Annotated in this window: 126 protein-coding genes and 1 tRNA gene (1 of these 127 only partly in view); 39 read left to right on the forward strand and 88 right to left on the reverse strand. The window is 42.5% G+C overall.

From position 1 onward, the window contains the following. Nucleotides 1-47, forward strand: the 3' portion of a protein-coding gene (locus J2128_RS05130; protein WP_209690019.1) for a transcription initiation factor IIB. It extends 964 nt beyond the left edge of the window; only the last 47 of its 1,011 coding nucleotides appear in the window; its start codon lies off the left edge, out of view; the stop codon is at nt 45-47. A 73-nt stretch (nt 48-120) separates the two neighbouring features. Then, nucleotides 121-192: transfer RNA gene (locus J2128_RS05135), tRNA-Ala, on the forward strand. Between the two features lie 70 nt (nt 193-262). Here J2128_RS05135 and J2128_RS05140 read toward each other — a convergent pair. Then, nucleotides 263-3,139, reverse strand: coding sequence for a tubulin/FtsZ family protein (locus tag J2128_RS05140; RefSeq protein WP_209690020.1), 2,877 nt, complete (start codon nt 3,137-3,139; stop codon nt 263-265). A gap of 428 nt (nt 3,140-3,567) precedes the next feature. On the opposite strand from J2128_RS05140, the gene J2128_RS05145 reads away from it, so the two are divergent. Genes J2128_RS05145 through J2128_RS05175 form a run of 7 tightly spaced genes read left to right on the forward strand, consistent with a single transcriptional unit; the run spans nt 3,568 to nt 11,232 of the window. Then, nucleotides 3,568-4,176, forward strand: coding sequence for an acyltransferase (locus J2128_RS05145; protein WP_245323332.1), 609 nt, complete (start codon nt 3,568-3,570; stop codon nt 4,174-4,176). Beyond that, entirely contained in the window at nt 4,173-5,255 is a 1,083-nt protein-coding gene (locus J2128_RS05150) for a DegT/DnrJ/EryC1/StrS aminotransferase family protein (RefSeq protein WP_209690021.1), read from the forward strand. The genes J2128_RS05145 and J2128_RS05150 overlap by 4 nt, the downstream gene beginning before the upstream one ends. A 1-nt stretch (nt 5,256) precedes the next feature. Beyond that, nucleotides 5,257-6,180, forward strand: a complete 924-nt coding sequence (locus J2128_RS05155; RefSeq protein ID WP_209690022.1) for a Gfo/Idh/MocA family protein — start codon at nt 5,257-5,259, stop codon at nt 6,178-6,180. Continuing rightward, entirely contained in the window at nt 6,159-7,646 is a 1,488-nt protein-coding gene (locus tag J2128_RS05160; protein ID WP_209690023.1) for a nucleotide sugar dehydrogenase, read from the forward strand. The genes J2128_RS05155 and J2128_RS05160 overlap by 22 nt, the downstream gene beginning before the upstream one ends. Then, nucleotides 7,643-8,728, forward strand: coding sequence for a non-hydrolyzing UDP-N-acetylglucosamine 2-epimerase (gene wecB, locus J2128_RS05165; RefSeq protein WP_209690215.1), 1,086 nt, complete (start codon nt 7,643-7,645; stop codon nt 8,726-8,728). Before J2128_RS05160 ends, wecB begins: the two co-directional genes overlap by 4 nt. A 28-nt stretch (nt 8,729-8,756) precedes the next feature. Beyond that, nucleotides 8,757-9,929, forward strand: a complete 1,173-nt coding sequence (locus J2128_RS05170) for a polysaccharide pyruvyl transferase family protein (protein ID WP_209690024.1) — start codon at nt 8,757-8,759, stop codon at nt 9,927-9,929. A gap of 10 nt (nt 9,930-9,939) precedes the next feature. After that, nucleotides 9,940-11,232, forward strand: a complete 1,293-nt coding sequence (locus J2128_RS05175; RefSeq protein ID WP_209690025.1) for a Coenzyme F420 hydrogenase/dehydrogenase, beta subunit C-terminal domain — start codon at nt 9,940-9,942, stop codon at nt 11,230-11,232. 23 nt (nt 11,233-11,255) lie between these two features. On the opposite strand, the gene J2128_RS05180 is transcribed toward J2128_RS05175, so the two are convergent. The 19 genes from J2128_RS05180 to J2128_RS05270 form a co-directional block, all read right to left on the reverse strand. Beyond that, nucleotides 11,256-12,716: an oligosaccharide flippase family protein gene (locus J2128_RS05180; protein WP_209690216.1), complete on the reverse strand. Its 1,461-nt coding sequence runs from the start codon at nt 12,714-12,716 to the stop codon at nt 11,256-11,258. A 110-nt stretch (nt 12,717-12,826) separates the two neighbouring features. Continuing rightward, on the reverse strand, nt 12,827-14,038 hold the full coding sequence (locus tag J2128_RS05185; protein ID WP_209690026.1) for a glycosyltransferase family 4 protein: 1,212 nt from the start codon (nt 14,036-14,038) through the stop codon (nt 12,827-12,829). A 786-nt stretch (nt 14,039-14,824) separates the two neighbouring features. Continuing rightward, on the reverse strand, nt 14,825-16,243 hold the full coding sequence (locus tag J2128_RS05190; RefSeq protein ID WP_209690027.1) for a glycosyltransferase: 1,419 nt from the start codon (nt 16,241-16,243) through the stop codon (nt 14,825-14,827). After that, complete coding sequence (locus J2128_RS05195; RefSeq protein ID WP_209690028.1) at nt 16,243-18,009, reverse strand: hypothetical protein; 1,767 nt, start codon at nt 18,007-18,009, stop codon at nt 16,243-16,245. Before J2128_RS05195 ends, J2128_RS05190 begins: the two co-directional genes overlap by 1 nt. A 146-nt stretch (nt 18,010-18,155) precedes the next feature. Then, entirely contained in the window at nt 18,156-19,322 is a 1,167-nt protein-coding gene (locus J2128_RS05200) for a glycosyltransferase family 4 protein (protein ID WP_209690029.1), read from the reverse strand. 133 nt (nt 19,323-19,455) lie between these two features. Next, nucleotides 19,456-20,067: a PHP domain-containing protein gene (locus tag J2128_RS05205; protein ID WP_209690030.1), complete on the reverse strand. Its 612-nt coding sequence runs from the start codon at nt 20,065-20,067 to the stop codon at nt 19,456-19,458. Further along, entirely contained in the window at nt 20,064-21,119 is a 1,056-nt protein-coding gene (locus J2128_RS05210; RefSeq protein WP_209690031.1) for an ATP-grasp domain-containing protein, read from the reverse strand. The genes J2128_RS05205 and J2128_RS05210 overlap by 4 nt, the downstream gene beginning before the upstream one ends. Beyond that, nucleotides 21,107-21,736: a PIG-L deacetylase family protein gene (locus J2128_RS05215; RefSeq protein ID WP_209690032.1), complete on the reverse strand. Its 630-nt coding sequence runs from the start codon at nt 21,734-21,736 to the stop codon at nt 21,107-21,109. The genes J2128_RS05210 and J2128_RS05215 overlap by 13 nt, the downstream gene beginning before the upstream one ends. After that, on the reverse strand, nt 21,733-22,818 hold the full coding sequence (locus J2128_RS05220; RefSeq protein WP_209690033.1) for a DUF354 domain-containing protein: 1,086 nt from the start codon (nt 22,816-22,818) through the stop codon (nt 21,733-21,735). The genes J2128_RS05215 and J2128_RS05220 overlap by 4 nt, the downstream gene beginning before the upstream one ends. Continuing rightward, nucleotides 22,815-23,615 (reverse strand): AglZ/HisF2 family acetamidino modification protein, encoded by an 801-nt coding sequence (locus J2128_RS05225; RefSeq protein ID WP_209690034.1) that lies wholly within the window; start codon nt 23,613-23,615, stop codon nt 22,815-22,817. Before J2128_RS05225 ends, J2128_RS05220 begins: the two co-directional genes overlap by 4 nt. A 4-nt stretch (nt 23,616-23,619) precedes the next feature. Then, entirely contained in the window at nt 23,620-24,237 is a 618-nt protein-coding gene (hisH, locus tag J2128_RS05230; RefSeq protein WP_209690035.1) for an imidazole glycerol phosphate synthase subunit HisH, read from the reverse strand. 18 nt (nt 24,238-24,255) lie between these two features. Continuing rightward, the gene (locus J2128_RS05235; protein WP_281069281.1) at nt 24,256-25,401 is read right to left on the reverse strand and encodes an N-acetyl sugar amidotransferase; all 1,146 of its coding nucleotides are present in this window, start codon (nt 25,399-25,401) and stop codon (nt 24,256-24,258) included. 28 nt (nt 25,402-25,429) lie between these two features. Further along, nucleotides 25,430-26,635: an ATP-grasp domain-containing protein gene (locus J2128_RS05240; RefSeq protein WP_209690037.1), complete on the reverse strand. Its 1,206-nt coding sequence runs from the start codon at nt 26,633-26,635 to the stop codon at nt 25,430-25,432. Next, nucleotides 26,635-27,267 (reverse strand): PHP domain-containing protein, encoded by a 633-nt coding sequence (locus tag J2128_RS05245; protein WP_209690038.1) that lies wholly within the window; start codon nt 27,265-27,267, stop codon nt 26,635-26,637. The genes J2128_RS05240 and J2128_RS05245 overlap by 1 nt, the downstream gene beginning before the upstream one ends. Continuing rightward, on the reverse strand, nt 27,264-28,202 hold the full coding sequence (locus J2128_RS05250) for a polysaccharide deacetylase family protein (protein ID WP_209690039.1): 939 nt from the start codon (nt 28,200-28,202) through the stop codon (nt 27,264-27,266). Before J2128_RS05250 ends, J2128_RS05245 begins: the two co-directional genes overlap by 4 nt. Further along, nucleotides 28,189-29,163: a glycosyltransferase family 2 protein gene (locus J2128_RS05255; RefSeq protein ID WP_245323334.1), complete on the reverse strand. Its 975-nt coding sequence runs from the start codon at nt 29,161-29,163 to the stop codon at nt 28,189-28,191. The genes J2128_RS05250 and J2128_RS05255 overlap by 14 nt, the downstream gene beginning before the upstream one ends. A gap of 575 nt (nt 29,164-29,738) precedes the next feature. Further along, the gene (locus tag J2128_RS05260; protein WP_209690040.1) at nt 29,739-30,662 is read right to left on the reverse strand and encodes an SDR family oxidoreductase; all 924 of its coding nucleotides are present in this window, start codon (nt 30,660-30,662) and stop codon (nt 29,739-29,741) included. A gap of 82 nt (nt 30,663-30,744) precedes the next feature. Then, a complete protein-coding gene (locus tag J2128_RS05265) occupies nt 30,745-31,230 on the reverse strand; it encodes a metal-dependent hydrolase (RefSeq protein WP_209690041.1) in 486 nt (161 codons plus the stop codon). A gap of 3 nt (nt 31,231-31,233) precedes the next feature. Continuing rightward, nucleotides 31,234-31,752: a hypothetical protein gene (locus J2128_RS05270; protein ID WP_209690042.1), complete on the reverse strand. Its 519-nt coding sequence runs from the start codon at nt 31,750-31,752 to the stop codon at nt 31,234-31,236. A gap of 142 nt (nt 31,753-31,894) precedes the next feature. On the opposite strand from J2128_RS05270, the gene J2128_RS05275 reads away from it, so the two are divergent. The 7 genes from J2128_RS05275 to J2128_RS05305 are packed head-to-tail and all read left to right on the forward strand — an operon-like array spanning nt 31,895 to nt 37,893. After that, nucleotides 31,895-32,161: a hypothetical protein gene (locus J2128_RS05275; protein WP_209690043.1), complete on the forward strand. Its 267-nt coding sequence runs from the start codon at nt 31,895-31,897 to the stop codon at nt 32,159-32,161. Beyond that, nucleotides 32,158-33,429, forward strand: coding sequence for a hypothetical protein (locus J2128_RS05280; RefSeq protein ID WP_209690044.1), 1,272 nt, complete (start codon nt 32,158-32,160; stop codon nt 33,427-33,429). The genes J2128_RS05275 and J2128_RS05280 overlap by 4 nt, the downstream gene beginning before the upstream one ends. Beyond that, complete coding sequence (locus tag J2128_RS05285; protein ID WP_209690045.1) at nt 33,426-34,295, forward strand: DUF4350 domain-containing protein; 870 nt, start codon at nt 33,426-33,428, stop codon at nt 34,293-34,295. Before J2128_RS05280 ends, J2128_RS05285 begins: the two co-directional genes overlap by 4 nt. Continuing rightward, nucleotides 34,285-35,259: a MoxR family ATPase gene (locus tag J2128_RS05290; protein WP_209690046.1), complete on the forward strand. Its 975-nt coding sequence runs from the start codon at nt 34,285-34,287 to the stop codon at nt 35,257-35,259. The genes J2128_RS05285 and J2128_RS05290 overlap by 11 nt, the downstream gene beginning before the upstream one ends. A gap of 5 nt (nt 35,260-35,264) precedes the next feature. Continuing rightward, nucleotides 35,265-36,524: a DUF58 domain-containing protein gene (locus tag J2128_RS05295; RefSeq protein WP_209690047.1), complete on the forward strand. Its 1,260-nt coding sequence runs from the start codon at nt 35,265-35,267 to the stop codon at nt 36,522-36,524. Further along, nucleotides 36,521-36,967, forward strand: a complete 447-nt coding sequence (locus J2128_RS05300; RefSeq protein WP_209690048.1) for a hypothetical protein — start codon at nt 36,521-36,523, stop codon at nt 36,965-36,967. Before J2128_RS05295 ends, J2128_RS05300 begins: the two co-directional genes overlap by 4 nt. Next, nucleotides 36,967-37,893, forward strand: a complete 927-nt coding sequence (locus tag J2128_RS05305; protein ID WP_209690049.1) for a hypothetical protein — start codon at nt 36,967-36,969, stop codon at nt 37,891-37,893. The genes J2128_RS05300 and J2128_RS05305 overlap by 1 nt, the downstream gene beginning before the upstream one ends. On the opposite strand, the gene J2128_RS05310 is transcribed toward J2128_RS05305, so the two are convergent. Next, nucleotides 37,835-38,821: a DUF1616 domain-containing protein gene (locus J2128_RS05310; protein WP_209690050.1), complete on the reverse strand. Its 987-nt coding sequence runs from the start codon at nt 38,819-38,821 to the stop codon at nt 37,835-37,837. The two genes, J2128_RS05305 and J2128_RS05310, sit on opposite strands and share 59 nt — an antisense overlap. A 19-nt stretch (nt 38,822-38,840) precedes the next feature. Continuing rightward, entirely contained in the window at nt 38,841-40,028 is a 1,188-nt protein-coding gene (locus tag J2128_RS05315) for a hypothetical protein (protein ID WP_209690051.1), read from the reverse strand. Between the two features lie 169 nt (nt 40,029-40,197). Between J2128_RS05315 and J2128_RS05320 the strand changes: the two genes are divergently transcribed. Both J2128_RS05320 and J2128_RS05325 read left to right on the forward strand, forming a co-directional pair. After that, on the forward strand, nt 40,198-41,817 hold the full coding sequence (locus J2128_RS05320; protein ID WP_209690052.1) for a hypothetical protein: 1,620 nt from the start codon (nt 40,198-40,200) through the stop codon (nt 41,815-41,817). Between the two features lie 357 nt (nt 41,818-42,174). Beyond that, the gene (locus J2128_RS05325; protein ID WP_245323338.1) at nt 42,175-43,932 is read left to right on the forward strand and encodes a type II/IV secretion system ATPase subunit; all 1,758 of its coding nucleotides are present in this window, start codon (nt 42,175-42,177) and stop codon (nt 43,930-43,932) included. Nucleotides 43,933-44,015: 83 nt separating this feature from the next. Here J2128_RS05325 and J2128_RS05330 read toward each other — a convergent pair whose 3' ends face one another. The 7 genes from J2128_RS05330 to J2128_RS05360 all read right to left on the reverse strand — a co-directional run bounded on the left by J2128_RS05330 (nt 44,016) and on the right by J2128_RS05360 (nt 49,205). After that, nucleotides 44,016-44,564, reverse strand: coding sequence for a hypothetical protein (locus J2128_RS05330; RefSeq protein ID WP_209690053.1), 549 nt, complete (start codon nt 44,562-44,564; stop codon nt 44,016-44,018). Between the two features lie 479 nt (nt 44,565-45,043). Then, nucleotides 45,044-45,769, reverse strand: coding sequence for a type IV pilin (locus tag J2128_RS05335; RefSeq protein WP_209690054.1), 726 nt, complete (start codon nt 45,767-45,769; stop codon nt 45,044-45,046). Continuing rightward, nucleotides 45,763-46,464 carry a type IV pilin gene (locus J2128_RS05340; protein WP_209690055.1) on the reverse strand — a complete coding sequence of 234 codons (702 nt, stop codon included), beginning with the start codon at nt 46,462-46,464 and terminating at the stop codon, nt 45,763-45,765. The genes J2128_RS05335 and J2128_RS05340 overlap by 7 nt, the downstream gene beginning before the upstream one ends. A 14-nt stretch (nt 46,465-46,478) precedes the next feature. Beyond that, nucleotides 46,479-47,138 (reverse strand): type IV pilin N-terminal domain-containing protein, encoded by a 660-nt coding sequence (locus J2128_RS05345; protein ID WP_209690056.1) that lies wholly within the window; start codon nt 47,136-47,138, stop codon nt 46,479-46,481. Beyond that, the gene (locus tag J2128_RS05350; RefSeq protein ID WP_209690057.1) at nt 47,135-47,806 is read right to left on the reverse strand and encodes a type IV pilin N-terminal domain-containing protein; all 672 of its coding nucleotides are present in this window, start codon (nt 47,804-47,806) and stop codon (nt 47,135-47,137) included. The genes J2128_RS05345 and J2128_RS05350 overlap by 4 nt, the downstream gene beginning before the upstream one ends. Then, nucleotides 47,803-48,546: a type IV pilin N-terminal domain-containing protein gene (locus J2128_RS05355; RefSeq protein WP_209690058.1), complete on the reverse strand. Its 744-nt coding sequence runs from the start codon at nt 48,544-48,546 to the stop codon at nt 47,803-47,805. The genes J2128_RS05350 and J2128_RS05355 overlap by 4 nt, the downstream gene beginning before the upstream one ends. Beyond that, nucleotides 48,540-49,205, reverse strand: a complete 666-nt coding sequence (locus J2128_RS05360; RefSeq protein ID WP_209690059.1) for a type IV pilin N-terminal domain-containing protein — start codon at nt 49,203-49,205, stop codon at nt 48,540-48,542. The genes J2128_RS05355 and J2128_RS05360 overlap by 7 nt, the downstream gene beginning before the upstream one ends. A gap of 411 nt (nt 49,206-49,616) precedes the next feature. Between J2128_RS05360 and J2128_RS05365 the strand changes: the two genes are divergently transcribed. The 7 genes from J2128_RS05365 to J2128_RS05395 all read left to right on the forward strand — a co-directional run bounded on the left by J2128_RS05365 (nt 49,617) and on the right by J2128_RS05395 (nt 57,690). Continuing rightward, nucleotides 49,617-52,118, forward strand: coding sequence for a hypothetical protein (locus J2128_RS05365; RefSeq protein WP_209690060.1), 2,502 nt, complete (start codon nt 49,617-49,619; stop codon nt 52,116-52,118). 3 nt (nt 52,119-52,121) lie between these two features. After that, the gene (locus tag J2128_RS05370; RefSeq protein WP_209690061.1) at nt 52,122-53,540 is read left to right on the forward strand and encodes a hypothetical protein; all 1,419 of its coding nucleotides are present in this window, start codon (nt 52,122-52,124) and stop codon (nt 53,538-53,540) included. A gap of 79 nt (nt 53,541-53,619) precedes the next feature. Continuing rightward, on the forward strand, nt 53,620-55,425 hold the full coding sequence (locus J2128_RS05375) for a type II secretion system F family protein (RefSeq protein WP_209690062.1): 1,806 nt from the start codon (nt 53,620-53,622) through the stop codon (nt 55,423-55,425). 9 nt (nt 55,426-55,434) lie between these two features. Continuing rightward, entirely contained in the window at nt 55,435-55,935 is a 501-nt protein-coding gene (locus J2128_RS05380; protein WP_209690063.1) for a type IV pilin, read from the forward strand. After that, entirely contained in the window at nt 55,932-56,735 is an 804-nt protein-coding gene (locus tag J2128_RS05385; protein ID WP_209690064.1) for a hypothetical protein, read from the forward strand. The genes J2128_RS05380 and J2128_RS05385 overlap by 4 nt, the downstream gene beginning before the upstream one ends. Further along, nucleotides 56,732-57,214, forward strand: a complete 483-nt coding sequence (locus tag J2128_RS05390) for a type IV pilin N-terminal domain-containing protein (RefSeq protein WP_209690065.1) — start codon at nt 56,732-56,734, stop codon at nt 57,212-57,214. Before J2128_RS05385 ends, J2128_RS05390 begins: the two co-directional genes overlap by 4 nt. After that, entirely contained in the window at nt 57,211-57,690 is a 480-nt protein-coding gene (locus J2128_RS05395) for a type IV pilin (protein ID WP_209690066.1), read from the forward strand. The genes J2128_RS05390 and J2128_RS05395 overlap by 4 nt, the downstream gene beginning before the upstream one ends. Nucleotides 57,691-57,769: 79 nt before the next feature. On the opposite strand, the gene cmk is transcribed toward J2128_RS05395, so the two are convergent. The 29 genes from cmk to J2128_RS05540 all read right to left on the reverse strand — a co-directional run bounded on the left by cmk (nt 57,770) and on the right by J2128_RS05540 (nt 73,477). Then, nucleotides 57,770-58,297, reverse strand: coding sequence for a (d)CMP kinase (gene cmk, locus J2128_RS05400; RefSeq protein ID WP_209690067.1), 528 nt, complete (start codon nt 58,295-58,297; stop codon nt 57,770-57,772). A gap of 2 nt (nt 58,298-58,299) precedes the next feature. Further along, nucleotides 58,300-58,917 (reverse strand): DUF106 domain-containing protein, encoded by a 618-nt coding sequence (locus tag J2128_RS05405; protein ID WP_209690068.1) that lies wholly within the window; start codon nt 58,915-58,917, stop codon nt 58,300-58,302. Between the two features lie 10 nt (nt 58,918-58,927). Further along, nucleotides 58,928-59,503: an adenylate kinase gene (locus J2128_RS05410; RefSeq protein WP_209690069.1), complete on the reverse strand. Its 576-nt coding sequence runs from the start codon at nt 59,501-59,503 to the stop codon at nt 58,928-58,930. Nucleotides 59,504-59,510: 7 nt separating this feature from the next. After that, the gene (secY, locus tag J2128_RS05415) at nt 59,511-60,944 is read right to left on the reverse strand and encodes a preprotein translocase subunit SecY (RefSeq protein ID WP_209690070.1); all 1,434 of its coding nucleotides are present in this window, start codon (nt 60,942-60,944) and stop codon (nt 59,511-59,513) included. A gap of 22 nt (nt 60,945-60,966) precedes the next feature. Then, on the reverse strand, nt 60,967-61,392 hold the full coding sequence (locus J2128_RS05420) for an uL15m family ribosomal protein (RefSeq protein ID WP_209690071.1): 426 nt from the start codon (nt 61,390-61,392) through the stop codon (nt 60,967-60,969). 7 nt (nt 61,393-61,399) lie between these two features. Further along, on the reverse strand, nt 61,400-61,861 hold the full coding sequence (locus J2128_RS05425) for a 50S ribosomal protein L30 (protein WP_209690072.1): 462 nt from the start codon (nt 61,859-61,861) through the stop codon (nt 61,400-61,402). Then, on the reverse strand, nt 61,861-62,478 hold the full coding sequence (locus J2128_RS05430; RefSeq protein ID WP_209690073.1) for a 30S ribosomal protein S5: 618 nt from the start codon (nt 62,476-62,478) through the stop codon (nt 61,861-61,863). The genes J2128_RS05425 and J2128_RS05430 overlap by 1 nt, the downstream gene beginning before the upstream one ends. Beyond that, nucleotides 62,478-63,005, reverse strand: a complete 528-nt coding sequence (locus J2128_RS05435) for a 50S ribosomal protein L18 (protein ID WP_209690074.1) — start codon at nt 63,003-63,005, stop codon at nt 62,478-62,480. The genes J2128_RS05430 and J2128_RS05435 overlap by 1 nt, the downstream gene beginning before the upstream one ends. Beyond that, complete coding sequence (locus J2128_RS05440) at nt 63,005-63,457, reverse strand: 50S ribosomal protein L19e (RefSeq protein ID WP_209690075.1); 453 nt, start codon at nt 63,455-63,457, stop codon at nt 63,005-63,007. Before J2128_RS05440 ends, J2128_RS05435 begins: the two co-directional genes overlap by 1 nt. Next, the gene (locus J2128_RS05445; protein ID WP_209690076.1) at nt 63,450-63,893 is read right to left on the reverse strand and encodes a 50S ribosomal protein L32e; all 444 of its coding nucleotides are present in this window, start codon (nt 63,891-63,893) and stop codon (nt 63,450-63,452) included. Before J2128_RS05445 ends, J2128_RS05440 begins: the two co-directional genes overlap by 8 nt. Nucleotides 63,894-63,898: 5 nt before the next feature. Beyond that, nucleotides 63,899-64,423: a 50S ribosomal protein L6 gene (rpl6p, locus tag J2128_RS05450; RefSeq protein ID WP_209690077.1), complete on the reverse strand. Its 525-nt coding sequence runs from the start codon at nt 64,421-64,423 to the stop codon at nt 63,899-63,901. Between the two features lie 15 nt (nt 64,424-64,438). Further along, nucleotides 64,439-64,831 (reverse strand): 30S ribosomal protein S8, encoded by a 393-nt coding sequence (locus J2128_RS05455; protein WP_209690078.1) that lies wholly within the window; start codon nt 64,829-64,831, stop codon nt 64,439-64,441. Between the two features lie 17 nt (nt 64,832-64,848). Then, complete coding sequence (locus J2128_RS05460) at nt 64,849-65,025, reverse strand: 30S ribosomal protein S14 (protein WP_209690079.1); 177 nt, start codon at nt 65,023-65,025, stop codon at nt 64,849-64,851. Nucleotide 65,026: 1 nt separating this feature from the next. Further along, entirely contained in the window at nt 65,027-65,524 is a 498-nt protein-coding gene (locus J2128_RS05465; RefSeq protein WP_209690080.1) for a 50S ribosomal protein L5, read from the reverse strand. A gap of 5 nt (nt 65,525-65,529) precedes the next feature. Further along, complete coding sequence (locus tag J2128_RS05470; RefSeq protein ID WP_209690081.1) at nt 65,530-66,258, reverse strand: 30S ribosomal protein S4e; 729 nt, start codon at nt 66,256-66,258, stop codon at nt 65,530-65,532. Further along, entirely contained in the window at nt 66,258-66,623 is a 366-nt protein-coding gene (gene rplX, locus J2128_RS05475; RefSeq protein ID WP_209690082.1) for a 50S ribosomal protein L24, read from the reverse strand. Before rplX ends, J2128_RS05470 begins: the two co-directional genes overlap by 1 nt. A gap of 12 nt (nt 66,624-66,635) precedes the next feature. Then, nucleotides 66,636-67,034, reverse strand: coding sequence for a 50S ribosomal protein L14 (locus tag J2128_RS05480; RefSeq protein ID WP_209690083.1), 399 nt, complete (start codon nt 67,032-67,034; stop codon nt 66,636-66,638). Then, on the reverse strand, nt 67,031-67,357 hold the full coding sequence (locus J2128_RS05485; protein ID WP_209690084.1) for a 30S ribosomal protein S17: 327 nt from the start codon (nt 67,355-67,357) through the stop codon (nt 67,031-67,033). Before J2128_RS05485 ends, J2128_RS05480 begins: the two co-directional genes overlap by 4 nt. A 2-nt stretch (nt 67,358-67,359) precedes the next feature. Beyond that, nucleotides 67,360-67,641, reverse strand: coding sequence for a ribonuclease P protein component 1 (gene rnp1, locus J2128_RS05490; protein WP_209690085.1), 282 nt, complete (start codon nt 67,639-67,641; stop codon nt 67,360-67,362). After that, a complete protein-coding gene (gene rpmC / locus J2128_RS05495) occupies nt 67,638-67,844 on the reverse strand; it encodes a 50S ribosomal protein L29 (RefSeq protein ID WP_209690086.1) in 207 nt (68 codons plus the stop codon). The genes rnp1 and rpmC overlap by 4 nt, the downstream gene beginning before the upstream one ends. Nucleotide 67,845: 1 nt before the next feature. After that, nucleotides 67,846-68,577 carry a 30S ribosomal protein S3 gene (locus J2128_RS05500; protein WP_209690087.1) on the reverse strand — a complete coding sequence of 244 codons (732 nt, stop codon included), beginning with the start codon at nt 68,575-68,577 and terminating at the stop codon, nt 67,846-67,848. Then, nucleotides 68,578-69,039: a 50S ribosomal protein L22 gene (locus J2128_RS05505; RefSeq protein WP_209690088.1), complete on the reverse strand. Its 462-nt coding sequence runs from the start codon at nt 69,037-69,039 to the stop codon at nt 68,578-68,580. It abuts the gene before it with no gap. 5 nt (nt 69,040-69,044) lie between these two features. Continuing rightward, nucleotides 69,045-69,458: a 30S ribosomal protein S19 gene (locus J2128_RS05510; RefSeq protein WP_209690089.1), complete on the reverse strand. Its 414-nt coding sequence runs from the start codon at nt 69,456-69,458 to the stop codon at nt 69,045-69,047. A 16-nt stretch (nt 69,459-69,474) separates the two neighbouring features. Then, nucleotides 69,475-70,188 carry a 50S ribosomal protein L2 gene (locus J2128_RS05515; RefSeq protein ID WP_209690090.1) on the reverse strand — a complete coding sequence of 238 codons (714 nt, stop codon included), beginning with the start codon at nt 70,186-70,188 and terminating at the stop codon, nt 69,475-69,477. 10 nt (nt 70,189-70,198) lie between these two features. After that, on the reverse strand, nt 70,199-70,447 hold the full coding sequence (locus J2128_RS05520; protein ID WP_209690091.1) for a 50S ribosomal protein L23: 249 nt from the start codon (nt 70,445-70,447) through the stop codon (nt 70,199-70,201). Further along, nucleotides 70,444-71,193: a 50S ribosomal protein L4 gene (gene rpl4p, locus J2128_RS05525; RefSeq protein WP_209690092.1), complete on the reverse strand. Its 750-nt coding sequence runs from the start codon at nt 71,191-71,193 to the stop codon at nt 70,444-70,446. Before rpl4p ends, J2128_RS05520 begins: the two co-directional genes overlap by 4 nt. 8 nt (nt 71,194-71,201) lie before the next feature. Next, nucleotides 71,202-72,215 (reverse strand): 50S ribosomal protein L3, encoded by a 1,014-nt coding sequence (locus tag J2128_RS05530; protein WP_209690093.1) that lies wholly within the window; start codon nt 72,213-72,215, stop codon nt 71,202-71,204. Between the two features lie 291 nt (nt 72,216-72,506). Continuing rightward, complete coding sequence (locus J2128_RS05535; RefSeq protein ID WP_209690094.1) at nt 72,507-72,710, reverse strand: hypothetical protein; 204 nt, start codon at nt 72,708-72,710, stop codon at nt 72,507-72,509. 362 nt (nt 72,711-73,072) lie between these two features. Continuing rightward, nucleotides 73,073-73,477, reverse strand: a complete 405-nt coding sequence (locus tag J2128_RS05540) for a Tfx family DNA-binding protein (RefSeq protein WP_209690095.1) — start codon at nt 73,475-73,477, stop codon at nt 73,073-73,075. Between the two features lie 141 nt (nt 73,478-73,618). On the opposite strand from J2128_RS05540, the gene J2128_RS05545 reads away from it, so the two are divergent. After that, a complete protein-coding gene (locus J2128_RS05545) occupies nt 73,619-74,461 on the forward strand; it encodes a F420-dependent methylenetetrahydromethanopterin dehydrogenase (RefSeq protein ID WP_209690096.1) in 843 nt (280 codons plus the stop codon). A 110-nt stretch (nt 74,462-74,571) separates the two neighbouring features. Here the strand turns inward: J2128_RS05545 and J2128_RS05550 are convergent, their stop codons facing one another. From J2128_RS05550 to J2128_RS05560, 3 genes are all read right to left on the reverse strand, one after another. Next, nucleotides 74,572-76,014: an MFS transporter gene (locus J2128_RS05550; RefSeq protein ID WP_209690097.1), complete on the reverse strand. Its 1,443-nt coding sequence runs from the start codon at nt 76,012-76,014 to the stop codon at nt 74,572-74,574. Then, nucleotides 76,011-76,949, reverse strand: coding sequence for a galactose-1-phosphate uridylyltransferase (locus tag J2128_RS05555; RefSeq protein WP_209690098.1), 939 nt, complete (start codon nt 76,947-76,949; stop codon nt 76,011-76,013). The genes J2128_RS05550 and J2128_RS05555 overlap by 4 nt, the downstream gene beginning before the upstream one ends. Nucleotides 76,950-77,157: 208 nt before the next feature. After that, a complete protein-coding gene (locus J2128_RS05560) occupies nt 77,158-78,159 on the reverse strand; it encodes a 5,10-methylenetetrahydromethanopterin reductase (RefSeq protein ID WP_209690099.1) in 1,002 nt (333 codons plus the stop codon). 383 nt (nt 78,160-78,542) lie between these two features. Between J2128_RS05560 and J2128_RS05565 the strand changes: the two genes are divergently transcribed. From J2128_RS05565 to J2128_RS05575, 3 genes are all read left to right on the forward strand, one after another. Continuing rightward, the gene (locus J2128_RS05565; protein WP_209690100.1) at nt 78,543-79,694 is read left to right on the forward strand and encodes an adenosylcobinamide amidohydrolase; all 1,152 of its coding nucleotides are present in this window, start codon (nt 78,543-78,545) and stop codon (nt 79,692-79,694) included. Then, on the forward strand, nt 79,694-80,683 hold the full coding sequence (locus tag J2128_RS05570; protein ID WP_209690101.1) for a hypothetical protein: 990 nt from the start codon (nt 79,694-79,696) through the stop codon (nt 80,681-80,683). The genes J2128_RS05565 and J2128_RS05570 overlap by 1 nt, the downstream gene beginning before the upstream one ends. A gap of 320 nt (nt 80,684-81,003) precedes the next feature. Then, a complete protein-coding gene (locus tag J2128_RS05575; protein WP_209690218.1) occupies nt 81,004-81,852 on the forward strand; it encodes a sirohydrochlorin cobaltochelatase in 849 nt (282 codons plus the stop codon). A gap of 209 nt (nt 81,853-82,061) precedes the next feature. Here J2128_RS05575 and J2128_RS05580 read toward each other — a convergent pair whose 3' ends face one another. Together J2128_RS05580 and J2128_RS05585 are read right to left on the reverse strand one after the other, a co-directional pair. Then, the gene (locus J2128_RS05580; RefSeq protein ID WP_209690102.1) at nt 82,062-82,694 is read right to left on the reverse strand and encodes a type IV pilin N-terminal domain-containing protein; all 633 of its coding nucleotides are present in this window, start codon (nt 82,692-82,694) and stop codon (nt 82,062-82,064) included. After that, nucleotides 82,691-83,320 carry a type IV pilin N-terminal domain-containing protein gene (locus J2128_RS05585; RefSeq protein WP_245323340.1) on the reverse strand — a complete coding sequence of 210 codons (630 nt, stop codon included), beginning with the start codon at nt 83,318-83,320 and terminating at the stop codon, nt 82,691-82,693. The genes J2128_RS05580 and J2128_RS05585 overlap by 4 nt, the downstream gene beginning before the upstream one ends. Nucleotides 83,321-83,640: 320 nt before the next feature. On the opposite strand from J2128_RS05585, the gene J2128_RS05590 reads away from it, so the two are divergent. Genes J2128_RS05590 through J2128_RS05605 form a run of 4 tightly spaced genes read left to right on the forward strand, consistent with a single transcriptional unit; the run spans nt 83,641 to nt 87,365 of the window. Further along, nucleotides 83,641-84,576, forward strand: coding sequence for an ABC transporter substrate-binding protein (locus tag J2128_RS05590; RefSeq protein WP_209690103.1), 936 nt, complete (start codon nt 83,641-83,643; stop codon nt 84,574-84,576). After that, nucleotides 84,552-85,574 carry an iron ABC transporter permease gene (locus J2128_RS05595; protein ID WP_245323341.1) on the forward strand — a complete coding sequence of 341 codons (1,023 nt, stop codon included), beginning with the start codon at nt 84,552-84,554 and terminating at the stop codon, nt 85,572-85,574. Before J2128_RS05590 ends, J2128_RS05595 begins: the two co-directional genes overlap by 25 nt. Beyond that, nucleotides 85,574-86,809 (forward strand): ABC transporter ATP-binding protein, encoded by a 1,236-nt coding sequence (locus J2128_RS05600; protein WP_209690104.1) that lies wholly within the window; start codon nt 85,574-85,576, stop codon nt 86,807-86,809. The genes J2128_RS05595 and J2128_RS05600 overlap by 1 nt, the downstream gene beginning before the upstream one ends. Then, nucleotides 86,778-87,365 carry a cob(I)yrinic acid a,c-diamide adenosyltransferase gene (locus J2128_RS05605; protein ID WP_209690105.1) on the forward strand — a complete coding sequence of 196 codons (588 nt, stop codon included), beginning with the start codon at nt 86,778-86,780 and terminating at the stop codon, nt 87,363-87,365. The genes J2128_RS05600 and J2128_RS05605 overlap by 32 nt, the downstream gene beginning before the upstream one ends. A 124-nt stretch (nt 87,366-87,489) precedes the next feature. Here the strand turns inward: J2128_RS05605 and J2128_RS05610 are convergent, their stop codons facing one another. The 10 genes from J2128_RS05610 to J2128_RS05655 all read right to left on the reverse strand — a co-directional run bounded on the left by J2128_RS05610 (nt 87,490) and on the right by J2128_RS05655 (nt 97,286). Further along, entirely contained in the window at nt 87,490-88,287 is a 798-nt protein-coding gene (locus J2128_RS05610) for an energy-coupling factor transporter transmembrane protein EcfT (protein WP_209690106.1), read from the reverse strand. Nucleotides 88,288-88,289: 2 nt separating this feature from the next. Further along, complete coding sequence (locus J2128_RS12865) at nt 88,290-90,374, reverse strand: tryptophan transporter (RefSeq protein WP_209690107.1); 2,085 nt, start codon at nt 90,372-90,374, stop codon at nt 88,290-88,292. Between the two features lie 94 nt (nt 90,375-90,468). After that, nucleotides 90,469-91,005: a hypothetical protein gene (locus J2128_RS05620; RefSeq protein WP_209690108.1), complete on the reverse strand. Its 537-nt coding sequence runs from the start codon at nt 91,003-91,005 to the stop codon at nt 90,469-90,471. 279 nt (nt 91,006-91,284) lie between these two features. Continuing rightward, a complete protein-coding gene (locus J2128_RS05625) occupies nt 91,285-91,737 on the reverse strand; it encodes a universal stress protein (protein ID WP_209690109.1) in 453 nt (150 codons plus the stop codon). 25 nt (nt 91,738-91,762) lie between these two features. Further along, on the reverse strand, nt 91,763-93,091 hold the full coding sequence (locus J2128_RS05630) for an SLC13 family permease (protein WP_209690110.1): 1,329 nt from the start codon (nt 93,089-93,091) through the stop codon (nt 91,763-91,765). A gap of 18 nt (nt 93,092-93,109) precedes the next feature. Next, nucleotides 93,110-93,649: a hypothetical protein gene (locus tag J2128_RS05635; RefSeq protein ID WP_209690111.1), complete on the reverse strand. Its 540-nt coding sequence runs from the start codon at nt 93,647-93,649 to the stop codon at nt 93,110-93,112. A 186-nt stretch (nt 93,650-93,835) separates the two neighbouring features. After that, nucleotides 93,836-94,444 (reverse strand): hypothetical protein, encoded by a 609-nt coding sequence (locus tag J2128_RS05640; RefSeq protein ID WP_209690112.1) that lies wholly within the window; start codon nt 94,442-94,444, stop codon nt 93,836-93,838. Further along, complete coding sequence (locus J2128_RS05645) at nt 94,434-95,228, reverse strand: hypothetical protein (RefSeq protein WP_209690113.1); 795 nt, start codon at nt 95,226-95,228, stop codon at nt 94,434-94,436. Before J2128_RS05645 ends, J2128_RS05640 begins: the two co-directional genes overlap by 11 nt. A gap of 136 nt (nt 95,229-95,364) precedes the next feature. Then, nucleotides 95,365-96,636 carry a hypothetical protein gene (locus J2128_RS05650; protein WP_209690114.1) on the reverse strand — a complete coding sequence of 424 codons (1,272 nt, stop codon included), beginning with the start codon at nt 96,634-96,636 and terminating at the stop codon, nt 95,365-95,367. Between the two features lie 107 nt (nt 96,637-96,743). Then, complete coding sequence (locus J2128_RS05655) at nt 96,744-97,286, reverse strand: archaemetzincin family Zn-dependent metalloprotease (protein ID WP_209690115.1); 543 nt, start codon at nt 97,284-97,286, stop codon at nt 96,744-96,746. An 18-nt stretch (nt 97,287-97,304) separates the two neighbouring features. On the opposite strand from J2128_RS05655, the gene J2128_RS05660 reads away from it, so the two are divergent. Next, complete coding sequence (locus tag J2128_RS05660) at nt 97,305-97,709, forward strand: UPF0146 family protein (protein WP_209690116.1); 405 nt, start codon at nt 97,305-97,307, stop codon at nt 97,707-97,709. A 152-nt stretch (nt 97,710-97,861) separates the two neighbouring features. On the opposite strand, the gene J2128_RS05665 is transcribed toward J2128_RS05660, so the two are convergent. Continuing rightward, nucleotides 97,862-99,280 (reverse strand): replication factor C large subunit, encoded by a 1,419-nt coding sequence (locus J2128_RS05665; RefSeq protein WP_209690117.1) that lies wholly within the window; start codon nt 99,278-99,280, stop codon nt 97,862-97,864. A 268-nt stretch (nt 99,281-99,548) separates the two neighbouring features. Between J2128_RS05665 and J2128_RS05670 the strand changes: the two genes are divergently transcribed. The 3 genes from J2128_RS05670 (at nt 99,549) to J2128_RS05680 (ending at nt 101,699) form a co-directional block, all read left to right on the forward strand. After that, nucleotides 99,549-100,538: a methanogenesis marker 2 protein gene (locus J2128_RS05670; protein ID WP_209690118.1), complete on the forward strand. Its 990-nt coding sequence runs from the start codon at nt 99,549-99,551 to the stop codon at nt 100,536-100,538. Between the two features lie 18 nt (nt 100,539-100,556). Then, complete coding sequence (gene mtxX / locus J2128_RS05675; protein ID WP_209690119.1) at nt 100,557-101,300, forward strand: methanogenesis marker protein Mmp4/MtxX; 744 nt, start codon at nt 100,557-100,559, stop codon at nt 101,298-101,300. A gap of 192 nt (nt 101,301-101,492) precedes the next feature. After that, nucleotides 101,493-101,699: a histone family protein gene (locus J2128_RS05680; RefSeq protein ID WP_209690120.1), complete on the forward strand. Its 207-nt coding sequence runs from the start codon at nt 101,493-101,495 to the stop codon at nt 101,697-101,699. Nucleotides 101,700-101,884: 185 nt separating this feature from the next. Here J2128_RS05680 and hisB read toward each other — a convergent pair whose 3' ends face one another. The 13 genes from hisB to J2128_RS05745 form a co-directional block, all read right to left on the reverse strand. Next, nucleotides 101,885-102,457 (reverse strand): imidazoleglycerol-phosphate dehydratase HisB, encoded by a 573-nt coding sequence (gene hisB, locus J2128_RS05685; RefSeq protein ID WP_209690121.1) that lies wholly within the window; start codon nt 102,455-102,457, stop codon nt 101,885-101,887. Further along, nucleotides 102,454-103,164 carry a 1-(5-phosphoribosyl)-5-[(5-phosphoribosylamino)methylideneamino]imidazole-4-carboxamide isomerase gene (gene hisA, locus J2128_RS05690; protein WP_209690122.1) on the reverse strand — a complete coding sequence of 237 codons (711 nt, stop codon included), beginning with the start codon at nt 103,162-103,164 and terminating at the stop codon, nt 102,454-102,456. Before hisA ends, hisB begins: the two co-directional genes overlap by 4 nt. Nucleotides 103,165-103,169: 5 nt before the next feature. Continuing rightward, nucleotides 103,170-104,054 carry an ATP phosphoribosyltransferase gene (hisG, locus tag J2128_RS05695; RefSeq protein ID WP_209690123.1) on the reverse strand — a complete coding sequence of 295 codons (885 nt, stop codon included), beginning with the start codon at nt 104,052-104,054 and terminating at the stop codon, nt 103,170-103,172. Nucleotides 104,055-104,077: 23 nt separating this feature from the next. Next, the gene (locus J2128_RS05700) at nt 104,078-105,286 is read right to left on the reverse strand and encodes a methionine adenosyltransferase (protein ID WP_209690124.1); all 1,209 of its coding nucleotides are present in this window, start codon (nt 105,284-105,286) and stop codon (nt 104,078-104,080) included. Between the two features lie 253 nt (nt 105,287-105,539). Beyond that, the gene (locus J2128_RS05705) at nt 105,540-106,322 is read right to left on the reverse strand and encodes a diadenylate cyclase (RefSeq protein WP_209690125.1); all 783 of its coding nucleotides are present in this window, start codon (nt 106,320-106,322) and stop codon (nt 105,540-105,542) included. A gap of 49 nt (nt 106,323-106,371) precedes the next feature. Further along, a complete protein-coding gene (sucD, locus tag J2128_RS05710; protein ID WP_209690126.1) occupies nt 106,372-107,238 on the reverse strand; it encodes a succinate--CoA ligase subunit alpha in 867 nt (288 codons plus the stop codon). Continuing rightward, complete coding sequence (locus J2128_RS05715) at nt 107,235-108,323, reverse strand: succinate--CoA ligase subunit beta (protein WP_209690127.1); 1,089 nt, start codon at nt 108,321-108,323, stop codon at nt 107,235-107,237. Before J2128_RS05715 ends, sucD begins: the two co-directional genes overlap by 4 nt. A 15-nt stretch (nt 108,324-108,338) precedes the next feature. Continuing rightward, nucleotides 108,339-108,863 carry a 2-oxoacid:acceptor oxidoreductase family protein gene (locus tag J2128_RS05720; RefSeq protein WP_209690128.1) on the reverse strand — a complete coding sequence of 175 codons (525 nt, stop codon included), beginning with the start codon at nt 108,861-108,863 and terminating at the stop codon, nt 108,339-108,341. After that, complete coding sequence (locus tag J2128_RS05725) at nt 108,860-109,618, reverse strand: thiamine pyrophosphate-dependent enzyme (RefSeq protein ID WP_209690221.1); 759 nt, start codon at nt 109,616-109,618, stop codon at nt 108,860-108,862. The genes J2128_RS05720 and J2128_RS05725 overlap by 4 nt, the downstream gene beginning before the upstream one ends. A 35-nt stretch (nt 109,619-109,653) precedes the next feature. Continuing rightward, nucleotides 109,654-110,754, reverse strand: coding sequence for a 2-oxoacid:acceptor oxidoreductase subunit alpha (locus J2128_RS05730; RefSeq protein WP_209690129.1), 1,101 nt, complete (start codon nt 110,752-110,754; stop codon nt 109,654-109,656). Further along, entirely contained in the window at nt 110,751-111,023 is a 273-nt protein-coding gene (locus J2128_RS05735; RefSeq protein WP_209690130.1) for a ferredoxin family protein, read from the reverse strand. The genes J2128_RS05730 and J2128_RS05735 overlap by 4 nt, the downstream gene beginning before the upstream one ends. Before the next feature lie 165 nt (nt 111,024-111,188). Further along, entirely contained in the window at nt 111,189-111,731 is a 543-nt protein-coding gene (locus tag J2128_RS05740) for a FumA C-terminus/TtdB family hydratase beta subunit (RefSeq protein ID WP_209690131.1), read from the reverse strand. Next, nucleotides 111,728-112,555 (reverse strand): fumarate hydratase, encoded by an 828-nt coding sequence (locus J2128_RS05745; RefSeq protein ID WP_209690132.1) that lies wholly within the window; start codon nt 112,553-112,555, stop codon nt 111,728-111,730. Before J2128_RS05745 ends, J2128_RS05740 begins: the two co-directional genes overlap by 4 nt. Nucleotides 112,556-112,740: 185 nt before the next feature. Between J2128_RS05745 and J2128_RS05750 the strand changes: the two genes are divergently transcribed. Both J2128_RS05750 and J2128_RS05755 read left to right on the forward strand, forming a co-directional pair. Further along, nucleotides 112,741-113,538: an FHA domain-containing protein gene (locus J2128_RS05750; protein WP_209690133.1), complete on the forward strand. Its 798-nt coding sequence runs from the start codon at nt 112,741-112,743 to the stop codon at nt 113,536-113,538. 17 nt (nt 113,539-113,555) lie between these two features. Then, entirely contained in the window at nt 113,556-114,713 is a 1,158-nt protein-coding gene (locus J2128_RS05755; protein ID WP_209690134.1) for a serine/threonine-protein kinase, read from the forward strand. Nucleotides 114,714-114,796: 83 nt separating this feature from the next. Here J2128_RS05755 and J2128_RS05760 read toward each other — a convergent pair whose 3' ends face one another. Next, on the reverse strand, nt 114,797-115,057 hold the full coding sequence (locus J2128_RS05760) for a hypothetical protein (protein WP_209690135.1): 261 nt from the start codon (nt 115,055-115,057) through the stop codon (nt 114,797-114,799). Between the last annotated feature and the right edge of the window lie 286 nt (nt 115,058-115,343).

The following is a 115,343-nucleotide window of genomic DNA, read 5'->3' on the forward strand; positions in this document are numbered from 1 at the left end:
GGTACAAAGAGCTTGCAGAAAAGCTTGACATTGAAATTATCCTTTAAATTTCAGGCCCAGGATCAAGATCAAAATAAAACATTTTTTAACAACCTTCACTGAATATTAGAGGAGAGTTTCGGGCCTGTAGATCAGGGGTAGATCGCTACGTTCGCAACGTAGAGGCCGCGGGTTCGAATCCCGCCAGGTCCATGGGAAAAAAAATTTTTACTATTGTATCATTAAAAATTAAAAAATAGTTTCCAGGATTTAAACTGACAGTTTACATAAAATAAAGGTCGTCATCCCTGCCGGACTTAATGCCGCCCTTTTTAATATCCTTTTTTCCATCATCAAAGCTGCTATCCTTTTTTGCCCCGGGAGGGGCAGGATTTTTACCTACCTTTATTTTTTTGTCCAGCGCTTCCTTCGGTTTTACAGGATTGGAACTCACTTTAAGTTTACCGGACAGCGCCTCATTTGGCCTTGCTGAAGAGCCAACCTTTACTCCGCCTGACAAAAGCTCCTTTGGCTTTACTCCATGACCTCCGGCATTGACTTTTCCGGACATAAATTCCTTCGGCTTTATTCCAGAACTTGTCTTTATTCCCCCTGATAACAACTCGACAGGCTTTTTCGACTGGTTTTTAACCGACAGCCTGCCTCCTTCCATATTGTCTTTGGGTTTGATATTCGGATGAAGAGAGAGCTTTCCGCCTGAAAGACTTTTCTCTTTCGCACGTATATTAGGCCTTATGGATAGGCCCGAACCTCCAAACGCATTGTCATTTGGCTTTTTTACCGAACCTGCAGAGAGTTTTCCCCCTGTAAAGGCATTATCGTTCGGCCGGATGAAAGACCCTCCCGACAGTTTTTTACCGGAGAAAACATCGTCATTGCAGTGCTTGAACGAACCGCCGATGCTTATCCTTTCACCAACTCTTGCAACGTCACTTCTCTCCCGGGGTATCCCCGGCCCCTTTATCTCCTGGGCACCGAATATAGTATCTTTAGGGGCATGACCTCCGCCTACAGACGTCATTCTGGTCATATCAAGTTCACTCCTCCGGGAGCGTCCAGGAAGATTGATACCGTTGTTGTCCTTTTTCTTCTCTTTTTTGCCTGCAATTAAAATTTTGTCGTCATGGACCTGCGGTTTCTTGTTCAAAGATTCATTTTCAGTCTTTGATTCGTTATACTCATCGATTTCGTCCTTTTTCACAAATTCAGAGGAGGTAAGAGGTATGTTTTCCTGGTTTTCGTCATCATCATCGGAAAGATAATCAAATGCTGCTTCCGAAAAACGGGCGCTTTTTGCATGACCTGAATTCCCAACATCTTCCGGTTCGCCGAAACCGCTGTTGTCCTCATCTGAAAGGTATTCAAACGCAGCCTCCGAAAAATGGGCGCTTTTTGCAGACCCGTAATTTTCAGATTCTTTTGCACCGTCAAAACCGCGGCTGTCGTCGTCATCCAGAAGCTCTATGAAGGATGTTGAAGAATCCTTCTCCTCTGTCCCGAAACTGTTGTTGTCCTCAAAAGAACCGCCACCGTTTTCCAGGAAGTCGTCTATTTCCAGTTTTTCTGCGTGATTTTCGTAACTGTTCTGTTCAAAACGGTAATTTTCGGGATTTTTATTATTGTTATACAGGGGGTATTCATTCTGCCGCCTGTCAGTATAATAGTCATTTCCATCAATTACAGGTGGGAGATTTGAATTTTTGGGCTGGCTTGGCGGGACCGAGGAACAGCCCCCTATTAATTCCCATGCCTCGTCCTCAACGGCTTTTTCATCATAACTCTCACTGTTCTGGTAAGGCACGGGGTTTTCATATTCACCGCCGGGATAATTTCCATATTGCGGTGAAGTCTGTTCATAATACCCCGCCTGATAACCGGCCACGTTTTCTGAAGCGTTTGTACCGGGAGTTTTTTCGACAGGAGCCTTCCCGGAGAGAAGAAGCATCTCCTCTTCTTCAAGAACTTTTGAATATTCTTCCGCCTTTTCGTGTTCTTCCTTTTCCAAAAGATATTCCTCTCTTAATTTTTTTATCTCCTCAAGACGCGGGATGTTGTGAATACCTGAAAGCATGATGATTATCCCGACGTAACGGGTATTCCTGACAGGATAATCCCCGGAACGCATTTCAAGACCGGCTATGCTTGAGTCTATCCACTTTCGGACTGTCTGAAATCCCTTCATTGACAGCTCTTTTGAGGGCCCCGCAATAAGGACAAGCGCCTTGTCAGCACTTGTAAGATCACACGGAATCGATATGTCCTCGTAAACGGCCTGTTTTGCAAGCCCGACGATACGTGTTGCACGTTTGTGAGACCCTTCGCTGAAATGAGTCTCAGGCCGCCACCTGTCAAACACTTCAAGCCAGTTCGCAGGCAGGTCTTCGATTGCATATCCTATTGCAGTCATCCCATTTCCCTTGAGGGTGTTCAGGATTTCCCCAGCATCAAGGACTATCTCGGCTGATTCCAGACCGGCTTCGTTGAACTCCCCGGCCCTTAAGAGAAGACCGACCTGGCGGGATATCCTTTCGTTGAGCATATAATATATGTCACGCGGGTTGTCAGGGAATGACTTTCCATATGGAGAAGGCTTTACGACAGGCTTTCCGTGTTCGTCCAGGGTCGTTTCAAACGAGGCTTTAATTTTACGGTACCAGGTCTCGTTGTCAAAAAGAATTACGGCATCGGTACTTTCTTTGATGATATCAAGGTCGTCTGCGGCTTTTTTTGCAACAGCCCTTCCCTCGCGGAGATACGGAAGTGTGCAGACCGCAAAGACAGGCTCGAAAAAGGACTTTTTTACCTCTTCTGTAAGTTCAGGGATGACGTCCCCAAGGCTTCCCCCAAGGCCAACAAAAATAATTATGGCATCGATGTCGATGTTGTCCATCTTTTTGACCCTGGACATGACCTCCTTAACATCGACGGTCGACTTCACATCAAAATTGACGTCAGGGTCGAGAGCCGGGAAAAATATCTTTGCATCGTCAGGCAGGTTTTTTAGCTGTGACAAAAAGTTTCCGTCCATATCGATTACGACGGAAGAAAGACAGCTTACGCTGCTGCGCCTGTCCTGATAGTACAGCTGATCCACTATCCGCGAACCTGCCCCGCCCAGACCTATAGCAAGTATCCTCATTGCTTTAAACCGCTGATTCCATACCGGAAAATCTTTTTTGGTCTTTATTTTGAAAGCATTTGTTTCTGATCTGAAAACTGTTCGGGATTATACTGTTTAAGTACAAATCCCGCAATTTTCATATACTTTCCGGTTATTAAAGCCGGAAAAGATCCTGCATTGCAGACTTGCAGGTATTGCCAGGCCAACCCTGATTATTCTTATATATTAATTTGTCTCTTAAGGCTAATAATTGTCGTTGTCGGGACAGGTTAAGACAGGCCTAAGTTACACATGCCGGTACAAGTATTTGAAACCACATTTTCTGTAATACAAACAAATAGGATTTTATGATATGCAAACACACATCCATATGCGCAATGCAAAAGTATTGCGTTTTAAGCTAATCATTAGATTTGAATTAGTTTCATTATTGGGGGGGGCTTTATTTGGCAGAATTACTACAGGTGCCATACAAATATGGACTGAATACTGTCGGAGAAGGAGGACGGATTTTCAATGATGTCGTCCTCGGATTTCCGTCACGTGAACAAATAGGCAAAAACGATTTTACAGGCGTTAACATCGGAAAAAACTGTGTATTAAGGCCTGGAACAGTTATATACAGCGATGTTAAAATAGGAGACAATTTTTCGTCGGGCCATCACGTAATGATCCGTGAAAAAACATTTATAGGTGACAACGTATCGGTTGGAAGCAACTGCATCATTGAGGGAAACTGTACCTTCGGAAACAATGTCTCTCTTCAAAGTCTCGTATACATCCCTACGAACGTCTTAATTGAAGATAACGTCTTTATAGGCCCTAATACGGTACTGACAAACGACCCTTATCCGCCGCACGGCGGAATAAAAGGCCCGGTAATAAAAAAAGGTGCATCCATAGGTGCAAACGCAACTATTCTTCCCGGAATTACTATAGGTGAGGGATCACTTGTAGGCGCTGCTGCGGTCGTAACAAAGGATGTTCCAGCAGGAACTCTTGCAGTAGGAAATCCTGCGAGAATAAAAGAATTACCAAAGGGTGCCGGAAAATGATAGAGATAGCACACCCTGCAATCGGAAACGAGGAGATTGCTGCGGTAACAGACGTTTTAAAGTCAGGAATGCTCGCCCGGGGGAGTGTCACTGAAGAATTTGAAAGGAATTTCGCAGATTATTGTGGTGTTTCCCATGCCATAGGAGTGAATTCCGGAACGGCAGCACTTCATATGGGCCTTCTGTCACTTGGAATAGGACACGGCGATGAGGTGATCGTTCCGTCATTTACATTCATCGCAACCGCAACGTCCGTGAGTATGTGCGGGGCAAAACCCGTCATCGCAGATGTAAAAAACGACACTTATACTATAAACCCTGATGAGGTTTCCGAAAATATTACAGACAAAACAAAGGCCGTGATAGGAGTCCACCTTTTCGGACAGCCTTTCGACATAGATGCTTTAGAAGAAATCTGCGATGACAAAAAAATTTTTCTTGTCGAAGACGCAGCACAGTCGCACGGTGCCGTCTACAAAAGCAAAAAAGTAGGCGGATTCGGAAAAATCGGGTGTTTCTCGTTTTACCCGACAAAAAACATGACCACAATCGAAGGCGGCATGATAACAACCGATGACAAAGAGCTTGATTCAAAAATAAGACGCATTATAAATCACGGCCAGAGCGCCAAATACCTTCACACCGAGCTTGGATATAATACGCGGATGTCCAACGTTTCGGCTGCAATAGGAAATGTCCAGCTTTCAAAACTTGACAGAATGAACAAAATAAGAGCAGAAAATGCAGAAAGGCTGTGCAATAAAATAACCGCCAAAGGCATAATAAAGCCGTTTTGCAATAAAGGCTCAAAACATGTCTGGCACCAGTATGTAATGGAGATTACAAAAAATTTTTCCATGGAACGCGATGAATTCAGTGGCTACCTGAAGGACAACGGTATAGGGACAGCTGTGCATTACCCGATACCTGTCCATATGCAGCCTCTCTACAAAAACCCCGGGTATAAGTGCCCGGTATCGGAGAGGCTTGCATCAGAAGTCCTGAGCCTTCCCGTCCACCCCGGTGTTTCAGCGGGAGACTGCGACTACATTGCAGAAGTCATAAACCGGGTGAAATAAAATGGACGTGGGGGTCATAGGAACAGGTGTCATGGGCAAAAACCATGCAAGAGTATATTCCGAGTTAAAGGGTATCGGTTCAGTTAAAATATTTGATATCAATGAAAAAGCAGCATCAGAGACCGCAGATAACATTGGCGGGGAATGCATGGCCTCAATGGACAATCTTTTAAAGTCTGTAGACTGCATCAGCATGTGTGTCCCTACACAATACCATTTCAAAACCGCAAAGGAGGTTCTTGATTCAGGCGTAAGCATTCTTATTGAAAAGCCGATATGCCTCACTTCAGAAGAGGGCGGAAAACTCCTGAACTGCATACCTGAAGGTGTTACTGTCGGAGTCGGGCATATAGAACGTTTCAACCCTATTATAAAAGAGATCGAAAGAATTGTCTCAAATCCTATATATATAGAAATTCAGAGGCACAACCCTGCATCTGCAAGGGTTACAGGAAGTTCGGTTTTAGAGGATCTTATGATCCACGATATTGACCTGATAGAGAATGTATTCACGAACAAACAATGCAGAATTGTTGGTTCATCTGGCAATTTCGACGTTTTTTCAGCACTTTTTGAATCAAACGGGACTACATTATCTTTGTCTGCAAGCAGAAAGTCCTCCAAAAAAATACGTTCAATCTACGTTGAAGAGGAGGAATTTACAGTTGAAGGCGATTTCATGTCAAGAGACGTATACATTCACAGAAAACCTGAAAATTACAGTATTGAAAACGACCGCTATGTACAGGAAAACATTGTCGAGAAAGTAATGGTGAACAAGCTCGAACCTCTGAAGGTTGAACTGTCAGCATTCACCGAATGTGTAAAGAAGGGTAAAGACTTCCCGGTGACGCCGGAACAGGCAATATATAATCTGGAAATATGTGAAGAGCTGAAAAAAAGATGCAAACTACAGGCAGCATAAACGATATGGTACAAAACAATGGTCCAATCAGAACCGTAGGCGTTATAGGGATGGGCTATGTCGGGGTACCGTCCGCGGTATTATTTGCAGACTCTCTACAGTTCGAAAAGGTTTACGGCTTTCAGAGAAACTCCGAATCGTCAGGTTATAAAATCAAAATGCTGAACTCGGGTGTCTGCCCTCTTAAAGGCGAGGAGCCGGGCCTTGAGAATTTGCTGAAAAAAGTTGTTGCCGAAAAAAAGTTTGAGTGTACGCCTGATTTTTCAAAGATCTCGGAGTGCGATGCGGTTACGCTTGCAATCCAGACGCCTTTCAAAAACAGCAGGGACTTGGTTCCTGATTTTACTCCTTTGACCGAGGGCCTGAAAAACACAGGAAAATATCTTAAACCTGAAATGCTCGTTGTTTTGGAATCCACAATAACCCCGGGGACAACAGAAGGCATGGCAAAAGAAATTCTTGAAGAAGAGTCAGGTCTTACTGCGGGAGAGGACTTCTTTCTGGCGCATGCTCCTGAAAGAGTGATGGTTGGAAGGCTTGTCAAAAACATAAGAGAGCACGACAGAGTTATCGGAGGAATTAAAAGCTTTTACAGGGATAATTCCGGGAAAAAGGTAATTCTCGACGGAATAAATTCTCCAAGTACAAAACGTGCAATGGAGCTTTACGGTCCTGTCCTTACAAAGGGAAAAATAATTCCCATGAGTGCTACCGCAGCGGAAGTCACAAAAACCACCGAAAACACGTTCAGGGACCTGCAGATTGCCGCAGCAAACCAGCTCTCCCTGTATTGCGAGGCAATGGGAATAAACTTTTATGACGTCAAAAAAGGCGTTGATTCACTGAAAGGCGAAGGAATTACAAGAGCCATGCTTTGGCCCGGTGCCGGAGTGGGGGGGCACTGTTTAACGAAAGACACATATCACCTAGAGCGGGGCGTTAAAATGCTCGGCTCTGATTATCTTGACTTTCCGGATGGGCATGAGTCCCTCTACGTTTTGTCACGGGAAATAAACGACTTCATGCCGAAACATATGCTGCACCTGACTAAGTCGGCACTAAAACAGGCAGGAAAAAGTCTGAAAGGCTCAAGGATTGCCCTTCTCGGCTGGGCGTTTCTTGCCAACTCTGACGATGCAAGAAACACTCCTTCCGGGCTGTTCTACGAAGATGCCATTGCAGCAGGGGCTGAGGTTAGAGTTCACGACCCGTGGATCGACCCGAAGAACACACCGCAAATTCCCCACGGTCTTGACAAAGACCTTTCAAAGGCTCTTAAAGGAGCAGACGCGGTCGTTGTCTTCACCGGGCACAAAGATTACTGCGAACTCATACCTTCCGGGGTTAAAAAAATCTGCGGGTCTCAACACCCGGCAATAATCGACGGACGAAACGTCCTCTTACCACAACAATGGATTAAAGAAGGTTTCATTTACAAAGGCATCGGCAGGGGGGATATATTATAAAAATCGTATCCGTTGTAGGTGCACGTCCGCAGTTTATCAAGTGCGCACCGGTTTCAAAGGAGCTTAGAAAAGAGCATAAGGAGATACTTGTCCATACAGGCCAGCACTATGACGCCAATATGTCCGATGTTTTTTTTAAGCAGTTAAATATCCCGAAACCGGACTACAACCTGGGAATCGGTTCAGGAAGCCATGGTGTACAGACCGGGAAGATGCTTGCCGGTATCGAGGAGGTGCTGATGAAAGAAGAGCCGGATATTGTCATGGTATATGGCGATACCAATTCGACGCTTGCAGGAGCTCTTGCGGCATCGAAGCTCAACATCCCTGTTGCACATGTTGAAGCAGGTCTCAGGAGCTATGACAGGACAATGCCTGAAGAGATTAACAGGGTAATGACTGATCACATATCCTCACTTTTATTCTGCCCGACGAAGACGGCAGTTGAAAATCTTGAAAAAGAAGGTATTACAAAAGGTGTCTGTCTCACGGGAGATGTTATGGTGGACGCACTGCAGCATAACCTGAAAATTGCAGAAAAAGAATCAACAATTCTTAAAGACCTAAAACTGGAAGGAAAAGAGTATTTTGTTGCAACCGTCCACAGGCAGTCAAACACGGATTCAAGAGAAAATCTTACAACAATATTCAATGCTTTCTGTGAGATTACACAAATCACATCTTCACCTTTAATCTTCCCTGTACACCCGAGAACTTTAAAATACCTGAAAAAATTCGGATTATCTGAAACAATCCCGGAAGGCCTTATATTAACAGACCCTCTGCCTTACCCTGATATGCTCATGCTGATGTCAAAGGCAAAAAAAATTCTGACGGATTCCGGAGGAATACAAAAGGAGGCATACATACTCGGTGTTCCGTGCGTTACGTTAAGGGAGAATACGGAATGGGTTGAAACTATTAACAATGGGATGAACGTTCTAACAGGTTCAAACAAAAACAAGATAATCTCTGCGTTGAAAAGGAACAGAGTAGAAATTTCCTTAAAAGATAGTATATTTAAAAAAGGAAATGCATCGTTGCTAATTGCTTCAAAAATCAGATCTAAGGAATCAATATAGGGATATTAAAAAAATAGAGGAAAGACAAATGATAAAAATTTTAGCGACAGGTGTTAAAATTGAAGATAATTTTGGTAGTCCATGCATACTCCATGGTCTTCAGGAAATCTTAAATGAGCTATATGGAAATCAGTATGAATTAGTGTATTATCAGACAACTCCATTTAATGAAATTTCATCATGCGATTTTAATTTTAAAGTAAAATATATACCATTTTCAGGAAAAGAGATTACTCTTAGTTTTTTCACAAGTAAAGATCTAAGGGTGTTAATCCATGAGATAAAGTCATCAGATATAGTTGTTGATTTACTTGGAATTTGCTTTTCTGATAATTTCGACCGAAAGCGGTATAGCTACTTTAAAATGCTAATTCAGGTTATTTATTTGTATAGATTCATAGTTCTTGCAAAATTATGTGGAAAAAAAACAGTGAAAAACACCTGCAGCTTTGGTCCGATGAAGTGTAAGATAAATCAGAAATCTGCGGCATTTGCTTGTAAACATTTGTTTAACGTGGTATCTGCACGAGAAATTAAAAGCCGCGAAGCTCTTGTAAATGACGCAAAAGTTGGCAAAAAGATTTTTTTATCTCCTGATATCGCAAATGTCATGAATTATTCGAGAGATAACCTGAATAAGAATCTGGTCGGGGTCTCTACAAGTCACCAGATTATCAGACAATGGGACGGTCCGGAAAATTACGTTGATTGCATAACTAATCTATGCAGACACATCTCAAAGAAATATAATATATCAATTATCTTAATCCCAAACGAAGTCCAAAAGATGACTGATTTTAATGATATTAGTGTTTCTTTAGAAATAAAAGATAAACTAGAAATTGAAGGCATCAATGTTGAAATCACCGATTCCGCACACATATCTAGTAATGCATTAAAAAATATTATTGCTTCATGCGAAGTGATTATCGCAAGCAGATACCATTCTTGTGTTGCTGCTTTGTCCTCTGGAACTCCGACACTTGTTATTGGGTGGCATTACAAGTATGAGGAACTCCTTCACTGGTATGGTCAGGATGAATGGGGAATTCCTACTTCTGAATGTAGTTCAGATAAATTGATCTCAACATTTGATTCTTTTTGGGAGAACAGATTTGAATCTAAAAAAGTAATTGCCGAGAAATTACCAGAAGTTAGAAGAGCTGTTCTAGAAACCGGAAAAATTTTGTTTTCAAAATAAGGATGCACTTATGCAAAAAAATAATATTTCTACGATTACACGAAATGCACTTTGTACTGCCTGTGGTGCCTGTGCCGGGATTTGTCCATCAGATGCAATAAAAATGATCACAAACACTGCGGGGTATCTCGTTGCAAGTGTCAACGGTGACTTATGTAATAATTGCGGTAAATGTTTGGAGATATGTCCGAGTAATCCTGAAAATCTGCCCTCAATAGAGACAGGTGATCCTTTTCATGGAGTATGCATTGCAGGATATGTTGGTTATGCAAGGGATAACACACTCAGACAAATTTCACAAAGTGGCGGAATTGTAACCGCTCTTCTATGCTATCTTCTGGATCAAAATAAGATCGACGGTGCAATTGTTAACAATTTTAGTCAAGAGGAAAGAAGACCACAGGCAGTTTTTGTGTCAACAAAGCCTGAATTAATTGAGGCATGCGGCTCGTACTATGCCCAATCGTCTGTTGTTAAAACAATCCTGGAAAATTCCGATAAAAGATTAGCAGCTGTTGTTTTGGGATGCCAAGCTGAAAGTCTTAAATTGATCCGTGAAAAATATCCCAAAATTAATTTGCCAAAACTTACGATTGGTCTGATTTGTGCAGGACAATACAGCAGGAAGATGATTGATGATTTAATTGAAAAAAGCAGTTGTAATCATGAAAGAATATTAAAATTCAGGTTTCGGGACAAAGCTGTTGGATGGCCCGGGGACGTTCATATCGTATCTTCTGAAAAAGATTGTTGGATTTCAAAGCAAAATAGACTCAGACTAAAACCTGTTTATGAACTTCACCGTTGCATAGCATGTTATGACCAGATGAACATATTCTGCGATATTGTTTGTGGAGACCCGTGGGGCATTTCCAATAAGCAACAGCCTGAAGGACATACTGTTGTTATCGCACGAACCGAAGCCGGAAAGAAATTATTAGAGAATGCGATAAGAGATGGGGCAATAGTACTCGAAGAACTATCTACGAAGGATATTTTCACAGGACAGACTGTTGATGGAAGACATAAGACGAAGTTCTATACCTCACGCGATATTTTTCAAGAAAATAACTGGTTATTTCCATTTCCTAAGGACTGGTTTGATAATATTACATATACTCCGGCGAATAGGAGAACTCACCATGAGCTAGATAAAAGATTGGAATATAGTCGTGATTTGTATCTTACTAGAGATCGAGAGGATTATTTCAGAAAAACTAATTTGAAAAAAAAGCAATTAATGGGTAATTTAATTAAGAATCTATTTAACCGGGTTCTATATTATACCAAAACTAAAAAGTAAATGTTTCATTTATCATCCTAAGATTATCTTTTTCCTATATATTCACCTATCAGAGGCTGGGTTTTAAAAATATAACACATATAAATAAAGAATATCACTACTGCTATAACGCAGATGCCAAGCGTTGTAATAGGCAAATAGGATAAAAATAATATTAATAATGCAAGACATATCGCGATGATAACAGGAATTTGTACCTGTCTTCGAATCTCTTTTATTGATGCTTTTGCCCATACAATTACACAAATATACCCAATACCAAAATACACAATAGCACCCGTCAACATAAAAAGAAACAAAGCAATATAAACACTTCCACAGATTCCTCCAATAAACAGTGAAGCAAATCGCGTGATCACTAAGATTATATTATAGATTAAATTAATTTCTTGTTTTTCAACAACTATCGAAATAGTAGTTAAGGGACTTACTACAAACCACACCATTGCCCACAATCCCAGAATTTGAACATAAACACCTGCTTCAACCCACTGAGGGCCAAAAATAAGTCCAAAAATATCCCCTCCAAGGAGAGATAACAGAGTAAATGGCATTACGGTTAATATAATTAGCACGGAAGTTGTATCTCTTGCTAATTCCGATAATGTATTATTATGCCTTCCACTAGACGCACGTTGTAAGAATACCTGCGATATAGAACTGCCAATTAAACTCATTGGCATTTGGATTACAGTCATTCCTAGTGCATAAAGACCAGTGACTGTTGAAGAAAAAAACGCTGTAAACATGAATATAGGTATTTGCCATGAGATTGAATTTAGAAATGCTCCCCATATATTAAAGATAGGAAATTTTTTATATCTTTTAAGCTGACGAAAAATACAACTTATTGATACACTCGACCTTAAAAGAGAAAAATCACATCTAATCGCCTGTATTAATAAAATTAACGTTCCTAATCCATTACCTATAATCTGTGAAGCAATGAGTGATCCTGGATTTATAAATCCTAAAGTACCCAGACCAACCTTCATCCCTGATCCAGATACAGATTGTAATGCCTGCGTGGATGCCTGAGTACCAAACCTTATGCGTCTGGTATTCCAATATCGAAGAGCCAAGTAAAGTCCATTGATAAAAACAGCTAATGGTATAAGGAAAAAGTAATCCATGACACCACTGTTACCAAGAAGTCCTGCAATCCAATCTCCAAAGAAAAAGAAAAAAGGAATACATGCGAGACTTATAAAAATAAGAATAAGGCAACAGGCCATAAACACAGCCCCTGCGTCTCTGTCATCTTCCGGCAGAACTATAGCAAGTTCATATCGAAAACATGAAATAACAGTTATTATACTTACAATAGAGAAAAATACAGATGAAATCCCATATATTTCAGGGATAAAAATACGAGTGATTATGGGGGTTAAACAGATCGCAACAACTTGGGCAACAATTGTACCACTAACAAGTTTAAATACATCTTTACCAAAAGATTTTTTTGAGATTGCGTCTATTGCCAGCTATTTCCCCCCACATTATTTATATTAGATTATAAATATTATAATATATCCAATTGCTGCATGAGTTTGAGATATCTTTTCCAACACTGAACAGTAGATTTTTATCATATCTAATTTCTTCCACTTTCATTAAGCTCTGTCATTAACAGTTTGTATACTTCTAACTCCTGCTTTATTCGTAAATCCCAGGATCTTTCCGACAGAATGGTATTTCTTGCATTTTTCCCGAGCGTTTCTTTCAACTCCGGGTTTTCATAAAGCATATATAATTTATCAGCAAATTCTGATGTATCACCCGGTTTTACAAGTAAACCACTGGAACCATCTTCAATTAAACGATCAAGTCTGCCGCTATTAAATGCTACAACCGCCGCCCCGGATGACATAGCCTCCTGAATCGAACGATTCATATTACTATAAACGCTTGTCCCTACAACTGCATCTGCAATCGAAAGGTAATCCTTAATTTCATCAGGTTTTAATTTTCCTGCAAATTTGACAGATTCCATAATTGAATTATTTTTTACCAGATCCATCAAAGATTCTTTGAGTTTCCCATCACCAGCAAAGATAAGATATGCTCTCCTTTCATCAATAGCTTTAATTTCTAAAAATTTTACAAATGCCTCTATCGCCAGATCAGGTCGTTTAACAGTGATCAGCGAAGATGTCGAAAGAATCAAAAAATCCGAAGCTCTAAACCCAAGTCTTTCTCTAACCATGTTAAATTGAGAATTAATGCTATAATATTCTGTGTCTATACCATGGTAGACAATAGAAACACGATCACCCCACAATTTCAAAAATTTTTGAGGGGCAGGGGAACCGTCATCTAATATTAAAGCATGGTCCGGTTTAAATAATACTGCCAGTGTTGATTCAAACAGTCCTGATATAGGTGAATATGCTTCTGAACTGCCATGAAGCATCCCTACAACCGGAATATTCAATATTCTTCCAATAATACTCCCAAAAGCTACAGGACAAATTCCATGAGCATGAATAATATCCGGTCGCTCCATTTTCTCTAATGTCCTGTATACATTTATCATAAACAATAGATTATTAAGGGGGGTTACAGGAATACCAAATCGTTTTTTTATATCCGGTGACTTTATCCGTATAACGGGGACAGGGCATTCTCTATCAAATTCCTTATCAATATCATCAATATCCGATGTAATAATTATTTGATCTTTAAGATATGGATTGATTTTTTCAGACAACTCCTTCACGTGGTTGCTGCATCCTCCTCCAAAATAGTAAAAGTACCTCACAATTCTAATAACAGATAATCCAGAATTTTTATATGATAAAACCATTATTAAATGCCCCCCGATATTAGTTGTTGAAGAAATTGTTATAGTTCATAACCAATTTCAGATACTGATATTTTCAGCTCAATTCATTGCGAATTACATCAAAAATGCTGATGCGTCCTATTTTAATATCTACAAGTAGATGTGTTAATTCACATATCATTTTAACTTTTCTATGAGTTTTGAGTTTCCTAACAATCATTGGAACTCTCCCCACAGTATTCTGACGTTTTTTAGGCAGTTATCCACATGTCTTTTTAATAAACAATTGAAACACTTTGAGACTCCTTTCATTACTCTTTTCCGTCATTCATGATGAAAAAAAATAATTCTTGAGCATCAATTTATTTCTTCAAAGTATTCAATGAAATTATCCAGAATGTTGTTTAATAGTAACCAATAAGAGTTAGATAAGAACCATGAAGTACTGATTATTTCTTTTGAGTATCTTAAGGCCATTAATAAATCAACAGTAAACAAGTTTTGTTTACTTCCTAAGCTATCATTCTTTCCTATAAATATAGAATATAATGTATAATCTCTTTACAAAAGACAATATTTAATTGGGTGTACCTTTCTGCGGTTATCCTCTGTATAGCACTGGAAATTAATGATACAATAAAATTTATTCAGATAGCACTCCTAAAATAAGATTCATTGATGATTTGCCAAACAACCATATAAATATTCCATGAGAAGATATATTTCTTATAACGCACCCCAAAATAATGAAAAATCACTGAAAAACAAGAGGTTGCTATTTTTATACATATGGTATATTTTTCAGTTTTATTCAGATTTTCCAATGTTTTTATCAACTGTTCTATGATTACTACTAATATTATCTAATAAAATAGCAAATTTTTTTGCCATTTCATAGTGATTATACAAATCAATTTTGGATTGAATGCCTTCATAAGAAGTATAACCATCCGTTTTGAATTTGGTATATTTTTCAATAATATACGATTTAATTTCAGTCACCGTTGAACAATGAACACCTGCATTAGTCTCTTTAAGCAACTTTGTGACAACACTTCCAGAAAGGCCCAGTGAAAGAATTGGTCTTCTTGCAGCTAGGTAATCGAAAACCTTACCAGTGTATACTCCCTTTTCCAGGGGATTATCCCAGGTCAGGAGAAGCAGTATATGAGATTCCCATTGCTTTTTAATTGTAGTTTCACGGGACACCACCCCGTGCAACGAAACAACATCACTTAAATTGTACTTCCTGATATCATCTTCAAGCCACGATTCACGATTACCATAGAAATCTACAGATACACTTTCTCTCTCTAATAATCCTTCATGAATCAATTCCGAAAGTGCTACAAACAATAACTCAGGGTCCCGACGCCCTTTATATAACTGACCAGTATAAGTTATTGTAAATTTATTGGATAAAGAAACTCCGGGGTTAACATTTTCAGGATCAAATCCATTTGTGATTACAGAAATCTGCTTTCCTGAATAACGTTCAGATAACTGTTTACTTAACGGTTCAGATACAGTTGTCAGTATATCCGCAACCCCCAGAGTTTTTTTCTCCAAAGAAGTTTCTATGATTTTTCTGAAAACAGAATAAGGATAATAATGATTTTGAGTCCACAAGTCCCGTAAATCAGCAATCCAGGGGACATTATAGCGCATTTTAAGATTCTTTGCAACGAGATGACCGGTAACCGGAGATGACGAACTTATCAGCGCTTCATATTTATTTTCTTCCATTAATCTTATTCCCGCTTCCAGACTATACTTATACCATCCTCTTTCTGCATCCGGATAATAGAGGACTTCTTTTATAAGATTAAAACAAAAATCACAGAAAGTTTTTTTATTCTTTTTGCTTTTTAGATTAAGTGATTCCTTTATTGATTTGCCGGAATTTATCCCCAACAATGATAATATCAGGGCTGTAATATCTGTATACTTCGTCTCAACAACATTATAACTATCCTGACCGACCAATCTGTTCTGACCAGATTTTGTTTGTTGTGCAGTTATTATAGTCGGATCCCACCCGAATTCAGGCAAATACTTTGCAAGACCACAAAGACGAACTGACCATATACTCTCGTTTTGAAAGAAACCAAAAGTGATTATTATTACTTTTTTATTAATTGCTATTTTTGGAGATTTATCTTTCTTTAAACTTGATAATTTGGGGATGTCAGTTAATGTGTAATCTTCCGGGGAATTATTATTCATTACAAGGCTCCATTAATAATATATACAAAAGATTCCCCATTCTGATACAGACGATCAACCGATTTGTCTTCATTCAATCTTATAAAATCATGTTGTTTAAACCTGCCTACAGCTGCATATGACTGTACAGAAGTGTAAATAATCTGGTCCATATAAGTGACCGGAAAACAAACCGTTTTATTGTAATACTGCTTCAAACTGATGTTACTGTTGTAACCGAAATGATCAACCACAGCAGGCACCTGTTTTCCTATTTCTATTTTTGTTTCAATCATTCCCAGAATTGCATCCGAAAATCGTGTTACCGGAGACAGTATAGTTACATATTCATATTCACCTTCAGTATTAGCAATTACCCATCTCATTTCATCCATATCCATGTTTGTAACTCCAGGATTTGCACGGAATAGATACGGAGATGGATACAAACTGAGAATGCTTACTGTAGACGCAATTAGGATTAAAACTACAAAGATTAGAGACATAATTTTATTTCTTTCGGAAATGTAATGATTTAAAACAAATGCTGTAGATAGTGGAGTCAAAATCATTACAAATGAAAGTATACGACCTGAACCAATAGATGCAAGGCCAGGGACCAGATTCAACTGGTAAGCCCCATAAATTGCTCCTAATAAAATCGGGACTCCCAGAAATATAACTTCATTAGAACAGATTTTTAGGTTACCTTTTATATAACTGCGCAATACAAGGAGCAGGGCAAAAAACAGAAATATCAGGTAGATAATCTCGTCTCCGTCCATTTTGAGGAATAATTTTATAAAATCATACACATCAAAATTTATTTTGCTTAAAGTGTCGCCCATTTGCGCAAGAGGTATTTTACCTCCACCGGCTGAGGTTATGGAATCCCATAGTAGACCTATATTTGGTACAAACTGTTGAAAAGAGAGAACATGCCAGGCAAACAGAATTCCTGACAATACAATAGGAATTAGAAATTGATACGAAACATCTGAAAATTTCTTTAAAATAGTGAAATTATTTTTAATATAATAAAATACACTGCAAAAAACAAGGACTGCTATTAACAATAAGTATGTTAAAGGATGAAAAAAAACCGAAATAACCAAAAGTAGTGCAAATAGTATCGAATATTCTTTACACTTTGCGGTTTGTAAAGCAACGTAGAGTATAAAAGGAAGAAAAAAAAGAGACCACCCGTTAGGCATCACATACACATTGTACTGATCAAATAAAACTCCCCCTGCAACTGCAAAGGCCAGGCATTGCGCTTTTCCAAGAACAGATGTCGTTTTCAAAAGAAGATATATTGAAAATACATAAAAAACTGAAAACAAGGCAGTCATATAATTTAAAAAAATTATTGGTGGCATAGAAGACAGCAGACTTATTCCGGAACCTAGTATATGAGTGACAGGATATGAGTTATCTCCGATAAAACCACTATTTAAGATATCGACCACTGCACCCACATGTGAAATATTATCTCCCCTTAATGTAACATAACCTCGCATATAAGGGACATAAAGAAGTTCAAATCTTGCAAGTATTATTATAGTTACACTAAGAACCCAGTATAAAAAAGAAATTTTCTCTGATGTCCAGATAAAATAAAATATCAGGCCTATACCACAGGCCATGCAATATATTAGGGCTATCCACACAAACGCGGGTGTGCCTTCATAAATTGAAATTTCATATCCGCTAATTGGATTAAGGAATAGCAACGCACCGGAAATAGCTACAGAAATGAAAGTAGTACATAAAAGTACTTTGATCATGATTTTAGTATTCAACTTTATCCACTCTATTTTCCGGCATTTTTTGCGTTTCCCATCTTTCCAAATTCAGATACAATGAAAAAGATATTTGAAAACTAATCTCACCCTACTCTAAGAACACCGATTAGCAATTTTAAGTCATAAACTTATCCTAAAACCTGTTTGTATACATTAAAAATATCCTTTGAGATATTTTCCCACGTAAAACTTTCTGCATATTTCAGGATTTGCTCAGAATCCCACTCCTTTTCCAGAGCCTCCAAAATTTTTTCTGTCAAGTCATCAGGGTCGGCAGGCTCAACCAGCAGACCATAATCTTCAGAGGTTATAATCTCAGGTATCCCGCCGACTTTCGTTCCAATAAATGGCTTCCCGCAACCCAGGGCTTCAAACATGACTGTTGGATTACCTTCATTGAGACTCGGCAGAACAAAAAGATCACATGCGTTCATCCAGAGTGGGATCTCCTCGTGCGGTTTGCCTCCTACAAGTAGAATATAGTCTTTTAACCCTAACTTCCGAATCAGTCGTTCAAGTGCAACCTTTAATTTTCCGGAACCAACAATCACACACAGGACATCTTTTCTTTCCTGGACGACCTTCTGAACAGCTTCAACAAGGTATAACTGTCCCTTAACAGGTTCTAAGTTTCCCACAGTAAGAAGAATTTTCTTGTCCTGCGGGAGAACCAGCATATTTCTACATTCTAAAGCATTTCTGGGATAAAATAGATCGCTCCTGAATCCATTTGGTATGACAGTAACCGGTGTTGAAACATCCAGTCTTTTCATGCATTCAAAATTGCTCCGGCTGACGGTAATGACATGATCAGCTGTATTGAGCACATACTCAATCTTCTCCCGCCACTCATCATCTTTAAAAGGCAGGGAGTAAATATCATAGCCATGAGCAGTAACTACGAAAGGAACATTATACTCTTCCTTAAGGCGTGCACCAACGTATCCAGCTGACCAAGTAAAATGGGAATGAATTAAATTAAATCTAGTCCCAGACTTCTGTATCTTATTTTTGACTTGACAATAGTGCTTCTCACCCAATTTTTTGTAACCCTGATCTGTAGGTAAATAAGGTATAGAAGTGGTATATACATTCACATTATTCAGTCTTTGAGAGTTGTCTATCTTAATTGAAGAAGAAAAATGATTAAGTTTCGGAATTGAGAAATATCTGCTGATCTCAGCAAAAAAATTTAATCTTACGAAGATCTCTACTGATGAAAAATGTGGTCCAATTACTTCTACAGAGTCTTTCTGAAAACTATTATAGGAATGGCAGATCACAGCAAGATTCATTGATCTTATCTCCTTTGAGGAAATATTTGATATTTATTAATAGTTCCTGTTCCCAATTCCAGAAGATAGAATTTCATCTTCAAACAGATTAATTCACTAGAGAGATAAATTATGGAAGAAGATTGAACTTTCATCATCTCAACTCCTCAACAGAGTGACAATCACTTCCCCTAACAAGATTCATTCTGCAACTTTTCGCTAAATTGATCCATTCACTTGGAGGAACGTTATGCTTTCTATTTATTTCAATCAAAACCTCATTTTCGTCAAGCCAATTAAATATCTGAGACAACTTCCCTTTAGTTATGTTCAATATGTTTTTTTTAAGAAACATGCTAGGATGTGCCCAAGCATTGACATAGGGATTTTTTATTACAGTATAAAGAGCATCAAGGTACTTATCTATATCATTTGGGAAAGAATGAAAAGCAAATATTGGGTAATCAACTTGTTCTAGAATATCATAACCCACGTCCAGAGAACAATCAGGAAGAACCTTCGTCTCACATCCAGAAAGAACAATTAAATTATAATGTTCTCGTGCACTGTCTATATCTTCCAGGTAGGAATTAAAGTCATAGCTTAAGTCTTTTCTAACGTGCTCGGTAAAAGCAACCAAAGGTATGCCTAGTTCTACTGCTTTTTTACAATATTCGTCTATTGAATTCTTACCATCGGTATAACTCGTGTGGATATGCCATTCCCCAGACATAAGATATTGTGAATATTTCTTCCATATTTTCATAGAAACCCCACATTACTTTCGTTATGAACTCCTATGCCTCCCCAATAACGGAAGATTTTTGTTCCCCAATTAACTCGAAAATCGGGGATCTCTTCATTCAAAGCGCGTTTAACAGCAGCATAAATAAGATTAGCTCCTGCAAAAGTTGAAAGTACCATTGTGCCCTGAACCCTTGGATTCGATTCTAACAATTTTGGATTGCCGTGATTATCCATTTTGAACTGGAAACCAAATACATAATCAAGTCCGGTGGCTTCGCTGAGTTTTTGCGTATTTGCAATGATATTTTCATGGTATTCAACTGTTCCATGAAATGTTATACCTGAACGGATAGCATCCCGTTTCCTTGGAACGATTGTATATTTCCGGGCCTTTAAAACGTCAACGCTATATTCAACGCCAGGCAAGTACTCCATTACCAGCAATGGAAAAAATTCAGATCCTAATATTTCATGAAGCTGATCCATTTTTACAAACAAAGATGTTGGTTTCTCTGAATAGAACATCTTTTTAAGATCAAGTGATTCGTTGATGATACGTACTCCTCTCATGCCATTGGATAGTGGAGGTTTGACAACAATTGGTATCTCAGGCCAACCTAGATCATATGCAGAGTTGACCAAAGAATCAAAATTATTTACAAGAGTATATTTTGCTGTTGGTACATCAATATGTTCAGCTAATTTCATCAATTTGAATTTATCGTTAGCGATAGAAATTGCACTGGCATCGGAAACAGCAATGGATGTTCCAAGACTAGAGAATAATGATCTTTTCTCAGCTAAAACAGATAATTCAGCGGTATTTTGAGGCAATAAAACATCTACACATTCCTGCTCACAGATTGAGAGCAATTGATCAAGATAACCCTTCTCAGAGGGTCTTGAGATGCAATAAAATTTATCACAAATATATTTTCCGATTACCTCCTGTTTAATATCAGTTCCAATTGTTCTTATAGTTCGATTGTCAAAATTTTGACTCAGAGAATAGAGAGTTCCCTTTATGCCTGGTGATCCCGCACCGGTAACAAGAACAGTTAAAGAATCCATCTTACAACCTCAAAAGCCTCGGCATATTCTGAATTACACTGGACTCCTCGTGTCCGTGCTAAACCATAAATAAATTCCTCTGAAAAATAGGATTTTTCTTTGATAAACTGTGATTTATAATTTTTTAGGATCTGATACTTTTTTTCGATTTGATTTTTATTTAATTTACTAAAGCATTGTGTGTTAAACATGACATGATTCCAAGGTAATTCATAACAGATAATGCTTGAAGAGGTCTTAAATGCCCGAATCATTTCGTGCGCAACAACTTGATGATCTTGGTGAAGATCATTGAGAGATGGACCAATAACAATATCAGGATTGTATTGATTCCTTGTTTGAACTAAATCTTCCAAAATATCCTGGCGATACTGATTGAGGTGCCGAACTTTAAAATCAAATATTTTGCAATTGTCTTTTTTAAGAGAGAGGTCTCTGGTTACACTGAGATATTCTGTTTTCAGTGTATCCTTTGGAAATCCTTTGGGTAAAGAATCTTCAGCAGTTGAGAATACAATCCAAAATATCTTATTACCCTTTTCAATGAGTTTTATAATTGTCCCTCCGCATCCCAGTTCTGCATCATCTGTATGAGGAGACAAGATTAAAATTTTCATGTTAATCCTCTATATTGAAACTTATTCTGAAAATCAGGGTTAGTCTTCATTATCTGTACACTTCTGGGACAATTCTCGATAAACCAAACCATAAAAGCTGTCACATCTATTTTGTCATTGATTAAGCAACTCCGTTTACACTGTCCCTTACTCTTTAAATTAAGATCTTGAAGAAGTTTAATTGCTTTTTGAATTGTTTCTTCATCACTCTCCGATGTCCAGAGCAAACCATATTTATTCAAGTCATAAAAAATACCACAATATTTTGCTGTAGTAGAAATATGAATGGCATGTGTACCCAATGTTGCAGCCTCCGTTGCTGTCGTCCCCCCCTCTCCAACATACAATGTCGCATAATACAGCAGATCATGCAATTTCTCTGGTGAGACTTGGATCTGGTACTTCATCAACTCCTCAGGCAGAGTCCCTTCCGATGTGATCAGCACACGACCATAATTTTTCAGTTCCTTCACAAGTCCAACCTTATCACGGATGCCATGCTGCCCAACATCGTGGCTCGCCTGCCAAGAGACAAAGCGGACGATGATAAAAAGATCATCCTCGGTGAGACCGAGCTCGGTGAGAACTACAGGTTTTGGGGTGAAGTAATTAGGGTGGAGGTAGGCGAGCTCTGTATAACCATTATAATAAATCTGTTTTCCACCGAAATCTTTTCCAAAGCTGGTAGGAGTAAGTATGACATCTGTAAATGGAACATATAACCTGTGTTCCCACTTAGCATGCTCGGTATCATCAAGAGCAATGGATGGCACACCAAGAATTTTTGATACATGAGCTGCGCGTATGGACCCGAATCCTATAAATAAATTCGGTTTAAATCTCTTTACTGCCCTATACATCCTTAAGTCAAGGATAGGGATAGATAATAATTTTTTAGAGAGTGAGGATCCATAACTTCCTAAAGAGATATAGTCAATGCCGAATATATTCAGCAACTGATATGAAATTTCCTTTTCACTTGCCGTTACAAGGATATCATGCCCTCTTTTTTCCATCTCCCAGATAAAATTCTTGAAGTAATGGACATGAGCCGGGTGATTAATATCAACAACTATTCTCATAACATCTCCTCCGGAGAAAAGAGATCTTCTAATTCTTTCTTTGTGGGGTAACTGATAAGAACAGCCCTTTTTCTTCCATGAAATACAAAGAGGCTCCCGGCAGCAAGAGCTGAGGCGTGCCCCTCATAATAGGCCTGCCTGAAATCACTGATCTTTCCTGCTCCCCCGCATGCGATAACCGGTATGTTTACAGCATCGGAAACCTGTCGGATTAGTTCAATATCATATCCGGTCATTGTCCCATCAAGATCAATGGAATTAATCATGATCTCTCCGGCACCCTGTGACTCCATCTCCTTGGCATGTGTTACTGGATCAAGTCCTGCCGGAGTTTCTCCGTCATTTATTATTACTTCATACTGGCCACTAGATCTTTTTTTTGCATCTATCGAGACGATGATGCTCTGACTGCCAAAGATTTCGCTTGCTTCTCTGATTAAACCAGGATTGTTAAAAGCTTCTGTGTTAATAATAACCTTTTCAACTCCCGATTTAAACAGCATCTCAATTTCATGAACACTTGTAATTCCTCCTCCATAGGAAAGAGGCATCAGGCATTCTCTTGAGATCTTGGATGTTAAATCAAAAGGTAGCTCATGTTTCTTTATTCTTTTAAAAAGGCCTTCTCTTCTTGAAGCAACAATATTCAGAAATATTAATTCATCTGCTTTTTTGTCATTATATATATGGACTGCGTTGATGGGATCTCCTATATACTTTGGATCCCTGAACTGAACAGTTTTAACGAGACCTTTGTCTTTTAAAAGGAGTGCCGGGATAATTCTTGGCCGAAACATAAGTCTAGATCTCCATAAAATTTTTTAATATTCTCAAACCCGAGTCATGACTTCTCTCGGGGTGCGGCTGGAAACCGTAGATATTATCCTTTCGAATTACTGAAATGAATTTACCCCCATAATCGGTCGTCGCAAGAATATTTTCATTTTTTATTCCTGAAACATGATATGAGTGAACAAAATAAAACACTGAACTATCATCAATACCACGAAGAATAGGAGATGGATTACAAATTCTCAAATTGTTCCAGCCCATATGAGGGATCTTATAATGTGGGTAATCATCTTTATTGATTTGAAATTTAATCGTTTTCCCGTCGAACCACTTTAAACCTTCAGCATTGCCCTCTTCGCTATATGATGTAAATAGCTGCATCCCAAGACAGATTCCCAATATCGGAACCTTTTCATCCAAAACCAGTTCATTTAATTTTTCTACAAACCCTAAATTATCGAGATTTTTAATTCCCTGGGCAAAAGAACCTATTCCAGGCAATATGATTTTACTTGGATCATTTATCCCTTCAGGATCATTTACTATTTTAAATTCAATATTTAGCCTGTCGAATGCGTTGATTATACTGCCCAAATTACCCATTCCATAGTCAATAATTACATTCAAATTAAAATCATCCTCTTCTCATATGTCTCCAAGGTATTTCTCATAGAATACCGGAGGTAAGATGTGTGCTTTACATGCAATACGAATAGGTGCCTTAAACAGCCTAATAATGGGATAATAACTTTTATAATCAAAAAATGATTTGTTCTCACTTACCATTATTTTATTAAATTCTTTCTCTGTGAAACCAAGTTTACTAATAGTATACTTAATAATCTCTGGATCATAAGGATAAGGCATTTCAAGTTTCTTTAACGCTTCATTCCTTTCCAACTGATTTGTTCGTATCAATGCCGAATACTCAGATCTTCTCTTGTCAATATTAAATTTAACTGGTAAGTAATACGATTGAAAAAATACCGTGTATAAAGACTCGTGATGATGACCACCATAATATCTCCAATTAAGTTCTTTTTTAAGAATCTCATCAACTTCATCGTGATTATATTCAATATAATCCGGAAAATCCACACTTTTTATTCTTCTGAAAAGAGTATTCACTATTAATTCAGACATGCTCATTATAGGAAAACTGGAAATTTTTTCCTGCCCAAATCTTTTATGAATATCTCTCACATATCTTCCGTCAAGATATGTCCAGTACAATGGAGCAATACCCTCAGTTTTAAAAGAATGACCTGTTAAAATATATTTTACCTTGTTATCTGCTGCAACTTTATATAATATTGAAGTAATTACGTAATCAGTTGGGACTTCTGCATCAGATACTGATGCCTTTAAAAAAGATTTCTGTAGATCTTTGAATTCTTCCCAATCTGCAACATGAGTATATAGATCAACATTAAGTTTTTCTGTAGCATTTTTTATATTGCTTACAGCAATATCTGAGTTCCAGCCATTATCAAAATGGACTGCAAGGGGTCTAAGTCCCATCTTTACAGCCATATATAAAGTGTAAGTGCTATCTCTTCCACCACTTATCCCAACTATACAATCATACTCTTTTTCTGATCCAGATTGTTTAATTCTCTCAATTAATTGATGAAATTGTTTTTCACCCTCCTCTCCCAATGGATGAATCTCTTCAAGCCTGTTATGGATTTTACAAAAATGGCATACTCCGTTTTCATCAAATCTAATATCCGGTACTGTAGTATCCATTACGCACTTGCTACAAACCTGATAACTTCTAAGATTTTTCATATTTCACCAAAACTTTATCAATTCCATTTTACTGAACTTCCCCGCTGATATTTCGCCTTCCTGATACAACATCCAGAAACTGTTTAATCAACCCCCTTAATGCTCCAATTGTTGGCAAAGGATCTTTCATAGAAATAATATCATAATATGTCCCTCGAAAAGTGAAAAATTCCTTAAGGACTTTAAATTTAGATTTGTTTCTGGAAATTGCCGAAAGAAACCAAAGAAGATCTCCCGGAATCAACCAGCGACATTTAATGCCTTCTGGGTAATTGACGATCGAATTATCATTTCCATTAATCAGTAAATCATATAGCAGATATGGAAAATCAATGCCAGATGCTATTGAAAGGGGTAAAGATCCCCAAAATCTTCCGTTTACTTCTATTAATTTAGGTATATTGTCTCTTTCGTCAAGTTTGAACTCAACCATACCTACTCCATGCCATTTTAAACTACTCATCAATCTTAAACCCAGATTTACCATATCGCAATTATAAAAGCTTTCTCTGAAAGTACTTGCACCCCCGGATATTGGATATTCTCTAAGCCTCTTATGCATGAAAAATGCCTTTGTTTCTCCGTTTTTCATTAAAATTTCAACACCATACCCACCACCGGGGATATATTCCTGAATCAATGGCATTTTCCCACTTTTATCAAGGATTTCTGTAGTTATAGAAAAAAGTTGATCTTTATCATAAACATAATTTTTATCAGTAACTTTTAGCATTACAGGCTTCTCATCTTTCCAGATAGTTTTATATCGCGATTTTACAACAACCGGATATTCTATTTGATCTGATATCTGCTCTAATTCCCTAATTGTTTCAATAAAATACGTTTTAGGGGTTGGAATACCAATTTCATTTGCTAATTTTATTGTTTTAGATTTATCATGAGTCATAAGCATTTGTGGATAATCCGGAAAAACAACCTTTGTATAATGATCCAATCTTTCTTTATTATAAGAAATAGGAATTGTTGAAACCTCCCTTGAAGAATATAATGCATCATATTTTTCTGCTTTTAAAATCTTTTCAAGAGAATCAATAAACCTCTTGCAGTCCTTCTGCGGATCTGGATAAATAAAGGACTTTTTACAATATTTTGATAATGCAGTCGTTGAAAAACGATAGGACTCTCCACAATGAACTTCAATACCTCTTTTTCCAAGAGATCTGGCAATTGCCAGGCTGGTTCTTTCTGCTCCGTCTGCTATGAATACTCGCATTATCTCACCAATTTTTTCAATCTCCCTATTGCAAAACTATAACAATGGGAGAGATAATAAGATGAACAATTTCCCGTGCAAAACCGTGGACTTTTTAATAAAATATTCCTCAAATCATCTAAATTATTCGAATAACCTTCAAATTTTGTGAAAGATCTGCCTATTTCACAAAAGGTATGAGCATCACTTCCGCTGATCTCTCTTTTTGAATATGATTCACACAATTTGGATGCCAAATCGTTTTCACTTCTTGTTGAACGTGAATTTAATACTTCAACCAGATCCACATGTTCGATCAATTCCTCAGGATCGCAATTTCTTCTAAAAGGATGAGGCAATACTATAATCCCTCCCTGATCCCTTATATCATCTATTACATCCATAAATGACCGGGAATAGATTTCATCCGATAAAAATAATCCAATAATATCTCCCTTATTTGTTTTAACTTCCATTCCTGGAATTACACTAATACCAAATTTTTTTTCAATATGATCATAAGCTTTCATAGTATCATGATCAGTAATGGAAATGACATCCAGTCCCTTTTTTGTTGCCTTCTTTATTATTTGCGATGGATTTGAGAGAGAATCATAAGAATATTTGGAATGAATATGAAGATCCATTATCATATCATAATCCCCATCAAGTCTCTTAAATTACAAAAATTAACACCTGATTTGTTAAATGCATCAATCAATGAAACAATTCGCTTTTCTACAACATCCCCCTTTATCATCCAGTAAAAAGGTCTCCCTTTACCTATCTTCGGAAAAGATTTGTTGGAGATATCAATCGGATGAAAATACATAACCGCTGGTCCTTCTTTCATACTCTGAATAAGTCCCTTCTTCAACAATCCTGATGGAAGAAACCTTAACATGGGTCCCCCCGATACAGGTATCCTGAATCCAAAGGTATTAAGATAAGCCCACGGAACTTCAATAATATCTCTTTTTTTGTTGCCGGGCACCAGTCCTCCTTCAATCGGAAAATAAGGAATGGTTCCAACTCCGTCTAAATCAGAATCAGATTTATTATAAAAAGAGTTCACGCAGATAGACGAATCATACCTGAACCCGATCTTTTCCAAAGAATCAAGCATCCATCCTGCGATTAATACATTGGGGGCACGATAACCAATGACCTTCTGCCCCGATGCATTTTCCAGTAATTTTTTTGCCTCTTTCGTTCTTTTTTCGAATTCTTCTGTAGTAAACAATGGTTTTTTTGTCTTAGGATCAATTTTACAGGCGTGTTCAAGGCCGTGGCATGCAATTTCATGTCCGTTTTCAGATATTTTTTCCACAAGTCCGGGATAATGATTGACAACGTCAGCAACAACGAAAAATGTAGCCTGAATATTCCGTTTTCCAAGGAATTTTAGAACACGAAGAGTCGGTTCGGTTAAATAATCATATTCACCAAGCCATTCCCTGAAAAATTCATCCGTGTCCTTATATACAGAAAATGGAGAACCACAAACCGAAGGTATATGATACCAGTCTTCAATATCAACAGTAACAAACAACCGGTTTTTATTACTGAAATTTTCAGTACCACCCATTTGTACCCCTCTCCTGCTCCATGTCAAAGAGCATCGCAAACAAAAGAAACATTGTTCCCATCATAAAGACCAAAAGGGACAAAATACCGTGGACAAACAAAGTGTCGATTCTCCACGCAAATTTCTCCCAGAGAGCGAAAAGTCCCGAAAAAAAACCTATGACTGCCAGAACAGCCCCGAACACATAGAAGAAGACAAGAGGATGAAACCCGAAAACGATGTACTTCATCTTCAGGCGCCAGAGGAAGTCTTTTAGAAGCAGTCGTGAGACTTTGCAGATATATGTGCTGTACCTGATGCCCGACTTTTCCTTTCCGTACTTAGCCGGGTGAGGAATATTTTTTACCCTGAACCCGTAGACGTTCAGCCTTACAAGGATATCATTGCAGTAGCCGTATCTCGGGTATACCGAATCAAGGCTTATTCTCTCAAGGGCACGGCGGCTTATCGCCGTGTACCCGTTCTGCGGGTCCACCATCTGCCAGTAGCCGGATGCAATCTTCGTGAGCATTGTCAGGACGGAATTTCCGAAAAACCTCCATTTGCTCATGCCATGCCTGAAATCAGGCGACATCAGCCTGTTGCCCATGGTATAATCGCATTTCCCGTCAACGACCGGGTCAAGAAGATGCGGCAGAAACTCAGGGTCCATCTGGTTGTCTCCTGCCATAACCGCTGCAATGTCAATACCGTCTTCAAGAACTTTTTTGTACCCGGAGACAATAGATGCGCCTACACCGCCATTTTTTTCATGATGAACTGGAAGAACCCTGGAATCTTTGTCTGCGAATTTATCAATAATATTCCCTGTTCTGTCAGGAGAACAATCATCAACTGCATATATTTTGTCAACAAAATCAGGAACGGAGGAGAGAGTATCACCAATTAAAAGCTCTTCCTTATAAGCCGGAACGACAACAGCTATGCTGAAATCTCTGTAAATACAACTACCCCCCGTCAATTATTTCAAAAAAGAACATTGTTCCCAACATTCTTCTGAGATTCTGCAAAATTTAGTATGCAGTTATTTTCATAGGAATTGCATATCAAATTTAATATACTTTTTGATCTAACTATCACAATTTGCTGTCCCAAAATCATTTGACACCGGCATCATATGCGGGGAGAGCTTCATTAAGCGGCCGGGAACAGATCTCTTCCAGTTAACATCTTTGACAACCCCACCGCCGCCGACCACTTCGCCGGCCGTCGGACCGGCCCCGCCCTCGGGGCCTCTTATTGCGATAAAACGCCCGGTGGGGAGGTTATCTTGTCTCCTGAACGAAAAAATTTTGAGCTGTGTACGTTGACGGGTGGATGCGGGAATTTAATATTTGTAAAACGAATCGGGGATACTACAATCTGACTTTCACAATTGCATTATCCGGACTCTCCTGAATTTCTACACAGATGTCTTTCCGGGAACAATACGCTTCATGTTCTGCAAATATTGACATCCTAAGAATTCAAAGAAAATGAACGGGTCAAAACATATTTCAACAACAAAGTCTGGAATTCCAAAAAAAGTATTGAAAATTAAAGACTCCTGAAATATTCAAAAGTCTCGGCCAGTCCTTCATTTAAGCTGTACTCCGGCTTCCACCCGCAGGCGCCTGAAAACTTTGAGATGTCAGCACAGGAATGCCTGACGTCGCCTGCACGCGGCGGCTCAAACTCAGGGATTATAGCTTTTCCTGATATTTCACCAAGGACATCCAAAAGCTGCAGTAAAGAAGTCTTTTTACCTGACGCAACGTTGAACACTCCTTTGACATCCGACTGCATCGCCTTCAGGTTTGCCGAAACAACGTCTTTTACAAATATAAAGTCTCTTGTCTGCTCACCGTCACCGAAGACCGTAGGTCTTTTCCCTGATATAACCGAACTAATGAATGCCGGAATCGCAGCGGCGTAGGATGAGCCCGGAAGCTGCCTGGGACCGAAGACGTTGAAGTACCTCAGAGCCACAAAATCAAGCGAATAGAGGTCTGAAAAAACAGTCCCGTAATACTCTCCCGAAAGTTTCTGGACAGAATAAGGCGACAAAGGTTCGGCCGGCATCTCCTCTGTTTTCGGCAGAGAAGGGTTGTTCCCGTATACCGCGGCAGAAGATGCCATAACAACCTTTTTCACGCCGTTTTCGATGGCTGCATTTAAAACGTTAACCGTACCTGTGAGATTCGCTTCATGCGTTTTTTCAGGATTTTTTACAGAAAAAGGAACCGATGCTATCGCAGCCTCGTGAAAAATTCCGTCAACGCCCCTGCATGCATCAAAGAGTGCTTTTTTATCTGTAACACTTGCGTTTACAACCCTTATCTTATCCCTGCACCCGGAAAGATTTCTCATATCCCCGGATGAAAAATCGTCAAGAACAGTTACATCATTTCCTTTTAAAACAAGTGAATCAACGATATGTGAGCCTATAAAACCGGCCCCCCCGGTTACAAGATAATGCATTTACAATAAATTATCTTCGGGATGTAATTATTATATCCCATAAAAAACCTCCAGGCTCCATAGTTTTTTCAAAAAAATTCTTTCAGATAAGATCTTTTTTTGACAGGTAATATACGACCAGCCCGAAAAACACCAGTATCCCGCAAAATATTTCTTCAGGAGTTGTAAGCTCTTTTAGAAGCATCTGCAGAAAATAGTCTGACGGACTGCGGCTGTATGAATACGGACCCAGAAGAGGCCAGAACCAGTTTACTGGTGATTTCCACATGCTGTCCTCAAGCTGGTGAACCAGAACTCCTATGGACAGAGATAAAACAAGAGGATTTTTAAGCCTGATTAAAACTATTACCCCGAGAACCATAAATATCAGCATTAACCAGAAACCGTGAAAAAATATCCGCCCTGATCCGATTGTCTCACCAAGAATTATATACCCGAGAGGTTTGTCAACAAGGTCCGGAAGAACACTTCCGACAGCTGCAAAAACAATTACCCGTTTATCCCGGAATAAGTAATAAAGGAGCATTCCTGCAAATAGTCCGGACAGAAGATGACAGAAAAAAAGCATGGATTAGTGGCTTACCGAAGGGACAAAACCCCCAGTATAAGGTTTTTCATACGTCACGGAGTAACCGTCAGGAAAACTCAAAACCGTTTTTTCAGGTACAACCAAGTCTGAGTCCGGAGAAAATGGTTTTAATACCGGATATTTGTCAAGGATTTCATCTATTTTCCCGCTGAGTTTGTCATAGGAAATTTCAGGCGTTTTATACGTGTAAGTCCCGTTATCTGAAAAAACATAAGCAAACGACAAAACGGTTATCGACGTCTCCGTGTCGGTCAGCGAATTTACGGAAATCTCACAGCAGGTCTCATCTTCTATTGCGTTTTTAAGAAGGTTATCTTTGTCGGGAATAAGATTGAAAGTTATATATTCTGCGAAATTAAGGCTGTAAGTCCCGGTTATATCCGCACTTCCGTCGCTGTTGACGTTTATTGTCACATCTTCTGTAGTATACGCCAAAGCAGGGCAGACAAAAAAAAGCAAAAACAACATTGCCGCCGTAAAGATTTTAGTATGCTCCCCCATTGAAACTCACCTGAAAAACTATTATGTCCTCATATCTATATCAATTGTTATGACAGGCAGGACTGTATAATAATTTTTACATTTTTCTGAAAAATATAACCAAACTTAATTTAGATTGACTGAAAAATAACTTAATCAGTTGATGGGAACGGGGAAGAAAAACATCATCGTGATATCACTGGCGATATGGATTTTAATCCTTCTTACATTCATGATTTTGTCGTCCGTGATAAACCTTGAAGTAGCATTTGTGCTCTGGCTGATTGGACTTCTGGTAATACTTGAGCTTTCGGACTCGGTATACCTGGAGCACGGGTATATAAAAAATCTTAAAATTATCACGTTTTTGGGTGTAATAATATTTTTTGTAATTGTGGTCCTTAAAGTAATGGAGATTGTAGCGAAATGAAAAAAAAGCTTGCAGTCACGGTTTTTATTTTGCTGGCAGCACTTTTCATCCTTCTTTTTTCAGGCTATATCTCAAATACAGAACTTTTTACACCAAAAAATATCCCCGGAACAGACGACAGTCTGAATCCCGATGCACTAAAACAGATATCCCAGGAAGAATCCGGTGAAACTCTTGGTATGATGCAGAATTTCATAGACCTTTCCGGAAACCTTATCCTTAATATAAGATACGAAAGGCTTGAAGATGCATATGATGACATAGAAGATTACAAAGACAGCCTCTCAAAATACGACAATATCCTGATAAACCTTGATATGACCCGGTCAGAAATAGAGAGTTTCAGGAAAAACAACACAGAACAGCTCCAGTACCTCGAAGAGCTTGCAGACCAGGTAAAAGATCTCGGGGAATTAGAGAAACTCCAGGTACAGTACCGCGACTCAGACGACCCCGACAAATATTATTCCGTCACCTACGATATCAACTATCTCCTGGAAGAGATGAAGAAAACAAAATCAGATCTTACCGAAAATACAGAAGAAACAATCAGGTCTGCGAAAAAATACGAACTTCAGACTGAAGACCTGGAAAAAGCCAAGGAAGATATAAAATTTATCGGAAGAGAACCTGACGAAAATATAACCCCCACAAAAACTCCGGCTGAAACACTCACACCTACACAGAAACCTACCGGACAAACCACGCAAATATCAACAGAAACACCGACGCCAACAGAAAATATCAATATTCCGGCTACCGGAAAAGAACCTCTAGACCAGGAAAATGATTTAAATACACCGGTATTCCTGCTATTAAGCCTCATACTTGTAGTCCTTATAATAATCACTCAGTTTACGCGTCATAAAAAAAGAGCAGGAGCAGTTAAAGTAAAAAAAACAAAACAGCAGGTTTACCTTCCGGATAAGGCAGAAATAAAAGAAAGTCCCAGGAAAAGCGTCACTGAACAAATTCTAAAAGAATATTCCGTTCTTCTTTCGGAAGGGTCCGAATCCGAAGCCTTAAGACTGCTTGCAAAAAACCTCTTTTTTGCGGTATCTGAAAAAGAAAAGGTTACATACAAGACATCGGATACAAACAACGAATTTCTCTTCAGGCTTTCAAAAGAAGCAGAAAACAATATATCTCCTTTCGTCTGCCTTTATGAAAAAATTGTATACTCAGGCATTTCCTCCGAATCCGGCAAAACAGAATTAAAAAAGATGTTTGAAGACCTGTTTCATGAATACGGGGGTAGAAAACGATGAAAAAATTTATTTACGTTCTTATTTTTCTTCTTATAATCTCAGCCTTTGCCCTTGACATTCATTTTTCGTCCTCATACGAGGAGTACAGCATGTATAACTCAAACTGGAACGGGACTTCATTTTTCATAGACGACGCCGTGTCAGACAAAGCGGTCCTGGTTGAAGACTACAGTGTACTCAAAACAGCAGAAAATTCGACTCTTCTTATAATCGAGCCTGATGGCGATTTTTCGCCTGATGAATTAAGAATCTTAAGGGACTACAAAAACAGAGACAACACGGTTTTTATTTCGGATGAAAACGGACTTTCAAAAGACCTGCTTAAAGTTCTCGGAACAAACATCTCAGTTGAAAACGTCAATTTATCAAGCATCGACATGGAATACGACAACCCGGAATTCGTCATATCATACCCTGTCAAAAACGTCCAGGAAAACAACCTTACAGAAGGCATAGAAAGCATTGCACTTAACAGGCCGGCGGTTGCAGGGGGAGGAGAAAGCATTATTACGACATCCATTTTAAGCTGGGTTGACGAAAACGGAAACGAAAGGGCTGATTCTAATGAAATCCTCGGAAAACAGGCGGTCCTTGTAAAATACGGCAACGTATACCTTCTTTCCGACTCAGGTATATTTCAGAACGCACTTTACAAAGATGAAAATTTAAAAGACAACAGAAAATTTTTGTCAAACATGCTCACGGGCACCGTTTATATAGAAAGCCGCCATTCAAAAACAGCATCTGAAACCGGATTCTTAAAGTATATCAACATCATCCACAAAAATGAGACAGTAAAAGCTTTAGCAATAATTATCATAATACTGTCATTATTATTTATATACGGGGGCAGACATGACAAATAACAAACCCGACAATGACGTCAGGCTGATTTCAGAGACATACAATTCACTAAAAGCAATATGCTCAGAATTTATAGTAGGAAACGAACGGCTGATAGAATCCGTATTTACAGGCCTTTTAAGCGGGGGACACGTTTTAATCGAAGGTTACCCCGGGACTGCAAAGACTTCGGTCATCAAAATAATTGCACGACTTTTGGGATGTGAAACAAAAAGGATACAGTGCACGGTCGACATGCAGCCGTCTGATATCCTTGGCGTCAGAATATGGAACTCTGAGAACAAGACCTTTGAACTCAGAGAAGGGCCGATTTTTACAAACATCCTTCTTATCGATGAAATAAACCGCCTGCCCCCTCGAAGCCAGAGTGCATTCATAGAGGCCATGAGCGAGAAGCAGGCGACTCTTGACGGTATTACAATACCTCTTAAAACTCCTTTTTTTGCTATAGCAACCCAGAACCCTATAGAACACGAGGGTGTATTTCCGCTTATAGAAGCGCAGAAGGACAGGTTCATGCTCCGCGTGCGTCCAGATTATCTGACAGGCGAAGATGAGCTTGAGATAATAAAAAGAGAAAATAAAGGGATTCTTGACATCAACAGGTTTCTTACGAGAATACAGCCCATACTGACACCCGAAGGTGTTGAAGAGTTGCAGGAAATCGTGAAAACTGTAAAAGTCTCAGACCCTGTGTTAAACTACATAAAAGACATAGTAATCGCGTCAAGAGAGCATTCTGACATAAAAGTCGGCATAAGCTCGAGAGGGAGCATAGCCCTGTTGAGGGGTGCGAAATCGTATGCAGCAATTAAAGGAAGAGATTATGTTATACCTGACGACGTTAAATACATCTCGAAAACCGTGGTCCCACACAGGCTTCTTCTGACATATGAAGCTGAAATAAGCGGTCTTTCTCCTGAAACGGTTCTCAGGCAGATCTTTGAAACAATAGAGGTTCCATAGCAGAAATGAAGAAAAAAAGAGATTTTCTGGTAACAGTTTCTGTTGTTTTTCTGGCGGCAGGGTACCTGCTAAGGGACAAAAAAATAATATTTGCAGGACTTTCAATATCGGCAATACTCTTTTTTGACCTCTTTATGCTGGACAATAAACTTTTCAAAATAAAATCAACACTTTTTTTCTCAAGGGGGACCCATAAAAAAATCATCACAGGGGGAAAACCATCAAAAGTAAAAGCAGAATGCAGAATAAATCTGCCCGACTATACCGCAGTCGAGATGGAGGACCTCATCCCTGACGGAGCCTTTGTTACAGAAGGTACAAATAGAAGCGGACTAATAAAAAAAAGCGGCAGTTTCCTTCTTAATTATGAAATTATCTGCCAGTCCCACGGCATAAACAGGTTCAAAGGGATTGTTATTACGGCATTCGACACTTGTTTTGAAAGAAAATTAAAGGTTAATGAAAGTTTTCCTGAAAAAAGCGAAATAAAGGTCTTCCCTAAGCCTTCGTTTGTCTCGGAAAGCTCATACCTGTATTCTGGAAAAAACACAGAAAAACCCGGGATAATCATGGGTGACGACATAAAATGGCTACGTGAATACTCTTTCGATGATGATCTCAGAAATATCGACTGGAAAGCATCTGCAAAGCATGAAAAGCTGTACGTAAGGGACCGTACATCAATCAAAAAAGATGTTCAGGTAATCTTTATTGACCTTCCTGATAAGGACAACAATGATTCGGACAGGTACGCAGAACTTTTAAGATCGGCTTTATCGTCTCTTCTTGTAAGCATGGACAAATCTATGGGAATACGCATAATTGAAATTTCAGGGGCAAACGTAAAAAAAGTCCGCAGGTCAAAAAATATTCAGCCTGAGCTTTTTGACCTGTTAAACGAGATTAAATCCGCACCAAGGGAAAAATACCTGTACAACTATTATCCTGGGAAATATGAAAGAAAAACAGATGAAGATTCGCCTTTTTTCGATTCGGTCAAAACAGGGATGAATGGTTTTTATGATGCAAAGACATTCCACATCTTTGAAAAGCAGGTTCATAACATTCTGATGAAAGAAAATGCCGGAAAAGATATATTCGTAATTGCTGTCCCGAAAGGTGATCTAAGCCACCTTAAACTTATATGCGGCATTGCAAGGTTTGGCGGACTGCGGTCATTCTGCTATCTTCCCAATAACGAAACGGCTACAGACATGCTTGCAGGTCTGAACCTGTGCGGCTTTAACGAGGTGAAAGTAATATGAATGAAAAAAATATGCAGGTCACTGCAATTGCCGCAATAGCTGCAACTGCTCTTGTGGATATAATCCTGTCAGGCTACAAAATTGCACCAGCTCTTTCACTTGCTGTTTTTATTGCAGGAACAGTCATGTACTTCAGAACAGAGCCACTTTCGGTTGTAATATTCGGGGAGATTGTAGTTATTACATCTTTTTCTTTTTATTTCATGCTAATAACGCAGTTTATCATTGGAATCTATTTTTTCTTTGTTTACGTATCAAAAGAAAGGCGTCAGCTCCTGGTTCTCTGCATATCCTTTCTGTTCATTGAATACTTCTTTGCCTGTGAAGCTTTCAGGATTAATACGGCAGAATACCTCTTCTTGGCATTTTTTGCAATCGCTATAGGCTACATAACCGTTCAGATTCACAGAAGAAAAATAGCCAAAAATGCAGGAGACTTATAATGAGGATATTTCAGCGGTTATTGCCTGGTAAAAAGGACCTGAGAAAAAAAGAGCGAAAAAACTCAAAAACTCTTGCTTTTAAAAGAAGTCCGAATTTCTACGGGGAATTCAATACATTTCCGGCAGTTTCGGTGATTCTTATAGGATTGTCAGTAATCCTTCTTGCAACGGCACTTCTGACGAACGAAAACGACTTCACAACGGCAGTTCTTGTCGTAGTAGCACTGGCAAATTTCCTGACCGCTTTAATCATTTCCGCATTTACCGAGACAAAAGGTATAAACCCTCTTTTTTCCTCCATGCTTTATCCCCCGCTTATAATCAGCAGAGCAAAATTCTTCTCAGAACTAAACGTCTTCGGCGATGCCTGCTTTATACCAAAAGAAGTAGCAGGCTCTGATGATACTATACAGTTCAATCCCACAGGTGAATACAAGGGATTTGACTACAAAAAAGAGATGTTTTCAACAGACACTAAAAAAACCGCCGGAATTTTCACAACCCCTTCATCAGAATCCCTGATGCTTTGCCTGAAAAATGACTACAGCCTTTCGCTGCTGCATTACGAGGAGGAAACTTCAGACCTGACGGAAGAGTTAAAGGAAATAACAAAGGAAATATTCTGTGAATCCTTCCCGTTATGCGAAGACGTAACACTAACTCAAAACGGTGACGAGATGATATTCAGTCTTAAGGCATTTGCACTTACTGACGGGTGCAGAATAGTAAGGGACGAGTCTCCGAAATGCTGCACTGCATCTCCGTGCCCCATCTGCAGTCTTATTGCAGCAGCTACAGCAGAGTACTCAGGAAAAATTGTGTCTGTGTCGGCTGTCAGACCGGATTTTAAAAAGGGTGATTTGACGGTTATTCTAAAGGTTCTCTCACATCAACCCACAGGTGAAGGTCACGGTAGCTTGAATTAATCCTTTCAAATCCTGTTAGATTCTCGTCAGGGTAATCGTCTTTAAAAAGCAAAAACTCAAGTTTATTGTAATCTACTGACGGGATTTCAAACTGATAATTATATTCTGCTGTTTCATTGTCAGGGACATTCACACGGGTCCTGTTCAAAACCTGCCATTTAACAATGGAAGAAGTGTTTGTCGTTTCATCAAAGTTTTGTGATACCGCATATGTTTCCACAAAATAGCTTACATTTCTGTATTCGTGGTTTCCGATTCCTATAATCAGTTCCCGGGGTTCTGTCGCGGCAAATTTTGTTGGGTAATCAGCCGCCTTTCCACCCTCGCCCAGGATATAAAACTCGGTGAACTTCTCACCTTCCTTTGGGACTGCAATCACAAACACCGTCGTTGCAATCGCGGCGATTATGGATATAACAAGAACTACAGAGATTATTTTGTCGGTTTTTGACTGATCTTTTGGAAACAGTTCTTCTCCTGCTTCCGCTGCCATCTCTTTTACCGGGACCCTGTACCTTTCTTCACCGGGGACCTGATAACGCCTGAACTGGGCAATAAAAAGCATAGCCACAGTGAAAACTGATAAAGACACGACAATCGGGTCAAGGCGTATTCCCCACGGAGTATAGTTAAGCCCGAGACCTATCAGAGGAACTACAGCTATCGAAAGGCCGAAGGAAAGAGCTGCCCTTTCTATGCCGTCAATATCCTTATTCGAAGGAAAAAGGGCTGCAATAAGTGAATACCCGGGAATAAAAAGTACAACAGGAAGAGCAAAGACAATACGAAGAAAAGTCTCGTTCAGATATGGTATATATATAAAGACCACTGCCAGTACAAGCCATAAAAATACAGCCAGGAGATCCAAAAACAAATTTTCCGGTGAAAAAGCATCCAGTATATTATCGTAAATATCGTCTTCAGACACGGAAAAATCCTCAAAAATATTATTGTTGTTTTTTGTGCTTTACATTTACCCAGACATAGGCCAAAACCGCTGCAACCACTACCACTACAAGAAGATATACCAGCGGGGACATACCTTCTTCTGAACTCTGCTCTGAACCTGACTGCGTGGATGATACAGTTTCACCCGATTCTATAAGGGCAAAAGTCCCTTCGTCCGAAACAGAAGCAACGATATACCCGTCCCGGGCAGAGGAGGAGAGTTTAACCCATTCGCCGTCTTTATACATCCCTACAAACAGACTGTCAGAATTTTCTGAAGAAACTGAATCGGGTATCCGGAAGTAAATATTTCCTTTTATTTCACTTCCGTCCGAGATAAGTGCATAGATTTTTCCAAGAATATTCCACCCTGGCGGAACCGTATCAGCAGAGTCATACATAATTACGGCTCCTGGTGCTCCGTTTCCGGCATAATACAATTCTTTGTCAGATGAGGCTACAGTATCTGCTGTTTCAGCGATACCTGATGCCGATATCGTCCCTGCCGGACTGTATGTCTCTTCAGGTGAACTGGTCTCTGTTGACTCTGCAAATAACCCTCCTGCTCCAAAAACTCCGCCTCCGGAAGCACCACCCGAAGGAGAAGTAGTTTCAGTTGGCGTTGAAGTGACAAGACCGCCTCCTACAACGATTTTGGAATTGGTTACGGTTTCCCCTGCGACCCTGCAGATAACAGTGATTATTGCATGCTCAATTCCACTTATTTTAAAAGAGATTTCCCCGGAATCAGGGCCGGACTTGGTTCCGATAAAACTCAGGTCAGTGTTTACGATATCATCCCCCCCGGATGTACCTTCAACCCACATATTGTCATATGTACCTGCACTTACGTCCTGGCTTTCCGAGATACTGCACTTGTTTTCAGAATCACCGTACTTGGTAACAGTTTTAATTGTCCCTGAAGAGTCTTCATAATTCAGGGAAAGCATCACCGAATTATCCGCCGTTGCGCTTACTGTCCCTGAAGAAAGAGAAAAAGGAATGACAAACGTATTGATATTCATCGTATAGCCACTATCAGGGGTTACGTCAAGTTTTCCTCTTATAAGAAGAGAAAAAGAAGATCCGTCCGGAATATCAGAATAATCAACAGTTAATGTATCACCAGAGTCTAAGGATGTAGGATAAACATTTATACTTGCAGCTGTACCGGCACCTGTGAACATAACGGCAAATATAAAGAAAATAAGGATTTTTCTGAGCATAATTATAATACAATTACCAAATTATTTATATCTTCATACAAATAGTAATATGCAATATTGCCGGGGGGAAAAGAGTATATCTGATGCAATAAACTGCAGCCATATTTTAAAATTTCTTATAGCATTAGTGATGTTTTCTCTTCTGGTAGCCGGTTCATCCGCCGCAGATTATTTTATTACAGCAGACCTTGGTTCTGTTTATACCTACCAGGGGACAAATGTCAGGTACATAAAAGCAGTTGATGTCAGCGACACTTCGATATCAGAAATGAAGATGGTAGCCCCTGCTTACGGGAACTCGGAATACCCCCAATACCTAAAAACAATAGGTTCCCCTGAAATAGAGAGTGTAGAAAGAATTTTTTCATCAACAAGCGGAACGGTAAAGGGAGTCACAGTCACTATATCAAAGGCTGATTCAACAGTAAATTACAACAGTCCTTTATATGATTACATATACACAGATCTCCCATACCTTCCTCATATATATTCGGAGATTCCGGGTGAAAACGGAGTATTAATGCTCGTCAGGGCCAATGAATCGGCTAAAAAAGAGGATATAACAAGCAAAAGCGATCTTATCCTGCTCCAGGAGGCAGCCTTTCTATACGTCGCAGAATACCCCAACAGGAGTATTCTGTATAAAGTAGTATCGCCTCTTTCGGCAGAAGGGACTACATACGAAGGAAGTGTAACACCATATTACAATAAAAGCAATTTTGGGGACACAATCACCCATTCCGGAAACCCTGTGAGCTTAAATGGTTATACTTCATTTGGTGCGGGTTTCCCGTCCGGTACCCAGAGAGAAGGCCACTACAGTGCAGTTGCAATGTCCTATGATAACATTGATACATTTTCTATATACGGGTACCTTGCACCGATTCTACTTGACGGAGACAGGACAATCACATGGAACGGCGCCCCGGTTCCTTCAGAATATACAAAAGGAACAGGAGACGTGGCGCTTTCTCTAAGTGGTACATCCGGTATCAGTGACATTGCATATTTACTGATTAAGTCCGACGAATCATACGATGTAAAAGTAAATGTCAACACGACCGCTCTTGCGGACAAAGTCAACAGCGAATGGAGTTCTTTTGCCTCAACGGTCCCCGTAATCTCAAGCGTAATGGAGAACATCATACTTAACGGAGTCGGTTCTGGAGCTGACGACCCATATACTTACGCTGTCAAAACAAGCGGCTCCTCTTCATATCCGTCAGAAGCATCTTCATGGTCTAAAATAGCAATAACACCAGGTTACGGGATATCAGGGTATGCAAAGTCATCATCCGTCACAGTATCAGGCGCGGATTTAAGCACTCTTACACCCGGATCATATTACGTCTATCTCTTTGCTGTAAATTCCGGTATGACAACAAAGGCATTTGACAGGCAGACCATCACTATTGCCGCACCAGCACCGACACCAACGCCCACCGGCGGAGGGGGAGGCGGCGGTGGCGGCGGAGGAGGTGGCGGATACGCCGGCCCGGTCGTCGCCGGAGAAGAAGCAAACGTGACCTCCACTGAAACCACAACCCCGACAGAGGAAACAATAGCTACAACACAGCCGACTCCAACCCCTACGGAAAACATTACCCCGACAGAAGTCACGCTGTACGAAGAAAGCGGAATCCCAATATGGGCCTGGGCTGTAATATTAATTGCAATTATTGGACTAATCGGTGGAGCCTGGTATTACTACACCAGAATAAATGAACCCGACAAAAAAGAGGAAGAATAAAAATTTTACTTAATCTATTTTTATCAGGCATTTTTATACTGCAAAGAAAGTAAACTCCTGAACCAGATCTTTATTGATAACATAGAGTCCCGAACCGGACATCTGAATATCCCTGAAATATTTTATTAATGACCTGTTTAAAATAAATAGGTTATATCTAAAATTAAATTTAATATGTATATTATGTCTCAAAACTAACCTTCATACAAGAAACATGGGAAAATTACAATTTCAGACAAAATTACATTCCCAGCCAATAACCCCAAACATAATGGCGTGAAAATAAAATTACAATAATAAAATAGCACATCACATATGAACAAACTTTCCTTTTAATTCTTCAAAAGAGGGCATCTCATGAAAATTGAACGACTACAGCTTTCCAAAAACAGAAAAGAAAACGTGACAAAAACTGTTGGTTCTGACAACAATCCCGATAGTCCGGATTGCAGTATCAAAAATGAAAAAAATCCTTTCAGAATTAAGTCAGGAAAAAAAACATTAAATATTTCAGAACTGACGTCAAAATTTGGATTTAACCTGAAAATTAAAAAAGACAAATCCAGAGAATGTTCAGGTCTAAAAGACGACTCCGGTAAAAAAAGAATAAATCCCGACGATGAAATCAATGAGATTTTTCAAAATTATTCAGATTTTGAATGTCCTCTTCCCGAATTGTCCGGTGATGAAATCGACTGGGTTGTCGAAAGGTACTGGCTGAAACCGCCTTATTCATATGTAAAAATTTTCAGGAACTGGGAATTCGACTTAACCTATTCAATCGTAGAACCGAAAATAACAAAAAAAGAGCTTGTAATTCTCGAAGAAACATACGAGCACCTAAGATCAGTTCTCGTTTATGATTCACCCAGGCCGAAAGGAGATTTGAAACTTGATCCAATGTTTTTGAAACAGGTCATAAAATCGTTTGATCCCTCAATTACCTGCGAAAGAACTGATATACTAATATATTACCTGCAGAGAAATTTTACCGGTTACGGCAAACTTGACCCAATGATGAGTGACGAGAACATCGAGGACATAACATGCAACGGCGCCGGCATACCTTTGTACATATACCACAGAAAATACTGCAACCTCAGAACAAACCTTGTTTTCGACAATATCGAACTTAACAAATATGTCCTAAAACTGGCACAAAAAGCGGATAAACAGCTTTCACTGACCACCCCGATTATCGACGCCGCTCTTCCGACAGGAGCCAGGGCACAGATCACTTACAGCGACATAGTATCGTCTAAAGGGAGCTCTTTTACAATCCGAAAATTCAAGACAGACCCTATGACCCCGGTTGATCTAATCTCAACCAAAACGTACAATGCGGAACTTATGGCATTCATCTGGCTTGCCGTTGAAAACAACAAGAGCATAATTATCGTAGGGGGAACGGCGTCAGGTAAAACGTCAACAATGAACGCCGCATCCTTTTTTATACCCACAACAGCAAAGATTGTATCAATTGAGGATACAAGGGAGATTCAGCTACCGCACGACAACTGGCTTGCCATGAGAACGAGAGAGACAGGGATAACCTCCACAAAATCCGATGTTGACATGTTTACTCTTCTAAAAGCAGCTTTAAGGCAGCGCCCGGAATATATCATCGTAGGGGAAGTAAGAGGTGCCGAGGCGCAGACGCTTTTTCAGGCAATGAATACCGGACATACCACTTATTCAACCATTCATGCAGGTGGAGTGAGTGAGGCAATCAACAGGCTTACGCACGAGCCGATAAACGTCCCGAGGGTTATGTTCGGTGCACTTGACCTTATGGTAATTCAGGGTCTCCAGTTTGATGAAGGGCGCGGATTCAGGCGCTGCCTCTCAATAAACGAAATGGTTGTAAATGAAGGGGACATCAGCTGGAATGAAATTTACAGATGGGATCACATAAATGACGAATTTATCAAAAATACAAGAGAATCAAAAGTTTTAGGTGATATTGCATATACTCACGGGTGGAATGATGACGCCCTTGAATACAATCTCCAGATTAGAAAAAATATGCTTGAAAGACTCGCTGACAAAAAAATTAACGACAGTATGCAGATAAGCCACTTTATCAACGAGGTCAGAAAAACCTGCCGCAAATAAAATCATGAATTAGATATTTCCAAGCATTCAGGTCAATGGAATAAAACATAAAACAGGAATCTTTTTTTTAATAATTACAATTATCAGCCTGGATTCTGGCAGGCCAGTGTACTGATGACTCCATAGCTTCCGTCATAAAGGACGACGGGATATGTCCATATTATATATGTAGCCCCTTCTGCCTCCACTTCATCAAATTCTGTTTTTTTTCCCATTTTTCCATTAAGTGCAAGAAGATAATCGGGCATTTCTGAAATTTTTTGAAGTACATCAATTCCTGATTCAGTCATTTTTTTACCAATAAGAATATTTTCCGGTGAGGAAAACAACTGAAAGAAATTTTCATTGACATCCCGGATTACCCCCTCACTGGAGATTAAAACATAAGCAAGAGGCATTCTTTCGAGCCATACTTTGTTTATGGGAATGCGGTTTGACAGATTGTACACCTGTGCAGGTCCAACTACATGCATTTCGACCTGACCTAACGTACAAAGGATAGTAAGGTATTTTCCAACAGTGTTTCTGCTTATACCTGTTTTACGCACGATATCAGCGATTGTAAGACCATACCTGCTGCTCTGGAGCACACTCATTAAATACGCCGTGATTTCTTCATGAGTTTTCTTCATAATCCTAAGATCCTTCCTTTAAACGTAATGATTGCTTTTTCCGGAAATCCCCCCCGTATGCATTTCAAAGGTACTTTCTCAATAAATGTCAGTTGTTGGTATATACAATATAAGTTGATGTAACTTAATATAATTTTCACATTTAACATAATATTTAACGGTTAACTAAAAAATCAAACAATAATAATTTACCCAAAAAAAGACATACAAAAAGAATTTTTCAGGTCTACTCCCCGTCAGAAAAACCGGATTATTTCTTTCAAAGCCTATACAACAGATAAAAAAGCAGGACAAATAAGATTTTGTTTAAAGAGAATAGAAAAGACATTTAATAGGGAGAGTTATTACCTCAGTATCATAGAATAATTTGGTCATATCTTTTTTATTACTACAATTTATATCATGCCTTTTCCGATTACACATAATTAAAAAAAGATGACATATTTTGATTGTACAAAAAATATAGATTTAAGAAAAAATCAGAGTATATCCGATGCCTTCATGTAACCGTCCCAGAAAACCGTTCCGTCTTCGCTTGAAAGAATGCCGTGCCCGTCACCGTTCACACTGACTGCCCCGCTCTGAAATGCCGTGCTTGCCCCCGATCCATCGCTTCTGTGCACTCCAAACCCAAGTTTCGCCGGAGCTGTCGCACTTTGCGGACTCAGATATTCAATAAACAATATAAACCGGTCTCCTGTACTAAGGATTGTTTCTTCCGGGCACATGCCTTCCCCTGTCGGGTCAAGATTTTTGAATTTCATCATGCGGCACGTATAAAATTCTGTAGGGTCATATGCAAGCATACCTGTACCGGGATTGTTAAAGTAGAATCTGTTTCCCCCGCTTGCCCCGTCTCCTCCATTATAATACTTGCCCCATAAAGCGTCATTATAGGTCATGAATGCCTCTCCTCCGCCACCGAAACCAGTTCCTGATATGTAGAACTTCATCTTTTCAAGATCAAGTGAACCACCGGTGACTTCAAATATCAGTCCCACGAAACCGTTGTCAAGCTTTTTATCGTCTCCCCCGGGATTAATTCCGATGTATTTAACTGTTGCAGGCATTGATGAAGTAGTGTCTCCCATCATCCCCGTTCCAAAAGCCGAAACGACCGCTGCAAGGATTATTGTTACAACAAGCATAAGCATAACACCGACAACAGGCGAAACCGCCCCTTCTCTTTCATGAATATCTACCATATTACATTCACATCCTGGTCAAAGATTGCAGTGTTGCTTGGCTTGTGGACAACGGTGATGTGGACAACTGACCCTTCTCCAAACCCATATTTACTGTCACCCGTGTCAAATCCGAGGAACTTATCAGGGTCTGCGAAAAAATAAACGCAGTTGGTCTCAAAGTTGCAGGTCCCGAAGTACTCGGTATTTTGAAAACCGCTCGTTGCCGGGTACAATGCCCCGGAATAACCGTTTGTCTGCGGAGTAAACGGATAGCCGTCTACAGTATCATCTATATCCACTGAAGGATCAGAGGTTGTCGTCCCCTCCTCAAAAGGAGAGATAGAACCGTCCAGAATATGCTTAATTACCCTCCCGCCGTCATCAAGTTTGACCCCGCGGGAACTCTCGGGAACAGTATATGACGTTATAATCTGGAGGTCTTTAGTAGGAACGTTCTTTCCTGCAAGGACACGCAGTTCAACTGGGTAACCATCAGATTTGGAAACATCACCTGCTTTTATCGTAAACTCATATGATACTGAAGGAGACTGTTCCGAAGTCGAAACTATGCCTGAAGAAAAAGCGCTTACTACAGCTGCAACGATTATAGTCACAACAAGCATAAGCATAACGCCTACAACTGGTGAGACTGCCTCATTATCCTCGCGAAACAAACAGCTTTTTTTTATCCGGATTTTTGTTTTTCCTTTCACATTTAACGCCCCCTTCACTGGAGAGTTATCGTTCCGGACTGGATCTGCTTGTTGCTTATAGCGTCATATATAACATATTCAAGAGGTACATTCACCTGTGCTTTGAACGTGCCTGATGACCCCTCAGGAGTCCAGGTCAGAAATCTTCCCTTTTTTATTGAGTCATCCGTTGCAAGAGTACTGTCATAGCTGTCGTCTGCAACGAGCATGAAAGTGTCACCTACGGCAATAATATCAGACATCCCGGGTGAAATCGCAAAATAAGTGGAATTACCCTTTTTGTTTTCATAGATTTCCAGTTTGTTTCCCTCTTCGACAGCCGCGGAAGAACTGTCCAATAAAGTATCAGAAGTAAATTTCATCGAACTGTCGCCTGTACTGAGTTCAATCATTAAATTGTCAAGCGACAATGGTTCACCGCCGCTAAGACGGAATGTAAGACAGTTGTTTTTATGAGGATTGTCCGAGACATTATTTGTTTTATCGTCATCGTTTATCTGTACGTCATACCCTGCAACAAGCTGTGACTGCGGTGCGGTTTTTTCAGGACCGACAAGTGTTCCTGAAAGTGACGAGACTACTGCAGCAATGATAATTGTTACAACAAGCATAAGCATAACGCCGACAACTGGTGAAACTGCAACTTCTTTATTCTTCAATAATTTAATACTCATTCTACCGTCACCGTCCCTTTGTATATGCTCTTCTGGCTTGGATTATGAATTACCTCAACTTCCACTGAAGAACCCCTTCCAAAGCCATAACCCGAATACGTAGAACTGTTTATTTCAGATGTTGTGGTAATACCAAAAACTGCAACTGCCGTTCCAAAATCGTCACCTGTACTTATCACATCCCCGGGACCGAACGTGTATTCGCCAAAATTCGTTCCGGGATCCCCGGGTTTTCCTATAGCCAGGTTGTTAAGGAACGGTATCTTTACGTCCTGGTCACTGTAGCTTAATTTAGCTGCACTTATAGCCGAAGTGACTGAAGATATTGAACCTCCAAGCATCTGCTTTCCTTTATCGCATGTGGACGGAGACGTGTAATATGTCAGAATCTGCATATCACTTGACGGAATACTGTCTCCCCCGAGATGTTTTATCAGCATGACATACTGGTCATCACCATCACCGCCGTTTGAGATGATGCTTACATCAAGCGAGGCACTCGGAACAGCTGTAGCTGAACCCGCTGCACCTCCGGCGAATACAGCAACAAAAGAAGCAATAATTATCGTAACTACGAGCATAAGCATCACCCCGATTACAGGTGACACTCCAAAATCATCTTTTAAAATATTTTTTCCAATTTTGCTTTTAATGAATTTTAATTTCATATTATTTCTCCCACAAGACTCCCTGTTGAAATAACGGAACCTGAATCTTCATCCACTATCGAATACGTGGTCTTCGGACCTACCTCAAACCACCCCCCTGAATACGGATTAGCTGCATTGCCGCGTTCGGCAACATAATAGACCTTTCCGAATTTTTTTCCTTCCCCGGTTGAGTACTTGTCTGCAAGGACAATGAACTTCTCACCGGGCTCAATCAGAAGATTTGCTGAAGACTTGACAACAGAAGTGTTATCCTGTATGGCACCGACTCCCCCGGAACGTGCTGGAAGTTTTGCAAACCTGTAATCCTTATAGAAACTCAAATATTCTGGACTCAGAACTGCAGTTGTCGAGGTCGCACCGTCATTTATGATTGTTTCCGACGGAAAGTCCCTGTATGAGACCACCGCCTCGTGTCCCCGGGTTGTCGCGATGACTTTTCCGTCTGTATCCGTAACATTGGAAAGTCCCGACTCCTTAAGATTCAGGGTTATCTCATCAAGTCTTATATCGTCTCCGCCAAGATTTTCAAAAACCAGTCCTATTTTTCCTGTATTACCGGGATCTACTGTCATCAGACCCGCATATCCTATCTGGACCGCAGGAGCGGATTTCGTGCCTGAAATCATATTCATTCCGAAACCCGAGACCACAGCCGCTATAATAATCGTCACGACGAGCATCAGCATGACTCCGACAACAGGAGAGACCGCAGTTTCGTCTTTGCCCGAAGTTACCACGCTATCACCACATCTTTATCATAAATCGTTTCCCCGCTCGGGATATGAATAATCGTTACATGGGCATTTTCATTTCCTGCAAGTCCGTATTCTGAAATGTAATTATTTCCGTCTGTAGGAAAACCAAGGAAATAGGACCTGTCAAACTGAACACTGCTCCCCGGGCTAAGAACCGCCGTTCCAAAAGTCCTGTCAGCCGTTCTTGTGCTGACAATGTCATCATTGTTTGTCGTCTGCGGTGTCCACGGGTAATCGGGGACTATTGCTGTATCAGTCACCAGATCGTTTGCCTCAACAGGGTCAAGAGTGCCGTCAATCGTATGTTTAACAACCTTTCCTGCATTAGAAACGCTGGTTTTCATGACTGCATCAGGACATGTAAATGAGCTGATAATCCTGAGGTCTTTTGTGTTAAGACTGTCTCCTCCAAGATTTTCAATCACAACATATTTTGATGCCCCCGAGGAACCTGCCGAAACCGAAACGTCAAGTGACACCGAAGGGGCAGCCTGGGAAGTACTGACAATCCCACCTGCAAAACCACTTACAACTGCAGCAATGATAATTGTTACAACCAGCATCAGCATGACTCCGACAACAGGAGAGACCGCATCTTCATCGCATGCAGAAAAATACGCCTTTCTGTTTCTTTTTTTCATAAACTCTTACTCCACCCACATAACTCAGATTAAATCGATCTAAACCAAAAAAATGGGATAAATCAATATTTGTAATACTCAAATATTAATCCGTCGCAAATCGAACATATTAAAGGTTATTTTAAAAAATATGCATTTTATATTGTTAGATTAGATCTGATCATCAGATCTGCAAAGGAGAAATGCCCGGTATCTTTGCATTACAAAATAAGCCATTATAACGGTTTTTTATAGTATTGGGGCACATTTTGTACAGTTTTGGGAGATGATGAGCATAGTCAGTCTTTACCCACGGCATAACAAATAAAAATTTAGTATAACAAATAAATTTACTGAAAATCTGTCACAAAAAACCATAATACAGGACATCTGAGAAAAAACATGTGCACACGGAAATTTTTAGGCATCTTTTTGGTAATCTTCCTGATATGCCTGATTGACATAAATACAGCATCCGCACGGTATGCAACACTCTCAGGAGAGAACGCAGGAATCAACTCAGGAGATGTCATTTTCATCGGGGAAAGAAATCTTGATTTTTCCAGATTTGCCAACTCTTCGGGAGTTCTGCCTGCCAGACTTGTCCATACCGACGGGACAAGGTACGGGATAATAACTATTTCAGATGGTACAGGCTCCCTTACAGGAAACGACATTACAGCAGGAATGTACTACCCGTATTACCCCGACGGGACATCAGGCACTTCATACTGCATTGTAAGGGAATTAACTCTTGGGGAAATCGGGATATACACGTATAATACTGACATAAAACCCTCAAATCTTCCTCAACAGCCTTCAGCCCTGGCAAAAACCACTGATATTGCATTTATCACACCGGATGTAAACATTGACGGTGCAAACCTGACAGGAAACTGGTACAAATATTCCCTTTCCAGGGGGACACTCACTACGTCCACAATTACGAATATTCACCAGAATTCCGTTGGACTTGATACACTTACTATTGATCCGAGAGACAAACCTGACGAAACTCTCTCTGATGCACCGGTCTTCAGGCTGATAGATCAGACTATAGTATCGTCACAAACCGGTAATGTTTCATTAACAGCAGTATTTTCTACAAATAATCTGAACGGACTTGAAAAATCCGTATCCTATCCGTTTACAGCCTCTTTGTTCTCACCCGCACTATCTGCCGAAACAGAGGTTGTACAGAACACCTATTTCGATTTGACTGTTACAGGAGTCCCTTACACCAGATATAATATTTCAATATCAGGCAGTTCATCCGGTTCTGATGCCCCGCAATTTGAAAGCGGAGACTGGGAAGAGATGATATCTTACCAGGAGATATCCACTCATACAGAATGGACAGGTACAAAAACTTTTCAGATATATGTCCCGGAATCAGCCCCTACTAACACATACGAAATAGAGATGACAGACGCTGACGGCAACTCTGCAGAACTGTCATTTACGGTGTCATCAGGTGCGATGAGCTTATACTTTAATGAGCCGTCTGATGAGATAAAGTCCGGCTTATATTCGGTAGGAGACTCAATCTCTCTTGAAGGTTATATCACAGGAGCAACAAAACCTGAAGACGTATACCTGTTTATTACCGGCCCGAACCTGCCTGCAAACGGGGCGAAACTTGATGCTTTGGGAAAAGAAGTCTCAGACGGAGAAGAAGATTCATTCACAGTGACCAGATATAGTGTAGTTCTGGGAAAATGGTCCTATGAATGGAACACCACTGACTTTGAGTCAGGAACATACACGATTTATGCAAACTTAAAGCCTTACGGGTACACCTCAAGCAGTTACCCGGGTGGCCCCGGTACAGATATAAACGGAAACACCCCGCCTTCACATGACTACCCTTTAAGCGAACCGAGTCTTAACATAAAATTTGATGATAAAAACAACGGTTATTTTGCACAGGGCGATATACTCTACGGGTGGTGGCTTTCCAGGGGAAGCGCTTCTGAACTTCGCTGGTATATTTTTGGTAATAATTTCAGGTATGCTGACAACAAATCCGGCATGTCTGCAGGAATCACTTCATCCGGTTCGGCATACGATAGCGATGAGAAAGTTCCATGGAATGAATACGGGTTTACCTACAACCGTAACTTCACGTACAACCTGTATCCGGGAGTTTATTATTTTGTCTGCCAGCATCCGGGCCCAAACAAGATATTCGAGGTAAATGCAAACAAGTACAGCGCAGTCCCCGCAGTTATTAATGCGACCTTTGGAAGTTCTGTGAATTTAAATTCAATGTCAGGAACAGAAGCCGCAAATGCACTGATAAAACTGCTGGACAACCCTTATACTGATGACATATATGTTAAGACCAAATTTGTCATAGAAGAACCGTGGATAAGAATAGACGATCCGGGAGAAATTTCTGTAGGCAACTCTCTTACAGTTTCCGGAATCACAAATCTGGCACCTTCAGGCACAACACCGGACAAAACAAAAACACAGGACACTCTTTACCTTAATATAAACCGGCTTGACATGGATGTAGGGTCGGACTCAGTAACTGCAATGAAAATACCAGTAGACGAAACGACTCCTTTGTCATCACCAAAAGGCTATAAAAGCTTTAAATATGACCCGATTGACACATCATCGTGGTACCCGGGGACATACCAGATAACAATAACCTGCAAAGACGCATCTGTAAAAAAAAGTTATACCTTCGAACTCCTGGGCCAAAAAACATCGTCAGATTCAGAATATTTATCTTCAGATACAGAATCATCTCTTCAGGAATCCAAACCACACACTGCATCAAAAACTCCGGCAACCGTCCAATTGCAGGAAACTGCTTCTGTCACGGTTAAGTCAACACAGAAGTCCGGAACGGATTTGAATATAATTTCTCTTTTAGCTGTTTTATGCTCATATGTAGCATTTGCATATAGCAGGAGAGAATAGACCATGGCATTTGAAATTGATCAAAAACTTTTCAAATGGATTATTGCCGCCATAATACTCATGTGCCTTGTAAGCGCCGCAGGCATTCTTTATAAAGCAACAGATGGTTTCTCTTTCCTCGGTTTCGGGCACTCAGAAGATGAATATTCACAAAATCTCACCAGCTATTCATGGTCAGACAATGAAGATAACTCAAAACCATGGGGATACAAAAAGTTCAACTGGACATATAATAACGAAAATGTCTCTATCGGGGTAAATATTCCAAAAAAACTCTATACAGAATACGAATACGGGATCAGAGGCACGGAATACCCGGTAAATATTACAGACTACATTACAGCTTCAGAGGAGATATTGCCAGAAATCAAAGAAGAAATCTCTGACATAATCAAAAGCAAAGGTTACAGCAACGAAAAAGATACAACAGGCCTGATTTTATCGTTTGTAAGCTCAATTCCATATGAAACCGATTCTGAATCAGGCCACAGTTCTGATTACCCAAGAACGCCTGCAGTTATACTCGCCGATTATACAGGCGACTCAGGTGATCATTCGATTCTCGCCGCAGCTATCTTACGTGAATTCGGGTATGGAGTGTCACTCATATATTTCCCGTCAGAATCATTTGACGAACAGACGGTAATACCTGAAGCAGTTGCTTTAGGTCTCATATCAAAGGATGACAGCAATAATCCGGTTTATCCTGTTTCAGACAAAAGCAACAACGAAACAAGAGAAGTCATTCCGGTATGGACTGTCAACGTATCAGAGAAAGGTTTTCCTCTCCCGGCATATTACGCGATTTCTCCTGAAGTTTTCCCTGACGATTCACTGTGGGACGGCTCTGAGTACCACCCGTCAGCTGAATTGATGGTGGATTTCACAAATGACCTTAAAATACACTATGAGACCATCAGCCCAGATTCTTTGGGAAGAAACTCCTTTACAAGCCAAAACTGGCAACAGGAGACTTTGGATTATTATGAAAACACATGGTATCCTTCGGGAATAACATGGTCTATGAATGACAAATGGCGTCTTTACGACAAGTTTCTGGGCATAAATGAGAATCCCGGTGTACTTTATACCCCCTGGGGATTTGCCGAGGCAAACACCACGAATCCATGGAGGATTACTTTTAAGATAAACGGTATGGATGAATTAAAGTCCGACAAGAAGATGACACCGTACAGTGACGTAAGTTTTGCTCTTTATGAAGTCAATTCAACAACAGGCGACATTTCTCTGTTCAGGCAGTTCGGCTGGGAGAACCACTACGGAGCAGACCTGAATAAAGTTGAAGGACCTTTTTCACCTGGCAATTACATACTGGGGATATTTGTAAGAAACGCTGCCCCTGAAGTTTCGGTAGAGTACAGCGGAAAAGAAACATCAACTAATTACCAGGGCCCGATATGACAGGGAGAGAGCAGAAATACCGGGACTTATTTCCCAAATTCAGGATTATAGGGCAAATTTTTGGTTATAAGTGATAGAAATGGCAGATTCTGAGGGCTTCATTGATTCTATTCTCAACAACAGGCAGCTGTCACTGTATCTTAAGTCTGCACATATAAAAACACAGGTAAATCAGTACATGATGGCAGCCGTTCTTCTTAGCGTTCTGCCATTTTTTGCTGCAATGATGACAGGCGTAATTCTTTACACATTTGATGTAAACCCCGGACTGCTGCCACCTGTTCCTGACCCTCTGGTTATAGCAGGCGGCGGAGTGGTCATATCTGCACTGATTTTTCTTGGTTTTTATTATTATCCACAACTTGAGGCTTCTGGACGGAAAAACAGTATTGACATGGATTTAGCGTATGCAGTCACATATATGCAGGCTCTTTCATCAACATTACCGCTTTACGATATTTTCAGAAGCGTTTATGAAGCTGACGACCTTTATGGTGAAGTTTCAAAGGAATGCGGGATTATTGTCCGCAATGTTGAAGTTTTCGGGGAGGACCTTTTGAGCGCTATGGAGTACGTAATTTCAGTAACGCCGTCAGAAAGGTTTAAAGAGCTTATAAACGATCTTATGCTTGTCTACCGTTCAGGCGGCAATCTCAAAAATTTCTTTAATGCAAAATCCGAATCCTACCGTGAAATCGCAAAACAGGAACTTGAAGCTCTGCTTCAGTTTCTTGAAATGATTGCTGAAATTTACGTCACCGCTTTTGTTGCAGGTCCCATTGCAATTATTATAATGCTTGTTGCACAGAACCTCTCGGGCCAGAACCAGCTCAACGGAATAATGCCCCTTTTGTATTTTGGTCTGCCTTTAGGTGCAATTGCCTTAATTTTTGTACTTTATGTTCTTCTGCCCCCTGACAACCTTGACATCTCCAGAAAGGAAATAAAAGACATAGAGTTCGGTCAGGACCTTCTTGAGCCTGACGATAAGACCGAACTTGATAAAAAATTTCTTAAAGACTTCAACAACCGCAAACAGGTTTTAAAACTTCTTGATATAATCAGACATCCGGTTAAATTTTACATCTCTGACTACAATATCGGCATAACTCTTGGATGTATTGCCGCGGTTCTGGTATTTTTTGCCTATTATACAGGATACATAGCCCTGATAATCCCGCAGTATACAACAGAGACTTTTATATGCCTGATGATAATTGCAGGAATTTTCCCCGTGATGCTTGCCTATGAAATACGCAGCAAATACGTAAAAAATGTTGAAAGACAGCTTCCAGAGTTTTTGCGTGAGATCTCAGACATGCGTGACATTGGCATGACACTTCAGAGTGCAATAAAAATGATTTCGGCAAGTAAAGCCGGAGTTTTATCCTCGGAGATAAGAATAGTCTCAGACGAACTCAGTTATGGCTCTTCTCTTTCCGGCGCACTCGTAAGAATGGAAGAGCGTATAGGACTTGTCTCCGTAAAAAGAGCAATATCTCTCCTTGTTAAAGCAAGCGAAGTGACAGATGCCATAAGAGAGATTCTTGCTATCGCAATCTCCGATCTTGAACATTATCTGAGAATGAAATCAAAAAGGTTCAATGTCTCATTTGTCTATCTTGCCGTAATTTACCTGTCTTTTGGTATATACCTGTATTCCGCATACCAGATGAATGTCGCTTTTATATCCAGTTTTTCCGATTTTAACCTTAACCTGGATATCAGTTCAAGCAAGGCCGGCATGTTTCACATAGGAATTATTCTTGGGTTCTTTTCCGGAATTATGGCAGGGCAGCTTTCATCAAACAGCATATATGCAGGACTGAAACATTCGGCTCTACTTCTGACTGCAACAATCATTACTTTCGTATATCTTATTTGAGGGTGTATTATGACAGCAGACGCATCACTGAAAGAAAAACAGTTTATAAGCACTAATAAAAAAACAGAGGAAGGTGTAACCTCTGTTGTCGGCGAAATGCTTCTTTTAGTGCTTGTTGTAATTTTAGTGTCCATTATGGCAGCATCAGTCTTCAATTTACTCCCGGGAGAGCGTGAAAAAGTCATCGACGTCACAATGGACGTCAATGATAAAGTCATATATTTCTGGCACCACGGAGGGGACTGGACGGATAAAAGAGACCTGAGCATTTACATGATGAAATCAGACGGAAGCGGGACAACAGCGTCAATATCAGCCACCGATAAGAGACTTACCATATATGCTTACAATTCGTCTTCCGGCGATTATACCGTTTCCTCGGATACTTTTGATCTCGGGTGCAGAATCAGTGCTGAAGTTCCATCAGATATTGAATCAGGAAACTATGACATCCGCCTTATAGATTCAGAGAAGGTCATCGCTGCATACGATAGGGTGAGGTTAAAATGAGAACTGAGACAGAAGAGGCGGTTTCCACCGTTGTTGCTATAATGCTTATACTGGCAATTTTTGCCACCTGCATGGCAGTCTACACCTCAACATATGTACCCGGTCTAAAACAGCAGTCCGAAATACTGCATAACAAAGACGTTAAATATTCATTTTTAAGATTTTCGTCCGACGTCGATAACATATACAGTCTTGGCAGGGTGTCTCAGTTCAGTGAACCTCTGGTCCTTGGAGGTGGGAGCATTCTTCTTAGTGCATCCGAATCAGGAGGCAGAATTGACATGAAAAACACGAAAATAGGAGAGTTATCCATATATGAAGATAACACAGAGGTCAGAAAAATACCTATAGAAACCGTTAGCGTAATTTATACTCCTTATTTCTCGTCATGGGAGCTTCAGGGATACCGCTATGAAAACGGTACAGTATGGATTACAAAGGATGGAATCGATAAAAAAGCCCCGGCCTCAGTGAGCCTGAATTCGGTCAGTGACGGAAAGGATAATGAAAAGAATAACATTTTGAATTACCTGTCAGGTATGGCCGAAAGCTATACTTCATGCAATGAAACGAAAAACATCAGGGTCATATCAATGAAACCTGGAGAACCTGACTATATCAGCGGTTCCGGCTCTGTCGCTTTAAATCTTAACTGCCAAAATAGCAGTATTTCTCATGTTTTTTCAAAAAACGGCAGAATCGTATTAAGCAGTGAAGACGGATATGAAAAAACAATCTCTGCATCTGCAGGAGACACTCTGACAATCGACATTCTTGAAACAGGAGTGAGCGTCAAATGAAATATATGAACACAAATTACACGGCAGTGTCATCAGTGGTCAGCGTAATGGTGATGCTCTCCATATTACTGGTAATCTCTGCTGTTCTGGCAGCATATGCAGGAGGAATTATAAATATCCCTAAAAATGCTCCTTCAGCGGATATTTCAGTATATACAACCGGCTGCGGTCAAAACTTTTCCATAGTTTTTGAGCACAGAACCGGAGATGCACTAAAGACAGAAAACCTACAGGTAGTTACATTTGTAGACGGCAACCAGGGAATCTTTCTGCTCTCAAATATTCAGTCTGAAAAATTTATTGCAGGAAGAAAAATCTTAACTGAAAATCTTACAAGTACTGCCGGACTTCTGGGCTTAAAAACTGAAGAACTGGATGGTTACCTGAAAAACCGTACGTCTCTTGAAATAGCAGTCTATGATCTGCCTTCAGGAACCCGTCTGTATAAATCAGAGGTAATCATGGAGGACAGAGCGTGAAACACAACAGCTCAGCTGTTTCCGAAGTAGTCGGAGTACTTCTGATGCTTACAGTAACTCTGTTAATAACAGGACTGGTCGTAGTTGCCGTAAACGGACTGAACAAGAACATGGACAAACCGGTTACAGCATCAGTTACCGCGTCGGAAATCTCAGAAGACGCTAACAATAAATATATTATATTTGACAATACGCTGGGAGATTCCTTCACTTTGGACAGAATTATGATAAGTCTCGGCATTTATGAAAGACCTGCCGACAATATAATAATTTACGGATCGGATACAAAAAGGTTGAAAAGCTATTCCGGTGACGGTATTGTCGCCTTAGGAGGCCGTTTCAGACTGTTATCTGACTATGAAGACAGACTGGGATGGGATTCATTTGAAATATCTTCAGGCGAACACCTGGATTATGCATTATATGATCGCAGGGCAAATGCATTGATTTCTAAAGGATCAATTGTTATACCCTGATTCTTTGCAGATGTAGTGAGAATAAAAATAATAAAACTAAAAAAAGTATTTTCACCAGAATTTCCAGAAAAATATTAAGTCAGACCTTCAGATTTTCAACTGCCGAGTCAACAACCCTTGCAAGCTCTTCCTTACCCCATTTTTCAGAGCTTATGACAAGGTCATAGACCGACAGATCGCAGATATCAATATTGTAATATTTTTTGTATCTTTCGGATTCAGACTTTTCACGGACGAAAGTTTCACTTTTTGCAGATTCAAAGCTTACCCCTTCCCTTTCTGCAATTCTTTCTGCACGGCAGTCAGGGGATGCGGCAATCCAGACTCTTAAATCGGCGTTACCGACCATACGACCGGCAAGTCTGCCCTCTATTATAATATTCTCCTTAGATTCGCCGATTTCCTTCTGTTTTTCGTCTATAAGCCTGTCAACATCAGGATTTTGTTCGCACAGTTCACCAAACTCAATAAGACTCACTCCTTTTTCTCTTGCAAGGCTGCGAAAAACTTCTCCTGCAGAAATAAGCTCAAAAGAATATTTGGACGAGAGATATTTCGCAAGGGACGTCGTACCGCTTCCTGGCGGACCGCTTATGGTTATCTTCAAAATTAGAGGCCCCCTATATCAAGGGTTTTTCTTATAACCTGCGACAAAGTCAGCGAACAGAGCATATACCATACAATCCATGCAGGCATGAATATAAATGTAGGATCAGTAAGATTCAGCTCTCCCATAAACGGAAAAACAATTGTGCCCATAGAAGGAGCCATCTGTAAAAGCCACAGGAATATCGGAATTGTAATAATCATAATCCAGCCGAGCGGTTTGAACTGCTCCTGCGACATTGCAAGCTGCTCCTGCATCATTTTATCACGTTTTTCGTTAAGCTTACGCATTTTCTTTTCGTCACCGGAAAGCTGCGCCTCTCGAAATTCCTTCTGAAAGTCACGCATCTTTTTCTGAACCCTCTGCATCTTCTCGTAGTCAATTGTATATTTCTGGAGAAGTGAAGAATAACATCCCGTAATCGCCGCAAGGACAAGAATCATTACCGGCCAGCCGACACCAAGAATCTCGTGCAGAGGGTTTAGCAAAAGGCCTGCAATGTCCGCAATAGCGTTTCGAAGAAAAGGAACGCTGTATACAACCATTACAAGAACCATTATTATAAGGAATGTAAACATCCCTCCGCTGCTACCCGCCGGCTTTGTTTTTGTCGCTGCCATAAGACTTATCTCACCTCAGGAGTTCAACCATCTCAGAAACAGCGTTTTCAAGCAGGAAATCAAGATTTTTAATTATCTTTACAGTACACCCTGTAAACATGGAATAAGAAGCCGCCATATAGCGATTGTACCTCTGGTGGTCTTTTATTGCCGCATAACCTTCCATGTCCCTTGAACGTGTCGTATCTGAAAGACGGCGTTTAAGAATCTGATCCTCATCCGTTTCAACAAGAACAATAACGTCAGGCTTTAACTCCTGAAGCACCCATGAAGGAAGTCCGGGAAGATAACCTCCCGGAGTGCTCACAGTGCAGTGCGTGTCAATAATTATATTTTCCTGAATCTTTGCAATTACCTGTGCTGCTGTTTTTTGCAGTGACTTTTGTACTTCCTGATCAAGTTTTCGCATTTCATCGCGATCATTTACTATACTCTGGTCGCATGCAACTTCAAACATGCAGGTTCCGAAATTGATGGAGGTATATGAAATACCCTCAGCCTTTAAAGCTTCCATCGAGGCATCAATAACAGTTGTTTTTCCGACTCCCGGTACCCCCGTTATTACTACCTTTTTCCCAATAGACATATTAAATTCACTCCTTTCCGAAGAAACTACGCATAAACGGATACATCTCCATAATCTGTTCACTCGCAATTTCTTCATACAGGCGGTATACAATACTCACTGTAAGCAGAAGTCCTGTACCACTAACAGAACCTACAACACCAAGATAGTTTGCAATGACACTTAACAGACCTACAGCGATACCGCCAATAACAGTAACACGCGGGATATAACGATCAAGGTACCTTACGAGAACCTGCTCATTCCTTCGATACCCAGGGATGTGCATCCCGCTCATCTGAATCTGCTTTGCCACGTGGGAAGAATCAAGACCGGCCGTTTTGACCCAGAATAATGCAAAGATTGCACCTCCAACTATCATTACAAAGAAATCAATACCCATTCTCGTAATGACTTCCCATATGGGGTGACCGAGATCAGTCAGCCACCACATCCAGTCACTTGGACTGTTTATAGGCGCCGTCACATACATTATGCCGTTTGTCGGATTCTGACCGTCAAACTTACCGAGAATAGTTATTCCCAGATTGCTCAAAAACAGACCGAACATCTGCCAGTTTGCCTGAAGAACACGTACAAGGATCATCGGAAGGACACTGGCATATATGAGCTTTACAGGGAACCTGCCCCTTGCACCACGCACTGCTGCATGAGCAAGCGGTATTTCAATCCTGGTAGATTCGGCATATACCACAAGACCGAATATAATCAGCGTTGTTATAAGAGCCAGAATATCAAGCCCGTAATACTCAATTATATTGGCTCCATCTCCGATTATAGCAAAAAGCCTTGGGATTAAACCTACAGGATATCGGTCCTTGACAGCTGCCCAGTTAAAAAATCCGTTTATAAGACCCTGGGATACACCTGCTACGATGAAAAGACCGACACCTGAGCCAATACCCCATTTTGTTACGACCTCATCCATCAGAAATATCAGGACGCCTCCGATACAGAGCTGAAGGAATATCAGAAACGACACTGTTGCCATACTTCCGCCAAAGAACTGCAAAGCTATCGCAGAGTCAGGCTTAAGGAAACCTCCTATAACGTTAGGTGCAGCCTCAACCACGATCATTACAAAGATCATGAGCTTCTGCAGACCCATGTACATAACCTGACCGCGTGCACTGGAGGTGTCTATTCCCAAAAGGTCGGCACCATTTAAGAGCTGGAGAACAATAGACGCTGTGACAATCGGCCCGATACCAAGATGCACTATAGATCCGCTTATTCCAGCAAGCAGGGCACGATACATCCCGAGCCAGTCCAGGGATTCTGAGCTAAGCCCGAATATCTGAACATTAGTCAGCAAAAAATACAATATCAGAACAGCTACTGTCCACATCATCTTATTCTTGAAATGGACATGCCCTTCAGGGCTTCTGACAGACGGCATTGCTGCCAGCAGCGGTTCCATTCGATCCAGCATTGCTCCCATATATGGTTCACCAAAAAATGATTCAGGCGGTCAGTGCCTGACCGCCCATCTCTTCTATTTTTGCTTTTGCAGTTTCGGAAAACGCTTCGGCAGTGATATTTATCTTATGATTTACTTTTCCGCCGCCAAGTATTTTATTAATTCCGATCTGCTCTGCATTCACTACAAAGACATCGTTGTCCAATGTTGCACAGCCATCTGCCACAAGCTTTTCAAGGATCTGATCCAGAGAGCCTATGTCAATCGCCTTGCATTTGATTCCGTTCTGGTTTACAAAACCGTGTTTTCCGTTGTGCACCTCGCCCAGGAGGAGGAAATGTGAGAACCTGTGATCTCTGTGACCTGCTCTCCCTATTCCTCCACGGTTTCCTGCTCCACGGCGGTTTTTATGTGTACCCCCGCCGCATGTGCGTGAACCACGGTATTTTGATCTTTTATTTACCGGCATCCCTTTTTCACCTCATCCTGTAGAGAAGACTGTTTATCTCGCTGCCATAGTTTCCAAGGGCCCCTCCCTGCTGGTAGGTGCGCTTGATGGACTTGTAACCCTTTCTCGGCGGGTGAAGACGAAGGACCGGCTTTAGTCCGGGGATATCCGTAATTTCAGCCTCACCGGAACAGATTGCCTTTGCAAAAGCTTCAATGTCAGAATACTGTGAGTTTTCCTTGATGTATTCGTCAGTAAGCTTTTCATTTGCAGTAAGGCGGCCGCGTGTCTTAAGGACGGTTGCAAGTATTTCAGAGTCGGCTTCCCCGTATGCAACGTAGTCCTTCACCTTTCTTATCATACCCATATAAGCCGGGGTATCAGGGATAAGGACACAGTGGTTGATGTGGTGAAGACGCAGCATCTTGAGAGTATCCTTTATCTCTCTGCTGGTGTTTACAACGCCACGCACCTGAACCACGAAGTACATTATCTGCGACCTCCTTTCCGGATAAGATTTGCCTGCAGAAGTGCATTATAGGTTGCCATTGCATAGTTGATTGTGGTCCGGGTCTGTCCACTCGAGGCTGTCCAGACATCGCGGACGCCTGCAAGTTCAAGGACCTTTTTACCGATATCACCAGTGACAAGACCAATGCCCTGGGGAGCAGGCATAAGCGTTACTTTAACACTTCCTGCCTTTCCTTCAACACGCATTGGAATAGAGTGATCCTGTCCGCATGCACATTCCCAGCTGCCGCATCCTCTCTGAATTTTTATGATATTGAGTTTGGCGTTGCCAATAGCCTTTTTGATGGCGTTTCCGACCTGGGCGTCCTTTCCCTGTCCAAACCCGATATATCCGTTGCGGTTTCCCACAACGACAGCACAGCGGAACTTTACACGCCTTCCGCTGTCAGTCATCCTCTGAACCATATTGATATCCAAAACCTCATCCTCAAGATCAGGAATGAAGTAATCTACAATCTGTGGTTCCTTTATAGGCCTGCCGCTTTCCAGGACGTCATCAATACTTTTGATCTCACCCGCGGCAACCTGTTTTCCAAGACCGGTGAGAGGAATCCATTCTTCCTGTTCAAAGGCCATTATTTCAGCTCCTTCATTATTGCATCTTCAACAGCTTCGACATTTTCAACAAGGCTGCCTGCTTTTTCAGGTGCGTATTCTGCAATTGTCACTCCCTTTACCCTGTCGTCACCAGGAAGTTTCTCCTCGCCGTGGGGTACGTTGAACCCTGCTGCGACAGCTCCTTTCAGTGCAGCAAATACCTTTGCCCCGCTTTTTGCACGGTGAAGTCCGATATCAAGGATTGCCTCCTCGTAACCTGCATTAAAGGCTTTCACTGCAAAGAGCATCCCTGTAAGGTAGGCTGCGGGTGTATTTCCCGTTGAACCTGTGTAGCCGTATTTTTCAAGTTCGCTGGAATAAGCGGCTACAAGTGTCCTGTCACCTTCAAGGCCTGCTTCAACAAGCTGACAGATGATATGCTTGTTTGTCTTTCTGACAACCATTCTGTGCTTTTCTGATACTATTAGCTTTAAGCGCTTGTAGTAGTCTGTTTTGCCTTCCCGGCGCCTGCGGAAATGGACTAAATACCTTGGCCCTGTCGCCATTATTCCATCCTCCCTGTAATCTGTTCAAGCTGCGCCTTCATGTGGGCGACACTTCTGAACTGACCGCCGGCTGCTTTTCTGTACATTATTCTGTAGACATGTGAGTCTATTGTGCCGTCTTCGCGAAGGACTTTCAACTCTCTTCTGATTGCACGAATCTTTCTTATCCATGCATCTTTTGACGGATTACGGGCACCTGCGGCTCCTTTTCTGCGTCCCGGACCTTTGCAGTGTCCGTATGAGCGCTTTGCCATAAGCTTGCGTGCCCTTCCGCGGCTGTTTCCCTTCGCAGGCTTTGCTACAATAACGCCCTCTTTTACGAGACCCCTTACATCTTCGCGGGATATTGCATTCGAGATGTCATCTTCACGCCCGGAGTCCATTTTTACACGATGGATCCCGCATTTGAGAACCGAGGAGGCCATACGCTTCTGGTTTTTGAGATCACTCATCGTCTGCCACCTCTTCTTCCTTCTCTGTCTCTTCAGCTTCTGCTTCTTTTACAGGCTTTTGGGTGTCCTTCCTGTTCAGAATTTTAACATTTATCTCATCAGCTTTTTCCTGTATTGCAGCACGCTTCCTGCCACCTACAGTTGACGAGATCCTGATTGCCTGAACTTCTGTATTAAGGCCTTCAAGGTCTGTGACATTGAATACAATTACTTCTTCAAACCCTGACGGGTGCATGCCGCGTACTGCCTTAGGACTTCCAAAGCCGGGACGGGGATGACTCCCTTTTGCACGATACTGCTTTCTCTGTTTGCTTTGCAGACCACGGGGCCTTCTCCAGGTGTCCTCAAGTCTCTTCTTTCTGGAAAGCCCCTGGCGCTTGAAAGTCCCGCGCTGTGCATTTCTTGCTCTTATTAATCTTGTCTTGTCGTCAGCCATCGGAATCACGCCTTCTTCACAATATAGATGCCGTCCTGAAAGACACGTGAATCACGGCCACGGACCTTTGTTGCTTTTTCGATTCTTCCGGATGCCATTCCAACAAGCTCTTTGTCAATTCCTGTAAGGACAACTTCGTCGTTTGCGACCTTCATTTTGACACCTTCAGGGATTGCCGCATAGCGGGACTGCTTTTCTCCAAGAAAATTTGCTATTTCAAGTGCTTCCTTAGTTGCCTTAAGCTGAATCGGAAAGTGGCTGTATACTACCTTCATGGTATACACGTATTCTTCAATAACCCCGTGGAACATGTTGTCTGCATGAGAAGCATAAGTCCCCAGCATTGCAACAACTTTCTTCCTTGTGGACTCGGTTTCGGCAATGAATGCTCCGTCTTCTATCTTTATAGAGACTCCAGGGTAGTGCATCCTTCTCTCGATTTTGCCTTTTGGTCCGGATACATGAAGTGTATCTCCGGTGATTTCTGCTGAAACATCTTTTGGGATTTTTATTTTTCTCTGTGTGATCATAATCTTTCAGCCACCTTAGTATACATATCCCAGAAGTTCTCCACCAACACCAAGACGGCGTGCATCCTCGTGGGATATAACGCCCTTTGAAGTGCTTATGAGAAGTGTTCCAAAATTCTTCGCCGGGAGATACTGGTTTTCCCACTTTTCCAGTTCACTTGCCTTGACAGCAAAACGGGGCGTAATGACTCCGCATTTGTTTATACCCCCGTTGAGAAATACCCTGAACTGGTTTCCTCTGCCGTCTTCAACAAGCTCAAATCCGCTTATATAACCTTCTTCCTTCATTATGCCGAGCATTGCTCCAAGAAGTGTGCCTGCAGGTTCGACGATGCACTCTGTCTTACCCACATCAGAAGCGTTTTTAATTGCGCTCATTGCATCAGCAATTGTATTAAGCCTTGCCATTTTCAAATCACTCCTGATTAATTCATCTTCTTAAAGCCGATTTTTGCGGCATATTCACGGAAGCACTGGCGACACAGCATTATATTGTACCTGCGTACAAGACCCTGCTTTCTGCCGCACATCTGACACTCATTTGCACCACGACCAAATTTCTTTGTGGGTGCCTCCTCGTTTTTCGATTTATTCTGCGCCATTTTACTGTACCTCCACGCCAAATTCATCCTGCATGAATCTGACTGCTTCTTCGCGTGACACCCTCTGCTTTTCAGGAAGCTTCTTTGTCTGGATGCTCCTTCTTGCAATGCGAATGCCTTTCTTTTCAATGACTACGTTGACATCCATACCATAGATACCAATCATAGGATCGTAGCTCTGTCCCGGAAAATCAGTGTGCTCTTCAATTCCAAAAGCAACATTTCCGGATTTGTCAAACTGGTGCTCAAAGAGCTTTTTTTCGTTTATCTCAAGAGCACTTGAGACAAAGTCGTCAGCTGCCTTTCCTCTCAGCGACACTTTACAGCCTATAGGCTGGCCTTTCCTGATACCAAAAGCAGGCTGGGTTCTTTTTGCAATAGTCCTCACAGGCTTCTGGCCTGATATCTCTTTAAGGATATTCTCTGCCTTGACAAGTTTTTCACCGGCCTCTCCGACACCCATGTGAATTACAACCTTGTCAACATGGACTTTCTGCATTGAGCTCACTCTTCAATCCCCCATGTGCTGACTGCCGGCTCGGATGCTCCGACCATAAAGATGTAATCTTCAATTGTATCAAATTCCTCGCCGCTTTTCAGATCTTTTAAATAGACCCTGTTTGCAATGCTTCCCGGAATTGTGTCAATCCTTGAGATTTTTCCGATCTTACCGGAGTGACTGCCGCCTATTATCATCGCACAGTTGCCTTCAGAGTAGCTGAAATGATCGACGACCTTCATGCGGTCGTCACCGGTTATAGTAAGAACAACCGAGTCTTTAGGCTTGTAGTCCTGGGTGTCAACTACAATATTTGCACCGTATCTCAGGTTAAGCTGGATTGTTCCGCCCTTCACAATAGTCTTGTCTGAAATCTTGCACAGGCGCGTGGAAGCGTCTTCTGCAGAGATTGGAACCGAGACATAGTCTCCCTTTTTGTTGCGGAGAATCCTGTAATACTTCTCTGTCTTAGGTATTGCAACAATGTCAAACACACCGATTCCAAGTTTCGGGTCAGTGCATACGACACCGTTTACAAGAACAGACCTGTCTTTCAGGATCTTTTTAGCCTCTTTCATGTTAAGGGCAAGACCCATGTGATCTCTCAGCCACACTGCCATAGGCATTGCTTTCTTGTTGTGGGGGCCCGGAGATGTTTTTGCAACAAACTTGTTTATTTTTTTGGCAACACGCCACCCTGACGGCGAGTTAAGTCTTTTCATATGATTTGACATTACTTTCTACCCTCCAGTCTCTCCTCACGGACCTTGTCCTCAAGCTTAAGTTTCACAATCTGGACCGAAGATGCGCATACAGGTCTTGGAACCTCAGTTCCGTCAACTTTCGTTACAGAAACTCCATGGACAAGTACTGTTCCCTTCTCGGTATTCACTCCGTCTACGACACCCTCATCGCCCCTGTTGTCTCCGCGGAGAACCTTTACTGTATCTCCCTCAACAACACGGAACGAACGCCTGTTGTATTTTTCACGGAGCTCCTTTGAAAGGGATGCATCAAGAAACTTGCCGCGTGCATGAAGCGGTGCTGTATAACGGGCTTTGCGCTGCTTCCTGGGCTGGCTGCTTGCGATTCTTACCATTACAACTTCACCTCACACAATTATTGTCGCCATCGATCCAATCTTTGGAAAACGCTCGGCAACCTCACGGGCGACAGGTCCCTTTATCTCGGTTCCCTTGGGCTCCCCCTTTTCATTTGTAATAACCATTGCATTGTCTTCAAATGAAAGACGAAGGCCGTTTACCCTTCTTATCTCTTTTCTCTGCCTGATTACGACCGCTTTTTCAAGCTTTCTCCGCATCTCCGGAGTACCCTTCTTGACACTTACTGTTGCCATGTCGCCAAGACCAAGTTTTGGCTGACGCCTGCGGACACCATGATACCTGTCAACTGACACTACCTGCACCTGGCGTGCACCGGTGTTGTCTGCACATGTAAGCCTTGTTCCTGTTGCAAGCGCCCTCGGAATTTGGGACTGAATCGCTTTCATTCTCCGGACACCTCAATTACAACAAATGTCTTTGTCTTGGATATCGGCCTGCACTCTGCTATTTTCACGGTGTCGCCGACTTTTGCACCAAGGCACGGAGGGTTGTGTGCGTGAAGCTTTGACGAACGCTTTTCGTAACGCTTGTATTTCTTCACGTAGTGCAGGTAATCTCTTGATACCACAACAGACCCCTGCATATGGTCACTCACGACTTTACCGGTAATCACCTGGCCGCGTACCGGCAAAGTGCCGTGAAATGGACAGTTTACGTCATTGCATTCCTTTTCCGGTGCTTTGACGTTTAACCCTATATTTCTAGCCATATTTACCTCAGATTTTTGATTCGCATGCTGATTCTTTTTTCAGGCTGCATAATCAACACTGATCCATCAACCCTTACCTGGGTCTCATCTGGAAGCTCAATGTCAAATACTGCGCCTTTTTTCTGCACTTTTTTAAGGCCTCTTTCGGAACGTATCACCAGCATGTTTTTTGTCTCATCAACGACTGTTCCGCTGATGCCTGCCTGAAAAGGGTTGGTCGAGGAGAAGACCTCTGCCTTTAACCCGATAAGCTCATGCCTTAATACATTCCGTGGAGTTATCAAGCCTTATTTCTCCGCTTGTTCTGCTCGGTTTTAATGCGTGCAATAGTGCGCTTTATTTCATGGACACGTCCGGGATTTTCCGGGGCACCACCTGCACTTACTTTACCCAGGTCCTGAACAAGCTCAAGCTCAAGCTTGTCAAGCTGCTCGGATATTTCCACATCACTGAACTGGGAGATTTCGGATGCACGTAATATCGCCATTTCAGAAATCCTCCTGATCAGGTACATCTTCTGCTGCTTCCATTTCGGCGTCGATTTCCTGTCCGATAACGTCCTCGTCCGGGACTTCTTCGACAGTCTCTTTTAATGACACTTCTTCGGGGTCGAACTCCTTTACTTCAGGTTCAATTACTTCGAAGTGATCGGGAAGCTTTGCTCCTGGCGGAACTATCTTGACCTGGCAGCCTATTGTACCAAGCTTTTTTATTGCAATCGCATAGCCATGCTCAACAATAGTCTCACTGGGCTCACCCGAGTGCTTTATATAGCCTTGAGTAAACTTCTGGACACGTGAACGTGCTCCCGTAAGTTTACCGGATAGAATTACCTCGCATCCAAGGCCGCCCGACTCCATTACACGGCGGAGAATGCTTGTTCCGGCCTTTCTGAAGTACCAGCCGCGTTCAAGAGAATTCGCAAGGCGTTCTGCCATAATCTGTGCGTTAAAAGACGGATTGTCCACCTGCTGAACTTCAATCTGCGGTGATTCTATGCCGTAGTCGTTCTGAAGAGTCGATGTAATCTCACGTACTACTTTTCCGCCCTTTCCGATGACTATCCCCGGTTTTTCAGCAAATATCGTTATCTGCGTCCCGAGTGGAGTGCGAATAATATCCATTCCGCCGTATCCGGCCCTTTTGAGTTCTTTTGAGAAGAACTGCTCCACGCGTGCGCTGCGGATGCCGTCCTCGACAAATCTTCTCTCTACTGCCATTTACTCCACCTCTTTAACTATAATTTCAACATTCACAGATTCAGCGAATTTTGGTGTCGCCCTTCCCATTGCACGAGGGAAAACACCGCGTGTTCTTCTGCCCCTGTTTGCCGAAACCGAGAGTATCTCAAGTTTTTCGGTGTCAAGTCCGATGTACTCGGCATTTTTTTCAACGGATTTTAAAAGTCTGATAAATTCCGCCGATGCCTTTACAGGGTATCTTCCTGCATCCCACTTGTCAAGTCCGCGCTTGTGCGCTACATCCATATTGAATGTCTTGAAAGGAATTGCTTTTTTAACTGCAACAACATCCTCAAGATAGGCAATTGCCTTCTTTGTATTCTTGCCGCGTATGAACTTTGCAATCTCAATTGAGTGCTTAGGTGAGCATGGAAGTTCGTTTGCTTTTGCACGGGCGAATTTGTCCCCGTCCATCTTAAGTGAATAGTTTGTCCTTGCCATATCAATCACTTCAGCGGAACGAATTTACTTGACCTTGTTGCACCAATACCTGCACTTCCGTGTGTGACACGCTTTCTTGTCAGTGCAAACTCACCGAGGTACATAAATACCGCTTCAGGCTGTATTTCGACCTTCACAAAGTCCTTTCCGTTGTGTATCTCAACGCTTTTTCCAACCATTTCAGGCAGTATCACCATATCACGCTGGTGTGTCCTGATACGTTCGCTGCCATTTCGGAACTCAGCCAGAAGCTTCTCGTGTCCTTCAGAGAGACCGCGGTTGAATTTGCGGCGAGCTCTGGACGGCATAATTGGGAGAAGTTCACTCAGGCTCATCTGCTGAAGTTCCTCAATCTTGTAGCCGTGATAGGTGAACTCTTCTTTTCGCCTCGGCAACCTTTTCTGCTGTTTTTTTGCCATAATCTGCTACACTCCGTTATTTCCTTCCGGTCTGCCTTGCAGCAATCGATCCTACCTTTCTGCCCGGTGATGTACCGCGGGATACTGTCTTTGGACGTCCGCAGTGCTGGTGTCCACCGCCACCGAACGGGTGGTCGATAACGTTCATGCATACTCCTTTCACACGAGGCCACTTCGTAGCCTGCGTCTTCATCTTGTGGTATTTCTTACCGGCCTTTACAAACGGTTTTTCGCTTCTTCCGCCGCCTGCGACAATGCCTACAGTTGCACGGCAGTCCCCGTTGAACCACTTGTGCTTTCCGCTCGGCATCTTAAGACCTACACGGCCATCGTCAGACTTGCCTATAATCTGGGATAAAACCCCTGATGCACGGATGAATTTTCCGCCGTCGTTAGGTCTTGCCTCGACATTGCAGACATATGCACCGACAGGGATGTCTGCCATCCTGAGAGTGTTGCCGTTTTTAACCTCTGCTTCAGGACCCCATGCAACCTTTTCACCGACTCCCATGCCCTCTGTTATAAGCATGTAGATTTTCTTTCCGGAATCAAGCTCAACTTTTGCGATAGGTGCGTGCCTTGCAGGGTCATGCTCTATGTCAATAATGACACCGTGAATAGTCTCGGCTACATGTCCGGGATGTTTGAGCGAAGCCTTGTAAAGGTGCGAAGGTGCACGGTATGTAGGTCCTCCGCGTCCGCGGTTTTGTGATATAATACGTTTTCCCATCTACACCACCTTATAATACTCCAAGTCTGCTGAGAATTTCTTCTCCGTCCTTTTCGTCTGCAAAAGAAACTATTGCCTTCTTGTGCCCTTTCATCGTCATAAGGGTCTTTACAGAGACTACCTTTTTGTCAAACATCCTTTCTATTTCTTTTGCGACAAGTTCCTTTGAGGACTTGCGGTCGACGATAAACTGGAGTTTTCCGTCAAATTCAAGATCCCTTGAAGCTTTTTCAGAGACATAAGGGTATTTTATAATCATTTCAGCTCCTCCAGCTTCTTTACTGCAGAAACGGTCCAGACAGTAAGACGTCCTGCATGCGTTCCGGGTGCAAGGTGCTCAGTGTTAAGCTCTTCAACTGATACTGCATCAACGCCTGCAAGGTTTCTGGCTGCGCGAAGTGGTGCATCACCGGTAACAATTAACAGGCTCTTGCTCTGTTTGTAGCGGCGTCCGCGAAGCTTTCCGCGTCCTGCACGGATATTCCTTGAGTTCCTTGAGCGGATTACGTCTGCGTAAAGTCCGTTTTGCTCCAGGGCTTTTACAATGTCCTTTGTCTGCTCAAGCGATTCAAAAGAGTCATCAAATACAAAAGGTACTTTGCCTTCAAATTTGTGTCCGCGTGCAATAACAAGCTCTTCCTTTGTGGTTGCAGCTATTGCCGACCTGATTGCCTTCTTCTTTTCCTGCTTGTTCATCTTGCGGACAAGATTCTTTTCAGTCTTTGGCGGATGTGCCGCACGACCTCCCACGGCCTGTGGGATACGGGCTACACGTGAGCCGTTGTTTATTCTTGGCACCTGAGCAACGCCACGACCGCTACCCCAGGATTCTGCAGATGTCTTTATACCTGCATAAGGGTTCACACCGTGAGGCTGGTAGCGTGTGCTCTGAATCGCCAGTACTGCATTTTTGATAAGGTCAGGGCGGTATGGTTCATCAAATACAGCCGGAAGTTCTATTTCTCCTGCAACCCCGCCGTCAACCGATTTAATATCTGTCTTCATCTTTCAGATCATCCCTGCTTACTCATTGTGCTGACATAACTGACTGACGGTACGCGATCAACATGATCTCTGTTGCGGATTGCAGGTCTCAGCCTAATTAAACGCTTTACAGGGCCGGGGACAGACCCCTTGATTGCTATATATTTGCCCCTTACAAGGCCGTATTTTACAAATCCGCCTTCTGGATTGACCTCATCAGGAGAATCGCCTACTTTGAGAACACGCTTGTTGAACTCGGTTCTCTGCTGGTATCCCATCTGACCCATCTGGGGAACCTGCCACCTGACATGGTGAGGTGTCCACGGACCGAGGTTACCTATATGGCGTTTCTTTCCCTGACGTGAGTGTTTGCTCTTTTTTACCTGAATTCCCCAGCGCCTGACAGGGCCCTCTGTTCCCTTTCCGGTTGTGACGGCTGTCACATCGAGGTATTTTCCTACGTCAGACACGGCATCGAATTCAACTTCCTTTCCCAGAAGACCTGCTGCAAAGTCAAGGCGTGCCATAACGTCTCCTCCTGCAACACGGACCTCCATCATGTCCGGGACTTTCTTGGGGACACCTGAAAGCATTGAGGGCTGGGTGTACATAAGAGCAAATATATCCGAAACTATGCCTTTTTCTATGGCTTCACGGATTTTTCCCGTATTTTCCTCTGCATTGCTCTTCTTTGGAACGTTGACGCGCTTATCAAGCGTCTCGTCGACATCTTCTGCCCACACTTCCGAGAATGCATGCCTTCCATATGTATCCGCACTGTATGCACGCACGGCAACTACTTTCATGGGAGGTATTTCGACAATTGTTACAGGCACTGAGATCTCTCTGCCCTCGCTTGGGCTGTTCTTATGATCGTCAACCATAACAATATGTGTCATACCCGCTTTGTATCCGGCAAAGCCCTGCAGTTTCGGCTCCCCTTCATACTCAGGCCAGGAGTTGTATTTTGGCACCTGGCTTTTCGCACGCTTGCGGGGGCTGTATGCAAGTGATCCTCTGCGTGGTCTGGATATTTGGGCCATCTTTTAATCAATCCTAAATCTTGCTTTTATTATGCATCGATTCTGACTTTTCCGAGATTCCGAAAAAAACACACAAATTTTACGTCCTAATGCTCACAAAAACTTCTTCCTGAATTTTGCAGGCATTATTGTATTTTTACGTTTTTTCCGGACATTTTGGGTTAAACAGACGATCTCGTCTGGTCTAAATGAACCTTTGATATCCGTGACTGTCAGGCATATTGGCATGTTTTTTTAAATGCCGGTTACCATAAACATCTTTTTTTAGGAAAAACCACAAATGACCTTTTCCTAAAACCACCCTTTCAAAGGGCAGTTCATTCCACGTCTCTCAAACAGATTCTGACCTTTCACTGCGCTCTTCCGTAAGTCTATTTTTTCAGGAATATATCTCCTGAACAAATAACCGGAAAAAGGGCCGAAAAACTCATTTTCGTCCACCCTGCATTCGGCGCATATATCAGATCCTACGTCTTCAGCCCGTCGCACGGACATTTCACGGAGAAAAACCCGGGCGACCTACTATCTCGGCAATCACCAGGACACTGGCGAAAAATTACATTTCACAACTGTCCCGGGCAACCTCATTACAAGAATTATCAACCCGTAAAGCCCTGCGTTCTGCTTTCAGAAGGCAGATTGCATGACCGCTGGATATCTGCTTCTTATAACGGTTTCCTAAATGTTTTCCTTATTCTGATATAAATGTAATGATAAATTCTAAAAACAGGAAAGATTTCATGACAAAAATTTCTCATTCAAATCCGGAAATTGAAATGAACAGGATAACAAGTGAAATACTCACAGAATGACATATAAATAGTATTTATGGTATTTTCAAAAACCGCAGGTATTGATTAATTGAAGTATATATCCCCGTCTTTGTTTATGTAGACATCAATATCTTCCCTGATGTATCTTGCGCGAAACCTTTCCGGATTTGAATCGCGCATACGGTTGATAAGTGATATGGTGTCATACCTTACCTTAATGCCCAGACCTTCAGCCTCGTTGAATATTTCCTTTGCGGCATCAAGAAAATCCGACCCTGCTTTTATGGTGCAGAGATGCGTGGCATCCAGAGTATACAAAAATTCCAGGGTTTCCTTCGCTTTCTTGATATTCTCCGTCGCTGCCTTTTCGATCGTACAGACGTTGGCTTTTGAAGTTTCTATTATATCAGCTATCTGCTGTTGTGTGTATCCCTGCTTTCTGTATCGAAGGACTTCTTTCTGACGTTCAGTGAGGAGACTCTCTTTCATTAATATGGTTATATGTTTTCATAAACTTAAACACTTCTACTTAACATGTTAAGTTAACCAAATCAAAACAGATTATTTTCAAAATCTTTATTAGCAGATCCGATAAATTTAAAGTGTTCTCATAAATGAGAGGTATAGAATATGGTAGTTAAAGTAGGTATTGCAAAACTCGGCAACATCGCAAGTGGTGTAATGGCAGAACTGCTCCTTGATGAGCGTGCAGACCGTGAAGATATGCAGTCATTCATGGCGACAAGCGGAACAAAGCTCCAGCCTGAGGACATTGAACGCGTTGTCTCCAACATGAAAGCATGGAAGCCCGATTTCTGCATCGTAGTTTCTCCAAACGGCGTTCTTCCCGGACCAAAAGGTGCCCGTGAGGATCTTGCTGCCGCAGGAATCCCGTGTGTCGTAATAACAGACGACATAACAACAAAGAAGGATGACTTTGCAGCACTCAAGGAGTCATCATTCGGATACATCATCATGAAGGCAGACTCCATGATAGGTGCACGCCGTGAATTCCTCGACCCGATTGAAATGGCCGACTACAACGGAAACCTCGTGAAAGTCCTTTCATTAACAGGCGCATTCCGCAAACTCCAGCTCGCACTGGACAAAGTCATTGACCAGGTAAAGGCAGGAAAGAAGGGTGCAGAACTTGAGCTCCCAAAGATTGTCATGACATCAGACAAGGCTGTTGCAGGAGAGTTTACGAACCCATACGCACTTGCAAAGGCACGTGCAGCATATGAGATTGCACAGGCAGTCGCAGGTGTAAACGTCAAGGGCTGCTTCATGACAAAAGGGCATGAGAACTACACACCGATTGTCGCATCCGCACACGAAATGATGCGTTCAGCTACACTTCTTTGCGATGAGGCACGTGAGATAGAAAAGGGCTGCAACGGCGTAATCCGTATGCCACACAAGGCAGACGGTGAGATAGTCAAGAAAGTAGAGCTTATCTCAAAGCCCTGGTAAATCAAACTAATAATATCTTTTTTTTAATAGATTTTTGCATTAAATCCTTTAAACAGGCTGAAAATAAAAAAGCAGGAAAGAAAGGGAAAAAATTTCAGGAGGCCTTTTTTTCAAGGTTCATCAATTACTTCCCTGTCCCTGATTAGAAGTGAAATTATCATAGCCCCCACGGCAAGCAAAAACGAAAACAGATATATCTGGTGCATTGCGGAAGTCAGGATTCCTGGCGGTATCAGGCCTGCCGAAATACTATTCACATCGGTTATTCCCGGCATTTCCGACGCAAGGCTTTCCTGCACAATAAGCGTATAGACGGCTGTCCCCATGCTCATGCCGACGTAAAACACAAGATTGCTGACCGCAGAGCCTGTCACCCTGTGATCTTCAGGGCACTGCTCAATAATTCTGTTCGCACCCGAACTTGCAACTGTCCCGATTGATATTCCGAAAACTATGAGGCCTATCACAAGGTAAATCTGATTTGCACTGATATTACCAAGAGACAGGAAAAGTATTACAAATGAAACTGCCGCAAGAAAACCGGCAGTCGAGCAGACTAACCTGTTCCCCTCGTAGTCTGAAATTGAACCTCCGGCAGGACCTGCAATAATCATTATCAGTGGCGGAATAAGAAGATAAAGACCGGAAATATCAGGAGTCATACCAAGAACACTTTCAAGATAGAACGGGAGGATGAATTCGACACCACCGAGAAGTATCTCAAAAATTACGAGAAATACGACTGAGCCGGAAAAACCAGGGTTTTTGAAGATGTCTATATCTATTATGGGATCACTGTGCCTCTTTTCGCAGTATGCAAAAAGTACTGCAAAAACGACGAAAAGGAAGAACAGTACTGCCGTTGCAGGAGAGCTCCACCCTAATGAGCTGCCCTGGGACAGTATCACCAGAAAAGACGTCATTGCAGCGCACAACGTGACAACTCCGGCGTAATCAAAATTTTTGAGAGAAGATTTTATTCTGCTGTCCTCCACTGCATACATGGTAAGCGCCATTCCAAATATTCCGATAGGGATATTTATGTAAAATATCCAGTGCCAGGACAAAAAATGAGTGATGTAGCCGCCTATGGCAGGCCCTGCCGCAAGAGCGATTCCTCCTGCACCCATAATCACTCCGAGCACCTTTCCCCTTACTTCAGACGGAAAGCCTGTTGCAACCTGCGCCGGAACTCCTGCGGCCATCATAGCGCCGCCGGTCGCCTGAAGACACCGAAACATGATTAGAAGTTTTATGTCCGGCGATACTGCACAAAGATATGAACTTGCAGTAAAAAGGAAAAGTCCTGCACCTATGATGTTTCTTGTGCCGTATTTTTCAATGATTTTTGCAAACGGCAGAAGAAGGCAGCTTATGACAAGGAAATATACAAGCGGTATCAGTGAGACAGTGCTTATATCAACCGAATAATAATCGGCCATCGTCGGAAGCGAAATATTTACAGCTGTCCCGTCCAAAAGCTCAATTGCAGTTGCAATGGACAGAAGCAGAAGTACTGACCATTGTCCTTTCAGGGTATGCTTATATCTCATACTTTCCCGCTGAATTCATTTCTGTAGTATTCCCCAAGGTCTTCCGGGACAGTCATCACAACAGGCTCAAAATGAAGCCTCTCCATGAATGCCGAATCTGACGATCCAAAAGAACACGGGTTGATTCTCGCTATGAGAGACACAAAGGCCTGAAATGATCCGTCTGAATTATCTTTGTCAAATCTTATAGCCATATTGTATGCATAATGCCCGAAGCTTCTGTAAAAATCTGTTATTTTTATTATTCCTGATGCAACCTCATTTATGCATTCAGGAAACTCCGATATAGAGGATATGTCCATATATCCCCTTACTTCCTTTTCCCCCATAGGGACAGGACTTGCAGACCAGATTATACTATCTCCAAAGAGATATCTTTCAGAGTTTTTTTCGCATTCCCGGACTTTATCCCAGTAGTTCCCGTTCGTCTTTTCAATGTATTCAATGCTTTTTTTCAGATATGTTTCAGTAACATATGTAGGGCTGCTGTCTGATATTCCCTGCATATGGGGGTGGACCATACTTGCACCGGAGGAAGTAAGGTTATTCCAGTTTATTGACGGATAACCCTTACATTTTGCAAGCGCAAGATACTGGGCCTTTAAAGCGTCACGAACCTGCTTCTCGGTAAATTTTAAAGGAGAATGCTCTCTTGTTATAACAGTAACAACATGCTTTTCCGCGAAAGGATACAGGTTTGGAAATGTTACACTTTCACCGACAGCAATCCTCATGCCGTCCTCAAATACCGGAGTTTCATTGAATACTCTTTCAGGACAAAACTGACATGTTTCAAAGGACTTGGCCGGTGCAGGTTCGGAGTCCGTGCACCTGTTCACTCTTGAAGGACTGATTCTTGCTCTGAATCCGGTTAAAGCCTCATATCTTTGATATACTCTGCGGCCCTGTAATGTAAAAATTTTTTCTGAAAACATATCCGCCCTTCTCAAAGTTAAAAATTATATGAATTTTCTGGCTTTCAGTTAAACTGTTGAAACACTATTGCTTATATAAATAATGATAAATACCGGCTGCAAAAAGGCATTAATACCGGGAACTGTCCAACAACAGTTACCTATTCATTCAGACAAATCAGATTTTAAAAAAAGAAAAAAGGTATTTATAAACTCTTTCGTCTCTCTCTCAGATAATGTATTTTCCGAGGAGACGGATTGAGTTGGTCATGTTTGGTCCGAGCGGTGAGCCGAAGATAATCTGTGTGACACCGGATTTCAACAGGTTTTCACATTTATCTTTAACCATTTCAGGTGTTCCTGCAATTGTGAATGCATCGATTTCACCGTCGCCGACAAGACCTCCGACAGCTCCAAAGTCAAAGCGTGCAAGTGCATCTTTAATCTTTGCCACATTTGAAGCGTCAAGACCGTGGCGCTCAAGAAGTGCCGGTGGTGAACCTGCCGCTATGAATGCTGCAACAATCTTTGCTGCATTGCGTGCCTTTTTCTCGCTCTGATCGATTGACATTGCAGTGTATGCACCGACATCGAACTTCTTAAATTTCTTCTCGTCGATTTTGTCACATGCTGCTTTGATTATCGGGATTGCAACTTCGAAGTCTTTTGCGTTTGATGCGTTGATAAGTGCTCCTTCTCCAATTTCTCCTGCGAGCTCAAGCATCTTTGGACCCTGTGCACCAATATATACCGGGATCTGCTTCTTCTTTGGCGGAAGCTGGACACCTGTAAGTTTTGCACCGTCGTAGTCAAAGAACTGCATCTTTCCGGTCTTCTTTATTTCCTCACCTGCACAGAGTGCCTTTATCTGCTGGACACCCTCTTTTAAGCGTGCAACAGGCTTTTCAGCATGAATTGCAAGCTTTGGAAGTGTTGAAAGGTCTCCCGGGCCGATACCAAGTGCTGCACGTCCTTCCGATATTTCATTGAGAGTGCACATAAACGATGCAATTGCTGCAGGGGTATCTGTAAATGTATTCATTATACCCGGACCCATCTTGATGTTGTCCGTTGCCTGCGCGATTGCTGCAAGTGTCGGGTAGCAGTGACGGTTGTTATAATGGTTTGTAATCCATGCAAAGTCGATATCTTTCTGCTCTGCAAGTTTACAGTATTTTACTACTTCCTTTACGGAAATATTTCCTGGCACAAATTCTATTCCATAACTCAAGGTAAATTCACCTCAAATAAGTAATTATTGCGGGGAAATTTAAATACATTATCATTTAGTTTTATTTTATATACTAGTAAATTTAAAAAAAACAGTTATTTTTGTTATTTCCAGGAAATAAGCCAGTTTATCTTAATTAACCGGGTAAAAAAATATGAGAGAAACAACATCCCGTACATTCGTGCAAAAATATTAACATTAAAAAATGTTTCATATTCCGACCGGATAAAACAGTTTTCAAGGAATAATTTTTTTGATTATTCCCGCTTTTGCTGCAAACAACAAAATTAAATTTTACAAAACTTCACTAATATTTAATTAAGGTTTAATATCCCCAAAATATCAAAAATCAAAAACGACAGGAATCCCAAAGAGGTTTAAATTTGACGGATAATGGAGAACAAAATTGCAATGAAAGATTAAAGCTCATTTTTGAGACGAATTCAAAAGAAAAGGTATACCGATGCAGCAACTCGATTGTGGTAAAACTTCCTTCACACAGAAATTCACTGACAATATCCTCACTTAACGGTGGATACAGGGAAGATCTCGAGGCTGTCTACAACCACCAGCCAAAACCATGCCAGAACCTTAAGGGCTGCTGTGATCTTGAAGGAAAAAGTCTTCACGAATATTTGTCCGTTACGGCAGAAAGGCTCGGACTAAATCCAAAAAAAACATCAGGCATGATGACAGCCGCAAATATGAAAAATGCAGCTGTATCAAACAAAAGTTTCAGGGATATTGACGTGACTGCTGTTGTTACGGCAGGAATCGAGGTAAATGCCACAAGGGCCGGAGACCCTGCATCCTTTTATGAGGAAGACGGTTTGTTCGAACAGGTCTGCGGGACGATAATTACTATACTTATAATAAATGCAAACCTTTCAGAGAGTACTCTTGCGCAGGCTGTTATGACTGCAACCGAGGCAAAAACTGTTGCTGTACAGCAGCTGATGGCACCGAGCAGGTATTCGGACGGTATAGCTACAGGTTCGGGGACAGACCAGATATCTGTCATTTCAAACATGGAGAGCAGAAGCCGTGTCACAAACGCAGGAAAACACTCCAAATTAGGTGAACTGATTGGAAAATGCGTAATAGAGGCAACAACACAGGCTCTTGAAAAACAGACGGGACTGTGCCCGGAATCCCAGCGGGATATGCTTTTAAGGCTTGAAAGATTTAAATTAGATGAAAAGGACTTCTGGAGTACTGCTTCTGCTATGCCCGGTGAAAACAAAAAGGCGCTTTTTATCAAAAATTTGAGAGAATTTTCAAAAAATCCCGTGATTGTAGCACTTACAGCCTCTATACTTCATATTCTGGACGAAATCAACTGGGGACTTATTCCGGAACTTTCAGGGAAATATGCCGCGATATCCGTTATGGAGACATTTCCAAAAATTGCGGCCCTGAAAGACAACAAAACTCCGGAAGGCATACTTGACGAAAGATATTCCATAACTGAAAATCTCATGAGAATTACGTCGTGGTGCTTAAAATCAGGACAAAGAACAACGGGTGAACAATAATGAATCCTAAAGAACTGATGAACTTTTCAATATACGATTTTGATCTCGACAAATTCGGCGGCAGTTTTGAAGAAGTAAGAGAACTTATCGGTATTCTCGGACTTGACGGGATAGAGCTCCTGGTAAATTTCGACGAGGTCCCGCAAAGAGTCCCGAAAGATCTTGTAAAGGCGGTTCACCTTCCGTCCTTTATGGGCTGGGTGAGAGTCTGGAATGACGAAAACTTCGTTATTCCAAAAGAAATAGGGGAAGAATCGGTCGAATATTTTTACGGCGGCAGAAACAGGGATGAAATTGTATCAAATCTGTGCAAATGTCTGTGCAACTCTTCATGCCTCAACCCTGCATACGGCGTTTTTCATGCATCGTTTACCGAGGTGGAGTCTGCTTTTGCAGAAAAACAGCCGTTTTCAGACAGAGAAGTCCTTTCAGCAACGGCAGAGCTTTTAAACGAGACCGCATCGAATTTTCCTGGCGGAGAGCCTCCTTTTGACATTTACATAGAAAACCTGTGGTACCCGGGGCTTACATTTCTTAATTCGGATTTGGCCCTGGAATTCATGGATATGCTTAAGTTCAAAAGGTGGAAGTTTATCCTGGACACGGGTCATATGATGAACTCGACAAAAGAGTGCTACAGCGAAAACCAGGCTGTTGAAGTTATATTACGCCGTCTCGAAGAGCTTGACCCGGAAGTTGTCAAAAGAATCGACGCTATGCACCTTCAGCTTAGTACTTCCGGAAAATTCCAGGAAAGCTTTAGAGGGCCCGACAATTATTCAGAGCTGGATTATGACGACAAGTTCGTCCATATTATGAATTACCTTGGAAAAGTAGATGAACACAGGCCTTTCTCAACTGAAGGGTGCAGGAGAATTGCCGAGTTCATATCCCCGAGCTTTATCACGCATGAACTGCAGGCGAAAACTGCCTTTGATATCAAAAATGCACTGAGCCGGCAGATTTGCGCATTCAGAAGAGATTCCTAGATATCAATATCAATTTTAGTCCCTGAGGAAGAAGGGATTTCTATTTTCACCCGGCTACAGGGAAATTTTCTCAGGGAATATTACCTGCGCAGAGAAAAACAGCAACCATTCAAAACATTTATAAGTAAGATTTACATTATTTTATATTCCTGGGATATTCATTAAATGGAAAACTCCCATTTTGACTACTCCAAAGAGAGTTATTTTAATTTTAAGTATTATATCCGGAATTTTTCAGAATATTATAGTCATAGGAATATTTATATGTGCAATATTCATATTAGATAACATAATATAAATTTAACCATACTGTGATTACAATGAAGGGACACGGAAATAAACCGGAAAGCCATGGGGCAGTACTTGTGGTCGCAATGGGGACTACAAGAAGAGATGGAAGACATGTTGTTGAAAAATGCATGGAACTTGCAAAGAAGGCTTACCCGAAAGCTGAAGTGGATTTTGCTTTCAACTCGGAAACGGTAAGACTTGTCTTGAAAGAAGGCGGCGAAGATGTACTTAGCCCCCTTGCAGCGATGACAAGGCTTCTCGACAAAGGACATTCACAAATTGTTGTTCTTCCCGTCTACCTGACACCAGGAGCAAACTACCATGAGCTTTACAGGATAATCACCTCATTAAACGACCTTGCAGGTGCCCACGGGGCCATAGGATTTGACGGGATACTCGTTGCCAGACCGCTTCTCATGAAAACCAGGGACTACTTTGAAACTGCGGAAGCAATCAACACGATATACGGGAAATCACTGGCCGGCGACGAGGCGGCAGTACTCGTCGCACCGACATCAGAAGGGGGTTCCGACACTGCACTCTGCCAGCTCCAGATGGTTTCAGACGACGTATGCAGGACCGGAAAAATTATAATTGGGGCAGTAGGCGGATATCCCGGAATAGAAAAGACTGAAAAACGCCTTGAACATATAGGCGCAAAGAAAGTAACCCTCATCCCCCTTTCAATCGTCTCAGGAATTCATGCGAGCATTGAAATTTCAGGAGATCAGAACCCTGATTCCTGGAAGAAAGCACTTGAGGCAAAAGGCTTCATTGTATCAGCCGACGAAAAATCCCTCGGGGAACATAACGAAATAATAAACCTGTTTTCGGAAAGACTACAGGACGCCGCAAAATCACATGGTTTTTTGAAATGACCAAAACAACCGGGCGTTAGCCGTAGATCTACAAATTTCATTAAATATATAATATATACACTTTTCTAAAATCAACGCAAAATATCAGCAAAAGTCAATAATAATACTAAAAGTCTGTTAAAATGAGTATTAAATTAATAAATGAGCATCTCCAGTGAGTAAAAAAATCGGAATTACCCAAAATGAGATCTGTTAAAAATAGTTATGTTTTATTCAGTAAGATATAACTCACCGCTGGAAATAACTCTTCCACTGTCTTTATCAATTACCTGATATTCAAGTTTTGAGTTCATATAGGCTCCAAACCCGGCCTTAACGCCAATAGGTCTCCAGGAAATTTTAGGCGGGTATATACCATATCCCAAAGATGAATAGTCTTGCGAAACTAAACTACTGTCAGCGTAAAGCATGAATTTGTCGCCGGGAGCAATAGTTACGTCTGTTGTTGATGTGTTTCCAATTTTTTGGAAATAACCATCGTTATATGTAATCCCTTCCGGAAGACAAACGGAAGTATCACTCCAGTTAACCTTGTCAGTGGTGGTCAGAGTGTACTTCGTGTCAGAACTCTGCAACCGAATTTTAATGTCATTCAGTGAAAATGTATCTCCGCCAGTATTTTCAAACTTCAGCCCGTTTGAGAACTGACCGGGGTCTGTGTTACTAGGTGAAAAACCTTCTATAACTTCCTCAACACCCAGGGTCGTCTGGGGAGTTTTTTCCTGACTTCCTGCCAGACCTCCGGCAAAGGCACTGACAACCGATGCAATTATAATTGTCACAACGAGCATCAGCATTACCCCGACAACAGGAGAAACGGCCTCAGTTGCATTGATTTTCATTTTACAATCACCTCTTTGTCAAAGATGTACTGACCGCTGGGAACATGCAGGACCTTAACATCGACAACACTGCCGCTTCCGAAATCAGGGTCACTGATATCCCCGGATTCGGCTACATTAAGCCCCAGAAGAGCCGCAGTTCCACGGATATTGCCTGTACTCAAAACATCCCCGGTAGACCAGGTATAATTCCCGAAATCTACGGAAGGATTGTCTCCGGCATAACCGTATTTGGCATCGTTAATGAAAGGAACTCTCGTCAGAGTGCCGTATTGATAAAGGTCTGTAGCATTACTGGTTGCAGTCTGTTTGTTCTTGTATATATGCCCGCTACTGTTTTCATAATAAGTAACTATTGCAATATTCTTCGTCTGAATAGAATCGCCGCTCAGCAGTGAAAACGTCATTTTATAATCAGTTCCCCCCATAGTAGTGTCTGCACTTGTGTCTACCTGGACATCTATTGACGCCTGAGGTGCCACCTGTGTGTTACTCACAAGACCTCCCGAAAAAGCACTGACAACCGATGCAATGATAATCGTTACAACGAGCATCAGCATAACACCGACAACCGGGGATACGGCCTCAGCATTTCTTTTTTCCTTTTTAATCATTATATCAACCATTTTAAACCTCCTAATCCACAGAGGGGCTTATGTCAAAACAACCGGCTAAACCAATCCTTAAATAAGCTTTAGTTAAATCAACATAAGTTGAACAGAAAATATGAAAATTTTTCTATAAAGACGTTGTGGACTGTGCAAATTATAAAGTACAATTTTATCAATAAAAGGATAATTTTTTGTTAAAGATGAATATAGCCGTACATGATTTTTATATATATAGAATATTCAAAGGAGTCATATTGACAAATTTTTTAACTTAATCTCACATAGTTTAACTTAGCTACACTTAAATTTAAAATTAGATTTCTGGTGATCCTACTATGAAAAAATACCAGTGGATATTTATTATCGCAATTATTCTGGCCTCCGTGATTCTCGCCGGATGTACTGACACAACCGGTCTGCAGTCGCAGAACACGGACAACAAGACAATAACGGTTACAGACGACACCGGTGCACAGGTGACAATTCAGGAATACCCGAAAAGAATAGTCTCGCTTGCACCAAGTGAAACAGAGATACTCTATGCAATAAATACGAACAGCTCCGGGATTTCCCTTGTCGGAAGAAACGACTACGACGACTACCCGCCGCAGGTGGAATCAATACCCTCGATCGGCGGCCCGCAGACTCTGAGCGTAGAGTCAATAGTTTCAAAAAACCCCGACCTTGTGATAACGACAACTGTTGCGGACAAAACAATAATAGAACAATTGAAAAACCTTGGGATACCGGTTCTGATATTCAAACTGAACACTTTTGAAGACGTTTACAGAAACATAGAAACCCTTGGCGAGGCCCTCGGACTTGAAAAAAGTGCAGATGACCTTGTCTCCAAAATGAAGGAAAACGTTTCCGAAATTGAGAATATGCCTCACGAAGCCCCGACACCGAAAGTCATGTACGTGGTCTCGGCAGGCCCGATGTATGTCGCAGGAAACAACACACTCCAGAGTGAAATGATAGACTATGCCGGAGGAGACAATATATTTTCGGACAAAGACGGCTATTTCGTGGCATCGGACGAAGCCATAATAGACAGGTCGCCTGATGTCATAATAGTGCCATACAGCGGCATGGCTTCAGGTTACGATATTAAAGCGCAGCTTATGAACGATTCCGACCTGAAAAGCGTTCCGGCAGTAGAAAACGGAAAAATATACGAAGTTGATGACGATATCGCATCAAGACCGGGACCAAGAATTACACAGGGCCTGGAGCTGTTCTACAAATGTATAAACGGCGGAATGCAGTAATAGCATCGGCGGGACTATTCGTCCTGACCCTTGCAATCATGCTTTTTTCAACGGGAGTCGGAGAATCAAATATCAGCACCGATACCGTGCTTGCAATACTCCTGAGTCCCATAACAGGGCAGACTCCTTTCTGGTCCGTGGGTGACCAGACCATCATAATGGACATACGCCTCCCGAGAATCCTTCTCGGTGCCCTTGTCGGAATAAGCCTTGCACTAAGCGGTGCAGCTTTACAGAGCCTCTTCAAAAACCCGATGGCTGACCCGTTCATACTCGGTATATCAAACGGGGCCGCGCTTGGTGCAACGATTGTCTTCGTGTACGGCTCTACATGGATATTTTCATTTTACAGCCTCCCGGCGATGGCTTTCATATTCGGCCTTGCGACCATCTTCCTCGTCTACTACGTTGCAAGAGTGGGCAATACCGTTCCCGTAAACACCCTCCTGTTATCGGGAATTGCCATATCAGCCCTTTTTTCGGCAGTAAACTCATTCATAATGTTTACCGGGGGCCAGAACCTCCAGCAGATTATGTTCTGGACGATGGGAGGCCTTTCGGGACGCGGATGGGACTATGTCTGGATAATGCTTCCTTTCTCGATTGCGGGAATTATAATAATGCTTTACCTGTCAAGACAGCTCAATGCAATGATGTTCGGCGAAGAATCGGCACAGTATCTTGGAATTGAAGTTGAAAAGCTCAAAAAGATACTTCTTGTAACAACAGCCCTTATAACAAGTGCGGCAGTCTCCGTAAGCGGCATAATAGGGTTTGTCGGTCTTATCATTCCGCACATAGTAAGACTCCTTACAGGACCTGACCACAGGATACTGATACCGGTATCCGTATTTGCAGGGGCCATATTCATCGTTGTCGCCGACATGCTCGCACGGATTATTATCGCCCCCGCCGAACTTCCGCTCGGGGTCATAACCGCCCTCTGCGGTGCACCGTTCTTCCTGTACCTGTTAAGGTCAAAGAGAGGTGAGCTGTAATGCCAATTACGGTTAAGAATGTAAAATTCGGATACAGCGAATCTCACAACGTCCTTGAAGACATGAACTTTACGTGCCGCGACAACAGAGTTACCGGAATTATCGGCCCGAACGGTTGTGGAAAGACGACAATATTAAAGATAATAGCAGGATATCTCAGGCCGCAGGCTGGGGCTGTTTACTATAACGATACTCCTGCAGACTCCCTTTCCTCAGCCGAACTTGCAAAGAAACGTGCTGTCGTAGAACAAAGCGTATATTCACCTTTCTCGTTTCCGGTATACGATTACGTGATGCTCGGGCGGACGCCATACCAGAAAAGTTTCACCGCCGACTCCGGGGAAGACCACATAATAGTCACGGAAAGTCTCAGGGATACAAACACTATCTCCTTTCAGAACAGGAAAATAAACGAACTCTCCGGAGGAGAACTCCAGAGGGTGATGATAGCACGTGCCCTTGCACAACAGCCTGAATACCTCCTCCTTGACGAGCCGACTTCACATCTTGATATAAGGCAGCAGCTTGAACTTATGAAGCTTCTCTCGGGAATTTCCAGAGAGAAATCCATACTCTGCATAATACACGAAATTAACCAGGCCTCCGCATACTGCAACGACATAGTCCTCACAAAAGGCGGTTACGTCATGAAGGACGGAAACGCTGCTGACGTTTTAACGGCCGAAAACATAGAGGATGTGTTCGGAGTCCTTGCAATGCAGTACTCTCACCCGGGAGGAGGCCAGAAACAGTTCTTATTCTCCCTCCCACCGGAGAGCAGGTCTGAGAAAAAACTTCATATTCATGTCATAACCGGCGAGGGAAGAGGAAGACAGATACTCCTGTCGCTTAAATCGGTCGGTTTCAAAGTCACGGCAGGAATTTTAAACGAAGGCGACCAGGACTATGAGACCTGCAGATCCTCTGGAATTGAAGTCGTATCGGCACCTCCGTTTTCGAAATACTCGGACTATGAAATAATGCAGTTAAAGAAACTATGCGATGAAGCTGACGCGATTGTATACATTGCAACGAACACAGGTACAGGAAACCTTGCAAACCTTCAGACCGCATGTGAATACATCAGAAAGAAAGAATTCTTCTTTGTAAACACGGACAAATCCATAAAAAAGATTGATAAAACAGGCGGAGAAGCGACTAAAATCCTCGATTACATGAATAAAAATGCTAAAGTATTATCAGATGTGGACGAACTGTTATCAGAAATTATATAAAGAGAACAGGGCAGTTTTATTTAAGGAGAGGACAGAAGAAATGGATAAAGGCTATATCCAGATAAATACGGGAAAAGGGAAAGGAAAAACCACAGCCGCACTTGGCACATGCATCCGGACCCTGATAGCAGGAAAGAAAGTTTTCTTCGGGCAGTTCATAAAAGGTCAGGAGACAGCGGAACTAAAACTTCCAGATTATTTCAGCGGATTTCATATCGAACAGTTCGGAGAGGGGTGCTTTATATTCAGGGAACCCGACGAAAACGATATAGAACTTGCAAATAATGGCCTTTTGAAATGTGGGGAAGCCCTTGGTTCAGGTGATTATGACCTTGTCGTAATGGACGAAGTCAACCCTGCAATACACTACGGCCTTTTGAAGACAGAGGACGTTATAAAAGTCCTCCAGAACAAAAATGAAAAGACCGAAGCTATTCTTACAGGAAGATACGCTCCACCGGAGCTTATAGAACTTGCGGACCTTGTCACGGAAATGAGAAAGATTAAGCATTATTATGACAACGGAGTTGCGGCAAGAAAAGGCATAGAATTTTAAAAGTTGCAATTTGTGAAATACCGTTATAATATTAAAAGTAACATTAAAAAAATATTAAAAACCGGTTTAATGCCGCCTGAAAATATTTTCTTTTTTAACTCTTTTTTGACAGGACTCAAAAAAATTACGGGAAATTCCCCTTTGTCCACATAAACATAATTACCGCTGCAAAGATTACCAGGAGACCTGCCAGAAGATAGTCGGCTTTTGAGTACTCCTTATCCGCAAGAGGCGTCCTCTTCATTATCCTAAGCCCCCTCAAATCTATTGTAAGGCCGAGAACATTCGCCTTTCCAAGGGCGTTTGACACAAGGGGTATCATAACTGGCGCAAGCGACTTTATTTTGCCTGAAACTCCACTTCCCGGATTGTAGGCCCTTGCAAGCTGGGCCTCATGAATCCTTTTCCCTTCGAGCTGAAGACTTGGAATAAACCTTATCGCAATAAGAAGCATCAGTGTGTAGTCGACCGGAAGCCTCATTTTCTGGAGTGCATGCACAAGGTCTCTTGGCTGTGTCGACAGAATAAGGATCTGGAACGCAAAAAGCATTGCAAAAAATCTCAGCGAGAGAACCAGCGCAAAGTTCAGTGCACCCGAAGTAACAGGGATATGACCGCCTATAACAGGTATAAACGATGGTATAAGATAACCTGCGACATCACCGGACTGCATTGTAAGGATTGTCAGGATTAAAAGTCCGAGTGAAAGGAATATCAGCATAGGAACCTGTTTTAAAAGCTCCTTTGAGAACTTCCCAGCAACAGACATAAGGAAAAGAACCACCACAAGACCTGCGATAATCTCCGGCTTCGTAGAAACAATGGAGATTAAAATAACGAAAACAAGAAATATGATCTTCGTGAGGGCATTCATCGAGTGAAAAATTCCGTCTATCCTCTTATACTGTAATATTTCCGCCATCTTCAGACACCCCCCGAAACTTTGCTGTCGCACGTAATTTTTCCGTCTGACATTGTAATTATCCTTCTTGCGTGGTGCTTTACAATGCTCATATCATGACTGACCATAATCACGGTATGCCCCTGGCGGCTGAGATTTTCAAGAATGGCCATTATTCTCTCTGACTCCTCATCGTCAAGACCTGTCGTGGGCTCGTCAAGAATAATAATCTCAGGTTTCATGGCGATAACGCATGCAATTGCAAGCCTCTGCCTCTCACCACGGCTCATGGACCTGGGAAATGTCTTTGCTTTGCCGCAAAGCCCGACTTCCTCAAGAATTTCAGGGATAACATATTTGTCTTCGCCGGGGTCTTTTCCTATGTTTTTCAGGCCAAACAGGACCTCTCTTTCAGCGGTGTCTTCAAAAAGCATTGTATCCGGGTTCTGGAATACAAGACCTGCATGACGTGCAAGTTCGGTTACGGGATAGTCCGCCGTACTTAGTCCGCATACCATAACCTCACCTGAGGTAGGCTTTAAAAGGCCGTTTAAGTGTTTTGAAAGGGTGGTCTTGCCGGAACCGTTCTCTCCGATTATTGCGACAAGTTCACCAGGCATAATACGCAGTGACACGCCGTCAAGGCCCCTGTGGCCCCCATAGTCATGCACAAGGTCTTTTATCTCAACAACGGGCTTTACGTCAGAAATGACGACGTCTTCTTCATGGAGTTTACGGCTTCTCTCAAAGGAATCTTCGTCCGCAGTATAATCACGGAAGTAATCCTCTGCCGCCTGGTCCGATACCACCTTTCCGTTTTCAAGTAATATGACGCGGTCGGCAATTTCAGCCATTTCACGGGGTTTTTGTTCAACGACAATAATTGTTTTTTTCTCTTCTTTCAGTTTCTTCAAGACGGATATTATAACTGATGTTGCCGCCGTATCAAGTTCTGCAGTTGCTTCATCAAGAATAAGGCATTTCGTTCCTGAAGCAAGTGTTGCGGCAAGAGAGACACGCTGCTTCTGACCGCCTGAGAGGGTATGCGGGGCACGGTAGCGCAGTTTTTCTATGTCAGTCACCCTCATTATGCTCTCAAGCCTGCCCTTTACTTCGGAAGGACTCATGCCGCGGTTTTCAAGACCTGAAAGCACCTCCTCCTCAACAGTCGTAAAAATGAGCTGGGCATCCGCATCATCGAAAACAACTCCTATTCTGCTTCCGATGTCACCCATGTCCCTGTACTCCGAAACGTCCTTTCCGAAAAGCTTTATGCAGCCCTCCTTTTTTCCCTCGTATTCGTGCGAAATTATGCCTGCTGCGGCAAGGCAGAAAGTGGTCTTACCGGCGCCTGTTGCACCGTTTACAAGGACGCATTCTCCTCTTCTTATATTCAGGGAAATATCGGTGAGTGCCGGGACGTTTCCGGCAGGGTAAGTGTACGAGAAGGAACCAAAACTTATGGCCGGAACCGACTCATCGTATACTTCCGTTTTTGGTCCGGTGCAGACACATTTGTCCTCATCTTTTCCTTTCGCCTCTTCTTTTTCAACGATTTCTTCCGCGTTTTTTTCGGGAGAATTTTTTCTTGCAAGAATTTTTGAAGAGGGTATGAAAAGTATCTGCGTTATTGCGGAGTTCGCGACGGCTGCCGCAATTACAAGAGGCGACAGCGTAACGAAAAAGAGCCCTACAGTAAAGGATTCGAAAGGCTGCTGGATAATACCTGCGACAATTACAGCTATACTTATGAACAGGAACACAAAGCCACTGACAAGCGTTGCAACAAACGTAGTAACTCCAGGCGCAAGAGGAACTTTTTCCTTAAGAAAACTGTAGAAAAACAGGCATACGAGTGCACCAAGGGGTTCAGAGATAAGGTTTGCAGGCGGGAATACCGAATGGCTGATAAGTGCCGACAGAATTCCTGCAACTATACCGATTCCAAGTGCGTCACGCAGTTTTGGTGCAATAAGAATGATTGCAAGACAGTAAAATGCAATAACAGGGTTTACGACAATTGCGCCAGGGACGACATTCGAGATATACCTAAGTATTGCCCCGGCTGCAAGAAGAATTCCTACAATTGCAATATCCCTTGATCTCATGTTTTGTTTACCTGCAGAAGAATACCGCAGTCAATGTAATTCATTGTCATATACATCAGGGTCATACCTTAAAATTTTACGTCAGCCAAAAAAATCAGCGGGAGATTATTCTCTTCGCAGGGAAGTAAAGAATCTGGGTTACAATGCAGTTGAAGACCGCGGTAATCACGACTATAGGTGACACCATTGCAAAGAAACCGATGACAGTTCCCTGGGGTGTTGCAATGAATGATGCAAGCATAACCACCATGCAGACCAGAATAAACGAAAATCCGCTGACAAGCGTTGCAACGAATGTCGTAATTGCAGGAGATACAGGCGCTATCTTTGCAAACTTTTTGCCTTCACCTATCAGCCCGTAAAGCCCTGCACACACAAGTGCACCCAGAGGTTCCGATATAAGGTTTGCAGGCGGGAATATAGAATGGCTGATAAGCATCGAAACGACTGCCGCAACGACACCGATACCGGCGGCTTCCTTAAGTTTAGGCCGGATAAGAATAATTGCAAGACAATAAAGGGCTATAACTGGATTTCCCACAATTGCGCCGGGGAACATGTTTGCCGCAAACCTGAGAATTGCTCCGACTGCAAGACATATTCCTACTATTGCAATATCTCTTGATTTCATTTCAAAATAACCTCCCCGGGAAAAACATTGTTCATAAGACCAGACAAAGCCCTTGCAGGCACATAAACATTGAAACAATTAATCAAACACATTGTTGTATATAATTGTTCATTGATGAATATAAAATTAATTACTTATCTGTTCTTATACAGGAGCAACCAGATGCACAAAAAACATTGATTTGACCTGAAAAACGCCATAAATAAGCAGGCATTGCAGAAAAAACTATAAAATTAAAATAAAAAAATCAAAACAAAAAAGTGTGAAAATGTTTCAGGTTTAATTCACTATGAGAATAGGAACGTTAATGTCCTTTGCAATTTCTCCGAATAGTGTTCCCACCTGCATATTTGACTTTTTTCCGAATGCGCCCATTACAATAAGAGAATAGGAGCCTTCATTTGCCTCTTTTACTATCTGGGAGACCCTTTTGCCCTCGACTATCCTGGAAGAGCACTCAATTTCCGACCTGTTGAGCTCCAGCGTCATATTGTTCATATCGTCACTGATATTTTTTTTCATGTCATTCCAGATCTTTTTCTCATGCTCGGCAATCATATCGCACATATTGCTCTGCTTGCAGAGATAAAACGCAATTGACCTCACCTCGGTCCTGTCAAGAACCGAGAAGAGAACGACTTCTGCATTTTCCTTCTTTTTTGCAAGCATAATTGCATGCATTGCAGCCATCTCACTCCACTTTGAGCCGTCAAGAAGTACTAATATTTTCATCTTTTACACCTCACAACTTTTTTATCTAAAACATCAGGTACAGTATTCCAAGACCAACTAAGACTGTCACAAACATGACCAGAACTCCTATCTTCAGAAAGTCCATGAATGTTATCTTTACTCCTTCTCTCTCTCCGATTCCAAGAACGACAACGTTTGCGGAAGCCGCAATAGCAGTCCCGTTTCCACCGAGACATGCACCAAGAGACAGCGCCCACCACAACGGGTAGATGTCAATGGTTGTCGATGTCGCACCTATGTCATGAATAAGCGGGATAAGCGCTGCTGTAAGAGGAATGTTATCGACGATTGCAGACGCAATTGCGGAGAACCATGCTATCACAAACATCGCTTCTCCTGTGCTCGACACGTTATTTATGACAAGCTGGGCAAGGTCTGAAATCACCCCTGTGTTGACAAGTCCTCCGACAAGCACAAACAGACCTCCGAAGAAGAAAAGTGCAGGCCATTCAATCTTTTCAAAGATCATCTCCGGGGCCGCCCTTGACCAGAACAGAATCAGTGCAGCTCCGATAAGTGCCACCTCGGCAGGTTCAAACGTCATCGAAGCGTCGACGAAAGGCAGGAATACATGAAGAATCTCACCGATATTGTTATGGATGAAAAACAGCCCGACGACAATTACAAGTGTTATTATGGACTTTTTGAAAAGCACCTCATCCTTTATTGCAGAGCGCTCGTCCAGTGCATCTATTGTCTTTTTTATAGCTGCCTTCTCCGAATCCTTCACACGCATCTGTTTTCCGTAAAAGACAATGAAAATACCCAGGATTATTACGAGGTCAACCAGGGCAATCGGGCCCATAGTCATCAGGAACTCATTGAACGTAAGGCCTGCCGAAGATGCTATCATGATATTAGGAGGGTCACCGATTAAGGTAGCCATACCACCAACGTTTGATGCCATGACCTCGGAGAGCAGATACGGAACAGGGTTCACGTTCATGACCTTTGATATGTAGAGAAGCATCGGCGTCAGAAGAAGAACAGTGGTCACATTGTCCAGAAACGCACTTACAAAAGCGGTTACGACCGAAAACAGGATAAGGACCATAATCGGACTCCCTTTGGCGGCTTTGGCTGTTCTTATAGCAACATATTCAAAAAGACCGCTGTTGCTTGCAACGTTTACTATGATCATCATTCCCATCAAAAGGAAGATGGTACCGAAATCAATATTGTCAAGAAGGCTGTCCCACGGGACAATCCCGATGAAAACGAGAACAGCGGCTCCTGCCATGGCCGCAACTGCACGGTGGATTCTTTCATCTATTATAAGAGCATATGTCAGCAGAAAAACAACTGCCGCAATAAGAGTTTCTATAGGAATCATTTATATATCCACTTCTTTTTAGTAGAGCACCGCAATCGTCCTTATCTGCTGTACAAGCCTCTGGGCAACAGGGCTTATCTCGTGCTCGTCGCCGCGTCCTCCGCCGTAAAACTTGGATATTGCAACAAGATCAAAGTCCTTCGAAAGGATTTCCACATCATCCCACTTCTGACCTGAAGAAGTCCTGCTTTTCGACCGGATATTTCTGTGGTTCATCTCAGACGATATTTTGTCCATAAGAGAATGACCGTAATTCTCCTTCTTCCGGACGTAGTCGGCAGCGACCTCCTCTCCCAGTATTTCATCCACAATGGAGACAACATCCTTGTCAGTAATATAAAGAAGGGTCACTTCTGCATCATAGATCTCGAATAAGTCATACAACTCACCGGGAATGTCCTTTACAAATATATCCAGGGGCAGAAGGATTGTACTGACGTCTTTCAGGAGGTCTTCATCAGTCAGAATAAACTCCTTATAATCCTTAAGCACTCCTTCGTAGCGGTTTCCCACTACGTCCCTGAACTTTCTGTTGATAAGTGAAGAATAATATCCCATATCAATCGTCCAAATTAATGAATGGTACCTATACGAGTTGTAAATCATTAATGTTTTTCCAACCGGCCGGGTTTCATGAACCTTTGCTTATAAAGAGGACATGATACACCTGTCCATGCAATAAAAGATACCGGATAAAACAGATGAAAAGATGAAAAAAAGAAAGTCTCTGATTTTTGATTTTTTTTACCGGTAGACTGAAAGAGACGAAATATACACGTTTATATCAGATAAAAGTGAGTTGAGGTAGTCATTTATAACAGTCAGAATATCCTGGTTGCCCGGGCTTAAAAGCGATTCATCGACATCCCCGTACATTACCTGAAGTACCTTCACTTCGTTTTTCATGCCTTCAAAATTTTCAAGAGATTTTTTGAGGGAGTCCTGGAAGTTCGGATAACTCTGATAGAGAAGGGTCGAAACATTTTTCTGCTCATCATGAAACCTCAGGAGAAGGTCAAGGTATCCGTATTTCAGTTCAAGCGACCGCACCCTGTTGCGGTAATCCGCATCACTCATGCATCCCCTCCCGCTGGAATTCATAAGTGAAAGGGCAGTAATATACTGCTCTTTTGACGCTTTTGCTTTGGCATATGTAAAATCGTCGGGATTTGTTACGTCCATGTCAGCTATACGATCATTAGCCTCATTTTCGACTGAATCAATGTTTAATACAGTTGTCAGGCAAAGATCTCCGTCGTCATTGGTGAAAACGAATGCATAAAGAAGTGCCAGAATTACAACAACCACAGAGATTGCAGCCACAGCGTATAATCTACGCTTATCAAGAGTCATTTAGTGATTCAATCCCGTAAATTGTCCGTATGTAATACCCGAATTCAGGGTAACCGGTGTCCCATTCCCCGCCAGGGTAAAAGTTTGTCAGTGAATCTGAATCAAAGTAAACTCTTCCCGGGTGGTAAGCTTCGACATCAACAGATGTATCTCCATATATATAGTATTTCACTCCGTAGTATTTCGGAACGACCCAGTCCATATTGAGCCAGTATGAAAATTCGCCAGATTCCTCACTGTAACTGTACCAGACCATTTTGCACCCGTATCTTTCGGCGACGTATTTGCACGCATCGAGAACCTCTGATTCATTGCTGCCGATATAAAGTTCGGGATATGTGTGACCGGCGTTGTCTCCTTCCGCCGCAACAATTCTGCATTTACCCCCAAGTGCTTCTATAAGAGAGGCTGCAAAAACTGAATAGTCGTCACAGTCTCCGCGAAGATTGGATTTTATCGTTCCGGAACATGATGATATGTAGTCAGGACCTCTCGGATCATTTATTCTGGCCCAGTTGTCATTTGTATAATCCCATATATCACATGCCTGGGATATGGAATAGTTCCCCGAATGTTCGGATGAAATATGAAGCTGCGCAAAAGAGACTACGAGAGGATTCTCATAGTCCATTGCATTTTCGTAGTCGTCCGAAAGCTCATCACTGTATGTATTCTGGCTGTACCCGAATACCTCACCTGCATTGACCGGGCATATTACCGGCACAAAAAGCAGTAATACGGCAAAAAAGGATACAAAAGATAATAATACACTAATTTTTGCCATATGCTGATTTCTCCTATCCTGATAAATATCTCTGAATTTTTTATAATATATAGATTTTTAAATATGAATCCGGGAGTATCCCAAAAAATTTTCTCCGGTTCTGCATTGTCTTAATTCATTAACCGCACAGGGTACATCACCCGTAAAATGTGCTGTAGGTTATATCATCCCATGACGCATCCGAATAGAACACTGTTGCATAACGTGAGTCAACATATCCCGTGTCACCGGGGTAGTTGCCTGACATTTCAAGTCTCAGCCAGTATCCCCTATCGCCATCCGATTCTATATCAGACGTATAGGGAATATTTCTCAGCGTCCGAACCTCTGTCGAACCGGGATTATAATCTCCATATCTCATCTCTATATACATAATCTGAAACTCTATCTCATTTGTATCAGGCGCCATCAAAAGGTATTCTATAAGTTTCGGGTACTGGTAGCAGATATCTGCATATTTGTCGGGATTGTTCATAATCAGTTCCAGAGGTCTGACATAATACCAGCAGGAATCGGAATTTTTGTTTCCGGTTTTGTTCTCACTTATTTCCAGCTCGGAAGTATAATTCCCAAAGAAATTTTCATCGTCACCGAAGATCATTCCAAGAAAATTTCCATACAGCTCTCCTACGTCCTCACCGTAAAGTTCACTTTCGCGTTTCAGATTTTCCAGTGTTTTTGAAGATGGAACGCCGTTATTCTGGCAGATTGCCCCATATTTGTATTTAAATATATTAATACCATACGGGTCATTTGAAAAAGCAAAAGGATAAGCCTCTTTTATCATGGACAGCGCTGTCGTATTTATCATCGGAGTATTGTAGTTTTCAGTATCCCCCAGATAGAGTTCCGCATAAGCATGATCCCCTCCGTTCTGGCTCTGTGCAAGTTTTATCCTGGCCTGTCCACCCACTGCTTTTATAAGCGATGCTACAAGAACGGCAAAGTCATTTGAATCACCTGTAAGCCCTTTGTTTATAGAAGAGCTTGCAGGAGTAACGTCCCAGATACCGTATTTCTGATATTCATATGTCCAGTCGGAAACCGAATTGTCCCAGATATCGCACGCCTGTGCAATCGTAAAATCACCGCTGTTCTCCTTTGAGACATAACCGGCTGCAAAATTTCTTGTAGTGGGCTCATAATAATCCATAGCCGAGGAGATTCTGCTTGCAAGCGTCCATTTTCTGTTTTCCTTTGAGTAAAGGTCCGCAACGGTGTAATTAACGGGAGAAACAGGTGAAAAAGCAGATTCGTTGTCCAGGTACCCAGAATTATGGGTGCCCTGAGCCACATTCTGTCCGCCTGAAGAGTCCGTAAAAAAACCCGGCTTCATTACAAAGGCTATAATGACCACTATCACCACAGCTCCAATTAAAGACAACAGATCATAATAGCGTGAATTCATCCTTTACCCGGAAATGATTTTCTTTAAAAAAATAATTGTTTTTCTATTTATAAATTATAATCGAAATAGACAGGGGTTTATTTCAGGTGAAATGCAATAATGCACAATCATTCTGAAAATTTATACAGGTTCAGATCTTCTTTGCATTTCCCGCAGAGAGTCTTCTTTTTCCTGTCAAGTTCATCAAGAGTCTGTGGAAAAAACATAATGCATTCCGGATTTTCACAGTGATCAAGACCCATGCAGTGACACAATTCATGCGTTCCCTCCTTGACAAGCCTGTCCATTAAATCCTCGTCACGGTCAGTCCTCCCGTACCAGCTGTTTTTAAGCCTTGCAGCGGATACGATTGACACGTTGACACCGGGCCTTGAAAGTCCGAATACAAAATCCCTGCCACGGATGTAGAGGTCTTTGCCGGTCACAATAAGTATAGAGTCCGCGCATCCCATCCTGCGGGTATAAAAGTCCTGCATGTCCCCAAGAATTCTGCTCGCATCGTTCTGATTTCTCGACCTGTCATAACCCCTGAGCAGAACAGGATTTTCCCTGGCAAAAACAGGCATATCAATGATATTCGAGATCATTCTTACAACAGGCTGCTGAAGACCGAGGGGTACATCATTATCCCAAAAAATAAGGACACTCATTTATGAATAAATTAGGTGATGGAGAGGCATAATTGTATTGAAGAGACCGTATTCAGATATCTTATGAAATACCCGAAAAACATCAGGTTTGTCGAAGTTGGCATTGGAAAAAATCCTTACATAGCGCAGAACCTCAAAAAATACGGATACCGGATAAAGGCTACCGACATCAAAAGAAAATCGGAGGAATACGGTGTGGAATTCACTGAAGACGATATTTTTGACCCGGATTTGAATATATACTCAGGTTCTGATGTCATATACTCTGTCAGACCCGGCATTGAAATGGTCCCGGCACTTATATCAACTGCAAAAAAAAGCGGCTGTGAACTTATCGTATACCACCTGGGTGACGAAGTCTACAAAGATGGAGGCAGGGTTACAGACTGCGGGGTAATCCTTCACAGGTATTACATTCCATAACCGTTAACGCCTTTCAGCCAGATTAATACCGCAAAACAGCCTGAAAACCCAAAAAATACAGCCAAAGAATAAAATAACAGAATTCGGGAATTCCGGAAACATTTTTTTTGAAAATCTGAAAACTAAAAATTATAGTTAAAATGTATTCGTTTTTAAAAGGAGAACAATGTGGACTGGGTCTGAGAGGACTTTTTCTCCCCTGCATCCAAAGAAGCTGACATTTCCTTTTCAGAAGAGTCCGGGGAATTCTCCTGCGCCTTCAAATCCGTATTATTTGCCTTACCGCCCGGTTCTTTCTCCTTAATCTTTGATTTTTTAGTCTTTTTCTCGGCCTCCCTCTCCTCTTTTTTTACCTGTTTTATGATATCGGAGGACTTTTTTTTGTCATGTATTAAAAAATCAAGCTCGTCTCTGTCAAGCGAAAGCTCCTTTGCAAAAGAAAACGCGGAAATGTCGGCAAGAACAGATACGGGCTTTACGTATTCGTCACGCAGCGTATCTTCAGGGATATGAAATGTCGCCGACAGCTTGTTTAAAACAGACTGTCTCAGCTGTTTCTGTTTTTTTGCGCCTGACATCCTTCCCCACCTTGAAGGAGGCATTATCCTTGAAGAAACACCCTGACCGCCCACTGCACACGAGGTTCCGAGGACCATAACAGAAGTAGCATACCTCCACAGAGTGTAATACTGCCTTTTGTATGTCCTGCCTATGAAATCATCTGAAAAAGAGAGATGTCCATACGCCCTGGAGCGGCTGGCATCATCCTTAACCTGATGCAAAGACCCCTCTATCCACTGTTCTATCGTATCAGGAGTATCTGATAGCTCATACGACATCTCCATAAGCCTCCTGTCATCCTTTCCATGAAGGATTCCGCCAACAAGCTCAAATATAGTTGCTCTCTCGTCTTTTCCGGCTGTACTCACGGAATCCGGGGTAAGATTCTTTGTTCCCGCCCCTGCCGCAAAAAGCATATTGACAGCTGACCTCATATCCCCGGCGGAACTTTCGGAAATTTTCGTCAGTGCCTCGTCGCTGCATACCTTCTTTTCAGCAGAGCATATGTATTTCAGGTGCGAAAATATGCTTCTTGACTGAAGGGCCCGGAACTGGACAGGCTCGCATAAAGCCTTCAGCTCTCTTGCAACACCATAGAGATCATTTGCAATCAGAATTATAGGCTGGCGTGAATTTTTTATCACGTCCATAATTGCACGCGCTCCCCCCCTGTCGGCCGTGCCGTGAAGGTTGTCAGCCTCATCAAGCAGGAGAAGCTTTCTAAAAGACCCCGTCAGGCTCATTGTTGTGGCCGTAGAGCCCGCAATTCTTTCAATTACCCCCTTCGTCCTCTGATCACTTGCGTTAAGCTCAACGACCTCCCAGTTCATGTCGCTTGCAAGGGCATAAGCGGATGATGTCTTTCCTATTCCGGGTTTTCCGTATATCAGAAGAGGCGGGCTTCCTACCCTCCAGTTTTTCGCCCATTCCGCCATCTGCCTTACAGCCTGTTTGTTTCCGACGATTTCCCCAAGCGTTTTGGGCCTGTATTTTTCTACCCAGTCTTTCATGGCACCTGTCATATTTTATTTGTTACCAGAAAGTAATCTAATGAACGGTATAAATTCTATGCAGTAGATACTTGTAAAGAAAAAAAGAGTTAAATAGGAAATATTAAGTGGTTCGCACCTGTTTAAACCCCTGAAATTACATATCCTAAACGCTAAAAGTTCTGGCTGATTTCAGAATATTTTTCAGGCCGGCCTCTTCCGGGACAAAAGCGTCCAGATTATATTTTAGTATATACAAAACCAAAAAAGTAGTTTAGTTGGTGTTATTGTGGAGGAAAACTGTTCCACAGAGTTGATTGCAAAAGCAGTCAGGGAATATGCAGGCGTTACCAGAAAGCACGCAATAGGTGAGATTATTCGCTGTCTCAGGCTTGATACAGATGATGTTTTAGTCTCGTTCGGGGAGGACGCCGCGCTTATCAAAAACAATGATGACGGAATACTTCTTGCCGCGGACGGCATATGGAGCATGCTTATGGAGGCAGACCCGTTCTGGGCCGGTTTCTGCTCGGTACTTGTAAACGTCCACGATATTGCGGCCATGGGAGGAAGGCCCCTTGCAATGGTGGACATACTCTCGGTCCACAGCGAAAAAATCTGCCACGAAGTCCTCCGCGGGATGTCGGACGCCTGCAGGAAATTCAACGTACCGATAGTAGGCGGCCATTTGCACCCCGATTCAGAGTTTTCCGCTGTAGACGTTGCTATAATGGGAATCGTAAAGACTGAGAACGCAATATTCTCCCACACTGCAAAACCCGGCGACAGGGTTATCGCAGCAATTGATCTTAAGGGGAGAGTTCATCCTTCGTGCGCACTTAACTGGGATTCCGCTACAATCAGAAGCGACGAAGAGGTCAGAAATCAGATAAAGGTAATGCAGAAGCTTGGAGAAAAGCACCTCCTGACAGCGGGAAAAGACATAAGCAACCCGGGAATTATAGGAACACTTGGGATGCTTCTTGAAACAAGCGAGGCAGGTGCCGAGATAGACCTTGGAAAAATACCTGTTCCAAACCTTTCTGAGATTGGAATTCCTTTTTCCCAGTGGGTCAGAATGTACCCGGGAATGGGTTTTATAGTAACAGCCGAAGAGAAGAACGTGCCTGAAGTCCTTGCAATGTTTGAGGGTGCAAATATGACTGCGTCAGACATAGGCTCTGTCAACAGCAGTGAAAATCTCACGATAAAATACAACAAAAAAGAGAGTTCTGTTTTTGATCTCACGAAAGAAGGCATAATGTGCCTTTTTGAATAATTTTTCCGGTGCTAAACAATGATTATCGGAATCGGCGCGGATAAGAACATACAGAAAATTCATGACAGCCTTGAAAAAATAAAAGGAAAGGCGGAATATGTTATTTTTTCGGCCTGCATGCCTGATAAAATATTTCCCGGAGTCTGTTACTCGGTCTCTCCAAACCCCTGTACAGACATAATAAAAGCCCTTTATTCCGGAAAAATCGATGCAGCTGTAAGGGGGACTCTTCCTGCAAACATCACGCTGAAAGCCCTGAAAGAGGCTTCTGGCGTATCCTCACTGAGAAGGGTAGCTTTTTTGCAGACAGCAAAAGGAACAAGGTTTCTGCTCGCACCTGTAGGCGTTGACGAAGGCTGGACTATTGAGGAAAAAATTGAGTTTATCAGGGCGTCAAGGCCGCTTGCAAAAAAAGCAGGGATAAATCCGAAGACCGCAGTCCTCTCAGGAGGACGGACAGGAGACCTTGGGCGCCACAAAATCGTCGACAGGACAATACATGACGCAGATACTGTTGCAGAACTCACGGGCTCGGACAACTGTGAGGTTATGATTGAGGACGCGGTAAAAGGACACGGCATAGTTATAGCGCCTGACGGAATATCCGGAAACCTCATTTTCCGCACGCTGTGCCTGCTCGGGGAGGGGGAGGCACATGGAGCACCGGTGGTAAATATCGGCAAAATATTCGTGGATACATCGCGCGCCGGCAGCGATTATTCCAATGCCGTTTTACTCGCTATTTCTCTGGCAAAAAACTAAAAACCAAGATATATTGATATTTTTAGAAAATATCTGATTTAATGGCGTTATTTTTTCAGAGACAAGCACCACTCCAAAATGACAAAAAAATGATATAATCAATTAGATATCTGTTTTGGAAGTAAAAAAGGGATTAAAATCCCAAAAAGTATTTATATTCACCGATATACTTTCATTTGAGGTGGAATTGAAATGGCAAATGATCTACCAATTGCAGCAGTCGTAAGGATTGCAAAGAAGAACGGTGCTGAGAGAGTAGGCAGCGATGCTGCTCAGGCAATAGTTGATGCAGCAGAGGACTACATTGCAAAACTCACAAAAGAGGCAAGCAAGTATGCACTCCATGCAGGCAGAAAGACAATCAAAAAGGAAGATGTTGACATGGCGGTTAACGCCTGAAATTTTCTTCTTTTGAAAAACTCTAAGTTAAAGCAATCTGTTTCTAAAATTTTAAAGCGGACACAAAGTCTGTAGCAGTCCGTTACGGGCTGTTTTGAAAAATATCCATTATAACAGCTAAAAGGCTAAATATTCCAAAACCCGGCCGGGATAATGCTATCAAAGGTTAAAAATGGTTTAAAATTTTATAGTGAGCCTTTTGTGCTTGGTATACCCTTACCCGGGTCTACATGTGAAGCCTTTGAAAGACAGACCCCGAAAGCCTTGAAGAGGGCCTCGCACATATGGTGGTCGTCTCTTCCTGAGAATGAAAGATGAGCGGTTATTTTTGCATTTAAACAAAGGCTGTAGAAAAAATGCTCTACGAGAGAGTTGGGAAAAGGAAGACCTCCCGAAAATTCTCCGTTCATCACAAGGTAAGGGCGACCGCCAAGGTCAAGCGTTGCAGTCGCAATCGCCTCGTCCATCGGGACGGAGGTATGATAAAACCTTTCTATGCCCTTTTTGTCACCGAGAGCACCGTCTATCGTCTGACCGAGCACAATCCCCACGTCCTCGACCGTGTGGTGCATATCAACTTCCAGATCCCCTCTGGCCTCTACCGTAAGGTCAAACCCTCCGTGCCTCCCCATTGCGTTGAGCATATGGTCCAGAAAAGGTATTTTCGTGTCGGAATTCACAATCCCCGAACCTTCGAGGAGGATGAACACACTTACGAAAGTTTCCTTTGTCTCTCTTGAAACCTCAAAACTTCTCATCTGCAGATCTCCAGTGCGTCTTCAAGGGATATCCTGCCACTGTAAAGGGCGGAACCCAGTATTATACCATCAACACCCATGCTTTTTAGTGTTGCTACATCAGAAGGCCCTGAGATGCCTCCTGCCGCTGTCACAGGGAGGTGAGTGTTCTCAATAAGCCTTCTTACAGGTCCTGCATCAATTCCGTTCTGAAGGCCCTCTACATCGACGTTCGTAAAAAGAAGAGAGCCTGCACCAAGACTTTCAAACTTTTCAGCCCACTCAATGTAATCCCCGGCAGGCTCCTCCCATCCCCTGACGACAACCTGACCTTTCTTTGCATCCACACCTGCAACAACTGAATCTTTTCCGAACATGTCTGAAACCGCGGTTATCGATTCAGGCTTCTCTATTGCAAGAGTCCCGAGAATAATCCTGTCGACACCTGTTTCAAGCCATGAAAAGGCGTCCCCAGTACTTCTTATGCCCCCGCCAAGCTGAACAAATACGCCAGTCTCTGAGATCAAATCTTTTATTAGCCCGGCGTTGACCCGGCTTTTCCCGAATGCACCGTCAAGATTTATCACGTGAAGTGCATCCGCACCCTTTGACAGCCATCTTTCTGCACACTCAAGAGGACTACCATAAACCGTTGCATTTTCACGCCTGCCCTGAACAAGCTGAACGCATTTGCCCCCGAGAATATCTACCGCAGGAAACACTTTCATGGTATTTACCTGATCATCCTTTCAATCGGCACAACAAGGATGTCCTTTGCGCCTGCACGCTTTAAAGTACTCACAAGCGAATACAGGTGGTCTTCTGAGACTACCGCATGTACTGCAACCATGCTTTTGTCTGAGACTACATCCATAACCGTCGGGCCGGAGAGACCCGGAAGTACAGCCCTTACGTCATCAAGATAACTGCGCTCAACATTCATCATGAGATAGCGCTGACCCCTTGCGTGGATAACGCTGTCGATTGCAAGGCAGAACTCGTCAATTTTTTCATGGAATTTTTTGCGTGAACCGGGATTTCCTATAAGAATTGTCGTTGAGTCCAGAATTTCATCTACAATTCTCAGGTTGTTTGTGGCAAGGGTTGTCCCTGAAGATGTCAGGTCGACGATTGCATCTGCAATACCCAGGTACGGAGCCGCCTCGCATGCACCGCCAACCGGGACAAGAACGACATCTACGCCAATTTCATCAAAGTATTTGCCACATATACCCGGAAACTCGGTTGCAACCTTCATACCCCCAAGCTGCTTTGACGATGTTATCCCGGAGTCTTCGGGGACTGCCAGGACAAGCCTTGCGTGACCTGATTTCAGGTCAAGTATCTCATCTACAACCGACCCCCTCTCAAGGACCATATCCCTTCCTGTTATGCCTATATCGGCAGCGCCGTTTGCAACATATTCCGGAATATCGGCAGGCCTTGCAAAAAGGACCTCTATATCAGGATCTGATGTCTTTGAGATAAGTCTGCGGGTTCTGCTGTTTTCAAGCTTCAGTCCCCCGGATTCAACCAGTTCGATGACAGGATCCGCAATTCTGCCCTTGTTTGGTATTGCAAGACGCAGAATACTCCTGTCTTTTGCATTTGGATTCATTATTAAAATAGTATATATGTTTTTTAGAAGGTCTTTAATTCACCGCGGATGACTTTCTCAGTAATTTCATTTATATTTTCAAGAGAATAGTCGATTATTGCGGAAATATCCTTCTCTATTCTGGCGCAGTCACCGTCATCTTCCGAAAGTATATACTGCGCACTTGCAACAAGCGGATAGTCTATCGGTTTTCCTATTTGCGAGAGCAGGCGGACATACAAGTCTTCTATTCCGTCAACCTCCTTTACGCATTTTTTAGCAATTTCCGTAGAAAGAAGGTTGTAAATCTTTCCGATATGATTTATCGGGTTCTTGCCGCTTGTGGCTTCCATGCTCATCGGGCGTTGCGGAGTGATAAGACCATTGCAGCGGTTTCCCCTGCCCACACTTCCGTCATCGCCCATCTCTGCAGACGTCCCGATGACTGTCAGAAACACGCTGTTCTGGTCAACCCTGTCACCAGTGTTTACGAATACGTTGACTTTTCTCTCTGTAGACTTCGAGGCGAAGTTTGCCACGTCCTCCTTTATGAACTCCACAGCCTCTGTGTATTCGCTCATATCAGAGCAGAAACGGTCGATCATAGGCACGCAGAGTGTAAGAGATATGGTGTCGTCCTGGCGGAGACCCATTATCTTTATGTCGGTTCCGATAACCGGGTTCTTTGGCCTGACGTCCCTGTCTATATGGTCGCTTACATTCAGAATTGTACTCTCAAGGTCGCTGAAAGGTGCATGCCCGATACCGAACGAGGTATCGTTTGCATGGGCCACCGTGTTGTTTCCGCATGCCTTGAAGACGTCACGCAGGTCTGATGAACCGACACCCATCCTGCAGTCGACAATAACATCGTGCTCCATGTTCATGAACTGAAGAGTCTCCTTTAGGTAATTCCGTGCAGCCTCTATTGCTATGGAGTCAGTAGGGATTGTGACTCCTTCATAGCTTTTTGTCGCCCTTCCGGTCAGAAGAACATATATAGGCCTTGTAATCTTCCCCCCCCCGAATTTAGGGATGGACTCTCCGGCTACAATCTCGCCCTGGTCAGTATTGTGGTGAAGGACTGCGTCGCATTCCTCAAGATATGCTTTTGAAAGGGCCCTTGACACGGACTCCGCAATTCCGTCAGCAAGACTGTCAGGATGACCGATACCCTTTCTTTCAACTATTTCAATACGCTGCTTTTCTATAGGTGTCTGAAGGATCCTCTCTACTCCGATATTTCTCTGCATATTATTGTTCATTCTCCAGGAAAATTTATTATTAGTAGTGTTATTTTATACCATAATAAATTACTAGTATGCACCTCCGGGAAAAACGGCCGTGAACTGATATACACCGAAAATTAATAACTCAAAATACTGTTTGGATAATTATCCTGACCGCGCAGAACTTTTTTGCCAGCAGTTTTTTCCGGACATAATTTATTTGGATACATAAAAATTACAGCTTTCCGGCAGGACAAACACGGGGGTTTCAGTAACCCTACCACCTTATCCTTAAATCAGAGCGGATTGTCTGCACGCACTTTCCACCATGAAATACTCTTACAACTCCACCGGACTCGGATACTGTGATGCCGATAACAGGAAGGTCAAGAGTTATCGCTGCCGCCGCAAGATGCCTTCCCCCCATGCCGCCCGGAAGGTTTATAGAGCCTGTATTTATATTCAGGTATCTTCCGGCCGCAACAATCTTTCCCTCATTGTCTACGACAAAAACGCCGTCAAGCTGCGAAAACTCTTTTATGCTCTCCCAGTTATGCTCATTTTTGATGTCGCAGTCATCCGGGTGCTGCCCTTTGTAGGGGTTTATTATCGCCTGGTGTGAATTTTTCATTATATCATCAGGATTTCCGATAATAAACGCCGTGCCTACCTTTCTTCCTTCCCTTCCCTCGACCGCTATATCAAGAGCAAGCCTCAGGACAGCCGATACCACATCGCGGTTTGCAATACCGTCATAGTCTTTTACGTTGATAAAACCCGGACCGTCCCTTATGTCGTAAATAAGTATTGCATAAGGGAAAACTCCGACGACCTGACCTTCTTCGTAGTTTTTGCACAGATATATCTGTACAGCCGCATCATTCAGGTGCTTCTCGGATATCTCAAGGATATCATGCATGGTAAGGTCCTTTAAAACATCAAGCTGAAGATCCTCAACCCAGAGCAAAGGTATATCGGACTTAAAAGAAAACGGCTTTATGAAGGATACTATAGCCTTCGCTCCTATACTCACTGCAATTTCAGATGCCTTCTGCATCATAAGTAGAGGTTGTGAAGATTCCACAGGAATAGAATTCTCACTTTTTTATTTAAAGCATTTCCTGTAGAAGTCCGGGGATATCAGAAGGTTTTCTTGCAACAGTCACACCCTGTGACTCAAGGCGCCGAATCTTTGATCCTGCATCGCCTTCCCCGCCTGCAACTATTGCACCGGCATGGCCCATTCTCTTCTCCGGGGGAGCTGAAATTCCGGCGATATAGGTGACAATCGGAAGATCGGTATACGATGCTCCTTCCTCCTCAAGGTTTCCGCCAACCTCGCCGATTAATACGACAGCCTCGGTCTGCGGGTCTTCCTCAAACCTTTCAAGAACATCAACGAAAGTCTGGCCGATTACAGGGTCTCCGCCTATTCCGACAATTGTACTCTGTCCGATTCCTGCCATTGTAAGCTCGTTTACAACTTCGTATGTAAGGGTTCCGCTTCTTGAGATGACACCAACGCTGCCGGGGACTGACAGGTTGACAGGCATAATTCCAAGCTTAATCTCTCCGGGCGAAAGCGTTCCCGGGCAGTTGGGACCAATCACCGTGCACCCTTCCAGGCGTGCATAGGAAATAGCTTTCATGGTGTCATGGACAGGAATATGCTCTGTAATTGCAACGACAAGGTCAAGACCGTTGTATGCGGCCTCCATAATAGAGTCGCCTGCACCACTTCCCGGGACAAAAAGAACGCTTGCCGATGCGTCGTGCTCTGCAAGAGCCTCTCTTACAGAGTCATATACAGGAACACCGTGAATTTCCTGACCTCCTTTTCCCGGAGTCACCCCTGCAACGACACCGAAACCACCTACGTCTTCTGCGTACTGGTTCATCAGGGATAAGTGAAAGGCTCCCTGTTTTCCGGTAGCGTTCTGTACAATCACTTTTGTGTTCTTGTCGCCGTATATCATTGCGATGCCTCCGATACTGCAAACTTTACGATTTCATCCATCGTATCAAGCATCATATACCCGTATTCCCCGAGGATTTTCCTGCCTTCCTCCTCATTTGTCCCTGCAAGCCGCACAGCAACCTTCTGGTCGACCCCGGCCTTTACTATGCCGCGGGCCACCTCATCGCACCTTGTAATCCCCCCGAGGAGGTTCACGATAATAATCTTTACACCGGGCATCTCCGAGACAAGCCTTACAGCGCTGCATACCCTGTCCTCTCCTGCCCCTCCGCCGACATCAAGGAAATTCGCGGCCTTCCCGCCATACAGGGAGATAAGGTCAAGAGTCGACATCGTAAGACCTGCACCGTTTCCTATGACGCCAATTGATCCGTCAAGCTCGACATATGAAAAGCCGTATTTTTCGGCACGCCTTTCTCTTTCGGTAAGGTCACGGTTGACCTCTATTCCCTGCCTGTACAGGGCGTTGTCATCGATTATAAGTTTGGCGTCTGCTGCATAAACGCCTCTTTTCGTAGTTACAAGAGGATTTATTTCTGCGAGAAGAGCGTCACTTTTGCAGTATACATGATAAAGGGCATTGATTACGGGGCCAAGCTCTTTCGGAACACCCTTAAGAAGCCTTCTCATCATAAAGGCAGGAATATCATGAAGTACAGGTGCAATCCATACCCTCTGTACCGCCTGCGGGTTTTCCTCTGCAGTCTGCTCGATATCAACTCCGCCAGTATCAGAAAAAAGAATCACAGGCTCTTTTCTTGCCCTGTCAATTGAGATGCTTACGTAATACTCCTTTTCTATAGGAAGTTTTTCCTCTACAAGGATTTTATCAACGGTTACACCCTTAATGTCTCTTGAAAAAAGAAGTCTGGCATTTTCTTTTGCGGATTTTACGTCAGAAACTATAATTCCCCCGGCTTTTCCACGTCCACCCACATCAACCTGGGCCTTTAAGACAACCTCATCACCAAGATTTTTGCATCTTTCGTCTATTTCACCGGGGCCGGATATTAAAAAGCCCTCCCCTACCGGTATTCCGTATTTTTTAAAAATATCCTTAGCCTCAAATTCCAAAAGTTTCAAATCGTTTCTCCTCCGTTAAACACCAAGTTCAAATCCCGCGTTCAAAGCCTTCATATTGAGCTGTTCGGTACCTTTGGGAACGCTGTCCATAACCGCCATCTCTATTGCCTCCCTGCTTACGACCCCCGTCGCGCTTACAAGAGAGCCGATCATAATAATATTTGCAACAATAACCCTTCCCGTAAGTCTTTTCGCCTCTTTAGTTGCAGGAACGGAAAGATTTCTGCATCCCGGATTTGAGAAGACAAGATCCGAATCATAGAGCATAAATGCATCATCCGATGCGCCTGAACCGTATTTTTCAAATCCCTGCTGGGACATTATCACAAAGATGTCAGGCTTTGACACCTCAGGATATAGAATTTCCTCGTCGTCGATAACTACAGCAGACATCGACGCACCTCCTCTTGCCTCGGGACCGTATACCTGTGTCTGCACAGCAAATTTCTTGTCGTATATTGCAGCAGCACGGCCCAGGATAACGGCAGAGAGAATTATACCCTGGCCACCAAAACCCGAGAACAGAATTTCATGCCTCATTCTTTGTATACCCCCATTGCCGGACGACCGCGTCTTACAAACTCCCCTACTGTAAACGTACCGTTTTCAGGGCATTCACCGTTTGCCTCAAGATCTTTTTTCCTTGAAAGAAGTATAGAGTGTGTCTTCATGTACTCTATCATCTCGACAGGGCTTTTTAGCTTGTTCCTGCGGCCAAATGACGTAGGGCACTGCGAAACTGCCTCGATAAACGAAAAACCCTGTGTCTCCATCCCGGTTTTGATAGCTTTTGTGAGCTGTTTTACATGATAGGTGGTCCACCTTGCAGAGTAGTTTGCCCCTGCCGCAACAGCAAGCTCTGCAAGGTCAAACACAGGTTCTCCAGCACCATACGGTGTTGTCGTTGATATCGCACCGACAGGTGTGCACGGACTTCCCTGCCCCCCGGTCATTCCGTATATCATATTGTTCATGCAGACGACAGTCATGTCAATATTTCTCCTGCATGAGTGGATGAAGTGATTTCCCCCGATTGCAGAAAGGTCCCCGTCTCCGGTGAAGACAACCACGTTAAACTTTGGTTTCGCCATTTTAACGCCCGTTGCAAAAGCAAGTGCACGCCCGTGAGTTGTATGAAGAGAATCGGTTGCAACATAACCCGACGAGCGTGAGGAACAGCCGATTCCGGATACGAATATTGTATTGTCTATATCCCACCCCATATCAGAGACCGCATTAAGGGTACAGTTCAGGACGGTCCCGTTCCCGCATCCTGTACAGAATATATGCGGCATCCTCTCCTGCCTGTACCATTCGTCAAAAGAAACTGTCACAGGTACTCCTCCATTGCCTCTGTAAGTTCTTTTGGTGTATGCATCTCGCCTCCAAGCTTGGGGAGGGATTTTACCGCAACATTCGTATGCCTTTCGACCTCCCGGGAGATCTGTCCGAGGTTCATCTCCGGGACTATGAATACGCGTGCGGATTTAAACTCAGAAAGCACCCTTTCAGGGAAAGGCCAGACCATACGAAGATTTATATGACCGATAACAAGGTCGCTCCTGTCCTTTATTACCTGGCGGACTGTCCTCGTCGCAGGCCCGTAGGTAAGAAAAACAATCCCGGCACCGGGATTTACCAAGTCATAATCCGCAATCTCATATCTTTTCGATTCAATCTTTTCGGACAGTCTTTTTACCAGAGAAGACTGCGTTTCGTGGCTTGTTGTCTCAGGGTAGCCCTTCGTGTTATGGGTAAGGCCGGTTACATGGACCCTGTGCCCTTCGCCGAACACAGGGAAGCCGGGCACGAGATCTGAATCGGGCTCAAAGGGAAGTCTTCCTTTTTCAGCAGGCTTTCTGCTGAATGTTTCAACAGAATCCGGGATTATGATTCTTTCCCTCATGTGGCCTATAGTCTCATCAGACATCAGAAAAACAGGGCAACGGAATCTTTCGGCAAGATTGAAGGCCTTTACCGTGAGTTCAAACATCTCCTGAACAGTTGAAGGAGTCAGGGCAATTATGCTGTAGTCCCCGTGAGAGCCGAAACGGCACTGCATCATGTCACCCTGCGCAGACATTGTAGGCTGACCGGTCGAGGGTCCTCCTCTCTGGATATCAACGATAACGCATGGCGTCTCAGTCATAACAGCATAACCGAGATTCTCCATCATAAGGGAAAATCCCGGGCCGCTTGTTGCGGTCATAGCCTTTGCTCCTGTCCATGACGCACCTATAACAGAGGAGATGCTTGCAAGCTCATCCTCCATCTGTATAAATGTCCTCCCAAGCTTTGGCATCATTTTCGCCATGTGCTCGGCTATCTCGGTTGACGGAGTTATCGGGTATCCGCCGTAAAACGTGCACCCGGCAGCAAGCGCACCTTCGGCACACGCGATATTTCCCTGCATAAATTCAATTCTGCTCAAAACTCGATCACCACATCCATTGGTTCACAGGGCTTCTCTTCAACCCACCTGATGGCCTGGTCCGGGCAAATCAGCTGGCACACTCCGCACAGGCGCCTGTCATATAATTTCTGCAGTCTGCAGTTAGTACATCTGCCGGGTCTGTCAAGACTTGGAACAATTATTCCTTTCTTATTCAGTTTGCTGCCCTCCTGAAATATTTTATAGGGGCAGACAAGCGTACACAAATTGCATCCTTTGCAGCGACTTTCATCAATAACTAGTTTCATGACTTTGACCCGTTCTGATATTCTGACAATATTATTGCGCAACAATGCTACTAAATACATTCTTTATGACCATAACGCCCAAGACCGGGGTAACAGGAGACGTAAAAAACATAATTTTTTTCGTATAAAATTTGTTTTTTGCTGTTTTCGTTTAAGAAGAATGATTTATTCATTATTAATCATTTTAAACCGGTCGGCCGCCCTTCTCCGCACATCACTGTAGATATCACCGCCCCGCGAGTCCATCCCTACAGTCAGGGGAAGCCGGTCCATATCAATTACCCATACCGCCTCAGCCATTCCGAGGTCTTCAAAAAAAACTCCCTTAAGCTTCATGCGTGACGCTGCAAGAGCAGCACACCCACCTGTATACGCCAGGTAAACACCTTTCCCGAAAAGCGCCCCAAGGACATTTTCTCCCATGCCGCCCTTGCCTATAAAAGCGCGTACACCCTCGTTGAGAAGAAAACCGCAGATATTATTGAGTCTTGCAGAGGTCGTGGGACCTGCCGCAACAATTCTTGAACCCTTTATGACAGGACCGCAGTGATACACTGCCGCACCCTTTGGATCAAAAGGGACTCCGTCCTTTATCATCCTCAGGTGAGCCTCGTCCCTTGCGGTAAAAATTGTCCCGGAAAGATGAACCCTGTCTCCTGCCCTCAGGCTTAAAACCTCATCTCCAAGAGGCGTATTAAGTTCGGTCATAACAGCCCCTCCGTGTCAACTTCAACCGTAGCCCTGCGGTTTACCCAGCACTGAACGTTTACGGCAACGGGAAGGGATGCAGTATGGCAGTAGCCTTTTTTCACCTTGACTGCAATGCAGGTGAAGTCACCTCCAAGACCCATAGGACCAATTCCAAGGCTGTTTACCGCATCACACAGCTCCTGTTCATATTCATCCATACTGTCGACAGGCTCCAAAAGCGCCTCCTTTGCCAGTGCCGCGACACCATCGAAAGTGCTTCCTATACCAACACCGAGGACTACCGGGGGGCAGGGTCTTCCCCCTGCAACGAGCATTGTTTCGACAACAAAACTCTTTATCTTCTCAGTTTCGGACGGCAGAAGCATTGAAAGTCTTGACATGTTCTCGCTTCCCCCGCCTTTAGGCACGGCGGTTATTGTAAACTTCTCACCTGGCCTTATATGAACGGCAGGGGTCATCTCTCCGGTATTATCGCCTGAATTCCGCCTTGTAAGCGGGTCAACGGCGTTCGGCCTTAACGGTATGTCTTTTGTAGCCTCCCTGAGCCCGTCGTTTATACCTTCATAGATATCAGCCGAAAGCGGAATTTTCGGCGGCAGTGTCACAAAGAATATGTGCAGACCAGTATCCTGGCAGATAGGGACACTCAGGCTGTCAGCCTGCCTGAGATTCTCAAGTATATTTTCGTATTCAGCCTTCGCCACATCTGCTGTCTCTTTTGATATCGTTTTTTCAAGCGCCCGCAGAAAATCGGGAGGCAGGTGAATTTCAGCCTCCCTGACAGCTTTTTCCGCGGCCTGCGCCACTCTTTCCCTAAGCATCTGCACCAACCGGGTTCTAATGATTTTATAAGATATCTGCCCGATATTTCATAAACATGCGCCTGGAATGAACAAAATTGTCCTGACGGATATTTTTTATTCAATGACAAATGCTGTATTAAATACCAAATCAAAAACAGAAACTAAAAAACCTGCCGTAAAAATAATATTCCTCCTGATGACTTATGCCGGATGATATATACAGGACAATAACTGACGATGAAAGTCCGGGATTTTACGAAAAGCTTTCGGATTATCTCAGCGTCTTAGGAAACCCGACACGCTTAAGGATACTGAAGATTACAGAGGACAACCCAAAGGACATCCGTGAAATCGCAAACGAAACCGGGACAAGCTATGAGAATACAAAAAAGCACATCAACAAACTTCTGAAGGCCGGAGTCATCAGAAAAGAGGCCGGCGTTGGAAAACCGACCTCAAAAGGCGTGCACGCCGTCTGGAAATACTCCACTGTCCCCGGGGGCCTTGAGCTTGTCGCGAGAAATGTCAGTAGTTTCTGCAATCTGGAAATAAAAAACCCTGAACTTACCGGAAAACTGTCAGAGATCAGAAAAATGATTGACGATGAAATCTCATCAGGCATGCCGGTTCTTGTCCTCCTTGGAGGAAAAGACGACGGGACAGTTTTCCTCATAAAAAAAGACAGAATAAAAATAGGAAGGTCTGACCCTTCCGCAAATGACGACCCTGGAGAAGACTGCGACATAGTCCTTGGAGACGAATACAGGGGTGTTACAAGGATTTCAAAACCTCACGCGACAATATCTCTTGAAAACGGTGTCTGGAGAATAAATGACGAGGGAAGCACGGGGGGAACTTACGTAAACAGCAAAAAAATCATGGAATTCGTCAAAACTTCTCTTTCAGACGGGGATATGATAGAACTCGGAAGGGGAAAAGACAAGGCGTCATTTGTTTTTCACACGCAAAAAGAAAGAAAATCCGAAAACATACATAACTGAAATAAACTCTGGTGAAGATGAAAGAAACATTATTGTCAAAAAAAAGTTTCATACAGGCGGTCCTTGTCTTTTTGCTTACGACCGCAGTGGTTATCCCCGCCCATGCGGCCTTTTCAGGTGTTCTGGCAGAAGACGATGAACTCCACCACGATACAGGGATGGGTCACAACGGCAACGGATCATATGGGATGCAGGGCATGATGGCAGGTTTTGGTTCAGGTTCCTTAACGCTTCCAATAATATACGGACTTTTCGCAGTCGTAATAATTCTTGTCGCTCTTGTTCTCTACATAGTCCTCGTAAAAAACAAAACGGACAAAAAAGAAAACCCGGATAATGAGAGACTGGCACCGGATTACAAAGAGAAAAAAACCGACAGTATGTCCGGGTCAGATTACGGCTTTCCAAAAGAGCTTTATGAAAAATACTCTGATGTGTCTCTCATAAAAAGGGGCGGCACATCATCTGTATATTCCGCAAAACCTAAAGCAGGTGGAAGTACGGTTGCACTGAAAATCCCCGCTCAAAGGGACGAAAAATCCGGAAAAATCTTTCTTCAGGAGACAGGAATCTGGGAAAAACTTAAGCACAAAAATATCGTTGAATTAAAGTCAGTAAACGTCTTTCCGGTGCCATACGCCGAGACAGAGTTCGTCGGAGACTCGCTTGACACACTCCAAAACCCTCTTGACAGGGACATTGCATTGATAATAACGTCCGGGATTTTAAACGGGCTTTCATATGCCCATAAAAAAGGAGTCGTCCACTGTGACATCAAACCCGGGAATATTTTAATAGACGACAGCTTCACCCCGAAAATTACAGACTGGGGGACAGGAAGATACACAGGTGCAGATGGGAATTATGAAGGGATTAAAGGTTATACACCGGCGTTTGCCGCACCCGAACAGCTCTTGCCAGAAGGACGGTGCACTGAAAAAACCGATATCTACCAGACTGGTCTTCTGATGATATGGATGATATGTGGAAGAGATGTTTTTGAAAAGCGTGCCGGTGAAATACGCGGGGGGTTTGTCCCGGACTGCATAAACGATGAAAAACTTAAAAAAATAATCTCGGGATGCACCAGAAAAGACCCGCAGGACAGATACAAAAGCGCCGGTGAACTGCTGTCACTTATTACATCGCTTTCCGTAAGGACAGTCGTCGAATAAGCCTGCCCGGGCCAGACAGCAAAAGTAAAAACAAAAGCATTGCGATTAAAAAAAGATTGAATTCTGAATTCTCAGTGGTGTTTTCAGATGCAGTTGCAGTTTCTGTAATAGTGTCCCCCGCAATGGCTGCATGTACCACTGTTAAGGCAGGTGTTCCCGGAGTTCTGGTAGCAATAGCTGCCGTCACATACCCCGTATGAATAGTCTTCACAGTTCTGGTGCAGTGCCTGCCCGTGGCAGCCTGAATAGTCAGTTCCCTGGACATATCCTGCACTTGCGGGAATTGCCACAAAGGCTGCCGCAATGAGCAGAATAACTGCAATCAGCATAAAATATTTCTTCATTTTCTTTTTCAGCTCCTTTCTGTTTCCGGCCAAAAAGACTTCTCTTCAGTTCCGTCTCTTTGGCTCCTGCATGGTATAGTAGGAAAGAATCAGGTATATATTGGCAGAATGCAGGCGGTTTATTATATGAACCAAAAGGTTCTGAAAACAGGCCCGGAACATCTATGAAACCTGTTGCATTAAATATCAGGCCTGTCCTGCATTCACAGTAATAACAAAAACTAATAAAAAAAACTGAAAACCCCGTTTAAGTCTGGTAAATTAGGCGTCTGAAAAAAATAATAAA

The organism is Methanomicrobium sp. W14, from assembly GCF_017875315.1.
Taxonomy (GTDB): domain Archaea; phylum Halobacteriota; class Methanomicrobia; order Methanomicrobiales; family Methanomicrobiaceae; genus Methanomicrobium.

Bases quoted from the DNA above. Each gene is read 5' to 3' on its own strand.
- J2128_RS05660 (WP_209690116.1), top strand. From the start codon at position 97,305: ATGGAGAGGCATAATTGTATTGAAGAGACCGTATTCAGATATCTTATG.
- J2128_RS05610 (WP_209690106.1), bottom strand. From the start codon at position 88,287: ATGGCGGAAATATTACAGTATAAGAGGATAGACGGAATTTTTCACTCG.
- J2128_RS05440 (WP_209690075.1), bottom strand. From the start codon at position 63,457: ATGAGTGATCTCAAAAACCAGAAGCGTATGGCCTCCTCGGTTCTCAAA.
- J2128_RS05390 (WP_209690065.1), top strand. From the start codon at position 56,732: ATGAAATATATGAACACAAATTACACGGCAGTGTCATCAGTGGTCAGC.
- J2128_RS05330 (WP_209690053.1), bottom strand. From the start codon at position 44,564: ATGAAGAAAACTCATGAAGAAATCACGGCGTATTTAATGAGTGTGCTC.
- J2128_RS05285 (WP_209690045.1), top strand. From the start codon at position 33,426: ATGAAAAAATTTATTTACGTTCTTATTTTTCTTCTTATAATCTCAGCC.
- J2128_RS05295 (WP_209690047.1), top strand. From the start codon at position 35,265: ATGAAGAAAAAAAGAGATTTTCTGGTAACAGTTTCTGTTGTTTTTCTG.
- J2128_RS05755 (WP_209690134.1), top strand. From the start codon at position 113,556: ATGAAAGAAACATTATTGTCAAAAAAAAGTTTCATACAGGCGGTCCTT.
- J2128_RS05630 (WP_209690110.1), bottom strand. From the start codon at position 93,091: ATGATTCCTATAGAAACTCTTATTGCGGCAGTTGTTTTTCTGCTGACA.
- J2128_RS05300 (WP_209690048.1), top strand. From the start codon at position 36,521: ATGAATGAAAAAAATATGCAGGTCACTGCAATTGCCGCAATAGCTGCA.
- J2128_RS05580 (WP_209690102.1), bottom strand. From the start codon at position 82,694: ATGAAAATCAATGCAACTGAGGCCGTTTCTCCTGTTGTCGGGGTAATG.
- J2128_RS05460 (WP_209690079.1), bottom strand. From the start codon at position 65,025: ATGGCGCAGAATAAATCGAAAAACGAGGAGGCACCCACAAAGAAATTT.
- secY (WP_209690070.1), bottom strand. From the start codon at position 60,944: ATGGGAGCAATGCTGGATCGAATGGAACCGCTGCTGGCAGCAATGCCG.
- J2128_RS05420 (WP_209690071.1), bottom strand. From the start codon at position 61,392: ATGCCGGTAAATAAAAGATCAAAATACCGTGGTTCACGCACATGCGGC.
- J2128_RS05705 (WP_209690125.1), bottom strand. From the start codon at position 106,322: ATGATGCAGAAGGCATCTGAAATTGCAGTGAGTATAGGAGCGAAGGCT.
- J2128_RS05625 (WP_209690109.1), bottom strand. From the start codon at position 91,737: ATGAAAATATTAGTACTTCTTGACGGCTCAAAGTGGAGTGAGATGGCT.
- J2128_RS05435 (WP_209690074.1), bottom strand. From the start codon at position 63,005: ATGGCGACAGGGCCAAGGTATTTAGTCCATTTCCGCAGGCGCCGGGAA.
- J2128_RS05350 (WP_209690057.1), bottom strand. From the start codon at position 47,806: ATGAAATTAAAATTCATTAAAAGCAAAATTGGAAAAAATATTTTAAAA.
- J2128_RS05335 (WP_209690054.1), bottom strand. From the start codon at position 45,769: ATGGTAGATATTCATGAAAGAGAAGGGGCGGTTTCGCCTGTTGTCGGT.
- J2128_RS05190 (WP_209690027.1), bottom strand. From the start codon at position 16,243: ATGAATAATAATTCCCCGGAAGATTACACATTAACTGACATCCCCAAA.
- J2128_RS05250 (WP_209690039.1), bottom strand. From the start codon at position 28,202: ATGGGTGGTACTGAAAATTTCAGTAATAAAAACCGGTTGTTTGTTACT.
- J2128_RS05595 (WP_245323341.1), top strand. From the start codon at position 84,552: ATGTATAAACGGCGGAATGCAGTAATAGCATCGGCGGGACTATTCGTC.
- J2128_RS05600 (WP_209690104.1), top strand. From the start codon at position 85,574: ATGCCAATTACGGTTAAGAATGTAAAATTCGGATACAGCGAATCTCAC.
- J2128_RS05275 (WP_209690043.1), top strand. From the start codon at position 31,895: ATGGGAACGGGGAAGAAAAACATCATCGTGATATCACTGGCGATATGG.
- J2128_RS05405 (WP_209690068.1), bottom strand. From the start codon at position 58,917: ATGGCAGCGACAAAAACAAAGCCGGCGGGTAGCAGCGGAGGGATGTTT.
- J2128_RS05265 (WP_209690041.1), bottom strand. From the start codon at position 31,230: ATGCTTTTTTTCTGTCATCTTCTGTCCGGACTATTTGCAGGAATGCTC.
- rplX (WP_209690082.1), bottom strand. From the start codon at position 66,623: ATGGTAAGAATCGCAAGCAGCCAGCCCAGGAAGCAGCGCAAAGCCCGT.
- J2128_RS05445 (WP_209690076.1), bottom strand. From the start codon at position 63,893: ATGGCTGACGACAAGACAAGATTAATAAGAGCAAGAAATGCACAGCGC.
- J2128_RS05620 (WP_209690108.1), bottom strand. From the start codon at position 91,005: ATGAAATCAAGAGATATTGCAATAGTAGGAATATGTCTTGCAGTCGGA.
- J2128_RS05200 (WP_209690029.1), bottom strand. From the start codon at position 19,322: ATGAATCTTGCTGTGATCTGCCATTCCTATAATAGTTTTCAGAAAGAC.
- J2128_RS05410 (WP_209690069.1), bottom strand. From the start codon at position 59,503: ATGTCTATTGGGAAAAAGGTAGTAATAACGGGGGTACCGGGAGTCGGA.
- J2128_RS05585 (WP_245323340.1), bottom strand. From the start codon at position 83,320: ATGGTTGATATAATGATTAAAAAGGAAAAAAGAAATGCTGAGGCCGTA.
- J2128_RS05305 (WP_209690049.1), top strand. From the start codon at position 36,967: ATGAGGATATTTCAGCGGTTATTGCCTGGTAAAAAGGACCTGAGAAAA.
- J2128_RS05725 (WP_209690221.1), bottom strand. From the start codon at position 109,618: ATGCCGCATATATTCTGTACAGGATGCGGGAACGGGACCGTCCTGAAC.
- J2128_RS05680 (WP_209690120.1), top strand. From the start codon at position 101,493: ATGGCAAATGATCTACCAATTGCAGCAGTCGTAAGGATTGCAAAGAAG.
- J2128_RS05375 (WP_209690062.1), top strand. From the start codon at position 53,620: ATGGCAGATTCTGAGGGCTTCATTGATTCTATTCTCAACAACAGGCAG.
- J2128_RS05425 (WP_209690072.1), bottom strand. From the start codon at position 61,861: ATGTACTTCGTGGTTCAGGTGCGTGGCGTTGTAAACACCAGCAGAGAG.
- J2128_RS05720 (WP_209690128.1), bottom strand. From the start codon at position 108,863: ATGAGGCATGAAATTCTGTTCTCGGGTTTTGGTGGCCAGGGTATAATT.
- J2128_RS05505 (WP_209690088.1), bottom strand. From the start codon at position 69,039: ATGGCAAGGACAAACTATTCACTTAAGATGGACGGGGACAAATTCGCC.
- J2128_RS05225 (WP_209690034.1), bottom strand. From the start codon at position 23,615: ATGTTTCGGCCAAGAATTATCCCGGCACTCCTTTTAAAAGACAAAGGT.
- J2128_RS05640 (WP_209690112.1), bottom strand. From the start codon at position 94,444: ATGACTCTTGATAAGCGTAGATTATACGCTGTGGCTGCAATCTCTGTG.
- sucD (WP_209690126.1), bottom strand. From the start codon at position 107,238: ATGATATACGGCGACAAGAACACAAAAGTGATTGTACAGAACGCTACC.
- J2128_RS05185 (WP_209690026.1), bottom strand. From the start codon at position 14,038: ATGGTTTTATCATATAAAAATTCTGGATTATCTGTTATTAGAATTGTG.
- J2128_RS05380 (WP_209690063.1), top strand. From the start codon at position 55,435: ATGACAGCAGACGCATCACTGAAAGAAAAACAGTTTATAAGCACTAAT.
- J2128_RS05360 (WP_209690059.1), bottom strand. From the start codon at position 49,205: ATGAAAAAAAGAAACAGAAAGGCGTATTTTTCTGCATGCGATGAAGAT.
- rpl4p (WP_209690092.1), bottom strand. From the start codon at position 71,193: ATGAAGACAGATATTAAATCGGTTGACGGCGGGGTTGCAGGAGAAATA.
- J2128_RS05530 (WP_209690093.1), bottom strand. From the start codon at position 72,215: ATGGCCCAAATATCCAGACCACGCAGAGGATCACTTGCATACAGCCCC.
- J2128_RS12865 (WP_209690107.1), bottom strand. From the start codon at position 90,374: ATGAGATCAAGGGATATTGCAATTGTAGGAATTCTTCTTGCAGCCGGG.
- J2128_RS05700 (WP_209690124.1), bottom strand. From the start codon at position 105,286: ATGCAGAGAAATATCGGAGTAGAGAGGATCCTTCAGACACCTATAGAA.
- J2128_RS05745 (WP_209690132.1), bottom strand. From the start codon at position 112,555: ATGCTTAGGGAAAGAGTGGCGCAGGCCGCGGAAAAAGCTGTCAGGGAG.
- J2128_RS05290 (WP_209690046.1), top strand. From the start codon at position 34,285: ATGACAAATAACAAACCCGACAATGACGTCAGGCTGATTTCAGAGACA.
- J2128_RS05735 (WP_209690130.1), bottom strand. From the start codon at position 111,023: ATGAAACTAGTTATTGATGAAAGTCGCTGCAAAGGATGCAATTTGTGT.
- rpmC (WP_209690086.1), bottom strand. From the start codon at position 67,844: ATGGCGATATTACGTGCATCCGAAATCTCCCAGTTCAGTGATGTGGAA.
- J2128_RS05655 (WP_209690115.1), bottom strand. From the start codon at position 97,286: ATGAGTGTCCTTATTTTTTGGGATAATGATGTACCCCTCGGTCTTCAG.
- J2128_RS05235 (WP_281069281.1), bottom strand. From the start codon at position 25,401: ATGAAAAATCTTAGAAGTTATCAGGTTTGTAGCAAGTGCGTAATGGAT.
- J2128_RS05205 (WP_209690030.1), bottom strand. From the start codon at position 20,067: ATGAAAATATGGAAGAAATATTCACAATATCTTATGTCTGGGGAATGG.
- J2128_RS05535 (WP_209690094.1), bottom strand. From the start codon at position 72,710: ATGTCCGTGCGACGGGCTGAAGACGTAGGATCTGATATATGCGCCGAA.
- mtxX (WP_209690119.1), top strand. From the start codon at position 100,557: ATGATTATCGGAATCGGCGCGGATAAGAACATACAGAAAATTCATGAC.
- J2128_RS05160 (WP_209690023.1), top strand. From the start codon at position 6,159: ATGCAAACTACAGGCAGCATAAACGATATGGTACAAAACAATGGTCCA.
- J2128_RS05345 (WP_209690056.1), bottom strand. From the start codon at position 47,138: ATGAGTATTAAATTATTGAAGAATAAAGAAGTTGCAGTTTCACCAGTT.
- J2128_RS05520 (WP_209690091.1), bottom strand. From the start codon at position 70,447: ATGATTATAAAATACCCTTATGTCTCTGAAAAAGCTTCAAGGGATCTT.
- J2128_RS05220 (WP_209690033.1), bottom strand. From the start codon at position 22,818: ATGAGAATAGTTGTTGATATTAATCACCCGGCTCATGTCCATTACTTC.
- J2128_RS05315 (WP_209690051.1), bottom strand. From the start codon at position 40,028: ATGTTCACAGGTGCCGGTACAGCTGCAAGTATAAATGTTTATCCTACA.
- J2128_RS05280 (WP_209690044.1), top strand. From the start codon at position 32,158: ATGAAAAAAAAGCTTGCAGTCACGGTTTTTATTTTGCTGGCAGCACTT.
- J2128_RS05270 (WP_209690042.1), bottom strand. From the start codon at position 31,752: ATGGGGGAGCATACTAAAATCTTTACGGCGGCAATGTTGTTTTTGCTT.
- J2128_RS05570 (WP_209690101.1), top strand. From the start codon at position 79,694: ATGAATCCTAAAGAACTGATGAACTTTTCAATATACGATTTTGATCTC.
- J2128_RS05645 (WP_209690113.1), bottom strand. From the start codon at position 95,228: ATGGCAAAAATTAGTGTATTATTATCTTTTGTATCCTTTTTTGCCGTA.
- J2128_RS05760 (WP_209690135.1), bottom strand. From the start codon at position 115,057: ATGAAGAAATATTTTATGCTGATTGCAGTTATTCTGCTCATTGCGGCA.
- J2128_RS05465 (WP_209690080.1), bottom strand. From the start codon at position 65,524: ATGCAGAAAGTCCATGTTGACAAGGTTGTAATTCACATGGGTGTCGGA.
- J2128_RS05215 (WP_209690032.1), bottom strand. From the start codon at position 21,736: ATGAAAATTTTAATCTTGTCTCCTCATACAGATGATGCAGAACTGGGA.
- J2128_RS05605 (WP_209690105.1), top strand. From the start codon at position 86,778: ATGTGGACGAACTGTTATCAGAAATTATATAAAGAGAACAGGGCAGTT.
- J2128_RS05510 (WP_209690089.1), bottom strand. From the start codon at position 69,458: ATGGCAAAAAAACAGCAGAAAAGGTTGCCGAGGCGAAAAGAAGAGTTC.
- J2128_RS05540 (WP_209690095.1), bottom strand. From the start codon at position 73,477: ATGAAAGAGAGTCTCCTCACTGAACGTCAGAAAGAAGTCCTTCGATAC.
- J2128_RS05555 (WP_209690098.1), bottom strand. From the start codon at position 76,949: ATGTTTTCAGAAAAAATTTTTACATTACAGGGCCGCAGAGTATATCAA.
- J2128_RS05245 (WP_209690038.1), bottom strand. From the start codon at position 27,267: ATGATAATGGATCTTCATATTCATTCCAAATATTCTTATGATTCTCTC.
- J2128_RS05500 (WP_209690087.1), bottom strand. From the start codon at position 68,577: ATGGCAGTAGAGAGAAGATTTGTCGAGGACGGCATCCGCAGCGCACGC.
- hisG (WP_209690123.1), bottom strand. From the start codon at position 104,054: ATGAATCCAAATGCAAAAGACAGGAGTATTCTGCGTCTTGCAATACCA.
- J2128_RS05430 (WP_209690073.1), bottom strand. From the start codon at position 62,478: ATGGCCTTTGAACAGGAAGAATGGATTCCTCTCACCGGTCTTGGAAAA.
- J2128_RS05750 (WP_209690133.1), top strand. From the start codon at position 112,741: ATGCCGGATGATATATACAGGACAATAACTGACGATGAAAGTCCGGGA.
- J2128_RS05240 (WP_209690037.1), bottom strand. From the start codon at position 26,635: ATGCGAGTATTCATAGCAGACGGAGCAGAAAGAACCAGCCTGGCAATT.
- J2128_RS05155 (WP_209690022.1), top strand. From the start codon at position 5,257: ATGGACGTGGGGGTCATAGGAACAGGTGTCATGGGCAAAAACCATGCA.
- J2128_RS05195 (WP_209690028.1), bottom strand. From the start codon at position 18,009: ATGATCAAAGTACTTTTATGTACTACTTTCATTTCTGTAGCTATTTCC.
- J2128_RS05260 (WP_209690040.1), bottom strand. From the start codon at position 30,662: ATGCATTATCTTGTAACCGGGGGGGCCGGTTTTATAGGCTCACATATC.
- J2128_RS05320 (WP_209690052.1), top strand. From the start codon at position 40,198: ATGTTTTCTCTTCTGGTAGCCGGTTCATCCGCCGCAGATTATTTTATT.
- J2128_RS05175 (WP_209690025.1), top strand. From the start codon at position 9,940: ATGCAAAAAAATAATATTTCTACGATTACACGAAATGCACTTTGTACT.
- J2128_RS05455 (WP_209690078.1), bottom strand. From the start codon at position 64,831: ATGGCAAGGCTTAATACAATTGCTGATGCAATGAGCGCAATTAAAAAC.
- J2128_RS05470 (WP_209690081.1), bottom strand. From the start codon at position 66,258: ATGTCAAATCATATGAAAAGACTTAACTCGCCGTCAGGGTGGCGTGTT.
- J2128_RS05210 (WP_209690031.1), bottom strand. From the start codon at position 21,119: ATGGATTCTTTAACTGTTCTTGTTACCGGTGCGGGATCACCAGGCATA.
- J2128_RS05740 (WP_209690131.1), bottom strand. From the start codon at position 111,731: ATGACCGAACTTAATACGCCTCTTGGAGATGAGGTTTTAAGCCTGAGG.
- J2128_RS05170 (WP_209690024.1), top strand. From the start codon at position 8,757: ATGATAAAAATTTTAGCGACAGGTGTTAAAATTGAAGATAATTTTGGT.
- hisA (WP_209690122.1), bottom strand. From the start codon at position 103,164: ATGAAAGTGTTTCCTGCGGTAGATATTCTCGGGGGCAAATGCGTTCAG.
- hisB (WP_209690121.1), bottom strand. From the start codon at position 102,457: ATGAGAAGTTTTGAGGTTTCAAGAGAGACAAAGGAAACTTTCGTAAGT.
- J2128_RS05665 (WP_209690117.1), bottom strand. From the start codon at position 99,280: ATGAAAGACTGGGTAGAAAAATACAGGCCCAAAACGCTTGGGGAAATC.
- J2128_RS05575 (WP_209690218.1), top strand. From the start codon at position 81,004: ATGAAGGGACACGGAAATAAACCGGAAAGCCATGGGGCAGTACTTGTG.
- J2128_RS05545 (WP_209690096.1), top strand. From the start codon at position 73,619: ATGGTAGTTAAAGTAGGTATTGCAAAACTCGGCAACATCGCAAGTGGT.
- J2128_RS05480 (WP_209690083.1), bottom strand. From the start codon at position 67,034: ATGAAAGCGATTCAGTCCCAAATTCCGAGGGCGCTTGCAACAGGAACA.
- J2128_RS05385 (WP_209690064.1), top strand. From the start codon at position 55,932: ATGAGAACTGAGACAGAAGAGGCGGTTTCCACCGTTGTTGCTATAATG.
- J2128_RS05485 (WP_209690084.1), bottom strand. From the start codon at position 67,357: ATGGCTAGAAATATAGGGTTAAACGTCAAAGCACCGGAAAAGGAATGC.
- J2128_RS05325 (WP_245323338.1), top strand. From the start codon at position 42,175: ATGAAAATTGAACGACTACAGCTTTCCAAAAACAGAAAAGAAAACGTG.
- J2128_RS05590 (WP_209690103.1), top strand. From the start codon at position 83,641: ATGAAAAAATACCAGTGGATATTTATTATCGCAATTATTCTGGCCTCC.
- J2128_RS05370 (WP_209690061.1), top strand. From the start codon at position 52,122: ATGGCATTTGAAATTGATCAAAAACTTTTCAAATGGATTATTGCCGCC.
- J2128_RS05140 (WP_209690020.1), bottom strand. From the start codon at position 3,139: ATGAGGATACTTGCTATAGGTCTGGGCGGGGCAGGTTCGCGGATAGTG.
- J2128_RS05650 (WP_209690114.1), bottom strand. From the start codon at position 96,636: ATGAATTCACGCTATTATGATCTGTTGTCTTTAATTGGAGCTGTGGTG.
- J2128_RS05150 (WP_209690021.1), top strand. From the start codon at position 4,173: ATGATAGAGATAGCACACCCTGCAATCGGAAACGAGGAGATTGCTGCG.
- rpl6p (WP_209690077.1), bottom strand. From the start codon at position 64,423: ATGATCACACAGAGAAAAATAAAAATCCCAAAAGATGTTTCAGCAGAA.
- J2128_RS05515 (WP_209690090.1), bottom strand. From the start codon at position 70,188: ATGGGAAAACGTATTATATCACAAAACCGCGGACGCGGAGGACCTACA.
- J2128_RS05635 (WP_209690111.1), bottom strand. From the start codon at position 93,649: ATGGGATATTATTCTTCACTTATCAACAGAAAGTTCAGGGACGTAGTG.
- J2128_RS05550 (WP_209690097.1), bottom strand. From the start codon at position 76,014: ATGAGATATAAGCATACCCTGAAAGGACAATGGTCAGTACTTCTGCTT.